94 protein-coding genes, 4 tRNA genes, 1 other RNA gene and 1 pseudogene are annotated in these 83628 nt (G+C 69.0%); 57 read left to right on the top strand and 43 right to left on the bottom strand.

Going from position 1 to position 83628, the window contains the following annotated elements; translation table 11 throughout:
* The 3 genes from IEZ21_RS14340 to IEZ21_RS14330 form a co-directional block, all read left to right on the top strand.
* Positions 1-880, top strand: an 880-nt coding sequence (locus IEZ21_RS14340; RefSeq protein ID WP_189322237.1) for an ATP-binding SpoIIE family protein phosphatase, incomplete at its 5' end; no start/stop codon positions are given.
* A gap of 89 nt (positions 881-969) precedes the next feature.
* Entirely contained in the window at positions 970-1635 is a 666-nt protein-coding gene (locus IEZ21_RS14335) for a hypothetical protein (protein WP_189322236.1), read from the top strand.
* A 23-nt stretch (positions 1636-1658) separates the two neighbouring features.
* Positions 1659-2336, top strand: coding sequence for a hypothetical protein (locus IEZ21_RS14330; protein WP_213089295.1), 678 nt, complete (start codon positions 1659-1661; stop codon positions 2334-2336).
* A 376-nt stretch (positions 2337-2712) separates the two neighbouring features.
* Here IEZ21_RS14330 and IEZ21_RS14325 read toward each other — a convergent pair whose 3' ends face one another.
* Complete coding sequence (locus IEZ21_RS14325) at positions 2713-5148, bottom strand: helicase C-terminal domain-containing protein (RefSeq protein ID WP_189322234.1); 2436 nt, start codon at positions 5146-5148, stop codon at positions 2713-2715.
* A 231-nt stretch (positions 5149-5379) separates the two neighbouring features.
* Positions 5380-5467: transfer RNA gene (locus tag IEZ21_RS14320), tRNA-Ser, on the bottom strand.
* Between the two features lie 71 nt (positions 5468-5538).
* On the opposite strand from IEZ21_RS14320, the gene ffs reads away from it, so the two are divergent.
* Together ffs and IEZ21_RS14310 are read left to right on the top strand one after the other, a co-directional pair.
* An RNA gene (gene ffs / locus IEZ21_RS14315) (signal recognition particle sRNA small type) lies at positions 5539-5637 on the top strand.
* A gap of 93 nt (positions 5638-5730) precedes the next feature.
* Positions 5731-8022: a DNA polymerase III subunit gamma and tau gene (locus IEZ21_RS14310; RefSeq protein WP_189322233.1), complete on the top strand. Its 2292-nt coding sequence runs from the start codon at positions 5731-5733 to the stop codon at positions 8020-8022.
* Positions 8023-8057: 35 nt separating this feature from the next.
* Here the strand turns inward: IEZ21_RS14310 and IEZ21_RS14305 are convergent, their stop codons facing one another.
* From IEZ21_RS14305 to IEZ21_RS14295, 3 genes are all read right to left on the bottom strand, one after another.
* Positions 8058-9944, bottom strand: coding sequence for a copper resistance CopC/CopD family protein (locus IEZ21_RS14305; RefSeq protein ID WP_308429632.1), 1887 nt, complete (start codon positions 9942-9944; stop codon positions 8058-8060).
* A 117-nt stretch (positions 9945-10061) separates the two neighbouring features.
* Positions 10062-10841: an SDR family NAD(P)-dependent oxidoreductase gene (locus IEZ21_RS14300; RefSeq protein ID WP_189322232.1), complete on the bottom strand. Its 780-nt coding sequence runs from the start codon at positions 10839-10841 to the stop codon at positions 10062-10064.
* Positions 10838-11317: a cupin domain-containing protein gene (locus tag IEZ21_RS14295; protein ID WP_189322288.1), complete on the bottom strand. Its 480-nt coding sequence runs from the start codon at positions 11315-11317 to the stop codon at positions 10838-10840. Before IEZ21_RS14295 ends, IEZ21_RS14300 begins: the two co-directional genes overlap by 4 nt.
* 131 nt (positions 11318-11448) lie before the next feature.
* Between IEZ21_RS14295 and IEZ21_RS14290 the strand changes: the two genes are divergently transcribed.
* The 3 genes from IEZ21_RS14290 to IEZ21_RS14280 all read left to right on the top strand — a co-directional run bounded on the left by IEZ21_RS14290 (position 11449) and on the right by IEZ21_RS14280 (position 13527).
* Positions 11449-12291 carry a maleylpyruvate isomerase family mycothiol-dependent enzyme gene (locus tag IEZ21_RS14290; RefSeq protein WP_189322231.1) on the top strand — a complete coding sequence of 281 codons (843 nt, stop codon included), beginning with the start codon at positions 11449-11451 and terminating at the stop codon, positions 12289-12291.
* Between the two features lie 188 nt (positions 12292-12479).
* Entirely contained in the window at positions 12480-12776 is a 297-nt protein-coding gene (locus IEZ21_RS14285; RefSeq protein ID WP_003999914.1) for a type II toxin-antitoxin system VapB family antitoxin, read from the top strand.
* A gap of 103 nt (positions 12777-12879) precedes the next feature.
* Entirely contained in the window at positions 12880-13527 is a 648-nt protein-coding gene (locus IEZ21_RS14280) for a LytR C-terminal domain-containing protein (RefSeq protein WP_245685374.1), read from the top strand.
* 45 nt (positions 13528-13572) lie between these two features.
* On the opposite strand, the gene upp is transcribed toward IEZ21_RS14280, so the two are convergent.
* Entirely contained in the window at positions 13573-14208 is a 636-nt protein-coding gene (upp, locus tag IEZ21_RS14275; RefSeq protein WP_033321467.1) for a uracil phosphoribosyltransferase, read from the bottom strand.
* Between the two features lie 570 nt (positions 14209-14778).
* On the opposite strand from upp, the gene IEZ21_RS47570 reads away from it, so the two are divergent.
* From IEZ21_RS47570 to IEZ21_RS14245, 7 genes are all read left to right on the top strand, one after another.
* The gene (locus tag IEZ21_RS47570) at positions 14779-14964 is read left to right on the top strand and encodes a hypothetical protein (protein WP_246567716.1); all 186 of its coding nucleotides are present in this window, start codon (positions 14779-14781) and stop codon (positions 14962-14964) included.
* A 330-nt stretch (positions 14965-15294) separates the two neighbouring features.
* Positions 15295-15843, top strand: coding sequence for a tRNA adenosine deaminase-associated protein (locus IEZ21_RS14270; protein WP_189322287.1), 549 nt, complete (start codon positions 15295-15297; stop codon positions 15841-15843).
* 47 nt (positions 15844-15890) lie between these two features.
* Positions 15891-16322 (top strand): tRNA adenosine(34) deaminase TadA, encoded by a 432-nt coding sequence (gene tadA / locus IEZ21_RS14265; RefSeq protein WP_189322230.1) that lies wholly within the window; start codon positions 15891-15893, stop codon positions 16320-16322.
* 73 nt (positions 16323-16395) lie between these two features.
* Positions 16396-16480: transfer RNA gene (locus tag IEZ21_RS14260), tRNA-Ser, on the top strand.
* Between the two features lie 172 nt (positions 16481-16652).
* On the top strand, positions 16653-16832 hold the full coding sequence (locus tag IEZ21_RS14255) for a hypothetical protein (RefSeq protein WP_033321470.1): 180 nt from the start codon (positions 16653-16655) through the stop codon (positions 16830-16832).
* 200 nt (positions 16833-17032) lie between these two features.
* Entirely contained in the window at positions 17033-17884 is an 852-nt protein-coding gene (locus IEZ21_RS14250; protein WP_078491883.1) for an RNA polymerase sigma factor SigF, read from the top strand.
* Positions 17885-18128: 244 nt separating this feature from the next.
* The gene (locus tag IEZ21_RS14245) at positions 18129-19034 is read left to right on the top strand and encodes an RNA polymerase sigma factor SigF (RefSeq protein ID WP_189322229.1); all 906 of its coding nucleotides are present in this window, start codon (positions 18129-18131) and stop codon (positions 19032-19034) included.
* 107 nt (positions 19035-19141) lie between these two features.
* On the opposite strand, the gene IEZ21_RS14240 is transcribed toward IEZ21_RS14245, so the two are convergent.
* Positions 19142-20053, bottom strand: coding sequence for a S1 family peptidase (locus IEZ21_RS14240; RefSeq protein ID WP_189322228.1), 912 nt, complete (start codon positions 20051-20053; stop codon positions 19142-19144).
* A gap of 206 nt (positions 20054-20259) precedes the next feature.
* Between IEZ21_RS14240 and IEZ21_RS14235 the strand changes: the two genes are divergently transcribed.
* A complete protein-coding gene (locus IEZ21_RS14235) occupies positions 20260-21036 on the top strand; it encodes a hypothetical protein (RefSeq protein WP_189322227.1) in 777 nt (258 codons plus the stop codon).
* A 61-nt stretch (positions 21037-21097) separates the two neighbouring features.
* Here the strand turns inward: IEZ21_RS14235 and IEZ21_RS14230 are convergent, their stop codons facing one another.
* On the bottom strand, positions 21098-21292 hold the full coding sequence (locus tag IEZ21_RS14230) for a hypothetical protein (protein ID WP_189322226.1): 195 nt from the start codon (positions 21290-21292) through the stop codon (positions 21098-21100).
* A gap of 341 nt (positions 21293-21633) precedes the next feature.
* Here IEZ21_RS14230 and IEZ21_RS14225 point away from each other — a divergent pair, with 341 nt between their 5' ends.
* Positions 21634-22098, top strand: coding sequence for a MarR family winged helix-turn-helix transcriptional regulator (locus IEZ21_RS14225; RefSeq protein WP_189322225.1), 465 nt, complete (start codon positions 21634-21636; stop codon positions 22096-22098).
* 125 nt (positions 22099-22223) lie between these two features.
* Positions 22224-24602 (top strand): MFS transporter, encoded by a 2379-nt coding sequence (locus IEZ21_RS14220; RefSeq protein WP_506004884.1) that lies wholly within the window; start codon positions 22224-22226, stop codon positions 24600-24602.
* Between the two features lie 96 nt (positions 24603-24698).
* Here IEZ21_RS14220 and IEZ21_RS14215 read toward each other — a convergent pair whose 3' ends face one another.
* On the bottom strand, positions 24699-25088 hold the full coding sequence (locus IEZ21_RS14215) for a hypothetical protein (RefSeq protein WP_051744739.1): 390 nt from the start codon (positions 25086-25088) through the stop codon (positions 24699-24701).
* 70 nt (positions 25089-25158) lie between these two features.
* Between IEZ21_RS14215 and IEZ21_RS14210 the strand changes: the two genes are divergently transcribed.
* Positions 25159-25629: a PPOX class F420-dependent oxidoreductase gene (locus IEZ21_RS14210; RefSeq protein WP_033321476.1), complete on the top strand. Its 471-nt coding sequence runs from the start codon at positions 25159-25161 to the stop codon at positions 25627-25629.
* A 458-nt stretch (positions 25630-26087) separates the two neighbouring features.
* Here the strand turns inward: IEZ21_RS14210 and IEZ21_RS14205 are convergent, their stop codons facing one another.
* The 12 genes and pseudogenes from IEZ21_RS14205 to IEZ21_RS14150 form a co-directional block, all read right to left on the bottom strand.
* Positions 26088-26846 (bottom strand): TetR/AcrR family transcriptional regulator, encoded by a 759-nt coding sequence (locus IEZ21_RS14205; protein WP_189322223.1) that lies wholly within the window; start codon positions 26844-26846, stop codon positions 26088-26090.
* A 143-nt stretch (positions 26847-26989) separates the two neighbouring features.
* Complete coding sequence (locus IEZ21_RS14200) at positions 26990-28486, bottom strand: DHA2 family efflux MFS transporter permease subunit (RefSeq protein ID WP_189322222.1); 1497 nt, start codon at positions 28484-28486, stop codon at positions 26990-26992.
* Positions 28487-28644: 158 nt separating this feature from the next.
* Positions 28645-30837 carry an ArnT family glycosyltransferase gene (locus tag IEZ21_RS14195; protein ID WP_189322221.1) on the bottom strand — a complete coding sequence of 731 codons (2193 nt, stop codon included), beginning with the start codon at positions 30835-30837 and terminating at the stop codon, positions 28645-28647.
* The gene (locus tag IEZ21_RS14190; RefSeq protein ID WP_189322220.1) at positions 30834-32261 is read right to left on the bottom strand and encodes a bifunctional glycosyltransferase family 2/GtrA family protein; all 1428 of its coding nucleotides are present in this window, start codon (positions 32259-32261) and stop codon (positions 30834-30836) included. Before IEZ21_RS14190 ends, IEZ21_RS14195 begins: the two co-directional genes overlap by 4 nt.
* 50 nt (positions 32262-32311) lie before the next feature.
* A complete protein-coding gene (locus tag IEZ21_RS14185; protein WP_189322219.1) occupies positions 32312-33880 on the bottom strand; it encodes a sensor histidine kinase in 1569 nt (522 codons plus the stop codon).
* A complete protein-coding gene (locus IEZ21_RS14180; RefSeq protein WP_189322218.1) occupies positions 33877-34617 on the bottom strand; it encodes a response regulator transcription factor in 741 nt (246 codons plus the stop codon). The genes IEZ21_RS14185 and IEZ21_RS14180 overlap by 4 nt, the downstream gene beginning before the upstream one ends.
* A 201-nt stretch (positions 34618-34818) precedes the next feature.
* The gene (locus tag IEZ21_RS14175; RefSeq protein WP_189322217.1) at positions 34819-35751 is read right to left on the bottom strand and encodes a BRO-N domain-containing protein; all 933 of its coding nucleotides are present in this window, start codon (positions 35749-35751) and stop codon (positions 34819-34821) included.
* 109 nt (positions 35752-35860) lie between these two features.
* Positions 35861-35968: pseudogene (locus IEZ21_RS14170) on the bottom strand (DNA mismatch repair protein MutT); the annotation flags it as partial.
* 178 nt (positions 35969-36146) lie between these two features.
* Positions 36147-37139, bottom strand: a complete 993-nt coding sequence (locus IEZ21_RS14165) for an amidohydrolase family protein (protein ID WP_373302225.1) — start codon at positions 37137-37139, stop codon at positions 36147-36149.
* Positions 37114-37464, bottom strand: a complete 351-nt coding sequence (locus IEZ21_RS14160) for an antibiotic biosynthesis monooxygenase family protein (RefSeq protein WP_189322215.1) — start codon at positions 37462-37464, stop codon at positions 37114-37116. The genes IEZ21_RS14165 and IEZ21_RS14160 overlap by 26 nt, the downstream gene beginning before the upstream one ends.
* 43 nt (positions 37465-37507) lie before the next feature.
* Entirely contained in the window at positions 37508-38380 is an 873-nt protein-coding gene (locus tag IEZ21_RS14155; RefSeq protein WP_189322214.1) for a DUF2797 domain-containing protein, read from the bottom strand.
* A gap of 97 nt (positions 38381-38477) precedes the next feature.
* Complete coding sequence (locus tag IEZ21_RS14150) at positions 38478-38810, bottom strand: GYD domain-containing protein (RefSeq protein WP_189322286.1); 333 nt, start codon at positions 38808-38810, stop codon at positions 38478-38480.
* Positions 38811-38972: 162 nt separating this feature from the next.
* Between IEZ21_RS14150 and IEZ21_RS14145 the strand changes: the two genes are divergently transcribed.
* Positions 38973-39395, top strand: a complete 423-nt coding sequence (locus tag IEZ21_RS14145) for a hypothetical protein (protein WP_189322213.1) — start codon at positions 38973-38975, stop codon at positions 39393-39395.
* Positions 39396-39533: 138 nt separating this feature from the next.
* Here the strand turns inward: IEZ21_RS14145 and IEZ21_RS14140 are convergent, their stop codons facing one another.
* The 3 genes from IEZ21_RS14140 to IEZ21_RS14130 all read right to left on the bottom strand — a co-directional run bounded on the left by IEZ21_RS14140 (position 39534) and on the right by IEZ21_RS14130 (position 41166).
* The gene (locus tag IEZ21_RS14140) at positions 39534-40274 is read right to left on the bottom strand and encodes a glycosyltransferase family 32 protein (protein WP_189322212.1); all 741 of its coding nucleotides are present in this window, start codon (positions 40272-40274) and stop codon (positions 39534-39536) included.
* The gene (locus IEZ21_RS14135; protein WP_189322211.1) at positions 40271-40867 is read right to left on the bottom strand and encodes a glycosyltransferase; all 597 of its coding nucleotides are present in this window, start codon (positions 40865-40867) and stop codon (positions 40271-40273) included. Before IEZ21_RS14135 ends, IEZ21_RS14140 begins: the two co-directional genes overlap by 4 nt.
* A gap of 152 nt (positions 40868-41019) precedes the next feature.
* Complete coding sequence (locus tag IEZ21_RS14130; protein WP_189322210.1) at positions 41020-41166, bottom strand: hypothetical protein; 147 nt, start codon at positions 41164-41166, stop codon at positions 41020-41022.
* Here IEZ21_RS14130 and IEZ21_RS14125 point away from each other — a divergent pair, their 5' ends adjacent.
* Complete coding sequence (locus IEZ21_RS14125) at positions 41167-41571, top strand: hypothetical protein (protein WP_189322209.1); 405 nt, start codon at positions 41167-41169, stop codon at positions 41569-41571.
* 215 nt (positions 41572-41786) lie between these two features.
* Here IEZ21_RS14125 and IEZ21_RS47565 read toward each other — a convergent pair whose 3' ends face one another.
* Entirely contained in the window at positions 41787-42050 is a 264-nt protein-coding gene (locus IEZ21_RS47565) for a hypothetical protein (protein WP_246567694.1), read from the bottom strand.
* Between the two features lie 833 nt (positions 42051-42883).
* On the opposite strand from IEZ21_RS47565, the gene IEZ21_RS14115 reads away from it, so the two are divergent.
* Positions 42884-44407 (top strand): PIN domain-containing protein, encoded by a 1524-nt coding sequence (locus IEZ21_RS14115; protein ID WP_189322207.1) that lies wholly within the window; start codon positions 42884-42886, stop codon positions 44405-44407.
* A gap of 148 nt (positions 44408-44555) precedes the next feature.
* On the opposite strand, the gene IEZ21_RS14110 is transcribed toward IEZ21_RS14115, so the two are convergent.
* The 3 genes from IEZ21_RS14110 to IEZ21_RS14100 form a co-directional block, all read right to left on the bottom strand.
* Entirely contained in the window at positions 44556-45386 is an 831-nt protein-coding gene (locus IEZ21_RS14110; protein ID WP_189322206.1) for a hypothetical protein, read from the bottom strand.
* 250 nt (positions 45387-45636) lie between these two features.
* Positions 45637-46299: a YdcF family protein gene (locus tag IEZ21_RS14105; RefSeq protein ID WP_189322205.1), complete on the bottom strand. Its 663-nt coding sequence runs from the start codon at positions 46297-46299 to the stop codon at positions 45637-45639.
* A complete protein-coding gene (locus tag IEZ21_RS14100; RefSeq protein ID WP_189322204.1) occupies positions 46296-47090 on the bottom strand; it encodes a GntR family transcriptional regulator in 795 nt (264 codons plus the stop codon). Before IEZ21_RS14100 ends, IEZ21_RS14105 begins: the two co-directional genes overlap by 4 nt.
* Before the next feature lie 454 nt (positions 47091-47544).
* Between IEZ21_RS14100 and IEZ21_RS14095 the strand changes: the two genes are divergently transcribed.
* From IEZ21_RS14095 to IEZ21_RS14030, 14 genes are all read left to right on the top strand, one after another.
* Positions 47545-47808, top strand: coding sequence for a DUF6284 family protein (locus IEZ21_RS14095; protein ID WP_189322203.1), 264 nt, complete (start codon positions 47545-47547; stop codon positions 47806-47808).
* Entirely contained in the window at positions 47805-48902 is a 1098-nt protein-coding gene (locus IEZ21_RS14090; RefSeq protein ID WP_189322202.1) for a conjugal transfer protein, read from the top strand. Before IEZ21_RS14095 ends, IEZ21_RS14090 begins: the two co-directional genes overlap by 4 nt.
* Positions 48902-49279, top strand: coding sequence for an RRQRL motif-containing zinc-binding protein (locus IEZ21_RS14085; protein WP_189322201.1), 378 nt, complete (start codon positions 48902-48904; stop codon positions 49277-49279). Before IEZ21_RS14090 ends, IEZ21_RS14085 begins: the two co-directional genes overlap by 1 nt.
* Positions 49280-49320: 41 nt before the next feature.
* A complete protein-coding gene (locus IEZ21_RS14080; RefSeq protein ID WP_246567692.1) occupies positions 49321-49863 on the top strand; it encodes a hypothetical protein in 543 nt (180 codons plus the stop codon).
* Between the two features lie 119 nt (positions 49864-49982).
* Entirely contained in the window at positions 49983-52115 is a 2133-nt protein-coding gene (locus tag IEZ21_RS14075) for an ATP-binding protein (RefSeq protein WP_189322199.1), read from the top strand.
* 203 nt (positions 52116-52318) lie between these two features.
* The gene (locus tag IEZ21_RS14070; protein WP_189322198.1) at positions 52319-52561 is read left to right on the top strand and encodes a hypothetical protein; all 243 of its coding nucleotides are present in this window, start codon (positions 52319-52321) and stop codon (positions 52559-52561) included.
* A complete protein-coding gene (locus IEZ21_RS14065) occupies positions 52558-53013 on the top strand; it encodes a hypothetical protein (protein ID WP_189322197.1) in 456 nt (151 codons plus the stop codon). Before IEZ21_RS14070 ends, IEZ21_RS14065 begins: the two co-directional genes overlap by 4 nt.
* 12 nt (positions 53014-53025) lie before the next feature.
* Complete coding sequence (locus IEZ21_RS14060) at positions 53026-53193, top strand: hypothetical protein (RefSeq protein WP_189322196.1); 168 nt, start codon at positions 53026-53028, stop codon at positions 53191-53193.
* Positions 53190-53441, top strand: a complete 252-nt coding sequence (locus IEZ21_RS14055) for a hypothetical protein (RefSeq protein ID WP_189322195.1) — start codon at positions 53190-53192, stop codon at positions 53439-53441. Before IEZ21_RS14060 ends, IEZ21_RS14055 begins: the two co-directional genes overlap by 4 nt.
* An 89-nt stretch (positions 53442-53530) precedes the next feature.
* Positions 53531-54454, top strand: a complete 924-nt coding sequence (locus tag IEZ21_RS14050) for a bifunctional DNA primase/polymerase (RefSeq protein WP_189322194.1) — start codon at positions 53531-53533, stop codon at positions 54452-54454.
* Entirely contained in the window at positions 54451-54804 is a 354-nt protein-coding gene (locus tag IEZ21_RS47560; protein WP_246567690.1) for a hypothetical protein, read from the top strand. Before IEZ21_RS14050 ends, IEZ21_RS47560 begins: the two co-directional genes overlap by 4 nt.
* Entirely contained in the window at positions 54801-55982 is a 1182-nt protein-coding gene (locus tag IEZ21_RS14040; protein ID WP_189322193.1) for a DUF3631 domain-containing protein, read from the top strand. Before IEZ21_RS47560 ends, IEZ21_RS14040 begins: the two co-directional genes overlap by 4 nt.
* Before the next feature lie 201 nt (positions 55983-56183).
* A complete protein-coding gene (locus tag IEZ21_RS14035) occupies positions 56184-56381 on the top strand; it encodes a helix-turn-helix domain-containing protein (RefSeq protein WP_189322192.1) in 198 nt (65 codons plus the stop codon).
* Complete coding sequence (locus IEZ21_RS14030; RefSeq protein WP_189322191.1) at positions 56381-57664, top strand: tyrosine-type recombinase/integrase; 1284 nt, start codon at positions 56381-56383, stop codon at positions 57662-57664. The genes IEZ21_RS14035 and IEZ21_RS14030 overlap by 1 nt, the downstream gene beginning before the upstream one ends.
* A gap of 80 nt (positions 57665-57744) precedes the next feature.
* On the opposite strand, the gene IEZ21_RS14025 is transcribed toward IEZ21_RS14030, so the two are convergent.
* From IEZ21_RS14025 to IEZ21_RS14015, 3 genes are all read right to left on the bottom strand, one after another.
* Positions 57745-57817 (bottom strand) — tRNA-Arg (locus tag IEZ21_RS14025).
* Positions 57818-58231: 414 nt separating this feature from the next.
* Positions 58232-58501, bottom strand: a complete 270-nt coding sequence (locus tag IEZ21_RS14020; RefSeq protein WP_189322190.1) for a hypothetical protein — start codon at positions 58499-58501, stop codon at positions 58232-58234.
* 10 nt (positions 58502-58511) lie between these two features.
* Complete coding sequence (locus tag IEZ21_RS14015) at positions 58512-58739, bottom strand: hypothetical protein (protein WP_189322189.1); 228 nt, start codon at positions 58737-58739, stop codon at positions 58512-58514.
* A 213-nt stretch (positions 58740-58952) separates the two neighbouring features.
* Here IEZ21_RS14015 and IEZ21_RS14010 point away from each other — a divergent pair, with 213 nt between their 5' ends.
* The 9 genes from IEZ21_RS14010 (at position 58953) to IEZ21_RS13965 (ending at position 64216) form a co-directional block, all read left to right on the top strand.
* Complete coding sequence (locus IEZ21_RS14010) at positions 58953-59336, top strand: hypothetical protein (protein ID WP_189322188.1); 384 nt, start codon at positions 58953-58955, stop codon at positions 59334-59336.
* Positions 59336-59800 carry a hypothetical protein gene (locus IEZ21_RS14005; protein ID WP_189322187.1) on the top strand — a complete coding sequence of 155 codons (465 nt, stop codon included), beginning with the start codon at positions 59336-59338 and terminating at the stop codon, positions 59798-59800. Before IEZ21_RS14010 ends, IEZ21_RS14005 begins: the two co-directional genes overlap by 1 nt.
* The gene (locus IEZ21_RS14000) at positions 59797-60033 is read left to right on the top strand and encodes a hypothetical protein (RefSeq protein WP_189322186.1); all 237 of its coding nucleotides are present in this window, start codon (positions 59797-59799) and stop codon (positions 60031-60033) included. The genes IEZ21_RS14005 and IEZ21_RS14000 overlap by 4 nt, the downstream gene beginning before the upstream one ends.
* Entirely contained in the window at positions 60030-60407 is a 378-nt protein-coding gene (locus IEZ21_RS13995) for a DUF6907 domain-containing protein (RefSeq protein WP_189322185.1), read from the top strand. Before IEZ21_RS14000 ends, IEZ21_RS13995 begins: the two co-directional genes overlap by 4 nt.
* Before the next feature lie 190 nt (positions 60408-60597).
* Entirely contained in the window at positions 60598-61278 is a 681-nt protein-coding gene (locus IEZ21_RS13985; RefSeq protein WP_189322183.1) for a hypothetical protein, read from the top strand.
* Positions 61275-61451: a hypothetical protein gene (locus IEZ21_RS13980; protein ID WP_189322182.1), complete on the top strand. Its 177-nt coding sequence runs from the start codon at positions 61275-61277 to the stop codon at positions 61449-61451. Before IEZ21_RS13985 ends, IEZ21_RS13980 begins: the two co-directional genes overlap by 4 nt.
* Entirely contained in the window at positions 61448-61765 is a 318-nt protein-coding gene (locus IEZ21_RS13975; protein ID WP_189322181.1) for a hypothetical protein, read from the top strand. The genes IEZ21_RS13980 and IEZ21_RS13975 overlap by 4 nt, the downstream gene beginning before the upstream one ends.
* 2 nt (positions 61766-61767) lie before the next feature.
* Positions 61768-61959 carry a DUF6257 family protein gene (locus IEZ21_RS13970; protein WP_189322180.1) on the top strand — a complete coding sequence of 64 codons (192 nt, stop codon included), beginning with the start codon at positions 61768-61770 and terminating at the stop codon, positions 61957-61959.
* Between the two features lie 85 nt (positions 61960-62044).
* Positions 62045-64216 carry an FtsK/SpoIIIE domain-containing protein gene (locus IEZ21_RS13965; protein WP_189322179.1) on the top strand — a complete coding sequence of 724 codons (2172 nt, stop codon included), beginning with the start codon at positions 62045-62047 and terminating at the stop codon, positions 64214-64216.
* 221 nt (positions 64217-64437) lie between these two features.
* Here IEZ21_RS13965 and IEZ21_RS13960 read toward each other — a convergent pair whose 3' ends face one another.
* A complete protein-coding gene (locus IEZ21_RS13960) occupies positions 64438-64737 on the bottom strand; it encodes a hypothetical protein (RefSeq protein WP_189322178.1) in 300 nt (99 codons plus the stop codon).
* A 302-nt stretch (positions 64738-65039) separates the two neighbouring features.
* Here IEZ21_RS13960 and IEZ21_RS13955 point away from each other — a divergent pair, with 302 nt between their 5' ends.
* The 8 genes from IEZ21_RS13955 to IEZ21_RS13920 all read left to right on the top strand — a co-directional run bounded on the left by IEZ21_RS13955 (position 65040) and on the right by IEZ21_RS13920 (position 69009).
* Entirely contained in the window at positions 65040-65690 is a 651-nt protein-coding gene (locus IEZ21_RS13955) for a DUF4352 domain-containing protein (RefSeq protein WP_189322177.1), read from the top strand.
* 180 nt (positions 65691-65870) lie between these two features.
* Complete coding sequence (locus IEZ21_RS13950) at positions 65871-66611, top strand: DUF6879 family protein (RefSeq protein ID WP_189322176.1); 741 nt, start codon at positions 65871-65873, stop codon at positions 66609-66611.
* Entirely contained in the window at positions 66608-67456 is an 849-nt protein-coding gene (locus IEZ21_RS13945; protein WP_189322175.1) for a helix-turn-helix domain-containing protein, read from the top strand. The genes IEZ21_RS13950 and IEZ21_RS13945 overlap by 4 nt, the downstream gene beginning before the upstream one ends.
* 87 nt (positions 67457-67543) lie before the next feature.
* The gene (locus IEZ21_RS13940) at positions 67544-68014 is read left to right on the top strand and encodes a hypothetical protein (protein ID WP_189322174.1); all 471 of its coding nucleotides are present in this window, start codon (positions 67544-67546) and stop codon (positions 68012-68014) included.
* Positions 68011-68214, top strand: coding sequence for a hypothetical protein (locus tag IEZ21_RS13935; RefSeq protein WP_189322173.1), 204 nt, complete (start codon positions 68011-68013; stop codon positions 68212-68214). The genes IEZ21_RS13940 and IEZ21_RS13935 overlap by 4 nt, the downstream gene beginning before the upstream one ends.
* Complete coding sequence (locus IEZ21_RS13930; RefSeq protein ID WP_189322172.1) at positions 68211-68423, top strand: hypothetical protein; 213 nt, start codon at positions 68211-68213, stop codon at positions 68421-68423. Before IEZ21_RS13935 ends, IEZ21_RS13930 begins: the two co-directional genes overlap by 4 nt.
* Entirely contained in the window at positions 68420-68629 is a 210-nt protein-coding gene (locus IEZ21_RS13925; protein WP_246567688.1) for a hypothetical protein, read from the top strand. Before IEZ21_RS13930 ends, IEZ21_RS13925 begins: the two co-directional genes overlap by 4 nt.
* 149 nt (positions 68630-68778) lie before the next feature.
* Complete coding sequence (locus IEZ21_RS13920; RefSeq protein WP_189322171.1) at positions 68779-69009, top strand: hypothetical protein; 231 nt, start codon at positions 68779-68781, stop codon at positions 69007-69009.
* Here the strand turns inward: IEZ21_RS13920 and IEZ21_RS13915 are convergent.
* From IEZ21_RS13915 to IEZ21_RS13870, 10 genes are all read right to left on the bottom strand, one after another.
* A complete protein-coding gene (locus tag IEZ21_RS13915) occupies positions 69001-69363 on the bottom strand; it encodes a hypothetical protein (RefSeq protein WP_189322170.1) in 363 nt (120 codons plus the stop codon). The two genes, IEZ21_RS13920 and IEZ21_RS13915, sit on opposite strands and share 9 nt — an antisense overlap.
* Positions 69360-70232, bottom strand: coding sequence for a helix-turn-helix domain-containing protein (locus IEZ21_RS13910; protein WP_189322169.1), 873 nt, complete (start codon positions 70230-70232; stop codon positions 69360-69362). The genes IEZ21_RS13915 and IEZ21_RS13910 overlap by 4 nt, the downstream gene beginning before the upstream one ends.
* Positions 70233-70469: 237 nt before the next feature.
* Entirely contained in the window at positions 70470-70862 is a 393-nt protein-coding gene (locus IEZ21_RS13905) for a hypothetical protein (RefSeq protein ID WP_189322168.1), read from the bottom strand.
* Positions 70846-71454, bottom strand: coding sequence for a hypothetical protein (locus tag IEZ21_RS13900; protein WP_189322167.1), 609 nt, complete (start codon positions 71452-71454; stop codon positions 70846-70848). The genes IEZ21_RS13905 and IEZ21_RS13900 overlap by 17 nt, the downstream gene beginning before the upstream one ends.
* Before the next feature lie 135 nt (positions 71455-71589).
* Positions 71590-71937 carry a DUF4326 domain-containing protein gene (locus tag IEZ21_RS13895; RefSeq protein WP_189322166.1) on the bottom strand — a complete coding sequence of 116 codons (348 nt, stop codon included), beginning with the start codon at positions 71935-71937 and terminating at the stop codon, positions 71590-71592.
* A 120-nt stretch (positions 71938-72057) separates the two neighbouring features.
* Complete coding sequence (locus IEZ21_RS13890) at positions 72058-72294, bottom strand: hypothetical protein (protein ID WP_189322165.1); 237 nt, start codon at positions 72292-72294, stop codon at positions 72058-72060.
* 189 nt (positions 72295-72483) lie between these two features.
* Positions 72484-73839, bottom strand: a complete 1356-nt coding sequence (locus IEZ21_RS13885; RefSeq protein ID WP_189322164.1) for a hypothetical protein — start codon at positions 73837-73839, stop codon at positions 72484-72486.
* A complete protein-coding gene (locus tag IEZ21_RS13880) occupies positions 73836-74801 on the bottom strand; it encodes a bifunctional DNA primase/polymerase (protein WP_189322163.1) in 966 nt (321 codons plus the stop codon). The genes IEZ21_RS13885 and IEZ21_RS13880 overlap by 4 nt, the downstream gene beginning before the upstream one ends.
* 314 nt (positions 74802-75115) lie before the next feature.
* The gene (locus tag IEZ21_RS13875; RefSeq protein WP_189322162.1) at positions 75116-75460 is read right to left on the bottom strand and encodes a helix-turn-helix domain-containing protein; all 345 of its coding nucleotides are present in this window, start codon (positions 75458-75460) and stop codon (positions 75116-75118) included.
* Entirely contained in the window at positions 75457-75648 is a 192-nt protein-coding gene (locus tag IEZ21_RS13870) for a helix-turn-helix transcriptional regulator (protein WP_189322161.1), read from the bottom strand. Before IEZ21_RS13870 ends, IEZ21_RS13875 begins: the two co-directional genes overlap by 4 nt.
* Before the next feature lie 106 nt (positions 75649-75754).
* On the opposite strand from IEZ21_RS13870, the gene IEZ21_RS13865 reads away from it, so the two are divergent.
* Together IEZ21_RS13865 and IEZ21_RS13860 are read left to right on the top strand one after the other, a co-directional pair.
* Positions 75755-76582, top strand: a complete 828-nt coding sequence (locus IEZ21_RS13865) for a hypothetical protein (RefSeq protein ID WP_189322160.1) — start codon at positions 75755-75757, stop codon at positions 76580-76582.
* Positions 76579-78087, top strand: a complete 1509-nt coding sequence (locus IEZ21_RS13860; RefSeq protein WP_189322159.1) for a site-specific integrase — start codon at positions 76579-76581, stop codon at positions 78085-78087. The genes IEZ21_RS13865 and IEZ21_RS13860 overlap by 4 nt, the downstream gene beginning before the upstream one ends.
* A 60-nt stretch (positions 78088-78147) precedes the next feature.
* On the opposite strand, the gene IEZ21_RS13855 is transcribed toward IEZ21_RS13860, so the two are convergent.
* A tRNA-Ser gene (locus IEZ21_RS13855) sits at positions 78148-78241 on the bottom strand.
* 257 nt (positions 78242-78498) lie between these two features.
* On the opposite strand from IEZ21_RS13855, the gene IEZ21_RS13850 reads away from it, so the two are divergent.
* Both IEZ21_RS13850 and IEZ21_RS13845 read left to right on the top strand, forming a co-directional pair.
* Positions 78499-78948 carry an SSI family serine proteinase inhibitor gene (locus IEZ21_RS13850; protein WP_189322158.1) on the top strand — a complete coding sequence of 150 codons (450 nt, stop codon included), beginning with the start codon at positions 78499-78501 and terminating at the stop codon, positions 78946-78948.
* A gap of 233 nt (positions 78949-79181) precedes the next feature.
* Positions 79182-83588, top strand: coding sequence for a PAS domain-containing protein (locus tag IEZ21_RS13845; protein ID WP_189322157.1), 4407 nt, complete (start codon positions 79182-79184; stop codon positions 83586-83588).
* Positions 83589-83628 lie beyond the last annotated feature (40 nt).

Raw genomic sequence — 83628 nt, 5'->3', positions numbered from 1 at the left:
GCTCACCCACCTCGACGACCTGGTCGCCCGCCTCTCCACCGAGCTGGAGAGCGACCAGCCGGCCGGCCGATACCCGGAGACCGGCGGCGAGGTCGGCGCGACCTGCCTGTACGCCGTGTACGACCCGATCTCCCGCCGCTGCTCACTCGCCCGGGCGGGACACCCGGTACCGCTCGTGGTGAGCCCCGACGGCACCGCCGAACTCGTCGACCTCCCGGCGGGCCCTCCGCTGGGCCTGGGCGGCCTGCCCTTCGAAGCGGCCGAGATCGACCTGGCCGAGGGCAGCCTGCTCGCCCTCTACACCGACGGCCTGGTCGAATCCCGTGACCGCGACATCGACGAGGGCGTCCACCGGCTCGGCCAACTGCTCACCCGGCAGGCGCCCTCCCTAGATGCCCTGTGCGACACGGTGCTCGCCGACCTCCTGCCCCAGCGCCCGGCCGACGACGTCGCGCTCCTCCTCGCCCGCACCCGCGCACTCGACGCCTCCCAGGTCGCCACCTGGGACGTACCCGCCGACCCCTCCGCCGTCGCCCAGACCCGCAAGGACGCGGTGGCACAGATCGAGGCCTGGGGGCTGGGCGACGCCGCCTTCGTCACCGAGCTGGTCGTCAGCGAACTCGTGACGAACGCCATCCGCCACGCCGAGCCTCCCATCCAGCTCCGCCTGATCCACGAAAACACCCTCATCTGCGAGGTCTCCGACGGCGGCAGCACGGCTCCCCACCTCCGCCGCGCCCGCACGTACGACGAGGGCGGCCGCGGCCTCCTCCTCGTCGCCCAGCTGACCCAGCACTGGGGCACCCGCCAGACCACCAAGGGCAAGACCATCTGGGCGGAACAGACCCTTGAGCCCACCCCGCCCGGCCACTCCCCCTGAACCCCGAAGCGCCGGCCCCGGCGCCCCTCCCGTGCCGCGACGACCGCCGTGCCGGCACGGTCGGCAGGGGCGACCTGCACGGCCTGGCCGTGGACGGCAAGAGCCTGCGCGATGCCGCCAGGGCCAAAAGCGTGCGCCGACGATCAGGTTCCGCAAGGCGGCCATCGTCGGATCTGGTTGCCGAGCGGCGTTCGTGGGACAGTGATTGCTGGCTGGCCTTCTCTTCCCCCGGCTCGCATTCGTCCCACGCCGGTCTTGATGCGGCCTGGCAGTGCTGTGGTGACGACCCAGGGGGGCCGATGAGTTCGTCGATGTTCATTTTCCGCGCTAACGCGGCGTACGCCCACGACAGCCAGCAGAACACCTTCATGGCACTTGCTGCGATGTACGTCGAGGCCAATCCGGTCTACCGGGAGGTCGCGTGGCTGCGGAGCTGGCAGTCCTTCTGGATCGAGGAAGCGGGATGCCAGGGGAACGGCTGCAGCAGTCTGGATACCGAGAAGTATCTGACCGATGACGATCGCATCGAGCTGTTCCGGGAGTTCCTGCACGACTACCGGTCCTGGGTGAGCGCCACCGCCATGTCGGCGGAGTTGATCACCGGGTTCAGCGCGGACAAGCTCGTTGCCTTCACCGAGACAATGGAAGCCGTGGTGACGGGCGACAAGACCAATCCGAGGGTCATTCCGAGTCACGCCGTCCCCTTCGGGGACTGGGCGAACGAATACTTCGCAGGCCCCCAGCAGACGTCTTAGAGTCACGGCGGGCAAGGGGGCTCTTGATACAGGTCGTGGTGTTGAGCGGTTGTGTGGCGGGATACATCGGGCTCATGGCCGGAGCATGGTGGCTCGACAGCCGGGCGTACCGGACGGCGGGCTCCGCTGCCTGGGACTGCTATGCGGCCACGGCGCCGGAGCCTGCCGACCTTGCCCCGGATGCCGCTGTGGAGATGGGACCCGCCGCAATCGCGGTTCTTGTCGGCGAACCCTGGCAGGCCTTTCACGCGGTGGTCTCCGGGCTGGTGGCCACTGGAAAACTGGAAAGGGACGTGAGCTACACCGGAGCGCCGACACTGCTGTGGGTGCTGGAGGAGGGACCTCCCGAGGCAGGGGTGGAGAAGGCCATCTGGGAAACTCACAAAGCCCCTGAGAATCTGCACGCGAACGTTAACGAGCCGTCCCCGCAGAAGCTTCGCCTGCCGCGCCTGAGCGAACAGGGGAAGCAGGTGATCAAACAGGCCCGGGCACAATTCTCATACCTCGACCCAGCGACTCGTACCGAATCCCATCCGCATGAACCGGATGAAGTGGCCTTTGCCGTTGCCCTCTTCGGCGATCAGGCCGTCGCATACTTCAGTCAGGATCTCGTGGAGGTCTTTGCCGAATCAAGCAGATATTTCAACGAAATGGACTCGAGGGCGCGGCATGAAGAATATCTACGGCGTTGGAGCGGATAGTTCGGGCAATACTCGCGACCCGGAGCCGTCGGTCAGCGCAGCCAGGGCTGCGCCGTTTTCGCAGAGCTATCGGGTTCGATGGGGGATCGGGTAGCTCGCAGGGAGCTGTCGATCTATAACCACGAGATGACCCCCATCCTGGAAGCCCTCGACCGCCACGTTCGCCCAGCACCGATCACCGCAACCACCGCGAAAGACCTCGCCAAGCTCATCGGCAAGACCAGCACGAAACCGCAGAGTTATTGATCGCGAACCGCCTGCAAGGCGTTGCCGAGCACGTTCAGCTCGCGGTCCCGCCCGATGAGACGACGCATGGCAAGCCTCCCGTAGGAGATGGTATCGATAGAGATACCATCTTCCTTCTCATTCGGGCACGCTATTCCGGCACGCTCATGACGCTGTGGATGCGGGAAAGGGTGAAGACCCGTTCAGCGTCCCTGAGGTGGCACCAGGCTTCGAGGTAGGGCGGGTCGAGCATGAGGCGGCTCAGGGTACGCACGGTCTGGTTGCCGGAGGTGGCGACGTACTCGACGGTGATGGCCTGACCGGTATCGATGGCGTGGGCGAGCTGGCGGACGTCGCCGTACGGCAGGCGCTTCGCCCACCCTGCGACGATCTCCTCGGTGTCTGTGGCGAAGGGCGCTCCTCCGTCGAACGGCGCCGGATCGGGAATCGTGGGCGGAGCGGCCAGCAGCTGGGCCGCCAGGGTGTTGCAGTCGATGGCGGCGGATGCCTTCGCCGCGCGCGTGGCAGCGATCCGGCCGCTGTCCTTCGCGCCGGCGCCGCGCGGAGGCGGAACGAGAGCGGTGCCCCGCCGAGGCCGGGCCTTTTCGACGCGTACCGTGCCCTCGGCGGTCTCGGCGACAGGGGCGTATCCCTCGGCCCGGAGCGCGGCGACAGTCGTGTCGAGTGGGCTGCGGCTGATCAGCACCGTCGGCGCCAGCTGCCGTAGCCCGAGCTTGGCGAGCTTTCGGTGGGCAGCGAGTTCCGCCAGGAGCGCGGGCTCGTCGCCGTGGAGGACGCAGGCGGCGGGGGCGATGCGCACGCGCCCGTGGCCGCGCGCGGTGTCGGCGATCATGTATGACAGCGGCTGTGGCAGAGGCCCGGTGGCGACAGCGGTCAGGTCGGCTTCGATGTCCTCGGGGAGACGGCCGGCGTCCAGGGCCCGGCGGATACTGCCGGCACTGAACCGCCACACCGATGCCGTGCCGCTGGTCTCCCGGTCGGCGACGGAGTCCAGGAGTGCGGCCAGCCGCGCGGACGGTGTGCCGGTGACAACGGCAGTGAGGTCGGCGCCGATCCGAGCCGCCGCGGTGGCCGGGGGCAGCAGCCGCCGACACTCGGCGCTCAGTCCCTCCGTGTCGTCGGTCCGCAGGTGGATGCCAGGGATGGAGAGGGCACCGCGAGCGAGTACGCCGAGGAGCTCGGCCTCACGGATCACAGTGGCGAACGGCGTTCCGTCCTGGGGCAAGGAATCGGCGAGCGGGCGGTGCCAGGCGATCAGGGGGCCCAGCTCCGAGGTGACCCTCGCGCCCTGCCCTGCCGGGAGCTGTGCGGCTGCGGTCAACAGTCCGTGGCGGGCCTGCACGCAGCCGTTGCAGGGCGGTGCTCCCGCGAGAGCGGGAAGCGCCTTGTTGTCCTCGTCGCGCGCCTGGGTGGGGGTGAGCGGCAGGTTCCGCCATGCCTGAAGCAGTACGGCGAACTGCTCCGGGGGCTCCTGTTCCGCCCAGGCGTCGTACGCCTCGGTGGGCGCCACACGATCGCCGTCCCGACCCAGCAGCCCGGCGGCGTACGCGGTCTCCAGGGTGAGGCGTACGACGGCGTCGTCGGCCTGGGCGGCCTTGCCGATCCGGGCCAGTTCACGCGCACCGATCCCGCCGGACTTCAGCCGGGCCGGCGCAGCCGCCGAGCAGACCGACAGGACCGAGGTGGCACGGGCAGCGAACGCCGCGGCCGCGGCCGACGCCTCGCGGTCCACCTCCGCCGGGGTGACAGACGCCAGTCCCGCGGAAGGCGGGACGGGTTGGAACGGGGCGTGCCGGCCGGGCCCACGCAGCGCGAGCGCCACCTCGGCAGGCATACGGGCCGGACCGTAGCGGTGACGATCCTGGACCAGGAGTCCCCGTTCCAGCGCCCACCGGGCGCCCGGTTCGAGGCCGGGGCCCGGATGCCCGAACATGATGAACTGCGCGGGCTCCGTCGGCGCAGCCTCCGCCCGGCGTTCGAGCAGTTCCCGGGCCGCCGCAGGGGCCTTGGCGACCACTGAGGCGATCTGCCCCGGGTCGCTGTGGTGTTCCACCAGTGTGGCGAGCCGCTGCGCCTTGGTGCCCGGCGGCTTGACGCCCAGCGCCGCCAGCATGCCGCGCAGCTCGTCGGAGGTCGTGCCCGCGAGTAGTTCCCCCAGCGGGGCATCCAGTCCCAGGGGCGCGTCCCACGCCTGCCGCAGCGGTCCGGCCATGCGGAGCTTCCCCGGGCCGTCCGGCCAGACCAGAGCATGATCGGCCAGCGCCTCCAGCACCGCCTCCAGTTCGCGGATGGTTTCGTCGTCCGCCGCTCCCAGCAGTTCCGCCAGGGCATCGCGCGATGCGGGCGCACCCAGCGCAGCCAGCGCCTCGGCCACCTGGAGGTGCGGCAGCGCGAGCCGCGGCAGGACCAGTGCTACCGATCCCGGACGCTGAAGACGGTCCGCCAGTTCCCCCACCGAGCGCGGCTCCGGAGGGGACACGGCGTCCTTCCGCGTCCCGAGTACGCGCGCCAGACGAGAGGCGTCGAGGCTGCCCAGCCATGTCGCCAGCGTTGATCGGGACTTCATGCGGGGTGCACCTCGTCGGACCAGGGAGCGTCGCAGCGGCGCGGGAGCCCCGGCGCTGGGTTCAAGGATGGCGTACCCCCATGATCCGCGGGTGCCACATGAGGGCAGGTTCCCCCTTGCCCCCGGAAACGCCCCCTGTGGACAAGAACCAGAACACCGAGGGCCGATAAGCACGTCGAAGGGCCCCACCGCGAACGGTGGGGCCCTTCGACTTCGTGCCCGGTGAGGCACTGGCGGAGGATACGAGATTCGAACTCGTGAGGGGTTGCCCCCAACACGCTTTCCAAGCGTGCGCCCTAGGCCTCTAGGCGAATCCTCCGTCGGAAACATTACAGGACGCCGGGGAGTGGTCGCGAACTCGTTCGTGCCGGTCAGATCCTGTACCCTGTGCGGAGCCCCTCACGCGGCGCTATCTGACTGAACTCCCCCAGGGCCGGAAGGCAGCAAGGGTAGGTTGGCTCTGGCGGGTGCGTGGGGGGCGCTTGCGTTCCGGGGACACATACCGGGGTACGTACGGGCCTGGCGACGGGGTTGTTCCGCGGGCGGTCCGGGTTGTCAGTGGGCGCCTATAACCTCGTATGCGTGTCGTCTCTCGCGCTGTACCGCCGTTATCGCCCGGAGTCGTTCGCCGAGGTCATCGGGCAGGAGCATGTAACCGACCCGCTGCAGCAGGCGCTGCGGAACAACCGGGTCAATCACGCGTACCTGTTCAGCGGGCCGCGCGGGTGCGGAAAGACGACCAGTGCGCGCATCCTGGCCCGCTGTCTGAACTGCGAGCAGGGGCCGACGCCCACGCCCTGCGGGGAGTGCCAGTCCTGCCGGGACCTGGCGAGGAACGGGCCGGGGTCCATCGACGTCATCGAGATCGACGCCGCCTCGCACGGCGGTGTGGACGACGCCCGTGACCTGCGGGAGAAGGCCTTCTTCGGGCCGGCCAGCAGTCGGTACAAGATCTACATCATCGACGAGGCGCACATGGTCACCTCGGCGGGCTTCAACGCCCTGCTGAAGGTGGTCGAGGAGCCGCCGGAGCATCTCAAGTTCATCTTCGCCACGACCGAGCCCGAGAAGGTCATCGGGACCATCCGGTCACGGACGCACCACTACCCGTTCCGGCTCGTGCCGCCGGGGACCCTGAGGGAGTATCTGGCCGAGGTCTGCGGGCGTGAGGAGGTTCCCGTCGAGGACGGGGTCCTTCCGCTTGTTGTGCGGGCCGGGGCCGGGTCCGTACGTGACTCCATGTCCGTCATGGATCAGCTGCTGGCCGCGGTCGGTGCGGACGGTGTGACGTATGCCATGGCGACCTCGCTGCTGGGCTACACGGACGGGTCGTTGCTCGACTCCGTCGTCGAGGCCTTCGCGGCGGGGGACGGGGCCGCTGCCTTCGAGGTCGTGGACCGGGTGATCGAGGGGGGCAACGATCCACGGCGGTTCGTCGCCGATCTGCTGGAGCGGCTCAGGGACCTGGTGATTCTGGCGGCGGTGCCGGATGCCGCCGAGAAGGGGCTCATCGATGCGCCCGCCGATGTCGTGGAGCGGATGCAGACCCAGGCCGGGGTCTTCGGCGCGGCCGAGCTGAGCCGGGCCGCCGACATCGTCAATGACGGGCTCACGGAGATGAGGGGGGCCACCGCGCCCCGGCTTCAGCTCGAGTTGATCTGCGCACGGGTGCTGCTGCCCGCGGCGTACGGCGATGAGCGGTCCGTCATGGCTCGGCTCGACCGGTTGGAGCGGGGGGTCAACTTCACGGGGGCGGGGGCCGGGCCTGCCATGGGGTATGTGCCCGGGCCCGAGGTGCATGGGGGCGCGGTTCACGGGGGTGCGCAGGGCGGCTCGGCGGCGGTGCCTTCTGCTCCGCAGGGGAGCGGGGCAGAGGCGGCTCGGGCGGCGGTGCGGGGGGCCGGAGCTTCGGGATCCGGTGCTGGTGGGGCGACTGGGGGAGCACAGCAGGCAGGCTCCGCCGGGCCGACTCAGGCAGCCGCCGCCCGGCCTCCGGCTGCGCCCGTCGCGCCGTCCCCTGAACAGCAGCCGCCCGCTCAGGCGCCGGCGGGGGCTCCCCCGGCCGCTTCCCCGCCCGCTCCTGCCGCCGGGGAAGCGCCCGGCGCCTGGCCCACCGCGACGGCCGCGGGCAGCGGTCGCCGTCCCGGCGGGTGGCCCACGGCGGCGCCCGCGGGCGGGGGGCGGACTCCGGCCGCGTCCTCGCCTCCCACTGCTCCGGCTGCTGCGGGCCCTCCCGCTCCGCCCGCTCCTGCCGCCCCTTCCGCTCCCGCGAGCGGTGGGCCCGACCCCCGCATGCTGTGGCCGAACATCCTTGACGCGGTGAAGAACCGGCGCCGATTCACGTGGATCCTGCTCAGTCAGAACGCGCAGGTCACGGGTTTCGACGGTACGACGCTCCAGCTCGGCTTCGTCAACGCGGGGGCGCGCGACAACTTCCTGAGCAGCGGCAGTGAGGATGTGCTGCGCCAGGCTCTGGCCGAGCAGTTCAACGTGCACTGGAAGATCGAGGCGAGCCTCGATACGTCAGGGGGTTCGGCGGCGCCTCCACCATCGGCTGGGCCCGGCATCGGCGGCGGCTACGGCTCCGGAAGCGCCGCCCCTCCGCCCGCGTCCAGGCCCTCCACTCCACAACAACCCGCCACCCCGGCGCCCGGGCCCAGCACCCACCGGGCTCCGGCCGGCCCTGCCCCGGCCCCCGCACCGACACCTCCGCAGACATCGCGCCCATCGGCTCCGGAGCCACCGCCCGTCTCCCCGGAGGACGACGTCCCGGAGGACGACGATCCCGACCTCGACGAGTCGGCGTTGTCGGGGTATGAGCTGATCGTGCGGGAGTTGGGGGCCACGGTGGTGGAGGAGATCTCGAACGAGTAATAGCGAGTAGTAGGCAGACGCAGGCTGTCGCCCGCTCAGGGCGAGATCTGCACCTTCTTCGACACCGTCACCTGGTCGATGTCCGACGTACGGACCGTGACGTTCATGGTCCAAGTGCCGGGGAGCGGGAGGTTGAGGGAGTTGGTGCCCCAGTAACCGCCCTGGTCGGTGAGTTCGGCGTCGATGGGGCCGATCTTCTCGGCGGCCAGGGTGAAGGTGAGGCGGAGTTCGGGGACCGTGGCGACGCCGTCTGGGCCTATGACGATCGCCTGGACCGTGTTCTCGTTGACCCGGCCCGGTTCCAGGACGATCTGGACCTTGCCCTTGCCGTTCGGGGTGCCGACGTCGAAGGGGATCAGGGTCATCGAGGTGGTGGGCTGACCGGTCGGAGCGGTCGGTGCGTTCTGGGTCTCAGTGGCTGCCCGCCCCGGCTGAGTGCCGGTCAGAACCGTCGTGAGCAGCAACACCACGACGCCCACGACGACTTCGGCCAGCACGGAACGGCGCAGGACCTGGTGACGGGACGGGACCTCGTCGGGTTCGGCAGGCCCATCGGTCCCGTCGGTCCCGTCAGGCACATCGGAATCCCCTGGCCCATTGCCCTTGGGGTCATCGGCATCGGACGCCGCCCCCGTCGAGGCACCCGCGCTCCCACCCCCCGTACGCGCCCCCACGGCCTCCAACTCCCGCACCCGCACCGGCTCTTGTGCCGCGAGCAACCCCGCCGTCCAGCGACGCGAATACGCCGCCGCCCCCAACAGCAGCACCACCGCGCACACCTTGGCGGCCAGGAGCCGCCCGTACGACGTACCGGTGAGCGCTTCCCAGGAGCCGAGCCCCCGCCAGGACTGGTAGACACCTGTGACCACCAGGACCACCACGGACGCGAACGCGAGCCTCGAGAAGCGCGCCACCGACGCCGCCGAGGGCGGGGTCTCGGCGCGGTACAGCGTGGTGAGCAGCGCCGCGAGGCCGCCCATCCAGACCGCCATCGCCAGCAGATGCAGTACGGAGGAGACGATCGCCACGGGAACCTGGATCCCCGCGGACGCGTGCTCGGCGGCGGCCCAGGTGACCGTCAGCGCCACGGCGAGCAGCCCACCCGAGACGAGGACGGCAGGCTTCGGCCGCTCTTCCCCCTGTGGCTCACGCCCCACCACTCGTACGAGAAAGACCCCCGCCACTCCCACCAGCACCAGCCTCGCCAGCAGCGCCCACCCCGGCCTGCCGCTCAGCGTGTCCTGGAGGAGAGAGAGGTCAAAGAGAGTCGCGGGGCCGGTGCCGCGGGCGTACGGGCCGCGCAGGAACAGCAGCGCGACCGTGGACAGGAGCAGGGTCCACCAGGCGACACGGAAGAGTTTCCGGAGGGGGTCGACGGCGGGCGGGCGGCAGGCGAGGACGAAGGTGGCCGCGCCGATGAGCAGCGCCACGGCGGTGTACGCGGCGTACCGGGCCAGGTCGTAGAGCAGACCGGAGGCGGGGTTCACGGCGGGCTCGGCGGAGGCGTTCGCGGTGGTCTCGGAGGGTGCGCCGACGGAGAACGTGAACGCGCCCGAGATGGGATGGCTGTCCGCCGAGACCACCCGCCAGGCCACGGTGAACGTGCCCTCGGGCAGATCGTCCTGGAGCCGTACGCGCACGGTGTCGGAGCCCCCGACGTGCTCGGCGGGACCCGCGTTCATGCGCCGGTTGTCGGGGCTGAGGACCCGGATCGAGTCGTCGGAGATACCGACCGACTCGGTGAAGGTCATGGTGACCTGTGTCGGGGCGGTCTTGAGGACGGTGCCCTCGCGGGGGTCGGTGTCGCGCACGGAGGAGTGCGCGGACGCAGTGGTGGCACCGCCCAGCAGGAGCAGGGTGCCCAGCATCAGGACGAGGGCCACCGCTCGGCGCGGCGCCGCCATCCGCGGTATTCGGCCCACGTTGCCTCTTCCTCTCCCTTGCCCCCTGCTGCGTATCAAGCCCTGGTGGCCCCTGATGGGGATACGAATGTACGCAGCACCGTGCTCAACACCGCGCCCGCGCGCCCCCGCCCGTCCTCACCACGTCGGTCGCGCCGACACCCCGCCGTCCACGACCAGGTCGTGTCCCGTGATCCACGAGGCCATCGGGGAGGCGAGGAACACGCAGGCGTCGCCTACGTCCTCCGGGCGGCCCAACCGGCCGGTGGGGACGGCCTGTTGCCAGCGCCGTACGCCGTCCGGCCAGGCCTCCGCAAGGCCTTCGCGGTCGATCAAGCCTGGTGAGACGGTGTTGACGCGGATCCCGTACGGACCGTACTCCAGGGCCGCCGACCGTGCGTGCATGACGACGGCCGCCTTGGACGCGGAGTAGTGGGCGTGCAGCGGGGCGGGGCGCGTGGCCTCGATGGAGGCGATGTGGGTGATGCTCCCGCCGCGCCCGTCCCTGTCGCTGCCCTCGCGCATCACCTCCACCGCGGCCTGTGTGCACGCGAACACGCTCGACAGGTTCGCGTCGACCACCGCCCGCCAGTCGGTCACGGTCATGCCGGGCAGTTCCTGGACCGGCTGTACGCCCGCGTTGTCGACCAGTGCCGTCAGGGTGCCGCCGCCCCACTCCGCCGCCTCGCGAACCAGACGGTGGCACTCGGTCTCGACGGTGAGTTCGGCGTGCAGGGCGACCGCGCTGCCGCCCGCGCCCTCGATGAGCTCGACGGCCTCGCGGGCTCCCTCCGCATCCGTGCGGTAGTGAACGGCCACCGCCGCCCCCGCCTCGGCGAACCGCAGCGCGATCCCCCGTCCGATGCCACCCGAGGCCCCGGTCACCAGCGCCACCTGCCCGTCGAGCAACCCGCTCACGGTCGGCTCAGCGCGGAGATCCGCACCGCCTCCGCCGGGTACCGCGCGGTCAGCTCGGCCGGGTCCCCGTGCTCGTACCCGCCGTAGGTGAACCCGGGTGCCATCGTGCACCCGAAGAACGACCAGGCGCCGCCCGCCACGACCCGCGCGCCCATCCAGGTCCCCGCGGGCACGGTGAACTGGACGTACTGCCCGCCGAGCACATCGGGACCGAGCACGACGGTGCGGGACGTACCGTCCGGGTCGAGCAGCAGCATCTCCAGCGGATCACCGAGATAGAAGTGCCACACCTCGTCGGTGGGGAGCCGGTGCAGCGCCGAGAAATCCCCCGGCTCCGAGGTCAGCAGCACAACGATCGCGGTCCCCTCGGGCCGCCCGTCCCCCCGCTCGGGCCCGGCCCAGGTCTCCCGGAACCGCCCGCCCTCCTTGGGGATCGGCTCCAACTGATAGTGAGCGACAAGGTCTTCAGGAGTGATGTCATGAGCCACCCACCGACCATGCCCCACTGGGCCCCACCGACGCATCCCCGACCGCCCGCTCGCCTTCCCGAGCGGGAGCTGTCACCGGTCGCTGGGAACTCCGGTGGCGGAACGCCTAGCGTCTCCGTATGACGACCTCGTTCGGACCTGCCATCGACACCCGTCCCCTGTTCGTGCGTGAGCGGCGGGCTCTGCTCGACCTGCTCGGCTCGTTGGAGCCCGGGGACTGGGGGCGGCCGACGGTCTGCCCGGGGTGGGATGTGCACGATGTGGTCGGCCATGTCCTCAACGACTACATGCGCCGCATCTCGAGCGTCCGGGACGGGTGGGGCGGTGCGGTGTTCGCCGACGACGAGACGCTGCCCGCGTACTTGGCGCGCGTGAACGGCGTCTTTGTCGAAGCGACCCGCCAGTGCAGCCCACGCCTGATGGTCGAGTTGCTCGCGCACCTCGGCCCGCAGCTCGACGAGATCTGGGCCGACGCCCGGCTCGACGCCCCCGCCGTCGTCGATGTGTCGTGGGCCTCCACGGACGAGCCCAGTCCCGCCTGGCTGGACATCGCCCGCGAATACACGGAGTTCTGGGTGCACCAGCAGCAGATCCGCGACGCCGTCGACCGCCCCGGCGCCGACGAGCCGGAGCTGCTCAGCCCGGTGATCGACACGTTCATGCGCGCCCTGCCGCACACGCTCCGCACCGTGGACCGGCCGCAGGGGACGACCATGCGTTTCGACGTCACCGGCCCCGCGGGCGGCACATGGTGGGCAACCCGGGACACCGACCGCTGGCTTCCCGACGCGCCCGGCGCTTCCAGTGAGGAGGCCGCGGCGCGGGTGACAACGGACCAGGACACCCTGTGGCGACTGGCCACCCGGGGCATCCTTCCCGACGAGGCCCGCCGCCGTTCCGTACTGGCGGGAGACGAGCCCCTGACCACGGCCGCGACCACACTCCTCGCGGTGGTGGCGTAACACCGGCAGCTACTGTCTCCCTCGTGCGGTACGCAGCGTTTTTCCTTTTTGTTCGGGACCCGCTCGGTAGGAACACACCAAGCCGACCTCGCGGAATTACCTTTTCGTGTCACTTTGCTGCGTAATTTCCACGCTCCACTACCGCGCCTTGGCTGCGCCCGGAAGGTCATGACCGGTAGGCTTTCCGTGTGATCTTCAAGCGCATCGGAAACGGCCGGCCGTACCCCGACCACGGCCGGGAAAGCACCCGGCAGTGGGCGGATGTCGCGCCGCGCCCGGTCCGCCTCGATCAGCTGGTGACGACCAAGGGCCAGCTCGACCTGGAAACGCTGCTCGCCGAGGACTCGACGTTCTACGGCGACCTCTTCGCGCATGTCGTGAAGTGGCAGGGCGATCTGTACCTGGAGGACGGCCTGCACAGAGCCGTCCGCGCCGCGCTCCAGCAGCGCCAGGTGCTGCACGCCCGCGTCCTCGAGCTCGACTGAGCACGCCCCCTTTTGTGCGCCCGTTGGGCCTTTCGGGTTGGGCTGAGCGCCGGACAATGATCGTCTAGTAGGCATAGCCACCCAGGCGCACTACGCTGCGCTCATGAGCATGCTGACTCCTCCTGGGATGGGCGGCCAGTACAAGATCACGGGGGACAAGTACCCGCGGATGCGCAGCAACCGCGGGCGCCGCAAGCTCGTGTTCGCGGTCGTCGGCTCCGCCACCGCCCTCGGTCTGCTCGGCTGGGGGACAGTGCAGCTCATCGACGTGTTCACAGGCGGTGGCGACAAGGCCGGGGCGGTCGGCACGGCACCGGACTGCACGCCCTCGCCGTCACCGTCCGCCTCGCAGCAGCCGGTCAGAGCCCTCCCCAAGCCCGGCCAGATCACCGTGAACGTCCTCAACGCCACGCCCCGCAGCGGCCTCGCCAAGAGCACCGCGGACGAACTCAAGAAGCGCGGCTTCAAGATCGGCGAGGTGGGCAACGCGACGAAGGAGTACGACAAGAAGGTCAAGGGTCCCGGGATGCTGCTCGGCGCCGCTGCGGCCACGGACGCAGCGCTTCCCGTACTCCGCACACAGCTGGCCGGCGCCCAGCTGAAGACCGACACCCGTACGAAGCCCGCCGAGGTCGACCTCATCATCGGCACCGGCTTCAAGGCGCTGGCGAAGAAGGCGGACGCCGACAAGGCCATGACGACACTGGCCAAGCCGACGCCTACGCCGTCACAGACGAAGCAGGGCTGTTAGCCGCTCAGGTCAAACGGGCCTTTGGCCCGGTTCGGCCACTCGGCACTACTCGGCAGACCCGTACATCCGGTCCCCCGCGTCTCCGAGCCCCGGCACGATGTAGCCGTGCTCGTTGAGCCGCTCGTCGATGGACCCCGTCACGACGGTCACCGGCGTGCCGGCCAGCTCGCGTTCCATGACCTCGACGCCCTCCGGGGCGGCCAGGAGCACCACGGCGGTCACGTCGTCGGCGCCGCGCTTGATCAGTTCCTGGATGGCCGCGACGAGGGTGCCGCCGGTGGCGAGCATGGGGTCGAGTACATACACCTGGCGGCCGGAGAGGTCTTCCGGCATGCGGTTCGCGTACGTGGAGGCCTGGAGCGTCTCCTCGTTGCGGATCATGCCCAGGAAGCCCACCTCGGCGGTCGGCAGCAGGCGCACCATGCCGTCGAGCATGCCGAGGCCGGCCCGCAGGATCGGCACGACGAGGGGGCGCGGGTGGGACAGCTTGACGCCGGTGGTCCCGGCCACCGGGGTCACGATGTCGACCTGTTCGGTACGCACGTCACGGGTGGCCTCGTAGGCGAGCAGAGTGACCAGCTCGTCGGCCAGCCGCCGGAAGGTCGGGGAGTCGGTGCGCCTGTCGCGCAGCGTGGTGAGCTTATGTGCGACCAGAGGGTGGTCGACGACGTGAAGACGCATGCGACCAGGGTATCCGGGCCCCACGCCCACGCCCCCGCAAACCCGTACCGGCATCAAACCGCCCATCAGGGGGAAGGTGGCAGGGACGGACTGGGATGGTGACCTATGCGAAACGGGGAACAGAACCAGGCGGCCTCCGACCGACGCCGGGGGCCCATGAACAGCGCCGCGCTGCGGGGGACCTCCGGTCGGGGGACCACGGGGACGGCGGGCGGCTCCGCCCTGCGGGAGACCTCCGGTCAGGGAACCGCGGGAGAGCCGGCGGGCAGCTCCGCCCCGCGCAGAACCCCCAGTTGGCCGACGCCGCAGAAAAATTCTGAAGCGCCCGTGCCACGCGAAACCGCCGGCCCCGCGCCCGCACAGCGAAAGGCCGACGGGTCCTCCGCCGCCGCGCCGCGCAGGACCGGCCCCGCAAGCCCTCCGCAGGAGACTCCGCGCAGGATCCGCCCCGGAAGCCCTCCTCAGCGGGCCCCGAGGAGGGCCGCCGCGCGGAGCGACCCGTACGGCACCGCCGCCGGAAATTCCCCGACGGACCCGCCAGGCTCGCCGGAAACGGTCGCCGGAGGCTCGCTGGACCCGGGCACCGCCGAAGGCGTGGGCGGCGTGGCTGAAAGTGATACCGAGCGGCGTCGGCGTCGGGCGCAGTTCTTGCGGGACCTTGCCGAGGCGCGGGAGTTGCGGGATCGGGTGCAGCCGCGGCGGGCCAAGACGGCACGGTTGCGACACGCCATGCGGATGCGCACGTTCCGTTGGTAGGCGGTGGGCCACGCCAGACGCGTACAGGCCCGTACACAGCACAACGGAGCGCCACTGGTGGGGCGTACGGGTCGGCACCGGACAGGCGTTGCGTCACGGAGCTCTCCTCGGCGTACGATCCCGCTGACGGCGGGCGCCGAGCGCCCAGGTGAGGGGCCACGCGTACGGCCGTGAAGACGCGACCGTGACACAGCGAGCCGAAGACCTCTCCTGAACGCTCTGTTTCTGCCACGATTCCGAGTGGGCGGGGCTTGGCGCAGTACTCCCCGTCCGCAACCTCCGCCGGGGGGATCCCCAACCGGCACGCCTATGACCAGTGGGAGAGTCACGGTGTACTTCGCCGCACTGCTCGCGCGCACCGAAGACGGGTGGGAAGCGAGCGACACAGAGCTCGACGATGTGGAGACCCTGTCGGATCTGGCCGACCTGGCCCGCGAAGCCTCGACCGAGGACGACACGGTGCTCGTACTCATCGAGCAGGAGGACGCATGGTTCGGCGTCGTCCGCGTGGACGGCGAGGAGGACCCTCGTATCTACGTCTCGGACGCCGCCGCAGCAGCCCGCAGCTCGTACGGCGAGATCCTGCTCACGGACGAACTGCTCGGAAGGGAGCCCGGCGACGACGTCCCGGACCTGGACTCCCTCGACCTCGACGGCACGGAGGACGGTGATCCCGAGACCGATTCCGATGACGACGATGCCGACGTCATCGGCGCCGCTTCGGGCGCGGCCGTGCCTGCCGGGCCCATCGGAGACCGCGAAGTCCTCGCCGACCTGGGCGTGGACGAGAAGGAACTGCTCGCCCTGGAAAGCAACGACGCACTGAACGAGATCGCCGAAGTCCTGGGCGCGGCGGAGGTCCTGGAGACCGTCCGCTGAACGCTCAGGAGGCGCACGACCCCGTACGCGACCGCTGGCGGGCCGCGATGCGGCTCGCCCTGGACGAGGCCGAACTGGCCGTCCGGGGCGGGGACGTCCCCGTCGGCGCCGTCGTGCTGTCCGCGGACGGCACGACGGTGCTCGCCACCGGACACAACGAACGCGAGGCCACCGGCGATCCCACGGCGCACGCCGAGGTGCTCGCCGTCCGCCGCGCCGCCGCCGAGCTCGGACAGTGGCGGCTGACGGACTGCACGCTCGTCGTGACCCTCGAACCCTGCACGATGTGCGCGGGCGCGATCGTGCAGTCCCGCGTGGACCGCCTGGTCTACGGCGCCCGCGACGAGAAGGCCGGCGCGACCGGCTCCCTCTGGGACGTCGTACGCGACCGGCGCCTCAACCACCGCCCCGAAGTGATCGGCGGCGTACTCGACGATGAGTGCGCCCGCCTGCTCACCGACTTCTTCCGCGACCGCTGAACCGGCCCGCCCGCGTACCGGCGGCCGAATACGGATTTCAGCGCACGACCCCATGTGGGCTAGGATCTCTCTCGGTAGCGTGTCCGAGCGGCCGAAGGAGCTCGCCTCGAAAGCGAGTGTGGCGCAAGTCACCGAGGGTTCAAATCCCTCCGCTACCGCTTCGGAAGGGCCCCGTCGAGAGACGGGGCCCTTCGTGTGTGCGGAGTGCGTGTGGGGTGTGTAGGGAGACGTGTCGAAGGCAAGAACGGTGGTAGGACAAGTGACCGAGTTACACTCACCGCCGGCAAACACGGGGCCCAGCGGGGCAGCAGGTCAACAGGGGAGGCCGCGGTGGCGGTGAATTCGAAGAAGATCGCCATCTATGTGCTCGTGGTCTTCGTGCTGTACGTGATCATCACCGACCCGGGCAAGGCCGCCGACTATGTCCAAATAGGGTTCGAGGGCATTTCGAACGCCGCCCAGGCCGTCGGCGACTTCATGACGTGGCTCGCCAATGGCGCCAAGGACTGAGCCAGGGGCCAAGAACCGAGCCCCAAGGTCAGCCATATGACGCCCCGTACAGCCCCGTATCGGAATGATACGGGGCTGAAATGCGCCTTATGGCCCAATCCGCAATCAACACCACCCTTTGCAGTGCTTGCACACACTGGACATGTCTTGTGATGCTATGACCGCTTTTGACGGAAGAGTTGCATGACCTGCGTGAGTTGATGGACAAAGAGGTGGCGTTGACCGTGTCGGCCAGTACTGCGCCGCCCCAGGAAGAGGTCCCGGCGCCTGCTCCCGCCCCCGAGAAACGTCGCAGTGCCGACACCCGGGCGCTCACCCAGGTGCTCTTCGGCGAGCTGAAGCAGCTGCGGCCGGGCACGCCCGAGCACCACCGCGTACGCAGCGCGCTCATCGAGGCCAATCTGCCGCTCGTGCGCTACGCCGCCGCTCGCTTCCGCAGTCGCAACGAGCCCATGGAGGACGTCGTCCAAGTGGGCACGATCGGGCTGATCAACGCGATCGACCGCTTCGACCCGGACCGGGGCGTGCAGTTCCCGACCTTCGCGATGCCGACCGTCGTCGGCGAGATCAAGCGGTACTTCCGCGACAACGTCCGGACCGTGCACGTACCGCGCCGGCTGCACGAACTGTGGGTGCAGGTGAACAGCGCGACCGAGGACCTCACGACGGCCTTCGGGCGGTCGCCCACCACCGCCGAGATCGCCGAGCGGCTGCGGATCGCGGAGGAGGAGGTGCTGGCCTGTCTCGAGGCCGGACGCTCGTACCACGCGACCTCCCTGGAGGCGGCCCAGGAGGGTGACGGGTCGCCGGGCCTGCTCGACCGGCTCGGCTACGAGGACCCGGCCCTTGACGGAGTCGAGCACCGCGATCTCGTACGCCACCTCCTGGTCCAACTCCCGGAACGGGAGCAGCGGATCCTGCTGTTGCGCTACTACAGCAATCTCACGCAGTCGCAGATCAGTGACGAACTGGGCGTCTCCCAGATGCATGTGTCAAGGCTGCTCGCCCGGAGCTTCGCCCGCCTGCGATCCGCAAACAGGATCGAGGCGTGACCCGCCGGAGCGAATCGCCCTTAAGGCCATTTCCCGACAGTTCTGCGGTGAAAAATGGCCATACCCTCTTCATCCAGGGCCGATTGACCCCCTCGGTGTCGACAAGTCACTACAGCGTGTTGCCGACATGTGACATTCTTCCGGAAGCGCGTTTGCCGCAGCTCTGCCTCCGGTATTCAGGTGGAGGCTGCGTTCCTTCGACGGGAGCGTCCGCCGCGTCCGTCCGCGACCCAAAGGGGGTGGCATGTCCGCAGATCAGGGCAGCTCGAAGGTGCTCACACTCGCGCAGAGCGAGTCCGCACCCGACGTGCTTCACAGTGTCGATGTACCGGCTGTCGATGTGCCGGCTCTCCCGGCCCTTCCGGCCCCGGCCCCCAGGACCTCGGAAGCCATCGACACCCGCACCCTGTCCCGCTCCCTGTTCCTGCGGCTGGCCGCACTGGACGCGAACAGCCCGGAGCGCGCCTACGTCCGAGACACTCTCATCGAGCTCAACCTCCCGCTCGTGCGCTACGCGGCAGCCCGCTTCCGCAGCCGTAACGAGCCCATGGAGGACATCGTCCAGGTCGGCACCATCGGCCTGATCAAGGCGATCGACCGCTTCGACTGCGAACGGGGCGTGGAGTTCCCGACGTTCGCGATGCCGACGGTCGTGGGCGAGATCAAGCGCTTCTTCCGCGACACCTCGTGGTCGGTCCGCGTTCCGCGCCGGCTCCAGGAGCTGCGGCTCGCGCTGACGAAGGCGAGCGACGAGCTCTCCCAGAAGCTGGACCGCTCCCCGACGGTGCCCGAACTCGCCGCAGTGCTGGGCGTGTCCGAGGAGGACGTGGTCGACGGCCTGGCGGTCGGCAACGCGTACACGGCGTCCTCGCTCGACTCCCCGGCCCCCGAGGACGACGGCGGCGAAGGCTCCCTCGCGGACCGCCTCGGCTACGAGGACACGGCCCTGGAGGGTGTCGAGTACCGCGAGTCCCTCAAGCCCCTGCTCGCCAAACTCCCGCCCCGCGAGCGGCAGATCATCATGCTCCGCTTCTTCGCGAACATGACGCAGTCGCAGATCGGCGAGGAGGTCGGCATCTCGCAGATGCACGTCTCCCGGCTGCTTACGCGGACGCTGTCGCAGCTGCGGGAAGGGTTGATCTCGGACTAGGCGTATGCGTCGGGCAGACGCGTCGAAGGCTGGTCAAAAGCAGTTGGCAGGTTCCGAGCCCCGTACGTACGGGGCTCGGAACCTGCGCCCGTTATACCCGCGCTCGCTTATCCGGCCAGCTTGTTCAGCGCGCGTTTACCCGCCGCTGACTCCTCCAAGGTGTCCCACAGCTTCGCGGACCCGGTGTACGTGTACACCCCGGGAGCCCCCTGTGCCGCGCACCCGTCGCCGTACGACGTGATGCCGACCTGGAACACGCCCTTGCGCCCTTGCAGCTTGCGGAAGATGGGCCCGCCGCTGTCGCCCTGGCAGGAGTCCTTGCCCTCGACGCCGGCGCACATGTTGACCTTCGAGTCGTACTGCGGGTACGACGCCTTGCACTCGATGTGCGACACGATCGGCACGTCCACCGCGCGCAACCGGTCCGGGTAGTTCGTCACCTCGGTGTTGGTGTTGCCCCAGCCGATGACGGTGGCCTTGGCGCCCGGACGGATCAGCGCGTCCGTGCCCGCGGTCGGCAGGTTGACCGGGGCGACGCCCTCGACGGGCTCCTCCAGCATCAGAAGCGCCAGGTCGTACGCCCCCTCGCCCTTGGCGTAGCGGGGGTGGACGACTATCTCGGCGACATTCCGCAGCTCGCCCTGGTTCTTGTTCGACAGCACGGTCCGGCCGACGACGGTCTCGATCTCCTTGGGCTTCGTGCCCTCGACGCAGTGCGCGGCCGTCATCACGATGCCGGGCTCCAGCAGGCTGCCGCCGCAGAACTGCCGGTCGTGGGGGTTGCCGGTGCCCTTCTGCAGCAGCGCCGCCATGAACGGGTGCTTGCCGTCGGGCTGTTCGGTGCCGCCGATGATGCGGGTGCCCGGGCGGCCGCGGTCCGCGGAATCCGCGGCGTGGGCCGTTCCGACGGATGTGGCGGCGAGCCCGAGTGCGGCACCGGCCGCGAGTGCGGCGGTGGTGATGCGGCGGGCCGCTGTTCTGCGAGTGGGGGGAATGGGGGAAGTGGGGGAAAGACGCATGTGGGGGTGTCTCCAAAACGCTGAACGAACCACCCCGGCCGGACGCACCCTCGCGCCCCAACTTGCCTGAACCGCAAGGGAGTCACCCGACGGAAGTGGCATGGCGTTCTGTCAGACGGGATATGCGGGGCGGAGGTTCACTCGCGGGATCACTCGATGCCCATCCGTCTCTTTCTATCTGACGTACCGTCAGCCACACTGGCGCGATGCGTCAGATGACTTGGATACGTGACCGCCGGGGCGCCGTGGCCGGTGCCTCGGCGGCGGTCGTGGTGTGTCTGGGCGGGGTGCTCGCCGCATGCGGGGGCGGCGGGAGCGGTGACGACGGGTACGTCGCGGTCGGGGCGGCCGGCGGTTCGCCTCCAGCCTCCGGTGCGGCGGTGGATCCCACGGGGAAAGTGTCGATGGTGCCGCTGGACAGGGCGCCGGGCTCCGAGGGCGCCGGGGGAGGCGGGAGTTCGGAGGGTGCACCCGATGGCACTGGTCCCGGTGGAGCTCAGGAGCCGGGCACGGAACCGGCGCCTGGCCCTTCCGCCTCCGCGGGGCAGGGCGCGCCCGGGGACGAGGGCGGCTCCGGTCGTACGGAAGGGCCCGCGGAGGGGCGTACGGAAGAGAGTCCGGCGCCTTCGTCGTCTGCGGGCGAGGGCGGCAACGGCAACGGTACGGCGCCCGATGCGCCCGCGGCGCTGAAAGTGAGCGACCCCGAGCGCGAACCCACCGACAAGCGCTGGTGCGAAAAGGTCACCCTCGACTTCCACAACACCGGTGGCAGCGCTGTGCGTTCGGGCACGGTGACCTTCGAGACGCACATCATCGACGCGCTCGGCATCGACTGGGCGACGATCAAGTCGGCCGAGAAGCTTCCCGCACCGGTCGGCGCCGGTGCGCGGAAGGAGAAGACCTGGACGGTGTGCGTGGACGCGTGGCGCGTGCCGCTGGGCATGCACATCGAAACGCGTGACGTGTCCGTGCGGTGGGAGTAGGGCTCCGGCGTACGGGAGTTACGGGACCTGCCGGCGTACGGGAGTCAGCGCCGTACTCGAGTTACGTGAACGCGAGCCAGGCCACGCCGGCCACGATCGCGACGGCCACGATCACGCCTACGATCACGCCGATACGAGGACCTGCCTGGGCTGCCTGCTGGCGGCGGCCCTGCGGGCCCTCGTCGACGAAGGCGCGGAACATCTGGGTGCTGCCCGCGGGGTCGTTGTTGCCCTGGGGGCCCTGGGTGTTTGCCATGGCCCTGGACCCTAGCGAATGCCTCCGGCTTGCCCAAGTGCTGGGGGTGCCGTCTGCTGGTGCTGGTCACCCTGACTCGGTGTCGCCGTCACGGGGGCTTCGCCCCCGGCCCCCTCTGTCGGCCTGAACGGCCTCGTCCTCAATCGCCGGACGGGCTGGGGTGCCTGGGCTGCGCTGGAAGATGCGGGTGAGTGGGTGGATCGGCCTTGTAGCCCAGCTCTCACCCTCCGTCCACGACACCCCTCCCCTTTGCCAAGGTTTTAAGGCCGTCCCACCCTCTTTCATTTGCCTGTAGCAACCACATACTTCTATGGTTGCCTAGAGCAACGAAGGAGAGTGTGATGGCCGCTCAAGAGCAGTACGAGGAGCTGGCCCAGCAGCTCAGTGCCATCGGGGCTGTGAAGCGGGGGCTCGGGCGGGTGTTGCCGCAGGAGTGTCCTGCGGGGGCCGCTGCCGTGCTCGCGTTGGTGGAGCGGCACGGGGAGATGCGGATGAGCCGGCTGGCGGAGCTGCTGGCCATCGATATGTCGGTGACCAGTCGGCACGTCGCTCATGTCGCGGGACGCGGGTGGATCGACCGGTCCCCCGATCCCGCCGACAAGCGGTCGCGCATCCTGCGGCTCACGCCCGCGGGGCGGGACATGCTCGCCGAGATCGCCGAGCGGTACACGCGGGCGCTCACCCACTACCTGGGGGACTGGTCCGACGACGAGGTCGAGCAGCTCAACTCCCTGCTCGGACGGCTGCGTGCCAGTTTCGACGACTGCCGGCCGACGGCGTCCACGCCCGCAGCAGACGTGACATGACGGAACGTAAGAAAAGGAAGACCATGGCCACGACCGCACCGACTGGTGTGCGGGGCTCTCACGCCAAGCACTCAGGCGCCAAGCACTCAGGAAGCAGCTCCACCGACAGCGCTCCGGGCGCTCCGATGACGCACCGGCAGATCATGGAGGCGCTGACCGGGCTGCTGCTCGGCATGTTCGTCGCGATCCTGTCGTCGACGATCGTCTCCAACGCCCTGCCCAGGATCATCGGCGACCTCGGCGGCGGCCAGAGCGCCTACACCTGGGTGGTGACCGCGTCACTGCTGACGATGACGGCATCCACCCCTCTGTGGGGCAAGCTCGCCGACCTCTTCTCCAAGAAGCTGCTGATCCAGGTGGCTCTCGTCATCTTCGTGCTGGGCTCGGCGGCGGCAGGCCTTTCGCAGAACCCCGGCACGCTCATCGCGTTCCGCGCGGTGCAGGGCATCGGCATGGGCGGGCTGTCCTCGCTGGCCCAGATCATCATGGCGGCGATGATCGCCCCTCGGGAGCGCGGCCGGTACAACGGCTACCTCGGCGCCACCTTCGCCACCGCGATGGTCGGCGGCCCACTGGTCGGCGGTGTCATCACCGACACCAGCTGGCTGGGCTGGCGCTGGTGCTTCTACGTCGGTGTTCCGTTCGCCGTCATCGCACTGATCGTGCTCCAGCGCACCCTGCACCTCCCGGTGGTCAGGCGGAAGGTCAAGGTCGACTGGGCCGGCGCCTTCCTCATCAGCGCCGCGGTCTGCCTGCTGCTGGTGTGGGTGACCTTCGCCGGTGACAAGTACGACTGGCTGTCCTGGCAGTCGTACGCGATGGTCGGTGGCTCGGTCGTGCTCGGGCTGCTCTTCGTGCTTGTCGAGGCGAAGGCGAGCGAGCCGATCATCCCGCTGCGGCTGTTCCGCAACCGCACCATCACGCTGGCCTCCCTGGCTTCCCTCTTCGTCGGTGTCGCGATGTTCTCGGGGACCGTGTTCTTCAGCCAGTACTTCCAGCTGGCCCGAGACAAGTCGCCCACCATGTCCGGCGTCATGACCATCCCGATGATCGGCGGTCTGTTCGTCGCCTCGACGGTCTCCGGCCAGGTCATCACCCGGACCGGGCGCTGGAAGGGCTGGCTGATCGGCGGCGGGGTGCTGGTGACCGCGGGTCTCGGCCTGCTGGGCACGATGCGGTACGACACCGAGTACTGGCACATCGCGATCTTCATGGCCCTGCTGGGCCTGGGCGTCGGCATGATGATGCAGAACCTGGTGCTCTGCACGCAGAACCAGGTGGACCCCACCGACCTCGGCGCCGCCAGCTCCACGGTCACCTTCTTCCGCTCCCTCGGCGGTGCCATGGGCGTCTCGGCGCTGGGCGCGGTCCTGGCCCACCGGATCACCGACTACGTCAAGGACGGCCTCGCGGGCCTCGGTTCAGGGGCCGCGTCCTTCGGCCACGCCGGCACGGGCGACGGGAGCATCCCTGACCTCGCCGCGCTGCCCGCGCCGGTCCGCACGGTCGTGGAGAGCGCGTACGGGCACGGAGTCGCGGACGTCTTCCTGTACTCCGCACCTCTGGCACTGCTCGCCCTCCTCATGGCCCTGTTCATCAAGGAGGTCCCGTTGAGGACACGGGGCGCCCTGACGCAGGCCGCCGGGCCTGAGGCTCCGGCTCCGGTTGAGCAGGAGGCCTCGGCCGAGCAGACGAGCCCTATTGCCGCGACAGCCGACGCCGGGGAATCCGATGGCGCGGGTGGCGGCATTCCTGTGCGCGGGTACGTACGCGGTGCCGAGGACACGCCCGTCGCTCGCGCCGCCGTCACGCTGATCTCCCTCGGGGGACGGCAGTTGGGCCGCTCGGTCACGCGCGCGGACGGTGGTTACGCGCTGGACGCGCCGGGGGCGGGGTCGTACGTCCTGATCGCCTCTGCCGACGGGTTCCAGCCGCAGGCCTCGACTATCGTCGTGAACGACGAGCCGGTGTCGTACGACATCCTCGTGAGCGGTACGAGCGGGCTCGGCGGTGTGGTGCGGGACGCCGAGACCGGTACGCCCGTCAAGGACGCCATGGTCGTCGTCACGGACGTACGCGGTGATGTGCTGGCCACCGGGAACACCGGCGAGCAGGGTGAGTTCGACTTCGCCGAGCTGGTCCCGGGCACCGTGACCGTCGCGGTGAACGCGGCGGGTCACCGGCCGGCCGCGCTGCCGGTCGAGGTCGGCGGCACGGGTGTCACCCGTGTCGAGGTCGACCTGACGGCGGGCGTCCGACTGCGGGGCACCGTACGGGCGCCGCACGGGCCCCTCGCCGATGCCCGGGTCACGCTCGTCGACGCGGCGGGCAACGTGGTCGCCTCCGCCACGACCGGGGAGGACGGGGCGTACGCCTTCGCCGATCTGGACAGCGGGGAGTACACCGTCATCGCGACGGGTTACCCGCCGGTGGCCACGGCGCTGACCGTGAACGGGCGCGGTGTCGACGACCACGACATCGAACTCGGCCATCCCGGCGAGTAGTTCGAACGAGCAGGTGGAAAGCCACGGCCCGTGGGGCGCGCATCCTTAAGCTTCAGGCGCGCCCCACGGGCCGGTTCACTGCGCTGCGCAGCCCCGTCACATCAGGCCGACCATGCGGGGTGGGGCGAACAGGTGGCGGGCCCGGTGTTCCTCGGCCACCATGACGGTTCCGGCGCGCAGGTCGGGCGCGCGGTCCGTTCTGGCGAGGGCCTGCTGGTGGCTCGCACAGGTCGCGCAGGCGGGGTCCCAGTCGGGAAGCTCCTGCGGGTGGGCGTCGGCGAGGTGCCGGCTGAGGCTGATCTGCGTGCCCACGACGCTGTCCGTGAAGTCCCAGTCGACGTCGTACCCCTCGGTGGCGTGCAGTCCGGCGATGACCGCCTGGACGTGCTTCATCGCTTCGTAGAGCCGGACGCACTCGGCACAGTCCCACATCCAGGCGGGCGGCAGCGGCCACTGCTCGTCGGGGTTGAGGTCGTCGGCTGCCATGTCCGTCAGGGTAGGACCCTGCCACCCCACGCGTCAGGCGTTCGGCCTCCGTTCACCCTAGGCTGCCCCCATGGCACCGAACATAGCGACGAACACCTCCGTCTCCCTCGACGATCTGCTGGACTTCGTACGCCCCCGTCACCGCGCCATCCTGCTGACGCGGCGGACCGACGGAAGCCCTCAAGGCTCTCCGCTGACCTGCGGTGTCGACGACGCGGGCCGTATCGTCGTCTCGACCTACCCCGAGCGCGCCAAGACCCGCAACGCCAAGCGCGACGAGCGGGTCAGCCTCATCGTCCTGAGCGACGACTGGAACGGGCCCTGGGTCCAGATCGACGGCACGGCCGAGGTCATCGACCCCCCGGACTCGGTCGAGCCCCTCGTGGAGTACTACCGCAACATCGCGGGCGAGCACCCGGACTGGGACGAGTACCGCTCCGCGATGCTCAAGCAGGGCAAGTCCATCATCCGGGTCACCCCGGAGCGGTGGGGGCCGGTCGCGACCGGCGGCTTCCCTGCGCGGCTGGCTCCGCAGGAGTAGGGGGTTTCTTTCCCCAGGCCCGCCCCTTCCCGGCTGTATCAATTTGCGGCTCCGCCGCGTGAGGGGGCTGCGCCCCCAGGCCCCCCGCCAAGGGGTGGTGGGTGACACTGCGTGTCGCGGCTGCGGGTGCGTCGTGGCTGGTCGCGCAGTTCCCCGCGCCCCTGAAAAGCAAAAGCCTGCGGCTTCCCGCGCCCCGAGGAGCCGGGGCCCCGGGGAAGCCCGCACCCCCGACTACCCGCAGCTTCCCTCCGGCGGGAGGGGTCGTGGGCCGGTGCGTCGTATGCCCGTCGCTTAGCTTCGGTCTCGGAGAACCAGGGCCTTGTACCAGGCCAGGGTCGTATGCCCGCCCTGCGACGGGCTGACGCACCGGCCCACGGCCCCGACCCACGCACGGACCCCAGGGGCGCGGGGAACTGCGCGACCAGCCACCCACACACCCGCACCCAAAAACCGCACCCTCAGCGGAGCGTCATCGACTCGATCCCCGCCACCAACAGCTCCAGCGCAAACGCGAAGTCCCGCTCCCGCATCTCCTCCACCGTGTCACCACCCCGCGCCTCCATAAGATCCGTGGCGCTCTCGAAGTTCTTGGCGAACTCGGGCTGTTCACGGATCGTGCTCATGGCCTGGTGGAAGTACTCGTCCTGCGACATGCCCGCGGCGGCGCACCGCTGCACGAAGTGCCCCTCGATCGTCCCGAACCCGTACACGAACTGGTAGACGGCATTGATCGCACCCATCTGACCGTGCGCCGGCAGCCCCGTATTGCGCATCACATGCTGCACGCACAGCGAGAACTCCATCGAGTGCGGGCCGATGTTGAGGAAGCTGCCGATGAGCGGCGACACCCAGGGATGGCGCACCAGCAGTCCGCGGTATCCACTCGCGAGCGCGCGCAGCTGGTCGCGCCAGTCCTCGCCCGACTCCGGGTCCGGCAGCTCGAGTTCGCCGTAGACCGAGTCGAGGGCGAGTTCGAGCAGGTCGTCCTTGGTGTCCACGTACCAGTACACCGACATCGCCGTCACGTTCAGCTCGGCGGCCAGCCGACGCATGGAGAACTTGGCCAGCCCCTCGGCATCGAGGAGCCGCACCGTCACCTGGATGATCCGGTCGCGGTCGAGCCCGGACGGCTGACCGCCCCGGGCCACCCGCTGCCTGCCCTCAAGCCAGACGCTGGTCCGCGCCGGACGTTCGGCCCGGTCGGCTGCCCTCACCATGGCGCACCTTCCTCGGAACTCGATACCCAGCGCGTACGAGATCCACAGCACGTATCAGCGCGTATCGCTGTTGCCCTGATGCTATGCGTGCCTCCACGGGACATCGTTACGCGGCCACCGCGGAGTCCGCCCTCCCCCAGTACTCAATGTCTGGGTGGTGCCCCCACCGCGCGCCGCAGCAACTCGGCCGCCAGCAGTCCTCCGAGGAGTACGGCAACCGCTCCCACCAGCTGACTGGTCTCAAGCCCGGAGGAGAAGGCGTCCATGATCCGCGTCCGCTCGCCCGCCGATTCCGCGGAGGCGAGCGCGGCCGGAAGCGAGGCCGCGGCGACCGGGATCAGCGCGGCGAAGCGGGCGTTGAGGACCGCGCCCAGCACGGCCACCCCCAGACCGTTGCCGAACTCGGCGAGCGTGCCGTTGATGCCCGCGCCCACGCCCGCCTTCTCCGGCGGTATGGCACTCATGATCGCGTTGGCCATGGCGGGCATGGCGAGCGCGATGCCCGCGCCCATGATGACGAGGCCCGCCAGCATGCCGTTGTAGTCGTCGCCGCCCAGCAGCGCGATCACCGCGAGGCCTCCGGCGAGCATGCTCATACCGGCCGCGATCGTCACGGGCGTGCCGAGCTTGGCGTGCAGCTTCGCGCCGACGGCCGTGAGGTTCAGGGCCACGACGGTCACGGCGAGCGGCGCCAGCCGCAGGCCCGCCTCCAAGGGCTCGTAACCGAGGACGAACTGGAGGTGCTGGGTGAGGAGGAAGAGGGAGCCGCTGAGGCCGAAGGCGACCAGGATCGCGCCCGCCACGGCGCCGATGAAGCGCTGGTTGCGGAAGAAGTGCATGTCCAGCATGGGGTAGGGAATATGCAGCTCCCAGAGCACGAACGCGCCGAGGACCAGCACGCCGACGGCCGCGGCCACCAGCATCTGCGCCGACGTCCAGCCGTGCTCGGGCCCGGAGATGATCGCGTAGACCACCGAGGCCATACCGATCGTCGAGAGCAGCGCACCCAGGAGGTCGGGGCGGTCGCCCTGCGGGTTCTTGGACTCGGGCACCAGCTTGACGACCGCGGCCAGACCGATGAGCGCGACGGGGATGTTGATCAGGAAGATCGATCCCCACCAGAAGTGGTCCAACATGAATCCGCCGAGCAGCGGACCGGCCGCAAAGCCGAGGGAGCTGGTGGTCGACCAGATGCCGATCGCCTTCACGCGCTCGGTGTCGTCGAAGATCTGCACGACGACCGCGAGCGTCGTGGTCATCAGCAGTGCGCCACCGATGCCCATGCCCGCACGGGCGGCGATGAGCTGCGTGGACGACTGCGCGAAGGCCGCGCAGAGCGAGCCCGCGCCGAAGAGGACGAGGCCCGCGGCGAGCATCTTCCTGCGGCCGTAGCGGTCGGCGGCGCTTCCTGCCGTGAGCAGCAGTCCGGACTGCACGAGCGAGTACGCGTTGATCATCCACTGGATGTCGGCGGTGGACGCGCCCAGCTCGTCCGTGAGGGAGGGGATCGCGACGTTGAGGACGGTGTTGTCCAGCAGCACGGTGAGCTGGGCGAGCATGATCACAGCGAGGATCAGCCAGCGCTGAGGGTGTCCTTGAGGAGGTGCCTGGGCGGTCTCGGCGGTCGTCGCGGCCGTCATGGGTGCCCCTTCTACGGCGTACGGGAGGTCGTCGCTGTACACCGTAGAACAACTCCCATACGCCGTACAACACGAAAAGGCGGTGACCGAGGCACTCTCGCCTCGGTCACCGCCCTCGCGGGACCTCCTCAGACCGTCAGCTGCTCGTCGGCTGATCGTCAGCTATTCGTCGGCTGCGTCAGGTCGTAGAAGGTGGACGAACCCGCCGTCACCTCCTTGAAGTTCTCCTGCACCCACTCGCTGATCTGCGAGGCGGTGCCGGAGCTGTCGTTGCCGCCGCCCATGCCGCCGCCTGCGATGAAGTAGTGGACCTTGCCGTCCGCCACGTACTGCTTGAACTCGGCCAGCGTGGGTGACGGGTCGCTGCCGTTGAAGCCGCCGATCGCCATCACCGGGTCGCCGGTGGAGAGCTGGTAGCTCGCGGCGTTCTGGGCGCCGATGGCCGCGGCGGCCCAGGTGTAGTCGCCGGAGTTCTTCTCCAGCAGCTCCTTGGCCTCGTCGCTGACGGTCGCGCCGTTGAGCAGTCCGCCCATGCCGCCACCGCCGGCCATGCCGCCGCCGTCGCCCGTCTGACCGCCGGGCATGCCACCCCGCTGCCCCTGCTGGTTCTGGCCGCCGGGCATGCCGCCGCCCGGGAAACCGCCGGTCGGCGGCTGTCCCGTCCGACCGTTGCCGTTCTGCTGACCCTGCTGGCCCTGCTGGTTCTGGCCGGGCATACCGCCCCCGCCGGGACCGCCGCCCATGCCCCCGCCGGGACCGCCGCCCATGCCGCCGCCGGGGCCACCGCGGGCACCCGCGACGGTCGGACCGGCCGTGACGATCGAGCCGGAGTGACCCTCGTTCAGCGTGCTGAGGCTGTACGCCGTCGGGCCCGCGAGGGCGGTGACGAAGCTCAACCCCACGACGCCCATGGCCAGTCGACGACCGAGCTTGTTCACGAAGACCAGACCGAGCGCGGCGGCCAGACCGCCGACCAGGACCAGCCACTTCAGCCACGGCAGGTAGTCGGAGGAACGGTTGAGGAGGACGTACCCCCACGCCGCCGTCGCCGTCATCGCGCCCGCCAGTGTGAGCGAGGCCCACAGCTTGCCGCGCTCCTCCCAGAGCACGACCGCGCCCATGCCGATCAGCGGTGCGATGTAGGGGGCGAGGGCGACGGTGTAGTACTCGTGGAAGATGCCCTGCATGAAGCTGAAGATCACCATGGTGATCAGCAGCGAGCCGCCCCAGGCGAGGAATGCGGCACGGGCCGTGTCCGTACGCCCTGCCATGGGGGTCCCCCCGCTCGAGCGAAGCCGAGAGTGGGGGAGCAGCAGGACCACGGCCGCGACGCACAGGATCAGCGCCGCCGGGATCAGCCAGGAGATCTGACCGCCGATGTTCGAGCTGAACATGCGGTCCCAGCCGGTCTCGCCCCAGCCGCCACCTCCGCCGCCGACGCTGCCGGTCTCCTCGCCGTTGATGCGGCCGAGTCCGTTGTAGCCGAAAGTCAGTTCAAGGAAGGAGTTGTTCTGCGAGCCGCCGATGTACGGGCGCGAGGAAGCCGGCCACAGTTCGACGATCGCGACCCACCAGCCGCCCGCGACGACCATCGAAAGGCCCGCGAGGAGAACCTGGCCGATGCGCCTGCGCAGGGTCGTCGGCGCGAACAGTACGTAGATCAGGGCGAGCGGCGGGAGGATCAGGAAGGCCTGGAGGGTCTTCACCAGGAAGGCGAGGCCGACCGCGGCACCCGCCCACACCAGCCACTTCGTCTGCGCCTTCTCCATGGCGCGCAGCACGCAGTAGACCGTGACGGCCATCAGAAGCGCGAGCATCGCGTCCGGGTTGTTGAAGCGGAACATCAGCGCGGCGACGGGCGTGAGCGCGAAGACCGCCATCGTGATGAGGCCGGCCACGGCGCCGAACCGGCGGCGCACGGCCCCGTACAGCACACCCGCCGTGGCGACGGCCATGAGCACCTGCGGGAACAGGATCGCGAAGGAGTTCAGGCCCAGCAGCCGCACCGACAGCGCCATCGGCCACAGGGAGGCCGGGGGCTTGTCGACGGTGATGGCGTTGGCCGAGTCGAGCGAGCCGAAGAAGAACGCCTTCCAGGACTGGCTGCCCGCCTGAACTGCCGCGGAGTAGAAGGAGTTGGCGTACCCGGAGGCCGTGAGGTTCCAGGTGTAGAGCGCGCCGATCAGCAGCAGCGTGCCGAGGAACGCGGGCCGCACCCAGCGGTGGTCCTCGGGCCGCCCGCGCCACAGGCGGCGTACGAAGGGCTGCTTGGGGCTGCCGTCCTCGGGAGCCGCGGTGGGCTCCACCGGAACGACCGGTTCCTGTACGGCAGTTGGCTGAGTCGTCGTCATCGTGCGTCCCTCGGATCGTGATCGTTCGGGCGCACCGGCTGCATCTGCATGGTCGCGTCCCCCCAGGTTCGGTTGTCGTACGGAGCGTTGTCGTACGGAGAGCTGTCGTACGGAGAGTGAGTCGCCGTCGCGTAGACGGGCGGGGCCGGGTTGTGCGAGGCCACGACCGTCGACGCCGAGTCGTCGCCCCGGTCCGGGAACACCCAGGCCCGGAAGAGCAGGAACCGCAGCACCGTCGCCGCGAGGTTGGCGGCGATCAGCACCGCCAGTTCGGTGGAGTGCGCGGGGTCGGTCGTCGCCGCGTTCAGGGCGGCGAGCGAGCCGCTGGTCAGGGCGAGGCCGATGCCGAAGACGACCAGGCCCTGCGCCTGGTGCTGCATCGCCCGCTCGCTGCCGCGGACGCCGAAGGTGAGGCGCCGGTTGGCCGCCGTGTTGGCGACCGCCGAGACGAGCAGGGCGAGCGCGTTGGCGAACTGCGACCCTGTGAACGTACGGAAGCCGCTGTAGAGCAGCAGATAGAACAGCGTGGACAGAGCGCCCACGACGCAGAACCCGACGAGCTGGCGGGCGAGTCCCGTCGGTACGCCGGTCAGTTCGCGGTCGCGCGGATCGTCACCGAACGGCCGGGCGAGCCGGTCGAGCGGCAGCGAGCCGGTGGCGAGGGCGCGCCCGACGCGCCACACGCCCAACAGGTCGTCGGTCGCGGTCTTCACGAGGTGCACGGTCGAGTCGGGGTCGTCGACCCAGTCGACCGGCACCTCGTGGATGCGCAGTCCGGCCCGCTCGGCAAGGACCAGCATCTCGGTGTCGAAGAACCATCCGGTGTCCTCGACAAGCGGCAGCAGCACGTGCGCCACTTCCCGCCGGATCGCCTTGAAGCCGCACTGGGCGTCGGAGAAGCGGGCCTGCAGCGAGCCCCGCAGGATCAGGTTGTACGTACGGGATATGAACTCCCGCTTGGCGCCGCGCACCACCCGCGAGGAGCGGGCCAGACGCGAGCCGATCGCGAGGTCGGAGTGGCCCGAGATCAGCGGGGCCACCAGCGGGAGCAGCGCGTTGAGGTCGGTGGAGAGGTCGACGTCCATATAGGCGAGGACCGGGGCTTCCGAGGCGGACCACACGGTCCGCAGGGCCCGGCCGCGGCCCTTCTGCTCCAGGCGGAAGGACCTGACCTCCCCGATCTCCGCCTCCAGCCGCGCCGCCACCAGCGGGGTGGCGTCCGTCGAGGCGTTGTCCGCGATGGTGATGCGGAACGCGTACGGGAAGGTGCGCGCGAGATGCTCGTGCAGTCGGCGCACGCACGGCTGGAGGTCCTTCTCCTCGTTGTAGACGGGGATCACTACGTCCAGGACAGGCGTACCGGCATTCCCGGCCGGGAGGTGCTCCCGCGCCGGCAGGGAGCCGGGAGAAGGTTCGGTTCGCATGACGACGACTGTCGTCAAGCGCCCTGTCGTACCCGTGTGGTGGTGCTGTGCTACGCCTGTGAGTACGTTTGCGAATTTGTTTCCGAAATGAAGGCCTCATGAGAATGGGGCACTTCGGCGGCCAGCGCGGGCAGATGCACGGTAAAGACGGTCCGTCCCGGCACGCTGTCCACGGTCACCGCACCGTCGTGCGCGGCCACGACGGCCTGCACGATGGCGAGCCCGAGACCGGTGGACCCGGAGGCACGCGAACGCGAAGAGTCGCCCCGCGCGAACCGCTCGAAGACACGCGGCAGCAGACCCGGCGGAATGCCGGGCCCGTCGTCCTGCACGTCCAGACACACCCAGGAACCCCGCCGGTGCACGCGTGCGGTCACCGTGGTGCCGGGCGGGGTGTGCGTACGGGCGTTCGCGAAGAGGTTCACCATGACCTGCTGGATACGGGCGGCGTCGGCCTGCACGAGCGCGGGTTCGTCCGGCAGCTCGAGCCGCCAGTTGTGCTCGCGCCCGGCCGCACGGGCATCGCTCACGGCGTCCACGACCAGCGGGGACAGGTCGGTGTGCTCGTAGGAGAGGGGGCGCCCGGCGTCGAGCCGCGCGAGCAGCAGCAGGTCCTCGACGAGCCCGGTCATCCGCCCGGCCTCGGACTCGATCCGGCCGAGCGCGTGCCGGGTGTCGGGGCCGGTCTCTTCCCTTCCGCGTCTGGTGAGTTCGGCGTATCCGCGGATGGACGCGAGGGGCGTACGCAGCTCATGGCTTGCGTCCGCGACGAACTGCCGTACGCGTGTCTCGCTCTCCTGGCGCGCGTGCAGCGCCCCGTGGACATGGTCGAGCATGCGGTTGAGGGCGGCGCCGACCTGTCCGACCTCCGTGTGGGGGTCGGTCTCGGACTCGGGGACGCGCTCGTTGAGGGTCACCTCGCCGCTGTGGAGGGGGAGTTCGGAGACGCGGGTGGCGGTGGCGGCTACTCGGCGGAGAGGGCGGAGGGCGATGGTGACCAGGGCGGAGCCGGCGATCCCGGCGGCGACGAGGCCGGCGGCGGTGACGCTGACCTCTACGAGGATGAGGGTGTTGAGGGTCTCTGTGACGGACTTGGTGGGCACGGCGACGTAGAAGTCGCCCTTCGGGCCCCCCGTCGTGTACTGCACGCGGTATTCACCCAGGTCAGTCAGGGTGATCGTGTGCTTTTTCTCGTCGCGCGGAACGCGGGCGAGCTCGGACTGCTGCGTATCGGTGAGTTCGATTGCTTCGGGTTCGCCGTCGATGCTGTTCGTCGACTCCGCGCTGCGGATCGCACTCGAGATCTGACCGTTCTCGTCGACCTCGGCGCCGATCGTGCCGAGTTCCTGCGGGCCTCTCCTGACGAAGTCGAGCGGATCCTCGGGCCGACGGAAGTTCGGGTCGTTGGCCATCTGCGGCGGGCCGCCGGCGCGATCCGCGACCTCCGTGACCGTGTCGTTCAGCTGGTCGTTCAGCCGCTGCCCCATCGCGATGGTCGTCACCGTGCCGATCACAGCGGCCACCACCGCGATGAGCGCCACCGCGGAGACGACGAGCCGCGTCCGCAGCGTCCGAGGCTGTCGGCGCCGCCGCTTCCGCAGCTGTCGTCGTCCGCTCATGACGCGGCGGGCTTGATCAGGTAACCGGCTCCGCGCCGCGTGTGGATCATCGGCTCGCGCCCGGCGTCTATCTTCCGGCGCAGGTAGGAGATGTAGAGCTCGACGACGTTGGCCTGGCCGCCGAAGTCGTACGACCACACGCGGTCGAGGATCTGCGCCTTGCTGAGCACCCGGCGCGGGTTGCGCATGAGGAAGCGCAGCAGCTCGAACTCGGTGGCGGTGAGGTGGATGTTCTGCCCGGCACGCGACACCTCGTGGCTGTCCTCGTCCAGCATGAGATCGCCGACGACGAGCGTGGAGTCGGAGCGGTGGTCGGCGGCCCCAGAGCGACGGATCAGCCCGCGCAGCCGCGCGACGACTTCCTCCAGGCTGAACGGCTTGGTGACGTAGTCGTCGCCGCCCGCGGTCAGTCCGGCGATACGGTCCTCGAGGGCGTCCTTCGCCGTCAGGAAGAGGACGGGAACGTCTGGCAGCTCGCGCCGCAGGCGGCCCAGCACGGCCAGCCCGTCCATGTCGGGCAGCATCATGTCGAGCACCACGGCATCGGGCCGGAACTCCCGGGCGGTCTGCACCGCCCCGGTCCCGTCACCCGCGCTGCGGATCTGCCAGCCTTCATAGCGCAGGGCCATGGACAACAGCTCGGTGATCGACTGCTCGTCGTCCACCACAAGCACGCGGACGGGGCTCCCGTCCGGCCTCAGCAGTTCGGTGCGCCCCTGGGGCGAGGTCGTGGTCATAGCCAACACATTGCTGGGCGCCTCTGAGAACTCACTTGGCGGAACCTGTGAATTTCCTGAGAAACACACAGGAGCCACTCAGGGAACGCCTGGGCGGATCTTGTCGAACGCGGCCACCCCTGACAGTCCACGTCCGGTACGGTACGGCCGGGCCCGAAACCGCAATCTGGATTTGCGGTTTCGGGCCCGACTCATCGCCCCCTACGGCAGCACGTAGACCTGCGCGCCGTCCGACGTACCCCCGACCTGCCGCATGCATCCCCGCCTGAGCAGCATGCGCACACAGTCTTGAACGCGCCCCTGCGTCAACCCCGTACGCCGGGCGATCTCCTCCAACCGGTACTGGGCTCGGCCCTGCACCAGCGCGGGCGCAAGGTAAGCCGCCACGGCATGAACATCACCGGTGATGACGAGATTCTTCGCCTGCCACCTGGCCAGCAGCTCCTGCGGCGTGGTGGACGGCACCACCTCACGGGCGCCCGGCTGCACCCTCTCGGCAAGCCGACCGAGAGAGTCAGCCATCCGATTCAAAGCCGCGGCCATGGCACTCCGACTGCGCTCGGACTTCCGGAGGAGCTCATTGCGCTCAGCGTCGCGTGCGGCGAACACCTCATCCAGGCGAATGTTCCGCTCCTCGAGCCGCACAATCGCTTCTGCGACCTCCTGGGGCATGACATACGCCGTACCGCCGCTCGGCGCGGGCTGCACCTGGGCAGGTTCGAGGTTGTACGAACCCTCGCGCTGGATGGTCGCGATGGCAGTGGCCACCCAGGCCTTGAACGGCTGGGACTCCCGCTTCGTGCAGCCGTTGACCAACCGGATCAGCCCTTCGAGGCTCACGAGGTTCATGTCTCGCCGCCACTCTCGACCTGCGGGAACGCTGAGACTGTGCCTCCTGAGCACACTCTCGGCGCTTCCGAAATTGGCTTCGTCTGCGACATTGCGCAGAGCGGAGCCCGTGTGCGCGTACCCCAGTTGCCGGCAGACGTCGACCGCCGGGAACCAATGCGAGCCGTCCGGCAAGGTCAGCCTCCGCAGCCGCGCTCCCGTCGCCGCGTACACGAAGTCGTTGATCTCAATCGCGTCCTGTTCCCGAACTGCCGACTCGTCCGTCGGCCTGCTCTGCTCGTACATCGAGCATCACCTCCGCTCCGGAAACCAGGCGCGCAGATACACAACTCCAGTCCATGGAAAACACGTTCACTCGAAAGGTGACAGAGGAATCGGTTCTGCCCTCACGTTGTCAGCCGAGATACGGCCGCTCGCGATGCTCCAGGAAGTGGCGGAGCCGGAGCCGCTGCGTGTGGTGCATCGGTAGGTCGTCGAGTTCGTCCGGCGGGACGAAGGAACGGGCGGTGAACGACCCGGTCATGATCCTTGTGGATGTGGCGCTCGCGATCGCGCATGGGCAGGGACTGTCTCGCAGACGTCGGGACACTCTGGGCAGTTGGCTCTGATGTGCCCCGGGTTGATGGAGTCGGGTGTTGATGGAGTCGGGAGGAGTCGGGCTGCCGGGCGCGAAGCGACGCTCACAGCCCGAAGAGTCGCGCCCCGTTCCCGTAACAGACCGCCCTCAGCCAGTCGTCCCCGAGCCCGAGCCGCTCCAGTGCGTGGAGCTGATGGACGTACGCGTACGGGATGTTCGGGAAGTCGGAGCCGAGCAGGATCCTCTCGCCGAGGTCGTCCAGCCGGGGCAGCGCCCGGCGCGGAAAAGGCGCGAACCGTTCGCTGAAGTCCGTGAACGCCATCGTCGTGTCCAGCCGCACCTCGCCGTACCGCTCGGCGATGTCCAGGAAGTCCTCGTACTCGGGCATGCCCATGTGCGCGACGACGAGCCGCAGCCGGGGGTGCCGGGCGAGCACCCGCCGGATCGGCTCCGGCCCGGTGTGCTTGCCCGGCGCGGGCCCGGACCCGCAGTGGATCACGACGGGTATCCCGGCCTCGGCGAGCACCCCCCAGGCAGCATCGAGGAGTTCATCGGCCGGGTCGTACGCGCCGACCTGAACGTGCGCCTTGAAAACCCGCGCCCCTTCGTCCACCGCTCTCCGCACATACGACGCCACGCCCGGCTCCGGGAACAGGGTCGCCGTATGCAGACAGTCAGGGGTCCGGCGGGCGAAGTCGACGGCCCAGCCGTTCAGCCACTCGGCCATGCCCGGCTTGTGCGGGTAGAGCATGGCGGTGAACGCGCGCACGCCGAACTGCCGGAGCAGGGCGGCCCGTTCACCCTCCTCGCCCCGGTAGGTGATGGGCCAGTCGAGGCCGGTCAGTGGACCGACCGCGTCGAAGTACTCCCAGACCTTGCGCAGGACACGCTCGGGCATGAAGTGCGTGTGGACGTCGACGAGCCCGGGCAGCCCGAGCCCCTCCCAGAACTGCCGGACTTCGGCGCCTTCTTGAGGCGGACGGACACCAACGCCCTCTGGAGCGGGCCGGACCTCGGCACCTCCTTGTTGAGGCGGTGCCGTCCCGCCTCCCCCCTCAGCCCCGTCCACGTCAGCCCTGCCCACGCCGGAACCCATGGCTTCGCTCGACCTTGGCGACATGGACGGTGTAACTCTCGTACCAGCTCTCCCGCCCCTGCTTCTGCGCCGCCCGGTGCTCCATGTCGCCGCGCCACTCCTCGATGGCCTCGGCATCCCGGAAGTACCCGACGGTGATCCCGAGCCCGCCCGGTGTCCGCGCCGAATCCATCCCGAGGAACCCCGGGATCTCCTTCACCAGCTCCTCCATCCGCTCGGCTGTCTCGCCGTACCCGTTGTCTCCGTCAGTCCGTACGGAGGTGAACACGACGGCGTAGTACGGCGGTTCGTGCGCGGCGACAGGCGCAAGGGGTTGATCGCTCATGTCACCCACTCTCGGGCTGGGGCTTGCCCACGTCCAGCGCCTTTCAGAAGAGCCAGTCCTGCAGACCGCCGAACCTCCGCACGGGCACCGTCACCGCACCGGCCGTTTCCCCCTGACCGGCGGCACTCACCTCCCACCCCTTCATCAGCCGCGTATCCAGCACGACGACCCCACGCTCGCCGGCCAGATGCAGATCGGGCCCGGCGGCAGCCACCAGCTCCCCCGTCACGACGCCTCCCGCCACGAGCTCGCTGACCGCCCCCACCGCCGGCGGCAACCCTTCGAGCCCGAACACCCCGGCGTGATCGACGGCCACGAACGGCATCCGCTCCAGGGCCTCCGGCCACCCACCGAGCCCCACGGCCTTCGTATGCAGCGCCTCGACCTCGCCCGCCCGCACCACCGCCTCCGGCAACGCACTGCGCACGGCCCGCTTGGCGTCGTAGGCGATCCGATCCGGCACCCCCAACGCCGTACGCAACAGCTCCTCACTCCGCCGAGCCGCCATCAGCGGCCCCCGCCCGAGCCAGCTGAACACCACGGCCCCCTGCTCAAGCAGCCTTGCCTCCCCCCTCTCCACAGCCGTGATCCCCACCTTGACCATCCCGCTCCCGAACCACGCGAGATACACGTGATACGGCCGCGGATCATCGGCGACGGTATCGGCGGCAACGGAGTGCGCCCGCTCCAGCCGCGCACACTCCTCACACTGCGCCCCAACACTCCGCCCCGACACGACAGCCCGCACCGCACAGCCGTTCCCCCGCGCCCCCACACAAGTCCGCACACCCCCGTCGACCACCACAAACGCCACCCGCTTCCCCCGCACCAACGCACTCCGCCGCCCACCACCCCACCCGAGCACAGGCCCGTCGACACCCCACCGCAGCCCCGTACATCTCCACACCTGTGCCATCACCGAAAGCGTAGAGTGCACCACTGACAAGAGGTCCCCGGTGATTCACCGGGGACCTCTCACCCGTGGGTGCCGTTGTTGCGGCCAGGGCTGCCGTCTATGTGGATGCGCCAGGAGCCCGGTACCGGACCTGCCCGGCGGTGCGCAGGGCCTCCATTGTCTCGTCGACGGTCAGGAGAACAGTCGTCTCGAACGAGCTGAGCGCGCCGCCCCCGCTGATCGCCAGCGAAACCGCGGCCATGGACACGTTGTCCGGGGCCTCCCACAGGTTGTAGCCGTCGTGCGTGCCGAAGGCATACCAGAAGCCATGGAGCTTCCCGCCGACGGACTCGATGTACGACTGTGCGGCCTGCGCCCGGTCCTCAGGGTGGCCGATCAGCCTCGCCCAAGTCTCCGGCGTGTAGCTGAACCTCGATAGATAGAGCGGCATCACGTCTCCCTTTCGTCCCATCAAGGGATGCCACGACGGGGAGAAAACCCGCCGGAGACGGCCCGCGTATCCCCCGAACGGCTGCGGGCGCCCCGAAGTACTCAGGTAGAGCTGAGTACTCACGCTCTGGCCGGTGACGGCGTGAGTCGAAACGCTTGGGACATGAGCCAAGGACTACGGAAACCCGTTCTCCAGCTGTTGTCGATCCTCGCGACGGCCGGGGTCTCGACAGCGATGTGGGCTGCCTGGCTGGGCTGGGACCAGCAATATGACGTGCAGCCCGACGGCACGATGACCGGCCCGTACGAGACGTGGCAGGTGATCGGGCTGGTGCTGACTCTGCTGGTAGCGGTGTACTGGGCGGCCTCCCGGCGCTACTTCGTAGGCGCTGTGCTCGGCACCACGGCCGGCCTGACCGTTGCCGCCTTCTACGACTGGTCGGACGACGACTCCGGCCTCTTCGCGGTCGGCGTGGGGTTGGTCATGATGGGAAGCTTCGCCGCGACCGCCGTCGTGTCCGCCGTGGCCGCCGCCGTTACTGATCATCGGCAGCGGCCACCTGCGGCTCACTACCGGCCCAGCTGACGGCCGGCATCAGCCCCTTGCCGGGCTTCGCTGCCGTACGGTCCGAAAACGTCAGAGGCCCCGGATTACCTTCTCCGGGGCCTCTGACGCGTAAACAGCTCCAGTTCAGGGACTGTTCGGGCAGGGCTGGGTGCCCGTCTACATTTCCGGGCGGGCCGGTGTGAGCGTGAGCCGGTTGTCGCTGCCCGGCTTCTTCCAGCTGACTGCGTTGGCGTGGACGATGTATGCCTCGCTGGTGTCGTCCTGGCCCTCGACGCATATCAAGCGGCGGGTTCCCCTGACCGCACCTCGGTCGATCTGGGTGAAGTCAGGGAAGGAACGCAGTATGGGGGTGATGTAGCGGGTGCCGAAGATGTCGAAGATCTCGTACTTCTCGGTCTTGTTGCGCTTGAGGTAGGCCAGGCGGAGGTAGCGTGCTCCGGCGCCTTGGACGATCATGCGGTAGGCGGGGTGGTCCCGGACGGTGCCGAGGGTGGCGTTCTGGACGTTGCCCTTGTTGCCGGTCATGCCGAACAGGGGCAGCTCGTCGATCAGGGGATCGAGGGGCTGGGTGCACCAGGAGTCGGCGTCGGTGTAGATGCCCCCGTATTGGGCGAGGAGTTCGAGGCGGAGAAGGTCGGCCCGTATGGCGAGCGGCTGGTCGGCGAGGGCGTCGTAGATCCACTGGTTGTGCAGTACGGGGAGGTTCTTGTCGGTCCAGAGCTGGACCTGGTAGTCGGGGTTGTGCTTCTTCCAGGTGCGGAAGTTGTCCCGGTAGGGGAAGGCCTTCTCGCCGATCCAGATGACGTGGATCAGTTTGGGCATACCCGCCTTCGTGGTGTCCGCCGAGGTGATGGTGGCGGCAGCGGCGGTGGATGTGCGAAATCTCTTGAGGATCACGGCGCCTCCCAGCGGACCATGGTGTTGAAGAAGTCGGCCGCCTGCGGTGCAGCGGCGATCGGCTCACAGCGCTCGGCGATCCCGGCCGGGTCGAAGCGCTCGGAGTCCTTGAGCGCCGCATCCGCCATCCGGTGCTGCAGCGCCTCGTTGTTGATCAGTTCGAGCAGGCCCTCGGCGATGGCCCCGGCGTTGCCGACCTGGAGGAGACGTCCATCCACGTCGTTGTCGGTGATCTCCCCCTGGCCGTGCGGGCAGTCCGTGGAGACGACGGGCAGCCCACAGCGCATGGCCTCGACCGTGGAGAGGTGCTCGGCGATGCGGTGGTCGGTGAGCGCGCTGTACTGGCCGTAGCGGCCCTCCCCGCGCGGGAAGACCCGGGTCAGCTCCTGGTCTGCGGAGTCCCCGTCATATCCCGGGCCGTCCTCGCGGACGTCGACGAGGTGGCGCACGCGCGGGTTCCGCTGGAACTCCGGCTCGTCGCGGTGGCCGAGCAGCGAGGCGATTTCGACGTCGTACTGCTGGTCAAGGTTGTACGTCGTCCGGGCCGCGCCCCCGATCCCGTGGTCATTGCGTAACGCTGAGGAAATCTGCATACGTCCCCGTATCTCCGTCTCATCCATCTAACAGAGGGCTAGACCGGGGAGTTGGTGTAATGGTTGGGCTTGCTTACCATCTTGTTCTCGAACAGTTGGGCTATTGGTAACCGCTTTCTGGAACGCTTTGGCGCCGAGTCGCATCAGGGCTGTCAGGACGCCTGCGGTACGTCGCAGCACTCGCTGTTCATGTCGCCCTGACTCACCCGTTCCCGGGTGTCCTCCCAAGGGCCACCGAGAGGCAGGACCTGCAGGTCGAGGATCCCCTTCGGCCCGTGCGGCAGCGCACCGAGAATCACGTGGAAACGCTCATCAACTGGATGCTCACCAGCGCCCGGCGCATCGGCGGGACGCCCGGCGCCGGACTGAGCGTGCGAACCGTGGAACTGACGCCCGGTCGACTGCGCGCCACACTCGACCTCGGCATCCGGCGCCGCGTGCTCGCGCCGGGGAGGAACGTCACGCTGTACGTGACCATGCAAGGACACCAAGTCCGACGCCGGGACCGATGGCTCCCCCTCCCCACAATCGTGCTGACCACGCTGAGGGCGTTCCAGGCCCGTCAGTCGAGGGAGAAGCCCGCCGCGGGCGAGGCCTACAAGACGTCCGGTCGGGTGGTCGTCGACGAACTGGGGCGGGTGGTCAAGACGGACTGGCTCAGGCGCCGTGTGCACTCGGCAGGATTCGAACCTGCAACCTTCTGATCGCTCTCAAGGTCCGCCCGAAGGTGGCCCAGCGCATCCTGCGGCACTCGCAGATCGCCATGCCTATGGAGGTCTACGCGGAGGCGAACGAGGAGGAGGTGCGCGAGGCGATCGGCAAGCTGTCCGACGCGATGGGGGGGGCACCGGCTGAGCGATGCGAATCGACGAACTGCAAGGCCAGGAGACCCCACTTCGGGTTTCCTGGCCTTTGGCGGCTACTTCGAAGCGGCCTCGACGTTAAGGAAATAGTCCGCTCCGACCGAGAAATCGTCAGACTCACCGCGAATCGTCAGCGCGTGCTGCCCAGGCTCCAGTGGCGGCAGCTGAACCCACAGGCCACATCCGGTAGCCGTGAAGCGTTCGTCTGTTCCGGTGACAGGGTTGTTGGCGACGCCCAGCACGGAGATCGCCTCCCCTCGGTGTGCCTCCGAGTCGATCTTCTTGCCATCCAGCACTGCGGACCCCTTGGCAGCACTCATGAAGTCTGCGCAGGCCGACGGATCTCCCACGAGGTTCACAAGGGGGAAAGCAAGAGGCACTCCGTCAGGGACGGTGCACGCTCGCTTGACCTGACCGCCGAAAGATCCGGCCAGAAACCATACGTCTCGCGACTGGTTGCGCCCGCATGAGCTTCCGTTCTGGTCAGCAACGGGGTTCGTCTGCTCAGGTTCCGACGCCGCCCACGTCCACCACCTGCTTTGCAGATCTCCAGAGGAGAGACGACCCTCTGTCGAGGGCGGTACCGGGGAAGAGGGAACCGCTGCACGCTCTCCCGTCTCTGGGCCTGCGGTCTCAGCCCCACATCCCACCAATACGGCCAGCACTACCGCCGCAAGTGCTGCTCTTCCAACGTTGATCTTCATGAACACCCCTCCCGGTGTCGCACTGATCTCTCGACCCCCCGGTCGGCGTGCGACATTCGCGGACACCCTAGCCGCGAGCTGGGTCGGCGCTCGGACCTCAACCCGTTGCTGTACTTCGCTGCTGTACGCCCCAACGAGAGAGGCCCCCGGATCATCTCCGGGGGCCTCTCGCCTGTGTGCACTCGGCAGGATTCGAACCTGCAACCTTCTGATCCGTAGGCGGGTGCGCCACCCCGCGTGCGGTCTAGCCGCTCGGCACTGCGCGGGTCGACTGTATAGCTCGGCCAGTAATCAGTGCGCCGCCGTGCGTGGTCGTACGCCACTGTTGATGTCACCTACTGATGTCAGGCGAACAGCCACCCCTCAAGGGCCTGTCGAGCGGAGCGGCAGACACACAAGTCACTCACCGGTACGCTCGTGGGGTCACTTATCTAACTTTAGGACAAAAAATGGTTTCGTCTTTCCTGAGCGATTTCGAAGGCCTTTGGCGGCGCCCGGCTGGCGATTACAAGATTGCGACGAAATCACACCTGATCACCTTGGACACCAATGTCCTCTTAGAGCTTTATCGCTTCACACCTAGCGCCCGTAACGAGCTGCTCGATGTGATCGAACAACTTCGCGATCGAATTTGGATACCGCACCAGGTGGCGTCCGAATACTACTCGCGACGCATGGACGCCGTGAAAGATCACCTAAAACTATATGACACCATTCCGAATACCTTGGATGAACTAGAGAGAAAGGCAATCCAGGAACTTCACATACTGGTAAAGCGATGCTCACTCACCGAAAGTGATAAGAGAAATCTTATTGCCCCAATTGAAGCGGGTTTCAAAAAAGCCCGGACTGAAGTAGAGCGTCACGCGAATGCGTTCGACCTAACCCTGACAGGAGTGATATCCGACGATCCAATCCTTTCCGCTCTCGCTCGAATCCTAGACGCTAAAGTCGGACAACCGTTCAAGCCGGAAGAAGCAGAGACCCTTAAGGCGGAAGCTGAGCGCAGATACCAAGAAAAGACACCTCCGGGATACAAAGACGCCAATAAAAGCGAAAACTCTCACGGGGATTTTTTCATCTGGGAGCAGATACTGCGTGAAGCTGAAGTTCGCAAGATGCCTCTACTACTCGTCACCAACGACACTAAGGAGGATTGGGTCGAAAAAGAGAGTGGCATTGTCATTGGCGCCCGCCGAGAATTGATTATCGAGTTTAGGCAGCGCTGCGATGCGGATTTCATGATCGTACAACTAGGCTCGTTCTTGAAACTTGCTAAAGAGGAGTTGGGTGCCTCAGTTAGCGCATCCACCCTAGAGCAGGCCCAGAATCTTCAGGAGGAGACGAGCGCCAAAGCGGCAGAGCTCGAAATCTCGCTGAGCGAGGAAGACTATCAAAGAATTAGTGACGTACTGCTAGAGGAGGCAAATCGTTGGGAATCCACCGCTAATCAGGATTCTCTCAGCCCCTGGAGTCAAGAGAAGGCCCGGGAACGGGCCGCAGCCGCACTAAGCTTGGCTGAGCGCATAGAACAAAATACCGCTGATCCAATTAGTCACGGGCGCATAAAATTGAAAATAAGCCGTGCAGATTGGGAGGACCTACTCAGGATACAGCGAAGGAATCCACATCTAACGCGATGGCATCGCAACTCCCTGTTTGAGACTTCTTCCATTTCATACAAGCAATTGTGGTTGCACTTGACGGATCTTGAGAATCTTAGAAAGATTCTTGGCACGGAACATGACGAAGGCATACAAGCTCTCCGTGAAGCGCGACTTGAGTTGAAATCTTCACTAGAGGCCAAGAGGGGAGGACGAGAGCTTGCAGACGCAGAGAACCAAGTAGCAACAGTGGAATCCATGCTGCGAGACATTAAGCAGCGAACCGTAGAAGTCGACGCTCAGATCCGAAAAATTCGCGCGATGGCTGATAAGAAAATGGAGAATGGCAGGACAGACCCCCCGAGTTAGTCATCATCATGACTTTACCGACGAGATCTCATCTCCACATTCCATGCAGCAACACGCCCTGGAGCTGCGGCCTTGTCCGTGGAGGCATGACCTGCTGGCCGGCCGGACGTTGAACCCGCGAGCAGCACACGCGACGTTGAGTGTGCCCTCAGGAGGGGTTGCAGTCTCGGCAGGCGCGGAGAGCGTCACCAGTCGAGAGACCTTCTGGCCAGAAGCGCTCAAGCTTCACAGTGTCTCCGCTGAAGAAGTTCGCCCGTCCCTTCCTGCGACCGAACAGCACTTGGTAGTCCACGTTGAACCAGTCGAATCCCAGGTGACTGAAGGTGCCCAGTGGATTAGTCCGCGAGTCGTAGATGATCCCGTGATCTCCCATCCACAGACTCCCGTCTTCGATGCCATGGGCATCCCTGAAGTGCACTCCCATCTCGTACTTGGCCATGTTGATATTCATTTCAAGGGTCAGATTTGGGAGATCTCGCACCGATCCATCCATGAAGTGGATCACTGGCTGAGGGATCTGAACTCCGTCTTCGGCCAACCGGCAGCAGATATTCTTAACGAGATACTTCGTCAGCACTCTGCGCTCTTCCCTCCAGCCCTTCCCATAGATCCGAGAGAACTGAATGACACCCGCTTCTACAATGACCTCGCTGTTTTGATGGATGTACTCAGCGAAAGCGTCGTAGGCAAGGTCGAAGGGTTGACTCTTGGCGTTGTTGCAGTCGGCGCACAGCACCTTGGCGAACTTCAACTTTGCCGAGTTGGGTCCCTGGATCCGATCTTCGCGGTCGCTGCCGGACTGGACACGCACCACAGGGCTCGGCCAAGGGCCGGATCCGAACGCGCGCACCACGTCGGCCTTCTTATAGCGATGCTCGCGAGAGTCGGCCGTATTGCCGCACCACCAGCAAAGGCCCTGATAGTCATGTTGCAGAAGGGGATGCTGGGGTCGCTGCGCGGGCGGCTGAGAAGTACTCATGCCTTATGTTCCCATGGGATGCACATTGTCGGCGCACGAATTATGGTACTGCTATCCTTCCGGTTCTCCCGATTGGGGTCGGCGACGAGATCCACTTGTAAACCCGTGACGCGCTCCATAAAACGCAGTAGCCCGCCCAGCGTGATCCGGGCGGACTACTGGATGGTGGCGACCTCCCGATGCTCGGAGAATTGGAGGAGATCGCAGGAATGAGCCTGTCGTTACCCTTGCCGTCCGGCGCTAAATAATCTCAAGCACTGGTTGCCTCGGGGATGAGTCGGCTGGTGAAGCCCTCGACGCACAGCCGCTCGTAGGCGGCCACGACGGCATTCGGCACAACCTGCTCGATAGCCAGTCCCCAGCCTGGAAAGACGAGGACTCGTTGCAGGGCGCCCACGATCATGTCGATCACCATGCGGGCATCCCCGATGAAGTCGGCGTACTCCTCCAAACCCATCGGCGTGGACGCGCACACGACGTCGACGTCGGTCCAGAGCTTCCGCATCATGGCGTACGAGCGCCGCTCTTCGTACGGCTTGCTCACGAGCAGGACAGACGCCACCGGGATGCCAGCTTCTGCCAGCACGGCTTTGCTGAACTCGATGTTCTCGCCGGTGTTCGTCGCGCGCGGTTCCAGGAGTACAGCGGAACCGGGTACCCCGAGCTGCAACGCGCGCTCTCGGTAGTGGACAGCCTCCCCACGTGGCATGCGCGCTCGGGTCGTAGGGCTGGTGGCCCCGGTGAACACGATGACCGGCGCCATGCCCTGGTGGTACAGCTCCGCCGCCATGTCGGCCACACCCAGGTCGTGGCTACCCAGACCGATGGCCACCGAGCAAGGTCGTGGGTCGTGGTGCATGCGGTGGTAGTCCCACAGAAGTCGGGCATCCGCCCATACCTGTGCCGAGATCATGCCTGCCCCTTCGTGTCTTGTGCCGAGTCGGGAACCTTGAAGTCGTACTCCCACGCGAAGCGAGAAGCTGAGTGGATACCCACCGCGAACTCCACCACCGTGCCATCTGCGGTGTACGTGGTCCGATGCAGCTCGACTACGGGCTCACCGGCGGGGAGCTGTAGGAGCTGCACCTCTTGCGCTGTCGGGACACGGGCGAACAGCGCCTCTCTCATGTGGTCGATCTCGTATCCGGCGTCGTACAGGACCCGGAATCCGCCACCACGGCCGGCGGGTCCCGGTGAGGGGTCAACGATGCGCGTGCCCTCGACATGCTCTGGCCTGTAGTAGCTGGTCAGGGTGTGAGTCGGCTGTGTCCCCTCCTTCACGAGGCGGGCACGTGCGTACACCTCGGAGCCGACTGGAACGCCCAGCCCCTCGGCAACGAGGCTGTCCGCCTGAACGCGGCTCACGGTCTGCGTCTGCTCGTTTCGCTTGTAGGCGCGCCCCGATGCGACGCGGTCCGCGATGAACGCGACTTCGTCGCCATCGCGCCACTTCGCCTTGTCGTAGCGGGCAATCCCGAGCCGCTTGAGGGGAGCGCTCGGACGTACGACCGTGCCGTGCCCACGCGATGAGGTCACGAGCCCTTGGGCTTCCAGCGCTTTGTAGGCCTGGTGGACAGTGGCTTTCGAGCCTTCCCCGGCTTCCACGAGGTCTCTGATCTGGGGCAATTGGGCGCCCGGACCGTACTCACCGTTCCTGATCTGCTCCGCGAGCCTGTCCGCCAGGTCGCGCCACTTGGGTGCCACGCAGAACTCCTCTCAACGCGTCCCAGTGAAGCACAGTCCTAGGACTGTTGACAGTCCTAGGACTGCGATGCATAGTCGTCTCAGGCCGCTCGCAGTCCTAGGACAGCGGGCCGGAAGGGCCTTCTTTGGGCTGCTTCAAGGCTGTGCCGGTTCGGGATAGCTCGCTTCCGCAGGGGCCCCGCGCTGGTCGTTGCTTGAGAACTGCATAGGTGGGCCCCGTCTCCCCGAGTCGAAAAGACGGCCGCGCGGCTCTGAACCGCGCATGTCTCTTCCGTTCCGCAACGTCCGTGTGGCGCTGCGGCCGGTTGCCTCCCCCGCCCGTCCGGCCTAGCGGTCGTACGGGCGGGGTCGAGGGGAGCCGGAATCCCCTGACTCCACAACGGCGCGCGCCCCCGGAGCGGCTACTCCGGGGGCGCTGTTCGGGCCGTTCCCCTGTGAAAGGACACACGACCCAATGAACCACATCGTCACTGTTCAGGACGCTGTTACCGCGTTCGCCGACTTCATGGAGCCGACGGATGCGGAGCTGGATGCCATCGACTACGAGATGCCGCTGATCACGGCGGAAGTCGAGCTGTTGGACGCGCAGATCATCACCATCGACCGCACACCGACCGAGCTGGACGCCCGGCGTATCCGCCGCGCCCGCCGCCGGGTGCTGGCCGCCCGCCGCGAGCTGGCCAACCGGGGCGCGACGGTGACGGGGGGTGCGGCATGAGCAAAACCCGCAAGCCTCTGACGAAGGTCCAGGTCGGTGTGCTGACGGCCGCGTTCGTGCCGATGCTCGCCACGGGCGTGATTGGCGGTATCGGCACGTACAGCAACATCGGGCACGCCTACGGCAAGGGCACCGCGCTCGGGGCCCTTGCCGCCGGTGAGGGTGCCACGGCTGTGCTCGCCCTGGTGTTGCTGGGGTTGACCATGCTGGGCCAGTCCTCCCCGCGCGTCGTACGGGTCGGGCTGTGGGCGCTGCCGGCCGCCGCGTCGGTCATGGGCGCCATGGCCGCGCCGGACCTGGGCCGCACCGTCATCTACGCACTGACCCCGATGGGCATGTCCGTGTCGGCGGAGGGCATGGCGTTCCTCGCCCGCCGCATCGTGGTCCACACCGACGGCCGCGACGCGGAGAACGAGCGGCGCACCGCCGACATCGTGCAGGCCCTCGCCTACCACCAGGCCCGTGCCGCCCACCACCCCAGTGACCGGATCAAGAAATGGTCGGAGCGCAAGTCGTGGCGTCTGGCCCGCAAGGTCGGCGTCGGGGACACGGCGCTCGGATCGAGGCTGCTGGAAGTCCAGCGCGACCGCGTCACCGCCGGTGCGAACGCCGCGCTCCTGTCGATGTTCGGCGGCACCGACCCGATTCCCGCCCCGGTCACGAATCCGAATGAATCCACCGAGAGCATAAGCAATCGGTCTACGGCTGACCTCCCGGTATCGGCCCCGGCGCCCGCCGTGGCAACGGTGCTGCGGGTGCCCGATCCGGTGGCGGTCGACTTCGGGAAGTCGGCCCTGCCGCTCAAGCCGGTACCGGCTATCGCCCCGACTCCGGTCAAGGCGATCGAGCGACGTACGGTGCCCGCTGAGGCGCCCCGATCGCGTCGGGCGACCGGTCGGGTTCCGGATGCGGCGCGCTCGCCCCGGCCGAAGCGTACGGCGGCTCAACTGCTCGATGAGGCGCGGCGCGTGACGGCCGATTGGCCGGACGCGAAGGTGACCGCCGAGGGCATCCGCCGTGAGGTACACACCTCGCCGGCCAACGCGCGCATGCTGCGCGACACGCTGAAGGCTGAGCGCGCTGAGGCCGCGTGATGGGCAGGGCGTACGCCAAGTACTTCGACCCCACCGGCACCCGCTACGGCATTCCCACCTACCCGTGGAAGTACGCCCCGGACGGCTACGCCACCCGCCGTGACCTGCGCAAGATCGGGCTGCGTCCGGGGGGACAGCCAGTGGCAGCACAGATCATGCTGCCGCGCTACCGGCGCCCGCCGCTGGTCGGCTACCTCTACCGCATCGACCTGGCCAAGCCGGTGCGGCCGATGACGTCGCGCAAGTGGGGCGCGCTCGCGCTGGCGATGCTCACCCGCCGCACCTGCCCCCAGTGCCAGGTGGTCTACAGCAAATGCATTCCGACCTCGCTCGGCATGTGCGTGCTGTGCGCCTACCCCGACCAGGCCGCCTCCTGACCTGCGACATTCCCGAGACGGAGACATCTGTGAAGACATCCGTGAGCACGCACAAGCTGCCCGGTTACGGCTCCACCCTGCGCACCGCGAAGCGGCTGACCGAGCAGGCCGTCAGGCTCGTGAACCGGTCGGTGCCCGGCAGCATGCCGGACGTGCAGGTCGTCTTGACCAACCCGCGCGGCATGGCCGAACTCGGGGCCGCCGCCGATGCCGAACTGGCCGGCGTCCTCGACAAGCGCACCCGCGCCCGCGCCGAACGGGCCGCACTCAAGTTGGCCCGCGAAGCGGCCGGCCGAGCCATTCCCCGCACGGACGGCACCGCGCTGATTCTGGTCAACGTCGACCAGCACCCCGGCGAAGCCGAGTTCGCCGTGACCCTCGTGCACGAACTCGTGCACTGCATGCAGTTCAGCCGCAAGGACGTGGTCGACCGGATCGTGCGCGACACCCGCGACGGCTTCCGCATCGAGCGTCAGTCACGCCGTCAGGCCCGCGAACACCAGCGCCTGCTGGAGCTGGAAGAGCGCGAGGCCTACGGCAAGGAGTACCTGGCCAACCAGCTCGTTCCCGGCGCCGCCGCCTGACCCGCCCCGCGTACTGCTCGCCCGCCGGGGGTGGTCGTCCCTGCCACGGACCCGGCCACCCCCGGCACCTTCCCCTTCAACTCCCGCCCCTGCTCGGGGCAGTCAGGAGAACTCCCAGCATGTCTGACAACGTCGTACGACTCCACAAGGGCCCCGAACCGCCTGCTCCGGACGTGCCCGTCACCACCCTGACCGTGGTGTCCGACCCGCCCGCCGCGCCGAGCGTGCCGAGGCCGAGGGTGCCGTTGTGGGTGCGCTCCGGCCGCGCCGTGAAACGCATCGCCACCCACGAGAACACCAAGACCACCGTGCGCGCGGTGGCCCGCCACGGCCTCTACACGCTCAACGGGGGCCGGATCGTGGCCCGCCGCACCTGGGACGGCCGCACCGGCGCCCGCTATGAGCGCATGCTCCGCGCCGCTGAGGCCGCCGGGAACTTCGAGGTCGCCGAGGAGTGGGAGGAGCGTCTTCAGCGCTTCCGTGAGGCGCGCCACCGCCGCCGCATGGACCTGCTGCACTCCCCGGCCGATGCCGCCAAGGGCGTGGCCGTGGGCACCGGGATGGGCATCGGGGTGCTGGTCGCGCTCGGCATCGTGATGGCCCTCAACAGCAAGGAAGTCGGGGATGTCATCACGCCGTTGAAGGCGACCGTCGACTTCATCGCCGCGCTGATCCGGATCGTGCAGGTGGTGTGGGGTCCGGCCATCACGATCGGCCCGTTCCTGGCCCTGCTCGCCCTGTGGGCGGTCGGCAGCAAGCAGCAGGCCGCCCCCCAGTGGGCACTGCCCGCGAGCGTCCGCTCCGGCGAGGGTGAGCCCATCACCCCCTCGATCGTCGTCAAGGCCCTGCGCGATCTGGGCATCCCGGCGATGCGCAACGCCATCAAGGAGATGGGCGACGCGGGCGCCTCGATGCTGTCCCCGATCAAGATTGCCGGGTGTGGTGTCGAGCTGGACGTCACGCTGCCGTCCGGGGTGTCGACGAACGAGGTACAGAACCGGCGCCGCAAGCTCGCGGAGAACCTGACCCGGCACGAGCACGAGGTGTTCATCACGATCCCCGAGGCGGCCCGCACGGTGCGGCTGTGGATCGCCGATTCCGGCGCCCTGGATGAGCCGATCGGGCCGTCTCCGCTGGTCACAGATGAGACGCTGACCGCCGACTACGCCAAGGGCAAGGCGCCGTGGGGTCAGGACCTGCGCGGCGACGCCGCCGGTTTGAGCGTGTATCAGCGCCATCTGCTCATCACCGGGTTGTCGAACCAGGGCAAGACCGCCGCGCTGCGGGCGCTGGCCCTGTGGCTCGCTTTGGATCGGTCGGTCGAGTTCTGGATGGGTGACCTCAAGGGCGCTGGCGACTGGAACATGTTCGATGGGCTCGCCACCCGGCTGATCCAGGGCCCCACCGACGACCACGTCATCCAGGTGACCGAGATGGCCGAGGACGCGGTCGAGGAGATGAACCGCCGTCTCCAGGCGCCGCCCGGCACGATGTTTCCGCCGCTGATCGTCATCGTGGACGAGGCGCAGGTCGCGTTCATGTGCCCGGTCAAGGACGAGGACAAGCGGCCCTATGGCGGGTCCAGCTCCAACTCCCGGTACTTCATGGCCGCCCGGAAGATCCACAACCAGGGCCGTGCGGTGAACGTGCTGCTGTGGCAGGGCACCCAGGACCCCACCGACCAGAACCTTCCCAAGCTGGTCCGGGAGGGTGCGCACACGCGGGCCTCCCTCGCCCTCGGTACGGAGTCTCAGGCCCGCATGGCGCTGGGGGACAAGGCCGTCGACGGCGGCGCCGCCCCGAACCTGCTGCGTCCCGGACTGGACAAGGGAACCCTCGTCATCGCCTCCGACGGCATCGAGATTCCCAAGGGGCAGTCGTCCATCACGGTACGCACGCACTACATCAGCACCGATGACGCGAAGGTGATCGCCACCCGCGCCAAGGCGATGCGCGACGGGGTCACCACCCTGCACGTCATCGACCGCGGGGCCGACCGTGACCCGCTCGCCGACATCGCCGCCGCCATCGGGGACGCCTCCCGGCTGCGGACGCAGGACGTGCTCAAGCGGCTCGCGATGCTCAACGAGGACGCCTACGGCAAGTGGTCGTTCATCGACCTCAAGCGCGTCCTGGACGGCACCGGCGCCGAGCCCTACAAGTCCGACGGCGTCATGGTCGTCGGCCGCGACCGCATCGCGCGCGCTCTCGCCAACCGGCCGGAAACGGATTCCGCTTCCGCCGCCGAGTGACAGGGAGCCGCGCCCCGTCGGGTCAGGGAGGCAGGGAGAACTCCCTGAACGCCTCCCTGACCCGCATCGCTGGCCCTGACCAGCATCAATGATCCATCAGGGAGGCAGGGAGGCCCGCAGGTAGCACCCCTGAAACCCCCTCCATCGGCCTCCCGCCAGGGGGTGTCCCTGCCTCCCTGACCCGTCCTTCGAAGGGATTCCGCATGTTCTCCCGCGCCGTGCTCAACCTGCTTCGAACCATCGCCGAGAACGACACCGGCGACGGGGTCCTGTTTATCTCCGCCCCTCGTGGCCGCTGGCAGATGGACGGCACCTCTTACACCGTCAACGACCGCACCTTTCACCCGCTGACGGCCCGCGACTTCATCGACATCGGTGACGGACGCACCGACCCGGTGAAGGTGACCGCCGCCGGCCGTGCCTACCTCGCCGGAGGTACCCAGTGAACGAGCCCACCCACCTCACCCCCGCGACGCGAGCCGTCGAAGTCCACCACCCCACCCCGATCACGCCCGTGCAGGCAGCACCGCTCGTGCCCGTGCAGCCGGGCAGCGTCCCGTCCGTGGCGAGCGTCGTCCTGCCCGACGGCCGCGTTGTCACCGGCTACGCCATCGAGCCCGCCAAGCCCGAACCGCCCGCCGCCAAGCCCGCCGTCTCCCGTACGGCGGTGAACATCGCCCTCGGAGGGATCGGGTTCGGCGCGGTGTGCGGCGGGCTGTTCCTGCTGACCGCATTCATCACCGCCCTGACCGCGCTGATCACCCAGCTCATCATCTTGGCCGCCGTCATCTTCGGCGGCTGGATCGCCGTGCAGGTCTTCAGCGCGAGCGGCCACAAGAGCGGGACCACGGTCAACATCCGCAAAGCGACCTTCAAGCGCAACCACTTCCACGGCTGAGAAGGGAGCACCGTGTTCGACGAGGACGAGCAGTACTGCGACGAATGCGCCGACTACGGCTGCCCCGGCCACGAAATGTGCGACGAGTGCTCCGGCGACATCTGCAACGAGTGCGGCGGCTGCGACTGCCCTGAGTCCATCTGCCCCGGCTACCTCGCCCACTACACCGGCACCGAATGACCGAGGAGAGCACCGTGTTCGACGAACCGCAGCCCGACCCCATCTCGGACGCACCGCTCGACATCGCGCCGCGCGGGTTCATCGGCACCAAGATGCAGCGCGCCAGCCTGCACGCCGAACTCAAGGCCGCCGGAGTCGAGTTGGGCGCGTACGACCGGCTGATCGTGGACTGGCTCGCCGGGTGGGACTACCCGACCGTCGCCACCATCGCGAGCCTCATCCGCCGCGCCGCCCACCACCCCCGCTAGCTACGCCAAGGGCGGCCCCCACATCTCGCCAAAGACCCGGGGCCGCCCTTGCCAACCAGTCCGCAACAGACCTGTTGGAGGCCTCCAGCATGACCCAACCCACCGACAACAGGCGAGAGGCCCTACTCGCCGCCGCCCTGAACGCCGCCGCACGCGGCTGGCACGTCTTCCCCCTCCGTCCCGGCACCAAGCGCCCCGCCCTGCACGGCGAAGCCACCTGCACCGGCACCGGCCCGTGCACGGCCGGACACCAGAAGTGGGAGCAACGGGCCACCACCGACCCCGAGTGCATCCGCGCGACCTGGTCACGGGCCCCGTTCAACGTCGGCATCGCGACCGGCCCGTCCGGGCTGCTGGTTGTCGATCTCGATAAGCCCAAGAGCACAGACGACAAGGGCAGTTCGGACGCGCCTGACGGCGCGGCGACCTTCAAGGCGCTCTGCGAGCGCACCGGGCACGCCGTCCCCGACACCTACCGGACCCGGACCGCGAGCAGCGGCCAACACCTGTACTTCACCGTGCAGTCGGGGGTGCGGCTGGCCAACACGGCAGGCACCATCGCCCCGTTGGTCGACACCCGCGCATGGGGCGGCTACGTCGTCGCAGCGGGCAGCACCACCCCCGCCGGACCCTACGAAGCCGTAGGCGGCCCTGTGGCGGCCTCTCTGCCCGCGTGGCTGCTGAACATCCTGAAACCGGCCCCCAAGCCCGCACGGACCCCCTCAGTGCCCGTAACGGCACAATCCCGCCGATACGCGGACACAGCGCTCGACAACGAGACGCGCAACGTCGCCGGGTCCCAACTCGGGGAGCGCGAACGGAAGTTGTTCGTGGCAGCGCGAGCCCTCGGCCGGTTCATCGCGTGGGGCGACCTCCCCCGCGATCGGGTCGAGCAGGCTCTTCAGGAGGCAGGAGAGGCCGCCGGACTGCCGTCGTCCCAGTGCCGCGCCACCCTGCGCAGCGCACTGAACTGGTCCATCGCCCACAACCAGCGCCGGCGGGATGCGGCATGAACACCCCGCCCCGCCACCCTCTGAAGAGCATCCCCCGCAGCACGACGCACCCGAAAGCCGCCCAACAACCTGCACTGACGGCGGACGTTGGCGACCGAAAGGACGTCGCCGAAGGCGTCCCTTCAGCTCTTCGCCCTGACCCGCAGACCGGCGACGGCCGCTACCCCGTGGCGTGGCTGCACATCAGCGCGCCACGCGGCGCCGTGCCCACGGCCACCTCGAAGTGCCTGTGTGGCCGTGACCGCAGCGCCGTCGGCCACGGCCACGTGCTGGCCCTGATCGACGAACACACCGCCCACCGCGACGAATGCCCGCTCCGCACCCCCCAGGAAGGGAGGACCGCCGCATGACCGCCCCGACGTCCGCGCCGTCCATCAACGGCGCGGCCCTGCTCGACGAGGTGGAAGCCTTCCACCGCCGGTTCAACATCTTCCCCACGGAAGCCGCCTACGTCGCCGTCGCACTGTGGGACGCGCACGCCCACCTGCTCGACTGCTTCGACTCCACCCCGCGCCTGGCCTTCCTCTCCCCGGAGCCGGGATCGGGCAAGTCGCGCGCGCTGGAGATCGTGGAAACCCTCGTACCGCGCCCCATGGTCGCGGTGAACGCGTCCGCGCCGGCGCTGTTCCGTGCGGTGTCCGGCCCGGACGGACGGCCCACGATCCTCTTCGACGAGATCGACACCGTCTTTGGCCCCAAGGCCGGAGACAACGAGGAACTGCGCGGATTCCTGAACGCGGGCCACCGCCGTACCGGGGTCACCTACCGGTGCGTGGGCGACAGCCAGACCGTGACCCCGTTCCCGTCCTACACCGCCGTCGCGGTCGCCGGACTCGGCTCCCTGCCGGACACGATCCTGACCCGCTCGGTCATCATCCGCATGCGCCGCCGAGCCCGGAACGAGACGATCGAACCCTTCCGCGCACGCCTGCACGAGCAGGAGGGCACCGCGCTGCGCGACCGCCTGGCCGCATGGGCCGAGCAGGCGCGCGGATGGGTGATGGGCGCGTGGCCGGAGATGCCCGACGGCGTCACCGACCGACCGGCCGACGTGTGGGAACCCCTGCTCGCCATCGCGGACGCTGCCGGGGGCGAGTGGCCCCGGCGGGCCCGTGAAGCCTGCGTGACCCTGGTCAAGGCGGCTCAGGCCAACGACAAGGGCAGCTTGGGCGTGCGCCTGCTGACCGACCTGCGTGACCACGTCCTGGTGGGCGTCGACCGCCTGCCCACCGTCGCCATCCTCGATCGGCTCAACTCCCTCGACGACGCCCCATGGGCGGACCTCAACGGCAAGCCGCTCGACAACCGGCGCCTGTCCCGGATGCTCGGGCAGTACGTCACCGCCGACGGCGACCCCATCGCGTCGCGGAACATGCGCACCACCGGCGGCATCCTCAAGGGCTACTACAGCGTCGACCTCTACGACGCCTGGCAGCGCTACTGCCCGCCCCCTCCGGACAGCGCGCCGGAAAGTCCGCTACATGCGCTCCAGCCGCTACCGCCCAGCTCAGAGGGCACGGCCGCGTAGCGGAACCCACCCGATGTAGCGGCTACACACACCCGCGCCACGGGTCCGGCACGCCCCGTACGTGCCGGACCCATGGCGCCCCGTAGCCGCTACATCCCACCCCACCGCTACACAAAACCCGCCGCTGACCTGCGATGTAGCGGCGAAGCGCATGTAGCGGACTCCAGAGAGACCCGCTGCCCGCCAAGGAGGCCCGCCCCGATGAGCACCGCTCTGCCTTCCACCCCCGAAGCGCTGAAGGTCCCGGAGGTCATGACCGCTCTGCGCCTCAGCCGGAGCAAGGTCTACGACCTCATCCGCTCCAAGCAGCTCGAAAGCTTCACCTCCGGACGCGCCCGCCGCGTTCCGGTCGACGCCGTCCGCGAGTACATGCGATCCCGAGTCGAGGAGACCGACTGATGGCCAAGCGCCGAGCCAACGGCGAAGGAACGATCACCAAGCGCAAGGATGGCCGCTTCCACGCCGCCGCCTACGTCTATCGCCCCGACGGGACTCGTACGCGGAAGTTCGTCTACGGCAAGACCCGTGAGGAAGTGGCAGACAAGCTCACGGAGTTGCAGGAGAAGACCCGTCAGGGCATCCCCGCCGCGTCGTCCACGATGGCGTTCGGGGACTACCTCACCTACTGGCTCGCCACCATCGCGCCAGAACGACTCAAGCCCTCCACGCTGAACAGCTATGAGGGACTAACCCGCCTGTACATCCGGCCGGCACTCGGCAAGAAGAAGTTGAACCGCCTGTCTCCGGCCGACGTGCGCCGTTTCCTGGCGGAGTTCAAGGCTTCCTGCCTGTGCTGTCTCCGTGGCGCCGACAAAGAGCGGCCGGAGGAGAAGCGTTCGTGCTGCGCCGTGGGCCGTTGCTGCAGGCGCCGTCCGTCGGCCCGAACCGTCCAGTACATCCACGCCGTCCTACGGTCCGCGCTACAGCAGGCGATGCGAGAGGAACTGATCGCTCGGAACGTCGCGCGGATCGTGGAAACCCCCACCGTCGACTCCAAGGAGGTGCGTCCCTTGGACGCCGGAGAAGTCCGCATGCTTCTCAAGACCGCCCGTTCCCACCGCCTATACGCCCTGTGGCTGCTCCTGGTGTCGACCGGCCTGCGCCGTGGCGAGGTTCTCGGGCTCACCTGGTCGGACATCGATCTCGCGAACGGTCAGCTCCGCGTCCGTCGGAACGTGCAGCGCATTCGGCGTGAGCTGATCTTCGGCACTCCCAAGACCATGCGGTCCATCCGTACGGTGTCGCTGCCCAAGCACTGTGTACGGGCCCTCACCCAGCACCGCGATCAGCAAGAGCGAGAGCGAAAGATCGCGGGTGGGAAATGGCAGCCTGCGCCGAAGCAGCCTGAGGGACTGATCTTCACCACGGCGACGGGCCGCGTCACCGATCCCCGCAGCCTGAACCGGATGCTCACCATCCTGTGCAGGAACGCGAACGTACGCCGCGTGCGAGTGCACGACCTCCGACACACCTGCGCCTCGCTCCTGCTCGCTCAGGGAGTCGACGCTCGCACGATCATGGAAACGCTCGGGCACAGCACGATCACGATGACGCTGGACACCTACGCGCACGTGATGGGCACGACGTTGCGAGCCGCTGCCGATCGGATGGACGACGCTCTCAGGCTCGACGACCCCGACGAAGATTCGGGAGAGGAGACGGAGTCGGGCACCGAGGACTGAGCACCGTTTCCGAGTGCGTTGATGTCACCAGCTGATGTCAAAGGCCCCACCGGGCGAGCCAGTGGGGCCTTTGACCTGTGTGCACTCGGCAGGATTCGAACCTGCAACCTTCTGATCCGTAGTCAGATGCTCTATCCGTTAAGCTACGAGTGCCTGTGTGTTCTGTTGTGTTGGCTCTTCCTCGTGGGCTTTTGAGCCCCGTCGGCTTCGCGGGAACAACATTACATGACTGGTGCCGCCTGGCGAAATCCGTTTAGTGGACCCTGCATGACCTGCGGAAACGACCATGGAACGGTCGATGAACGCCCGAAGCCCCGGCCAGTCGTGACCAGGGCTTCAGGATCATGAGGCGGAGGCGGAGGGATTTGAACCCTCGATGGGATTGAAGTCCCAAACCGCATTAGCAGTGTGTTGCCCCTCGTATGAGTACGAAGGGGCACGACTTCCCGAGACGCTTTCGCGCAGGCCACGCCAGGAATGCCGTCGGACGCAGTTGACCCCTGTCGGAACGCGTACGGGCCTCTTGGTGCCATCGCAGTGCCATCACGGAGGCGGCTCCCGTATGCCTCAGTGGAGGTCGGTCCGAGTCCCCTGGCCGAGCCGCTGGAAGCCGATGATCGTGGCTGGCCTCCACACGGGCGACCGCCCCCAGGTCTTGTCGGCCGGCGGGAGTTCGCCGCGCCCGCGGGAGCGGTACGCCCGGATGGTCTGCTCGCCCACGCACCAGTACGCGGCAACGTCGGCGATGGTCCAGTAGTCGGCGTTCAGGTCCGGCCCGGTGGCCGGAGTTCCGGGCGGTGCAGTCTGCCCGGAACTTTGGCCGCTCGATGTTGACAAGGTGCGCCCCTCAGTCAGTTCCGGGCGCGGCCTCGTCGCCCTGGTCGGTATCGCTGGCCAGCACGATGCGCCGGACCTGCTGGCGGGTGTACCCGGTGGCCTCGCAGATGTCTTTCTGCGGGATCTCGTCGGCATCCGCCTGCCGGATCGCGGCGGCCAGCTCCCTGCGGAGGATGTCCGCCCGCGTCTCGGCTTCCCTGAACCGACGCGCGACGTGCTCCAGTGATCGCTTGTCCATGACACTCAGTGTTCCATTCGCCATCATGGAACATGACGTTACCTAGATCATGGGTGAATTGCTAGGCCACAACCCTTTGACAGGGAACACGATGTTCCCTAGAGTGGAGGTGTTGGAAGGGAAACCGGACGACAACGCAAGCGGCCCCCGGCGGTGTTACCAGCACCAGCCGAGGGCCTGACGGAACTACCTGACTAGACCAGGAGCCCGCTGATGCAGAAGTTTGCCACCCGCCGCGAGCACCGCGCGACGCGCCGTGCCCTTCGCGCCACCCTCCGCCGTCGTACGGCCGAGACCCGCGCCACCCGCCGCGCCGTCCGCGCCGTAGCGACCGGCACCCCGCAGCCGGTTCGTACCCGCCTCGTCGCGGCCGGCCTCGACGACGCCACCGCGAAGCGGTTCGCCGGAGCCTTCTCCCGCGGCCTCGTCGCCGACGACACCCGCGAGACGGTCATCAAGCTGAAGGGCCGGGTCCGTAAGACCGTCGCCGTGAAGCTGTACGCCGCCCGTACGTTCGCCGCCCGCCTGGCCACGTACCGGCCCAAGGACCGCGCCACCGCCGCCCGCTTCGAGGTTCTGGCGGGGGTGGCTGCCTGATGTCGAACTCCATCGCCACCCCGTCCGCCGTCCCCTGCATGGCCGACCAGGGCAGCAAGATCCGCATCAAGGCCGACGAGCAGCGCACCACCGCCCTCGCCGCCGCGCTCTACATCGCCCAGTACGCCTACGGGCAGGCCATCACCAGCCACAACCCGGCCGCCCTCCTCGACGACATGTGCGACTCCGTCGCCGAGGTCTGGGACGAGATCACGCCCAAGCTGCCGGAGAAGTTCGCAGGCAGCAACCTGGAGTTCGCCGAGACCATGCGGGCCGCCGTCGCCGACCGGCTGTGGGCGTTCGCCGTCGTCGAGCACGCCAGCACCGAGGGCGACGACTACCGCTGGGTGTTCACGGTCATGACGGACGCCCTCAGGCAGGGTGCCGACCCGCAGAAGGTCCGCGCCGAGGTGCCCCGCGTCGTCGAGCGGCTCCGCGACTGGCAGGCCGGAGCCACGCGGTGACCGGCACCCCCGCCGAGCAGGCCCCCAGCACCACGCTGGGGGCCCTGCCCCGGCCCGCCCCCGAGCCCACCGATCTCGCCGTCGCCGTCCGCGTCGCGCAGCTGCTGCTCGCCGAGCACGAGCACGTCGACCACGAGGACGTGTTCGCCCTCAACCGTGCGCACGGCGCCCTGACCGAGTCACTCCGCATCCTGCTGCGTGCCCTCGACACCGAGCGAGGTGAGGGCCAGTGAACGCCGAGCCCCGCACGGTCACGGTGCCCACCCTCGACCACGGCGACATCACCGTCCGCTGCCCCGCATGGTGCGTCGGTCATGAGGACGCCCCGCAGTACCGCACCGACATCAGCCACGTCGGCCCCGACGAGCCGCTCACCCTGCCCACCCGCCGCGGCCCGGTCGTCCACCTCGTCACGGCGCTGGAGATCCGGCCGTACTCCGACGACCCGTTCGTGCAGAGCGTGTTCGTCAACGTCGGCATCGGCGGCGACTGGTACCCCACCGGGCTCGCCGGCCTGGAAGCCATGGCCGACGCGCTCACCGCGCAGGCGGACGAGCTGCGCGACCGTGCCCGCCGCCTGGCCGCGCTCCTCGGCGGTGGCCAGTGAGCCGCCGCCCCGTACGCCGTCCGACCGAGGTGGCCGCCCTCCGCGCGGCCGCCCGGTCGGCCCGGCGCCTCCCCCCTATCCCCGCCTTGATGGCCGCGCTGCTCGACGCCAACGAGCGCCGCGACCGCGAAGGCACCGTCCTCTGCGCGCACCGGATCGTGCGCGCCTCCGAGCCCGAGGTGGGCGAAGCATGAAACACGACTACCTGAAGTGGGCCGCCCTCGTCGCTGCCCTCGTCGCGACCGCGTCCGCTGAGTACGAGCTGGCCCGTGCGGTCGGCTTCAACCAGTGGGTTGCCGCGGCCGTGCCGGGCGCCCTCGACATCTACACCGTGCGGGCGATGCGAGCCCGCAAGGATGTACTCGCCGCGGTGTCCGCGATGATCGGCGTCAACGCTGCCAGCCATCTCGTCACGGCCGGCCTGCTGCCCGTGGACGTGCCGCTCGTCGTCGCCGTCGCCGCGATCGCGCCGCTCGTCCTGTGGCGCGTGCACTCCCTCGGCGACGGGACCACCACCCTCACGCCGAGGCCGCCGACGGAACCGCCCGCGGTCATGGTCGAACGCGCCCCGGAACCGCCCCGTATCCAGGTTCCGGTCCTGGTTCCGCCCGCGTTCGTCGACAAGGCGTACAAGGAGCTTCTCCCGGCCGTGCCGGAACCGGCCGCGGAACCTGAGCCGGAGCTCACCGCAATCGACTTCTTCGCCCGCCGCCACAAGGTCCGCCCCGACCAGATCCGTACCGCCGTCGGCCTCTTGGCCGTGCAGCGCGACATGTCCGGTCGGGCCCTCGGTCAAGCGCTCGGTGTTGGTGACCGGTATGGGCGCCGGGTGCTGGCTGCGGCCCGGGAGATCTGGGGGGTGCAGTCATGATGCGCATCATCTTCGGGGCCGTCCTCGGTCTCCTCGTCGCCTATCCGGCGCTCCTGGCCGTCGTCCTGGCGGTCGTGGCCGCTGCCGTCTCGCAGCCCGCTGTGCTGGCGTTCGCCGTCGGCGTCCTGCTCTGGCCGCGCATCACCCGCACCGTGCGGGGGTGGACGGCATGAGTGACGCCCTCGACAAGGCGGAGGCTGCAGCGAGAGAAGCCGCGGTGAACACAGCCGCCGTGCAGGTCGCACTCGCCGCCGTCGAGCTGGCCAAGACGGCTCAGGCGCAGTCCACAGTGCAGCCGCCGGCGTGCGACCACCAGCACCGGCCCGGCCGCAGCGCGGGCGAGTGGATCGGCATCGCCTGCGCTGTGTGCGTCGGCGGCGTCGGGATCGCGTTCGCGTCGCTCGCGCTGGCCATCCTCGGCGGCGTCGCCACGATCGTCGTCCTCGTCCTGCGCTCCATGTGGCGCGACTTCCAGAAGGGGAAGTGACCATGCCCAAGTCCGACGACCTCAAGTTCAGCGACTTCACCACCGGCGAAAAGGTTCGCATCGGCGTCCTGATCGCCCGCATGGGCAAGCGCGGGCTCGCAGATGACGGCACCGGTCGCGTCGACCTCAGCGACCTGCAGCGCCGCGTGACACGCATCGAGAACCAGGCGCTCCGCCGCAAGCACGGCAAGTAGCAACGCCCCGGGGACGGCGTCCTACCGCCAAGCAGCCGCCGCCCCCGGGCCCCATCACCCGCGTAGGGAGACAGGACCCACCAAGATGTCAGGCAACGTCGTACGGCTCCACAAGGACACGCCCCACGCCCCCTCCGAGACCACCGAGGAACCACCCGCTCCCGCCGCCCCCGTGGCCGAGGACAAGCCCGCACCGGCACGCCGCCGACTCCGTATCGCCGAGCTGCGCCGGACCGTCGCCGAAGCCCGCGAACACGACGCGTACCGCGTACTCGTACGACACGGCGCGTACGTCGTCGGCGGTACCCGCGTCCTCACCCGACGCGCATGGGACGCCCGCACCGGAGCCCGCTACGAACGCATGATCCGCGCCGCCGAAGCCGCCGGCCTCATGGAAGAGGTCAAGGAGTGGGAGGCCCGCGCACAGACCTACCGGGCCGCACGCCACCGCCGCCGCATGGACCTGATCCGCACCCTGATCTACGCGCCCAAAGCCATCGGCTACGCCACCGCCACCGGCGCGGGCGTACTCCTCATGCTCGGCATCCTGCTGGCCTGGGCCAACAACGACGTCTCCGACGTCCTCACACCCATCGAGACCGTCATCGACATCGTGCGCCTGGTCGCATACGTCGGGGGCATCATCTGGGACCCGCTCCTGATGGCCGCCCCGTGGCTCGCCGTCGCCGCCGTGTGGGGCGCAGGCCGGCGCCAGCACACCGCACCCCAGTGGGCCCTGCCCGCCAGTGCTCGCGCTTTCGGCGACACCATCACCCCGTCCGTCGTCGTCATCGCCTTCCGTGACCTGGGCATCTCCCCGCTCCGCAAAGCCATCGACGGCATGGGCGACGTCGGCGCCGCCATGCTGTCCCCCATCAAAATCGCAGGTTGCGGCGTCGAGGTGGACGTCACCCTGCCCACCGGAGTGTCCACCGAGGAGATCCAGAACCGGCGCCGCAAGCTCGCCGAGAACCTCAACCGGCACGAGCATGAAGTGTTCATCACCATCCCCCCGCAGCCCCGCACCGTCCGCCTGTGGATCGCCGACTCCGGCGCCCTCGACGAGCCCATCGGCGCCTCCCCGCTGATGCTCAGCGAGGACGTGACCGCCGACTACTACACCGGGTCCGCTCCCTGGGGGCAGAACCTGCGCGGTGACCTGGTCGACGTGAGCGTCTTCCAGCGCCACATCCTCCTGACGGGCCTGTCCAACCAGGGCAAGACCGCGGCCCTGCGCGCGCTGGCCTTGTGGCTCATGTTCGACGACACCGTGGACTTCTACATCGCCGACCTCAAGGGCGTCGGAGACTGGCGGGGCTTCCTCGGCCTGGCCCAAGTCCTCATCCAGGGGCCGACAGACGAGCATGTCGCGCAGGCCACGGACATGGTCGAGTGGGGTGTCGACGAGATGCAGAAGCGCATCGCTCTCCTGGAAGAGTCGGGCGCCACGGACGGTGTGACCAGGGACATGGCCCGCACCGATCCGCGGTTCAGGCCGATCGTCCTGATCGTCGACGAGGCGCAGGTCGCGTACGGGTGCGGCGCCAAGAGCCCGGACGGGCGGCCGTACGGCGGGAGTAAGGCCACCTCGCGGTACTTCCAGGCCGTGAAGAAGATCCACGACCAGGGCCGGGCCGTGAACGTCACCATCTGGGAGGGCACCCAGGACCCGACCAACGAGAACCTGCCGAAGCGCAGCCGGGAGGGCAACCACATCCGCGGCAGCCTCGTCCTGGGCACCGAAGCGCAGGCCGAGATGGCTTTGGGCGAGGCACCGGTCAAGGCCGGCGCGGCACCGCACAAGCTGCGCCGCGACATCGACCGCGGAATGCTCGTGGTCACGGGCGGCGTGAAGATGGAACCCGGGCAGGTGTCGGTGACGGTGCGCACGCACTTCATCTCCGGTACGGACGCCGTCACCCTCACCGACCGGGCCAAGGAGCGCCGCCACGGTGTGACCACGGTGCAGGCCCTGGACGTCGAGGCCCCCGTCGACTACCTCGCCGACATCTGCGCCGTGCTCGGGGAGGACGCGCGAGTTCGTACGCAGGAGGTTTTGCACCGGCTGAGGACGCGCAACGACGCCGTGTATGCCGAGTGGACGTTCGGCGATCTGAAGGCCGAGCTGGAGCCGTACGACGCTGCCCCGTACAAGTCCGACGGGGTGATGGTCGTGGCCCGGGACCGTGTGGAGAACGCGATTCTGGCCCGTCTCGCGGCGATGGAGGACGACGACGAGGGCGAGGGAGGCGAGTAGATCGGAGGGAGTTCTCCCTGTGCGGCTCCCTGATCTGCCTCCCTGGTCTGGCCTGCACATACGCCAGTCAGGGAGGGCAGGGAGGGCAGGGAGGGGAACCCTGCGGGAGGCCTGAAACGGGGTCTCAGCCCCCCCCCGGCCGGCCTCCCTCCCCGGTAGTCGTCGGAGGGAGAGGCGACGCTGTACGCCGCGCCCCCGCGGCCCTCGAGATGACCCGCCGGTCAGCCCGCCTTCTTCTGCTCCCGCATTTCGTGGACGCTGGCCGTAAGCGTGCCGTCTTGCTGCTCGTAGTGGGAGAGGGCGACACCGAGGCCGAAGAAGGTGGGCGCCCATTCTCCGACGAAGATGCCCCACCGGTCGGCGCGGGCCAGGCTGCTACCCCGTCGGAAGCCGAGCCCGCCGACGGGTTCGGCTTTCAGGCTGGTGTACCAGGAGGCGACGGAGAGGCCGATGCTGCCGATGGCGGCCATGTAGGCGTGTTCGCTGCGGATGCCCATGTCGTGGAGTCGCTTGATGATCATGTTGCACTCCGTCCTGTGGCGATAACGGGACGAAGTACCCGAAACCGGTCAGGCTAACCAGTGCTGCGCACGCACTCCCCAGAGAGTCCCCGGCGTGCCATACGAGTGCCAACAGCCCAGCAAAGCCGCAGGTCAGAGCCAGCACACCGCAGACTCTATGCGGTTAGGGCGTTCCGTCGGGCGTCGTCCAGCAAGATTCGGGACCTTCACTCATCTGTGGTCACAACACGGACACGCCCCCTCCACACGGCACACATGAGGACGCATGATGCCCTTCTGCACACCATGTCCTTGGGGGGACCATGACCGACACCACGCCGCCACCCATGCCCGGCTTCCCGCCGCCCGAGCCGGCGCCGAAGAAGTCCCGCACCAACGCGATCATCATCGGCGCTGCTGCCGCAGTCATCGCCGCAGTCGTCGCAACCGGAGTGGTAGTCGCCAACTCCCGCGACGACGACGGCTCCGATGCCGCGACGACGTCTGAGACGAGCGCCCCAACCGACGACACGATCACCGCCGCTGAAGAGCCCGAGCCGACGCCGGAGAACACGGAGCCGGAGATCCTGGGGCTGACCGACGGCGTGTCGTACGAGAACGATGTCGAGGTCGCGTTGTCCGGCTACACGCGCGGGGTGTCGACGGAGTACGGGTCTCCGGAGAACACCGCGTATGTCTCGTTCACCGTGAAGATCGTGAACGGGTCTGAGGCGACGATGAACCTCGCGGCCGCGTACTTCCAGTGTCAGTACGGGGATCAGGCCACGGCGGGCGAGGAGGTCTACGACGAGGATCGGGGGCTGGAGGGGATGCCGACGACGCATCTGCGGCCGGGGCGGACGATGACGGCGAAGGTGGCGTGTGCGTTGCCGAAGGGCGAGGAGTATTTGCAGATTGAGTTGGCGCCGGACTTTGAGTCGGAGACGGCGATCTTCGCGGGGAACGTGAAGTAGCCGCAGACGAGTTGGCCCCGCTCGTTTCCGGACGGGGCCTTCGTCATGCGGTGGGCTCCCGCCCCTGCTTGCGCGCAATCGACCGCAGCCGGAGAGCAGGCGCAATCTGCCGCAATCCCCAGGCGCGCCCGGCCTATCCTGCGCATTCTGGACGTCCAGCCAGCGTAGATGGAGGGCGAGATGACGCTACGGTTCCTCGGCACGACCAGCGACGATGGTGACTGCCCCACCCTGTACGAGATCGAGGGAACAGACGAGATCCTCGTCCAGGGCGACCGCGAGACCGACCCCGAGCACCTCGCCCAACTGCGGGACGTCAAGCCGTCTGAGACCTTCGTCCGCGTCCCGCGCAGCCTCCTCACCCGCTACGCCCCCAGGACCGAGGCGCCCGAGCTCCAGCCGTTCGCCTCGGTCTCCCACCTGTTCCGCGAGTTCCGGCACACCGCCTGGCGGCTGGAGACCCGCCGCGGCTACGCCTCCGACCGCAACAGCCCCAAGTGGCAGCGCTGGCAGGCCGGGGAGGACATCGCCACCGAGCCCGCGAACGCCTGGCGCGAGAACGTCGCCGAGCAGACCGCCGCCGGGAAGCGGTTCGAGCGCGTACGGATCGCCGACGAACCGCCCACCCAAGGGCAGGAGTTCCTCCTCGCCAGCGCGCCCGGCAACCTGGCCGCGGGCGAGGACATCCGCAACCTCACCCGCACGGAGGCCGAGCGTCTGCGGCTGCCGGACTACGACTTCTGGCTCTTCGACTCGAAGACCCTGGTCCGGTTCGCGTTCGACGACGAAGACACCACCCTCGGCGTGTACGTCACCCAGGACCCCGCCGAAGTCCTCGCCGCCTGCCAGGCCCGTGACGCCGCATGGCACCACGCCGCGCCTACAACGGAGTTCGCCAGGCGAGTACGTTCCACCGTGTGACCACCGACTACCAGACCGCCAGAGAAGCCCTCGGCGCGCGCCTGCGTGAGCTGCGCGTCGAGTCTGGTCTGGAAGGCAAGGACCTGGCCGCCAAGCTCGACTGGCAGCCCTCGAAGGTTTCCCGGCTCCAGAACGGCAAGCAAACCCCGACCGCCGCCGACCTCACCGCATGGGCGCATGGCATCGGTCGGCCAGACGCCGAGGCTGAGTTGCAGGGCCTGCGGGCCGCGCTGGAGATGAAGCAGCGGCACCGGTCCTGGCGGCGACAGTTGGCCGGCGGCCACCGCGGACGCCAGGAGATCGCCGTCCGGCAGACCGAGAACACGCGCGCGATCCGCGGCCTTGAGGTGTCGCGTATCCCAGGGCTGTTCCAGACCCCGGAGTACGCCCGCATCATCTTCGACAGCAACGCCGAGTTCCGCGGCATACCCCCGACGACCGAGGCCGCCGTCGAGGCGCGGATGCGCCGCCAAGAGTCGCTGTACGACCCCGAGAAGGCGTTCCGGTTCCTGGTGTGTGAGGCCGCCCTGTATCACCGCTCGTGCCCGGAAGACGTGATGGCCGAGCAACTCGACCGGCTGTACAACCTCGTTGGCCAGCGTCGTATCGAACTCGGCATCCTGCCGTTCGGGGCGCAGCTGCGCCGTACGGCCCCGCACGCCTTCTGGATCTACGACCAGAGGCTGGTCATCGTCGAGACGATCAGCGAAGAGCTGTGGCTGACGGGCGAGGAGGACATCGCCCTGTACGAGCGGGCGTGGGAGTGGCTAGCGGAGTCCGCGGAGTACGGGGCGCCAGCACGTCGCCTGATCGGCCGCGCAAGGGCCTCTCTGGACCTCGCGTAAGCAATCCGCAGCAAGCCGCGCACCGTCCCACGCAATCGCGCGCAATCGCCGCACAGCCGCGCAATCGGGCCGCCTACGGTCCTGGCCATGGCCCCATCGACGATGCGCTCTGCCAACGGGTACGAGGGCGGGGACGCGTGGCTCGCTGACTGCTCCGCGCACCCGGACCTCGTACGTCAGGCGTGGGGCGTGGAGGCTCTCGCTCCCATCACGACGGGCAAGCGGTGGCTGGCCGCGGAGGTACGGCTCGTCGCCACGATCAGCGCCATGCAGCGGATCGGTACGGCCCGGCTCGGTCCGATCCTGGCTGACCCGGGCGTCGACAGCTCGTGGTGGCTGATCCCGCCCGACACCGCAGACGACCTGGCCGGCATCCGGCAGGCGACCGTGCAACCCGCAGGCTGGCCGCTCCTGTGTCCGCCCACCGGCTGGTTCCAGTGCGGCCGTTTGTGGCTCCATCGCCCGGACGGCTCCGGCGCCTTGAACAACCCCACCCTGCTCGCCGCCGCACTCGGCCCCGGCGGTGGGCACCGACTTCCCGCGGAGGCATTCGGATGACCGCCCACCAGACGACGCAGGAACCGCCGATCAGCCTGCTCGATCCGACACGCCCGCCCACACCGGCGCCCGGTTGCGACGTGTGCGATGCCCTCGACCGGCAGCGGGCCGCCGCCGAGGAGGCCGGGGACATACGGCGCGCCACGGCGTACGAGGTCGAGATGCGCCGCCACCCAGGTCACCGCGGCGGCACGTCATGACCGGCACCGGACAGCCGGACAGCGGCAGCAACCCCGGACAGCGGCAGACCAGCAGGTTCGGCTACTGCTCGTGGCATCAGGGCCACAGCAGTGGCGTCCGCCTGATCTCCGTACAAGAACAAGGCTCCGGCCCCGGCGGCGGCCAGTACGCCTGCCACTCCTGCCGGGTGGCGTACGACCTGGTCCCGTTCGCCAAGGAGCCGCGGTGACCGCCCGTCCGCTGCCCAGCGCCACCGACCTGACGCGCGCGCAGTACGACGGCCGCGCCTGCGTCTGGTGTGGCAAGCCGCTGTGGAGGAACGCCGTCAGCGCGGGCATCGCCCGCGGCAAGATCGGCGCCGTCGTCCTCGACATCGTGGTGTACGCGTGCCCGCTGTGCGCCGAGGGACACGACCCGCAGACCCCCCGCCGCTAAGTTCCCCCGACGCTGCGGCGGGAAGGACGGTAGCCCGGCCCTGTGGCTGGGCTACCGTCGCACCGAACGCCCGCCCGCCCTCTGCCCCCCAGGCCAATGAGGGCGGGCGGGACTCCCCTGGGAGGCCACGGCCAGGGCACGATGAGCCCGTGACCGTCCGCCTCGTACTTCGAGACCTCGTCTCCGCCGCACTGGCCAAACAGCCACTCCCGATAACCGCCGAGCAACTCGCGGACCTGCTGCACCCGTTCGGATGCGGCGACCCGCGCCAGATCGGCAAAGCACTCCGGCAACTCGAAGCCCAGGGCGCCGCCGTACGACACCCCGGGCACAGCCCACGAGGAGGCCGCGCGCCAGGCCTGTGGACCGCCTCAGGGTGACAGCCGCGCGCCCCCGTCGGCCAGCACACCCGCCGCCCGCAGGTGGTCCATGACCTGGTGCGCAACCTCGGCGGGGACCACCTTCAACAGGCTGCCCAGACTCCGGGCATCGGTGGGCAGCATCCACTGTCGGATTAGTGTCATGGCCGCCGCGTAGTGCTTCGTCTGCTCCTCCATCGCGGCCAGGTCCCCGAACGTGGCGTCGAGCACTCCCGGTTGCCGTACGAGAAGTCGCTCGCCCGTCCGTTGCTGCACTTCGTTGACGACGGTCTCGATCGCCACCTCATGCGCGTACTGGAGTTGGACGATCGCCGCGTGCCCGGCGGCGATCAGCTCCGCGCGGTCGTCGCTCACCGCTGCCCCCGAGTCGACGCACGCCGCGGACACGAACAGCCGGCCGCCAACGCGTGCCCACACCGCAGCGTCCCCGGCCGAGCAGCAGAAGCGGCCCGCCCGTCGACCACCGACGCATCCGCCGTCAACGACTGCAACTGCTGCTGCAACCGGAGTGCGTACTTCGTATCGCCGGACCGCCGCGCCGCCTTCAACCGGGTCTGCACTTCCCGGCGCCGCCGCGAGATCAGCGCCCGCCCGTCATCGTCACCCTGGAACGGCTGAGCCCGCTGCACGGGCTCCAGACGGGGCGCCGGGGGAACAGCCGCCGCAGCCTCTGCGCGGGCGTCAGGCGGACGATGACGCCCCGGGTGGACCCGAGCCTCCAAAGCCTCCATGAACGGCTTCATCAGCCCCGGACCGCACGTCAGGCACGGCGGCCCGCCGAACAACTCCACACGCGCCTTTGCGTACTCCAGCGGACGCAATCCCAGGAACGCGGAGAACTTCGCTGCCTCACACCACCGGCAACCCTCACCCTCAGGCACACATGCCGCGGCCAACTCCGCCTTGTTGAACAGATTCCGCCAGTCCACCGGCATCACGGCCAGCCTCGAAGCGAACGAGCGCGGCAACCCCGTCTCAGAGGAAGAGTGCAGCGCCCGCCGTACCCTCTGCGCCACCGACGCCGGCGTCTCCCCATCCCTGGCGAGCTTCGCAACCCTCTCCCCCACACGGGCCTGGTGGTACGCCTCCAGGGTCTCCCGCGAGAACCGGCGCGGACCATCCCCATCGAGCACGGGAAGACGGCCCTCACGGGCGGCAAGGTCCACAGCTTCGCGGCTGACACCGAGCCATTTCGCGGCCTCGACAGCGCTGAATTCGTCCATGCACGGACGGTAGAACCACCCCCGCGAAGATCATTCCGAAGCTTCCGGAAGGAGGCTTACGGAAGCCGCGCTACGCTCCAAAACGGTGCCGCCCCGGGGCCGGATTCGTCTGTACCCGGCGCCCTTTTACCGGGGCGACACCACAGCCGCCCCGGGTTTCCTCCTCGGATGCCACGCCCGGGGCAGCACACAGCGGCCCGCCCTGCGGTACGGCACGGGGCGGGCCGCTGTCGTCCATCACGGCCGCCAGATCTGCTCCTCCATCAGCGACCCCCGCCGCCACGGCCTGAGTCCACCCGCCGGCATCGTCGGCTCCTCCCGCGGACGCACCCCCGACCGCGCACGCTGCGCAGCAAGCGGCGACTGAAACCCGCGCGGCAACCGCCACGGCTTCGACGGCTCAACTACCCGCTGCTGCGCCACCAGCGCCGCCCTCGCGGCCCTACGCCCCGCCACGTACTCCTCATGCGTCCTCTGCACGTGCTCGCCCTTCAGACGGCCGTACGCGGCCGACAGCCGCTCCAACTCCTCCGCCTCCCCACGCCGAGCCGCACGCCGCATCTGCCGCCGCAGCTTCTCCAGCTCGGCCTCACGCTCCTCCGGGCCCGGCCGCTCACCGCTCGTCGTCATCGTCGTCGTCCTCCTGGTCGTCGTCCTCGTCAGGGTCGATGCCCTCGGCCTCACAGAACTTGCGGTAGTCGTCCATCAGATCGGGCTTCGACTCCTCGACCGGAGCGGGCGCGGCGGGCGCCGGCGGCTCCTCACCAAGCAGCTTCGCCTGAGCCGCCGTCAGCGCCGCCACCCGCTGCTCATGCGACAGCTGCGGCACCGCATCCAACGCCGCACCCAACGCCTCACCAATCAGCGCACCCTCAAGGTCAAGGCGCCGCTCCAGCGTCACCCGCAAAGGCTCCTCGAGGTCCAGGCGCAGCATCTTCGCCCGCCGCTCGAGGATGGCCAGCACAGCCCGCGCCGCCTGCGTATCCCCCGCGATCGCGGCCGGCATGACCCCGGACAGCAGCACGTCGAGACGCTCGAGGTCCACCAGCGCGGCATCCGCCCGGTCCGCCGCCGGAATGCTCGAACGAATCTCCTCGAGGACCTGGCCCACACGCTGCCTGCTGATGTCGTGCTCGGCAGCGATCGCCTCCTGCGTGGCGCCGAGGATGTACGCGCGCCAGATCCGGCCGTTACGCCCCTCGAGCCGCTCCGGTCCCGCCATGGGTCACCTCCCTGCCGACTAGCGAAATCTTGCGTCCTGCGCGCCCGTACGCGTTCCGGCCGCCCCGCCAACCGACCCCCAGACCAACTCACATCAAGAGCCCGGCCGCACGCAGCGACCGGGCCGAGGAGCGGCTCACACAGCCGCACGCAGCTCGTCGACGCGACGCAGCAACTCATCCACGTGGCACGGCTCGTCGAGCGGACACCGGCACGCGAACCGCGTCCCGTCCGGCTCCGTCGCCGCTCGGCGCACGATCTCCGGGTGCTCGTCGAGATAGGCGGCGTACAGGCGCAGCGCCTCAGCAAGGTCATGCGTACGACCGCGGCACGTCTTCTTGCACGTCCCGACCGCGTGAGGGTTGGCGTACACCGAGCGGGCGTGGCCCGGTGCTTCACGCATGGCCCAGATGGAGCCGACGGGGACTTGAGGGCTGTAGCGGTTGCCGGTCACCTGAGCGCGGCGCGGGTGTGCGGTGGGCACGAGGTTCTCCTTCGCGTTGGGTCGGAGTTGCGTTGGCTGGGAGTTGGGTTGGCTGGCCGGCCGGACAACGGCCGGAAGACTGCGAGTCGCGCGTGTGGGACGGCGGTATCCGGATACCGCTCACGGTCGGAAGGTGTCGGGGATGTGCCCGACGACCGCCCGGACGACGTCCGGCGCGGACGAGATCGCGCCACCCAAGACGGGGCATCCGTCGTCGTGGTGCACGGCGATGTGCACGATGCCGGCCTCGTCGGTGAACGTGCCGGTGTCGGCGTGGCAGTGGCCGCACCGGTACGCGGCGGCGAGTGCGTCGGGATCGAGATCGCCGACGAGGTATTCGGTACGCCTGGGTTCCATGAGGAGTCCTGGGGATGAGGAGATGAGGATGAGGAGATGAGGAGTCGTCTCCTCAACCCCGTGTCGCGCGTAACGCGAAAGAGATTTCTTGTCCTTTTTGTATGTGTATGTAGCTGCTTTTAGGTGGCTCGCTTTGACGAGACAGGGGGGTGTGGAGACGACTCCTCATCTCCACACCTCCTCATCTCCTCAGTCGGTCTTCCGGCTGATCGTGTTGTCCTCGACGATCACCAGGCCGCGTTCTTCGGCAAGATCGACGGCCGCCGGAAGGTGCGGCCGGTCTTTGCTCTCCAACGCCCTCCGCATGTAGCCGAAGGTGATTCCGCCCGGCTGCGACGAGTGCCTGACGACCAGCCGTACGAGACGCTCCAAAGTCCGGTCGGCCTCGTTCTTCGCCATGTGTGCACGGACTTCGACACTGACCTTCGCGTCCTCCGTGGCCTGCCGCTGCGCCTCGACCTCACGCCGAGCGCGCTCCACCAGGGAGTCACGGACGGCACAGGACGACGCCCACACCGTCTCGGCAAGGGTCCAGTCGTCCTCAGTGACCTCGTACCGGCCCTCCATGAGGGCGAAGAGCCCGGCAGCCTTCGCCTTCATCAGGCCGGCGTGCCCGTCGAGTTCAGCAACTTCGAGTTCGCCGCGGTTTCGGGCGGTCTTCTCTGCCCACAGCATCTTGCGGATGCGCTCCGGGAACAGCACGTCAATCGGATCCGCGGTCTGGATCTGCCCGGGGTGCTTGGCGATCGGGCCGGGCCACTCCGGCGGCGTATCCGGGATGGTGGGGTCCAGTGCCCAGCACCAGAAGAACCGCTGAGGGGTGCCCGTGCTGGCATCGTTCAGCAGCGGGACGGCCGTTGAGGGCTGGAAGCCGACGAACAGTCCGAGGCTGTACGAGCCGGGCGCGACGTACCGCGTGCGCTCTTCTGACGCGTTCGTCTGCCCGAGGGCCTCGCCCACGGCCGCGCGACGGAGCGTCTCGGCGAGCGTCGACCCCTGCCGCATCGCGAGGGTGGCCATGGTCTGGCCCTCGTCGATGTAGATGTAGCCGTTGTGGCGGACCTGCTTACGGACCTTCCGCGTGACGGGGTCGCCCTTGTACGGGCCCCGCTGGTGGATCTCGCCAGTCGGCTCGTCGACCGTGCCCATGAACATCTCGGCGATGCCCTCGCCCGTGCCGACGGGAAGACCATCGCGGAACTCGGGGTCCATGGGCAGGATCAGTTCACGGGCTCCGGACTGGCCGGTCGACTTCCCGCTGCCCGACGGTCCGACCGCTGCGGCGAAGACGTTCATGGAGCCGCGTCCAGAGATGCCTGTCACGATCGCGATGTTGGGGCTGATCATCCCGGAGAGACGGGCGAGCGTGCTGTAGAAGAGCACGTCCGCCGGCCGCCCACGTGAGTGCGCGGCCTGCTTGATGTGGGCGAACACGGGGCGGGCCGCGTAGAACTCAGCCGGGAGGAGTCCGGGCCGCTCCTCGCCGCCCTCCGGCACCGCAGCGGGCGCCGGGAGGGCGGCGAGGATGTCGTCAACGGTGGTCACTGAGAAGTTCTCCGGGGGTTCCTGAGACCGGCACTGACACCGGACGTGACGGTCTTCTGCACCTCGCGCGGCGGGAGTCCGATCGACTCGCCCGCGGCGACGAGGGCCTCGACAGCAACGCGGGAATCGAGCCGACCGGCGCCGACGAGCGTGCCGAGGTTGAACGAGGCCTGGTTGAGGGTGTCGTTGCGGGTGCCCTCGATGGAGTCGAGGACGGCCTGAAGCTCGCCGCGGAGCGCGGAGGCTGCGTAGCCGGTGCTGTCCTTCACGACCGCCGGGAGGACGGGCGGGGGCGGCTTCGGTGGGGCGGCCCTGCGGATGAGCCACAGCGGCATGTGCTGCGGCTTGGCCTCGCCCGGGTCGGTGATCCACTGGTAGGCGCCTGCGGGTGTGCTGGTGGGAGGGGCGGTGATGTAGCCGCCCCAGGCCCGTACGTCGATCTTCCATCCGACCTTGCCCGCTGACAGGCGCACCTCGATGCCGTCCGGGGCCGCGTAGTACAGGTGCAGGCCACCGGAGGGCGAGAGGGCGGCCGGGGTGGTGCCGACGGGGAAGCGGTCACCGTGGCGTTCGTGGAGTTCGGCGTACACGTCGCGGCCGTCGACGATTCCGGGCATGTTCCAGTCGGCGGGCGGGGTGTCGCCCTTGGCGAGGTCGAGGTCGAGGACGACCAGCCGGGACGGCCCGCAGGCGACGCCGATGTTGAAGCTCTTGTACGGGCCGCTCCATGCCCGCTCGATGGTGTCGGCGTCGGTCGTCGCGCGTTGCTCAAAGCCCTGATGGCCATCAGCACAGACGCCAACCCCGCGACACTTCTCGCGCCCGTGCAGCGCGGGCTTCCCGTTCCTGGTGAGAGGGAAGACGTGCCAGCCGAGAGCGGCGAGGGCAAGAGCCTCGTCGATCAATCGGGCATGCCCTGGCGCGATGGCGGCAGCGCTACCCGATACGGCGCGGGTGGTCACGCGGCGGCCCTGGCCAAGTGCGCGGCGAGCAGCCTCGTACCATGCCCGTCAGCCGCGGCAATCGCTCGGCACAACCGGCTGCGCAGCTCGATCACGGGCGCCGTCGGTACGGGATGGTCCGGCGTACGAGCAACCGCGGCTTTCTCGGTGGGCCGTCGACCGGCGAAGTACGGCATCATGGGCGTACGTCCTCCATATGAGTAGTGACGGGCCCCGGATCTGCTTGGCGGTTGAGCCGGGGCTTCGTCGTGAATGCGTGGGCGTTGGGCCCCTCCCTCGTCGGCACTCGTAATGCCGGCGCGAGAGGGGTCGTCTCATGTGCCCCGAAGGGGGCGAATCACCGCCGATTGAGCAGGGATACAACCGCATGAGGTATGCGGTGTGTTAGCTGTGACCTGCGAATATGCGGCGTGCTGGCACTGTGATGGCACGGCGGGGCTGACCTGCGGAGCAGGCTCCGGGGCGTACAGAAGTGCGATCAGGTCACGCGTCGGAATCTTGATCTTCCGGCCGAGCGTGAGCACGCGGGTCGCGGTCCACTCGCCCCGACGGATCTGCGCGTACACGGTGTCCTTGTGCACGTCGAGGATCGCCGCCAGCGTGGGGACGTCGGTGATCGGACCAAGCGCCTCGATCGCCTCACGAGTCCACGCGGTCATGACGCGGACTCCTGGCGCTCGCCGGTCCGGAGGTAGCCCAGGGCTTCATCCCGGTCGTACCGAACAAGCCGGGGGCCGTGCTTGCGGGGGGTGGGGCCGATGCCCGCACGCGCCCACCGCTCCAGAGTTCGCACGCTGACACCGATGAGCTCCGCCGCCTGCGGCTTGGTCAGAAATTGTGCTGTCACGGTCGACAAACCCTCCTCGATCGTCCTTCATGGTCGATCGCTGGCCTCAGTATGGGTGTCGCCTCATGGGTGGTCAAGTCGCATCACGACGCATTAATGTGCCGTCATGGCACTAAGCGCGAATGAGTGGGCGGCACAGATCGCCAAACAGGTAGGGCAGGGGGTTGCGTACTACCGGACGCAGTCGCGGGACGCCCGCGGGGGGAAGCTCACGGCCCAAGCTCTGGCCGACCGGTGCGCCGGCCTAGGGCTCCCGCTGGACCGTACGGTCATCGCCAAGCTGGAGAAGGGCACACGTCAGACGATCACCATCGGGGAGCTCCTCGTTCTGGCGCGCGCCCTGGAGATCCCGCCCGTCCTGCTGCTGTTCCCTCTCGGACGTACGGACACGACCGAGGTCCTTCCCGGTGAGGACACGGACACCTGGGCGGCGTTGAAGTGGTTCACGGGGGAGGACGACCAGTTCCCCGGGGCCGTCACCGGCACGGATGAGAAGCAGGATGCCGAGCCGGTCCGACTGTTCCGCGAGCATGAGCGGCTCATCAAGCAGTGGTGGGACAACCGCGGGAAGCTGATGAGCCTCATCGCCCCCAAGGACCCGGAACTGAAGAAGTTCAGGGCCGAGGCCGATCCCGACGCGGTCGACGACCTCTGGGTACAGGTCGCGAAGGACACCATGCGCAACGCGGAGGAAGCGCTCATGGCCATCCGGTCGGAGATGAGAGACCGCGGGCTCACGCCGCCGCGGCTCGGGCTGGAGTCCGCCTACATCGAGCCGGAGACCTTCGAAAGCACGACGCTGGACGAGCTGGCCCAGACGGTGTCACGCAACAAGCGCATCAGCCTCAGCGAGGCAATTCGCGAGGTGTATCGCATTGCTGGTGAGCCGCTACCCGAGAGCCAGAAGGACGACACCGAGGGGGAGAAGGAGTGAAGCCGTACAAGGCGTGCTCATGCCGTGACCCGGAGACCAAGAAGCTGCTCGGCAGGAAGTGCCCGGACATCAGCAAGAAGGGGCACGGCGGCTGGTACGCCCGGTACGAGGCGCCGAAGTCCGCCGACGGGAAGCGCCGGCAACCCCGCATCGGCCCGTACGACACCGAGCGCGAGTGCAAGGTCGAGCTCGGCAAGGTGCTCGGCACGGCCGCGAGCCCGAAGGCGCACGACGAGCGGAAGACCACGTTCGGCGAGTACCTCGAGCGCCGTTACGCCTGGCGGAGGTCGGAGGCCGAGACGGGCGAGGGTCTGAAGAAGAGCACGCTCGACGCCGAGCGCGAGGCCATCGACCTGTACGGCAAGCCGGGGCTCGGGCACATCAAGGTCGTCGACCTCACTGACGAGCACTTCCGCGAGCTGTACGCGGCCATGCGGAAGCTCAACCGGCCCGACGAGCAGGGCGACCGGTCGGAGATCCTGCGCCGCCTGAAGGACGCCCGCGCTACCCGCGACGGCCGGCGCCTGCACACCCGCCCCATCTCTGAATCCCGCATTCGGCGCGTTCACGCGGTGCTGCATGGTGCGCTGACGGATGCGTCGAAGCTGTCGAAGATCCGGCAGGACAACCCGGCTGACGGGGTCTGGCGGTCGAAGGGTGGCAAGCGTAAGCAGGGCCGCGCGAAGCCCCTGCTGTGGACGGCAGAGCGCGTCGAGCAGTGGGAGAAGACCGGCACCGTTCCGGCGAAGGTCATGGTCTGGTCGTCCGACCAGTGCGGCGCGTTCCTCGACTTCGCGGAGGCCTCCGAGGAACGCCTTTACCCGGCCTTCCACTTGGACGCGTACTACGGGCCGCGCCGCGGCGAGCTGGTCGGAGCCGAGGAGCAAGACCTCAGCCTCGAACGCCGGCGCCTGCACGTCCTTCAGGCGCAGTCGGACGACGAGCTCGACGACACCAAGACCGAAGCGGGATACCGGCAGATCCCGCTCGACGACGAGACGGTCCGCGTCTTCAAGGCCTGGCGCAAGCGGAAGCTTGAGGAGCGGCTGGCGTGGGGTGAGGCGTACCAGGACGCCGGTCGCGTGTTCTGTTACGAGGACGGCTCGGCGCTAAAGGCGGAGTACCTATCGAGCCGGTTCCGGATCCTGCTCGAGCGGTACGCGAACATCCGCGCGAAGGGCAAGGAGGGTTGGCCAGTCGAGCGGATCGCCCGGAAGTACCGGACGGCTGAGGCGGCCGTCGAGGTGGCGCTGAGGCTGACGCTCCCGCCTATCCGCTTCCATGATCTTCGCCACGGTGCGGCGACGATGCTGATCGCTGCGGGGGTGGACGACAAGTTCGTGAGTGAGGTGCTCGGCCACGCTTCGGTGAGCTTCACGAAGGACGTCTATGCGGTCGTTGCCGAGGAGATGGCGGAGGACGCCACGCGGAAGATCTCGGCGTTTATCCCGCGTCAGAATCGCCTTTCAGCCGTTGGTGCCAACACCGTGCCATCTGGGGGCTAAAAGTGGCTCAGAAAGCAACTCAGGGAGCCCACGCCGATTGGCATGAACTCCCTGGTCAGATGGCGGAGGCGGAGGGATTTGAACCCTCGATGGGATTGAAGTCCCAAACCGCATTAGCAGTGCGGCGCCATAGACCGGACTAGGCGACGCCTCCAGCACAGCCGCCCGCGCGAGCGCGAGTGGATGCGTGCAGATGATGACACAGCCCAGTGGGGTGTCACCAATCGCCCCCCACGGTACTAGGCGGAAAGGGCGAAGAGCAAAGGCGTAACGCGACGCAACGTCCCGGGACGGGCAGCGTTAAAGGGGTGGGCCTGCGCCCCGGACCAGCGATCCGACCACAGATCGACCGTGGACCGACCGCAGACCGCCCACCGCCCGCAACCCGCCCCGAACCCCGTGGAGCCCCCCATGTTCCGCCGTCTCACCCTCACCGCAGCCGCCTCCGCCACGGCTTCCCTCGCCGTGCTCGCTGCGACGCCCCCGGCCGCGTACGCCGAACCGTTTCCCCTTGTGCCGCCGCCGGCCTCCGACAGCGATCGCCTCACCGTGACGGTCAGCGACGCGGGGGACGGGCTGGATGGGACGTACGAGCTGGAGTGTCATCCGGAGGGTGGCAGTCATCCCGACGCCGAGGGCGCCTGCGAGCGGCTGGACAGACGGACGGGCTGGGGTGAGGACCCGTTCGCGCCCGTCGAGCCCGGGGAGATGTGCACGATGCAGTACGGCGGTCCGGCCACCGCTCACGTCACGGGTACGTGGGCCGGGCGGCCCGTCCACGCCACGTACGGGCGCGGTGACGGGTGTGAGATCGCGCGGTGGAACGCCATGGTGCCCCTGCTTCCGAAGCTCGGTTCCTGAGTCGCCCCCTGCTGAAGGGCGAGGGCTGAAGAGGAGGGTTGATGAGCCGGAGTTAAAGGGGGAGGTCACAGCTTCTGCGTCTTCTCTACTTGTCTTCTGCGTGCGACCTCCCTCTCATCCGGCGTCGCGAGCGCAACCTCTGCCCGTAGACTCCCTCTCGTGACACGTGGCGGACCGGTTGGCAAGATGGCCTCCGCGGTCGGCAAGATGCGGTAACAGGGAGGAAGCGTCTCGTGAGCAGCAGGCCATCCCGAGGCGCTGCTCGCCTCGCAGCCATATTGGACGCGCTTCCCGATGCGTTGGTGCTGGTCAACGCCAATGGGACCGTCGTCAATGCCAACACCATCGCCCTGGAAGCCTTCGAAGCCCCGGGCACCGCTCTGGTGGGGCGCGGGCTGCTCGATCTGCTGCCCGAGTTCGACTCCCGGCTGATCCCCGGTTCCATGCGCCGGCCCGAAAGCATCGACCCGCGTGGGCGGACCAAGCCGCGGCGGATGATGGCCCGGCGTACCGACAGCAGCGAGTTCCCGGTCGAGGTCACGAGCGCGAATCTCGAGAACGGCCACCAGGCGTACGACAGTTCCGGCTACACCAGCGATGAGCTGCTGATGCTCGTCGTACGCGACCTCTCCGGCACCGTCGACACCGAGGCCGAACTCGCGCGTTCGCAGAGGCAGACGGAGATGATTCTGCGGGCCGCCGCCGAGGGCGTGGTGGGCACCGACACGGAGGGGCGGGTCGTCCTCGTCAATCCGGCCGCCGCGCAGATACTCGGCTTCCGGGCCAGCGACCTGGGCGGGCAGGAACTGCATCCGCTGATGCTGCACTCGCGCGCCGACGGCACGCCCTTCCCGTACGAGGAGTCGCCGCTCGCCGACACGCTGCGCTCGGGGCGCAAGCACCGGGTGCGCGGGCAGGTGGTGTGGTCCAAGAGCGGCGACCAGGTACCCGTCGACCTGACGACCGCGCCCGTACGGGACGGGGACCAGCTCGTCGGCGCGGTGATGACCTTCACCGACCGGCGGGCGTACGACGCTCTCGTCGAGGAGAAGGACGCGGCGGCCAAGCAGCACCAGGAGGAGCTCGCCCGGGCCGCCGAAGAGCATGCCGCGGCGCTGAACTCGCTCCGGGACGAGCACGGCCGGGAACTCGCCGGGCTGAGAGAGGCGCACGAGGAGGAGCTGGCCGCGGGCGACGACCGGTACGCGGCGCTCGCCGAGCGGGAGAAGGACCGTTACGAGGCGCTGGCCGCGCGGCACGAGCAGTTGCTCGCCGTGCTCGGGCGGTCCCTGCGCGGCCCGCTCGACCAGCTGCGCGGCGACCTGTCCGCCCTCGCCGCCGACGACGCCGGACAGCTGTGGCCCGAGGCCAACCAGGTACTGCACCACCTCTCGGCCGGCTACTCCCGGATCACCACACTCATCGACAACGTGCTCGGTTTCCAGCGGCTCGACGCCGGGGCCGAGGACGTCGTACGGACGAAGGTCATGCTCGACGCGGTCGTCGCGGCCGGTGTCGACGGAGCCGTCGAGCTGATCGGGCCCGGGCGGGTGCAGTTCGCCGTGCACGCGCCGCCCATCGAGGCCGAGGTCGACCCGCAGCGGCTCGCGACCGCGCTCGCGCACCTCGTTGCGGACGTCGCGGGCGTCGACTCGACGGGCAACGCGCCGGTCTCGGCCGGTGGCTACATGGACAACACGGTCGTCGTGGCGGCGGCCCAGCGCGGCGAGGTCGTACGGATCGAAGTGCGGGGGCCGTACGCCGGGGGAGACCCGGTGCACGAGCCGATCGTGCGCGGGATCGTGCGGGCGCACGGTGGAGTGCTGCAGACGCATGAGGTGCCGGGGATGAGCGGCAGTGCGTTCGTGCTCGAGGTGCCCATCGGGGGTGGGGCCGGGGCGGTTTCCGCTCAGGCTCCGGTGCCGGCTCTTGGTTTGGAGGCGGCTGGTACGGATGTGGCTGCGGGCTCGGGTGCCTCGGCTGCCTCGGCGGAGGGTGGGCCCGGTTCCGCGGTCGCGCTGCGCGAGCAGGCCCCCGCGCAGGCGGGTGGCGGGCGGCGGCGGGCTCGGCGGGCCTCGGTGGACGCCTTCCTGGAGAGCGAGGTCACGCCCTCGGCCGAGACGGGGGCGGGGACGGAGACCGGGGCGGCCGCGCCCACCGGGCGGCGGCGCAGGCGGGCCGCGGCGGATGAGTCGCAGGTGCCGCAGGTGCCCGTTCCGGCGCAGGGGACCGGTGAGGGTGCCCTCGCGTCCGGGGGGACCGGGCGGCGGCGAGGGCGGCCGAGTCCCGCGGAAAGCGGCGGCGGGGTTGCCGAGGGTGCGGTCGTGACCGCGGCCGAGCATGCCGCGGGTGCCGCGGCCACCGGGCTCGGGCCGACAGTGCCTCCGCAGGGCGTGCCCGTGCCCGAGGGGCAGCGTGCGCGGCAGCTCGGCGGTGAGAGGCAAGCGCTGCCGGCAGCGCTGCCGATGGGTCAGGGCGGTGACGGAGCCGGTCAGCAGACCGGCCAGCCGACCGGGCGGCGTCGGCGTGCGCTGGCCGCGGCAGCCGAGCGCCAGGCCGCTCAGGAGGCCGAGCCGCGCTCGGTGTTCGCGCTGCCGCCGGCGGAGGCGGACCGTGGGTCTGAGTACGCCGCTCAGCAGTACGCCGCGCAGCAGGCCCATGGGCAGACCGGTCAGGTCCAGGTCGGTCACGGGCAGGTCGGTCACAGGCAGGCCGATGACGGTCGTCATGATGTGGCCCTGCACGACCCGGCTGAGGATCACACTCCGCCACAGCCGCATCCGGTGTCGGCGCCCACCGGGCGGCGGCGGGCTCGGCAGGGGGATGCCACGGGGGCGGGGCAAGGTGTTCCCGGGCAGATGGCGCCCGCGCAGGCGGTGGCTCAAGGGGCTCCCGCACAGCTCACTCCCGCTCAGGGGATTCCCGCGCAAGGTGACGCTTCGCAGGGTGTTCCCGGACAGCCCGTTGCCGCGCAAGGTCTCCCGGAACAGGGAACTCCCGGTCAGAGCGTTGCCGTTCCGGGGACTGTCGGGCAGGGCATGCCGCAGCCGGTGGTCCCGGCGCAGGGCGTACCTCCGCAGGGGATTCCTGCGGAGGCCGCTGCCGCGACCACGCCCGCGGGCGGTATCCCCGCTGCGGGTACGTCGCCTCAGGGCACCGCCGTCGCGCAGAACGGCCCGCCTCAGTCGCAACCCCAGCCTCAGCCTCAGCCCATGGCGGCTCCGAGCCCTCAGCAGCCCCAGTCCCAGTCCTGGCCGGGTATGGCCGAGCTCCCGGCTCCCCAGGCCGCAGCCCCCGCCACACCCCAGGCCCCGGCAGAAGCGGACGCGCCCCGCACAGCCCAGCCCCTCCCCGCCGAAGCCCCACCTCCCGCGGCGCCCGCTGCCGCCGCGCCCCCCGTGGACCCCAACTCCACCCAGGGCCGCGCCATCAGCGTCCGCACGCTCGGGCAGGGCGTCCCCTTCGGCCGCCGTATGAGCGACGCCCAGCAGCCCCAGCCGAACCAGCCCACGCCCCTGGGGGCTCTCCAGCCACAGCCCCAGGCTCAGCAGCAACCCCAGCGGCAAGCTCAGCCCCAATCCCAATCCCAACCGCAGGCCCCGACCCCTCCTCCCCACGCGACCAATGGCTCCGGCCGCCGCCGCAAGCTCGGCACCCGTAACGAAGCCATTCCCGAGCCCGCCCCCGCCGCCGAGCACCCGGAGACGGCGGCCCGCCCGCACCCCCAGCCGACCGCGACCCAGCCCCAGCCGACCGCGCCCGAGCCCCGGCCGGCTGACGCCACCGAGGGCCCCGGCCGCTCGTACGCCATAGGAGCACCGGACGAGAACGCCGCCGAGGGGCCCGAGCCGCTCGACGGCCCCGGCGGCGCGGTCGAGGTCGCGAACCAGCCCCTGCCGCAGCCGATGGACGACGAGCTGCCCCCGGAGCCCCTGGACAACCCGCGTCGGCTGCTGGTCTGGCCCGCGCCGGACGTCGGTACCCAGCAGGCGCTGAGCGACCGCGGTTACCGGCCGGTGATCGTGCACTCGCGCGAGGAGGTGGACGCGCAGATCGCCGCGTTCCCGGCCGCGCTGTTCGTCGACCCGCTGACCGGTCCCATCACGCGTACGGCGCTCCAGTCGCTGCGTACAGCCGCCGTCGCCGCCGAGGTTCCGGTGCTCGTGACGGCGGGACTCGGACAGGCGACGCGCGAGGCGGCGTACGGCGCCGACCCTGCCGTACTCCTGAAGGCGCTGGCGCCCCGCGACAGCGAGCAGCATCCGCCACGTGTGCTGCTCATCGAGGAGCATGCGGAGATCGCACTGGCGTTGACCGCGTCGCTGGAGCGGCGCGGGATGCAGGTCGCGCGGGCTTCGTCCGACGCGGATGCCGTCACTCTGGCCGGGCAGATGCGGCCGAACCTCGTGGTGATGGACCTGATGCAGGTACGCCGCCGTCGTGCCGGAATCGTCGACTGGCTGCGCGCGAACGGCCAGCTGAACCGCACCCCGCTCGTCGTCTACACCGCCGCCGTCGACCAGTCCGAGCTCCCGCGCCTGGCCGCGGGGGAGACGGTCCTATTCCTCGCCGAACGCTCGACGAGCAGCGAGGTGCAGAGCAGGATCGTGGACCTGCTGGCGCGGATCGGCACGAACTGATCGTTTCGCGTACGTGAGTGGGGGCGCTGTTTCACGTGAA

Source organism: Streptomyces flaveus (assembly GCF_014647675.1).
Classification (GTDB): Bacteria; Actinomycetota; Actinomycetes; order Streptomycetales; family Streptomycetaceae; genus Streptomyces; species Streptomyces flaveus.
The sequence above is the reverse complement of the archived record's forward strand: the minus strand, read 5'-3'. Positions and strand labels throughout refer to the sequence as shown.

Bases quoted from the DNA above. Each gene is read 5' to 3' on its own strand.
- IEZ21_RS14325 (WP_189322234.1), bottom strand. From the start codon at position 5,148: ATGAAGTCCCGATCAACGCTGGCGACATGGCTGGGCAGCCTCGACGCC.
- IEZ21_RS14290 (WP_189322231.1), top strand. From the start codon at position 11,449: ATGACGACCTCGTTCGGACCTGCCATCGACACCCGTCCCCTGTTCGTG.
- IEZ21_RS14280 (WP_245685374.1), top strand. From the start codon at position 12,880: ATGAGCATGCTGACTCCTCCTGGGATGGGCGGCCAGTACAAGATCACG.
- upp (WP_033321467.1), bottom strand. From the start codon at position 14,208: ATGCGTCTTCACGTCGTCGACCACCCTCTGGTCGCACATAAGCTCACC.
- tadA (WP_189322230.1), top strand. From the start codon at position 15,891: ATGCGGCTCGCCCTGGACGAGGCCGAACTGGCCGTCCGGGGCGGGGAC.
- IEZ21_RS14250 (WP_078491883.1), top strand. From the start codon at position 17,033: ATGGACAAAGAGGTGGCGTTGACCGTGTCGGCCAGTACTGCGCCGCCC.
- IEZ21_RS14245 (WP_189322229.1), top strand. From the start codon at position 18,129: ATGTCCGCAGATCAGGGCAGCTCGAAGGTGCTCACACTCGCGCAGAGC.
- IEZ21_RS14240 (WP_189322228.1), bottom strand. From the start codon at position 20,053: ATGCGTCTTTCCCCCACTTCCCCCATTCCCCCCACTCGCAGAACAGCG.
- IEZ21_RS14235 (WP_189322227.1), top strand. From the start codon at position 20,260: ATGCGTCAGATGACTTGGATACGTGACCGCCGGGGCGCCGTGGCCGGT.
- IEZ21_RS14230 (WP_189322226.1), bottom strand. From the start codon at position 21,292: ATGGCAAACACCCAGGGCCCCCAGGGCAACAACGACCCCGCGGGCAGC.
- IEZ21_RS14225 (WP_189322225.1), top strand. From the start codon at position 21,634: ATGGCCGCTCAAGAGCAGTACGAGGAGCTGGCCCAGCAGCTCAGTGCC.
- IEZ21_RS14220 (WP_506004884.1), top strand. From the start codon at position 22,224: ATGACGCACCGGCAGATCATGGAGGCGCTGACCGGGCTGCTGCTCGGC.
- IEZ21_RS14215 (WP_051744739.1), bottom strand. From the start codon at position 25,088: ATGGCAGCCGACGACCTCAACCCCGACGAGCAGTGGCCGCTGCCGCCC.
- IEZ21_RS14210 (WP_033321476.1), top strand. From the start codon at position 25,159: ATGGCACCGAACATAGCGACGAACACCTCCGTCTCCCTCGACGATCTG.
- IEZ21_RS14205 (WP_189322223.1), bottom strand. From the start codon at position 26,846: ATGGTGAGGGCAGCCGACCGGGCCGAACGTCCGGCGCGGACCAGCGTC.
- IEZ21_RS14200 (WP_189322222.1), bottom strand. From the start codon at position 28,486: ATGACGGCCGCGACGACCGCCGAGACCGCCCAGGCACCTCCTCAAGGA.
- IEZ21_RS14195 (WP_189322221.1), bottom strand. From the start codon at position 30,837: ATGACGACGACTCAGCCAACTGCCGTACAGGAACCGGTCGTTCCGGTG.
- IEZ21_RS14190 (WP_189322220.1), bottom strand. From the start codon at position 32,261: ATGCGAACCGAACCTTCTCCCGGCTCCCTGCCGGCGCGGGAGCACCTC.
- IEZ21_RS14185 (WP_189322219.1), bottom strand. From the start codon at position 33,880: ATGAGCGGACGACGACAGCTGCGGAAGCGGCGGCGCCGACAGCCTCGG.
- IEZ21_RS14180 (WP_189322218.1), bottom strand. From the start codon at position 34,617: ATGACCACGACCTCGCCCCAGGGGCGCACCGAACTGCTGAGGCCGGAC.
- IEZ21_RS14175 (WP_189322217.1), bottom strand. From the start codon at position 35,751: ATGTACGAGCAGAGCAGGCCGACGGACGAGTCGGCAGTTCGGGAACAG.
- IEZ21_RS14165 (WP_373302225.1), bottom strand. From the start codon at position 37,139: ATGGGTTCCGGCGTGGGCAGGGCTGACGTGGACGGGGCTGAGGGGGGA.
- IEZ21_RS14160 (WP_189322215.1), bottom strand. From the start codon at position 37,464: ATGAGCGATCAACCCCTTGCGCCTGTCGCCGCGCACGAACCGCCGTAC.
- IEZ21_RS14155 (WP_189322214.1), bottom strand. From the start codon at position 38,380: ATGGCACAGGTGTGGAGATGTACGGGGCTGCGGTGGGGTGTCGACGGG.
- IEZ21_RS14150 (WP_189322286.1), bottom strand. From the start codon at position 38,810: ATGCCGCTCTATCTATCGAGGTTCAGCTACACGCCGGAGACTTGGGCG.
- IEZ21_RS14145 (WP_189322213.1), top strand. From the start codon at position 38,973: ATGAGCCAAGGACTACGGAAACCCGTTCTCCAGCTGTTGTCGATCCTC.
- IEZ21_RS14135 (WP_189322211.1), bottom strand. From the start codon at position 40,867: ATGCAGATTTCCTCAGCGTTACGCAATGACCACGGGATCGGGGGCGCG.
- IEZ21_RS47565 (WP_246567694.1), bottom strand. From the start codon at position 42,050: ATGAGTGCTGCCAAGGGGTCCGCAGTGCTGGATGGCAAGAAGATCGAC.
- IEZ21_RS14115 (WP_189322207.1), top strand. From the start codon at position 42,884: ATGGTTTCGTCTTTCCTGAGCGATTTCGAAGGCCTTTGGCGGCGCCCG.
- IEZ21_RS14110 (WP_189322206.1), bottom strand. From the start codon at position 45,386: ATGAGTACTTCTCAGCCGCCCGCGCAGCGACCCCAGCATCCCCTTCTG.
- IEZ21_RS14105 (WP_189322205.1), bottom strand. From the start codon at position 46,299: ATGATCTCGGCACAGGTATGGGCGGATGCCCGACTTCTGTGGGACTAC.
- IEZ21_RS14095 (WP_189322203.1), top strand. From the start codon at position 47,545: ATGAACCACATCGTCACTGTTCAGGACGCTGTTACCGCGTTCGCCGAC.
- IEZ21_RS14090 (WP_189322202.1), top strand. From the start codon at position 47,805: ATGAGCAAAACCCGCAAGCCTCTGACGAAGGTCCAGGTCGGTGTGCTG.
- IEZ21_RS14085 (WP_189322201.1), top strand. From the start codon at position 48,902: ATGGGCAGGGCGTACGCCAAGTACTTCGACCCCACCGGCACCCGCTAC.
- IEZ21_RS14075 (WP_189322199.1), top strand. From the start codon at position 49,983: ATGTCTGACAACGTCGTACGACTCCACAAGGGCCCCGAACCGCCTGCT.
- IEZ21_RS14070 (WP_189322198.1), top strand. From the start codon at position 52,319: ATGTTCTCCCGCGCCGTGCTCAACCTGCTTCGAACCATCGCCGAGAAC.
- IEZ21_RS14055 (WP_189322195.1), top strand. From the start codon at position 53,190: ATGACCGAGGAGAGCACCGTGTTCGACGAACCGCAGCCCGACCCCATC.
- IEZ21_RS14050 (WP_189322194.1), top strand. From the start codon at position 53,531: ATGACCCAACCCACCGACAACAGGCGAGAGGCCCTACTCGCCGCCGCC.
- IEZ21_RS47560 (WP_246567690.1), top strand. From the start codon at position 54,451: ATGAACACCCCGCCCCGCCACCCTCTGAAGAGCATCCCCCGCAGCACG.
- IEZ21_RS14040 (WP_189322193.1), top strand. From the start codon at position 54,801: ATGACCGCCCCGACGTCCGCGCCGTCCATCAACGGCGCGGCCCTGCTC.
- IEZ21_RS14035 (WP_189322192.1), top strand. From the start codon at position 56,184: ATGAGCACCGCTCTGCCTTCCACCCCCGAAGCGCTGAAGGTCCCGGAG.
- IEZ21_RS14030 (WP_189322191.1), top strand. From the start codon at position 56,381: ATGGCCAAGCGCCGAGCCAACGGCGAAGGAACGATCACCAAGCGCAAG.
- IEZ21_RS14015 (WP_189322189.1), bottom strand. From the start codon at position 58,739: ATGGACAAGCGATCACTGGAGCACGTCGCGCGTCGGTTCAGGGAAGCC.
- IEZ21_RS14010 (WP_189322188.1), top strand. From the start codon at position 58,953: ATGCAGAAGTTTGCCACCCGCCGCGAGCACCGCGCGACGCGCCGTGCC.
- IEZ21_RS14005 (WP_189322187.1), top strand. From the start codon at position 59,336: ATGTCGAACTCCATCGCCACCCCGTCCGCCGTCCCCTGCATGGCCGAC.
- IEZ21_RS13985 (WP_189322183.1), top strand. From the start codon at position 60,598: ATGAAACACGACTACCTGAAGTGGGCCGCCCTCGTCGCTGCCCTCGTC.
- IEZ21_RS13980 (WP_189322182.1), top strand. From the start codon at position 61,275: ATGATGCGCATCATCTTCGGGGCCGTCCTCGGTCTCCTCGTCGCCTAT.
- IEZ21_RS13975 (WP_189322181.1), top strand. From the start codon at position 61,448: ATGAGTGACGCCCTCGACAAGGCGGAGGCTGCAGCGAGAGAAGCCGCG.
- IEZ21_RS13970 (WP_189322180.1), top strand. From the start codon at position 61,768: ATGCCCAAGTCCGACGACCTCAAGTTCAGCGACTTCACCACCGGCGAA.
- IEZ21_RS13965 (WP_189322179.1), top strand. From the start codon at position 62,045: ATGTCAGGCAACGTCGTACGGCTCCACAAGGACACGCCCCACGCCCCC.
- IEZ21_RS13960 (WP_189322178.1), bottom strand. From the start codon at position 64,737: ATGATCATCAAGCGACTCCACGACATGGGCATCCGCAGCGAACACGCC.
- IEZ21_RS13955 (WP_189322177.1), top strand. From the start codon at position 65,040: ATGACCGACACCACGCCGCCACCCATGCCCGGCTTCCCGCCGCCCGAG.
- IEZ21_RS13950 (WP_189322176.1), top strand. From the start codon at position 65,871: ATGACGCTACGGTTCCTCGGCACGACCAGCGACGATGGTGACTGCCCC.
- IEZ21_RS13940 (WP_189322174.1), top strand. From the start codon at position 67,544: ATGGCCCCATCGACGATGCGCTCTGCCAACGGGTACGAGGGCGGGGAC.
- IEZ21_RS13935 (WP_189322173.1), top strand. From the start codon at position 68,011: ATGACCGCCCACCAGACGACGCAGGAACCGCCGATCAGCCTGCTCGAT.
- IEZ21_RS13930 (WP_189322172.1), top strand. From the start codon at position 68,211: ATGACCGGCACCGGACAGCCGGACAGCGGCAGCAACCCCGGACAGCGG.
- IEZ21_RS13910 (WP_189322169.1), bottom strand. From the start codon at position 70,232: ATGGACGAATTCAGCGCTGTCGAGGCCGCGAAATGGCTCGGTGTCAGC.
- IEZ21_RS13905 (WP_189322168.1), bottom strand. From the start codon at position 70,862: ATGACGACGAGCGGTGAGCGGCCGGGCCCGGAGGAGCGTGAGGCCGAG.
- IEZ21_RS13900 (WP_189322167.1), bottom strand. From the start codon at position 71,454: ATGGCGGGACCGGAGCGGCTCGAGGGGCGTAACGGCCGGATCTGGCGC.
- IEZ21_RS13890 (WP_189322165.1), bottom strand. From the start codon at position 72,294: ATGGAACCCAGGCGTACCGAATACCTCGTCGGCGATCTCGATCCCGAC.
- IEZ21_RS13875 (WP_189322162.1), bottom strand. From the start codon at position 75,460: ATGACCGCGTGGACTCGTGAGGCGATCGAGGCGCTTGGTCCGATCACC.
- IEZ21_RS13865 (WP_189322160.1), top strand. From the start codon at position 75,755: ATGGCACTAAGCGCGAATGAGTGGGCGGCACAGATCGCCAAACAGGTA.
- IEZ21_RS13850 (WP_189322158.1), top strand. From the start codon at position 78,499: ATGTTCCGCCGTCTCACCCTCACCGCAGCCGCCTCCGCCACGGCTTCC.